This window comes from Novosphingobium sp. Sphag1I (assembly GCF_056279125.1).
Map to the genome: position 1 here is coordinate 1 of NZ_JBWBQS010000018.1, position 91,598 is coordinate 91,598.

Sequence of the window (91,598 nt, forward strand, 5' to 3'; positions counted from 1 at the left end):
GCTTAAAATCTTCACTATGCTTCATCATCTCGTCGGTCTCCTGTTGCGAGCATAAAACGCTCAGGTGACCGGCACAAATCCGTTACAAGTCCATTACTCAGAACAGTAAGGCCGGGGTAGGCCCCCTGTCGGCTGGCCTAACTGCTAAAACTTTTAGCGGTCCCATTAAGCCCCTGATGGGCCGCCCTAGTCATCTGCGAAAACCATTCCGCTGTAGCTCCACAACCGACCTAGCCGAAGTGCGGGGGATATGGCATCAAAACACAATGTCCACCCAAACCATTAGCGCGAACGCTTGCTTCAAGATCGTGGAAGCAGCCACTCAATCTTGTCAGGCCCCTGTTGTGCCCCAAGCGGCTCCTACCAATCCAAACTGGGATGCCATTGCCGTCTCCCTTACATCGCAGTCGAACGCGATTGCGTTTGGCGCTGTAGTTCTAACGGTGATTTTTGCCATTGCGGGTATCGCTTGGGGAAGGATCATCACTCAAAACGCTGAGCAGGAAGCGCGCAAGGAAGCCAAGGAGGAGGCTAGGAAAACCGCAGAGTTAGAGGTTAAAAAGTGGATTACCGAAGAGGGCATTCCATTCCTTCGGCGCGAGGTGGAAGAATGGAGGAAGACTTTTCCACAGGAACCCACTATATCGGAAGACCTGATAGGAGACATGGTCGCTGCTGCTGGCCGTGAAGCTGACAACGGAAAGGAGGGTGAAGATGGAGAAGAGTGAAATGAACATTGTAGCCCGCTATCTGAAGAAGGCTCCTGTTGACCTCAAAGCCATTTTTGCTGAGTTGGGCGTAGAATACAAAACTGATTGGATGGATGACGGCGCGTCAGGGTCAATCACCCGTAACGGTGACCAATTCATTGTGACCATAAACGCACTTGAATCGGACAACCGGCAACGATTTACGGCAGCCCATGAGCTTGCACACTATCTTTTGCACCGCGATCTGATGGGTGACGGAAAGCGAATGCATAGGCACGTTGATAACCTTTATGGTGGTGAGCGTCCTCACGATCTGGTGTTCAAGCGGGCGCATGAAATCGAAGCGAACCGTATCGCCGCTCAGATTGTGATGCCTAAGAAGTTGGTCGAGCATGAGTTCCAAACCGAAAAGGACTCGGCTGCGCTGGCAAAGAAGTTTGGCGTATCGAAAGCAGCCATGGACATACGGCTCAAGACGCTAAATCTGGTGAAGTAACCTCCATTGGTCGGCAAGTGGTCAGCCATGGGCCGCCCTGCGGCTGGCCAGTGAGGCGGTGGCGGTGTCCCGCTCCTGATCTGACCTCCTCCCTGTAACCCCGCCCTGACGCCCCCTCAGGGTGGCGCGGTCTGTGCTGTCGATGGAAGGTCAGGGGCGGGCGCTTGGTGGCCCCGATGGTTTCAGGGGTCGCTTACCCGAAGCCCAATATATACGCGGCGCTCTGACCTCTTACCCCCATGGCCCACCCTCGGCCTGATCGGGAATGAGCCTCCCCCGAATCCCTGCAAGAATGCAGGTTTTTTAGGGCTTTACAGCGATTCGCTGTTGTGATTCATCCCCGGCCAGCGGCAACCCCGCCGCATGGAAGGAGGAAGCATTGACCACCACGAACACCACCACCGCCAGCCGCGCTCCCGCCCGCAAGAAGGCTGTGCGCTATCACTGGGCCGTCTATCTGGGGACCGAGGGGGCCGACCATGAGGTGCGCCCACGGGGCTTCTTTGACGCCTTCCGCCACAACTACCACGGCTGGGCCGTGTGGGTGGGGCCGCTGGGCCTTGCCTGCTTTCGGTCTGAGCGGTGGGTCTATCCAAGCGACGCTGAGGCGGCCCATGGGGCAGCGTATGACACTGAGGCGCTGCTGTCGTGGATGGATCGCCGCAAGGCTGGGCTGACCTCGGAAGCCTGACACCGCCCTACGGCTGGCCCAGTGTCTCCCCTGTGGTGGCGCTGGGCTGGCCTGCGTATCAAACCTCGTAATGGTCGATAGGTGATTTGATATGACCGCCAAGTTCATTGCTTACCTGCGCGTCTCCACCGCTGAGCAAGGGGCCTCAGGGCTGGGGCTGGACGCTCAGGGTGCGGCCATCGCGGCCCATGTGTCCGGCTGCGGGGGAGACTTGCTGGCCTCCTATGTCGAGATCGAAAGCGGCAAGCGCAATGATCGGCCCAAGCTGCGGGAGGCGCTGGACCATTGCAAGCTGACCGGGGCGCGGCTGGTGGTCGCCAAGCTGGACCGGCTGGGGCGTAAGCTGCGCCTGCTGGCTGACCTGATGGAAGGCGAGGTGGGCCTTGTGGTCTGTGACCAGCCGGGGGCATCGTCCCTGCTACTGCACATTCTGGGGGCCATCGCTGAGGAGGAGGCCCGCACCATCTCCCTGCGCACCAAGGCCGCGCTGGGGTCGATCAAGGCCAAGCTGGACAAGGGCGAGGCTCACACCTCCCGCCGCTCAGGCCGACAGGTGGCGCGGCTGGGTAACCCTAGGGGCCTGTCGGTCTCCCGTCCTGACCTTGGGGCCGCTGCGGTGGTCGCCAAGGCAGACGCCCACGCCGCCAAGGTGGGGCCGATGGTGCAGACCTTGCGCGCCTCTGGGCTGTCCTATGCGGCCATTGCTGATCGCCTGACCGCTGACCGCGTGGAGACACCGAGGGGTGGCGCATGGACGCCCATGGGGGTTAAGCGGGTGATAGAGCGGGCGTTTAACGCGACAGGAAGCGAGGATGCGCAGGGACCGAGGCGCTTGCGAGATAAGCCGCAACCTCACCCTGCAACTGCTCCGCTGTCTCTGGGCGGGGCTTGCATTTAACAGCCCAAGCGCGCCCCGGATGAACCACATCCCAGCGGGTGACCATCCCTTCATATCGGCCCTTGCCCGGATCATGGTTGCCGAACCCATCAAGCAGGCGGTTCCAAACGGGGGCGAACTTAGTGATGAGTAGCGATTCCCCAAGAGGAATCCATATGTCCTTTACAACCAGAGCGCGGCAATAAAAGTCGTCGATGTTGAGGTTGCTGGCCAATCGGATGCTCTCCGCGTGTTCGCTCAGGCGGTCATGCAGCTTGGGGCCGACCTTCGCGCTAGGATCGAACAGACCCTTCCGAGCGCCAGCCGATACGGCTTTGCCAACGTAAATCGGCCACTCAAAGCGGTTGTCGCGGTTCCGTTCTGCCATCGCGTGGTAGGAGGGAAACGCTCCGCAATAATATAGGGCGTAGATGCCCGCGCCATTGAATTTGGATAGACCGCCCAAGGCAACGGGGTCTCGCTCTAGCAAAGCCTCGGCAACACTCGCCCCAAGGTTTCGTTCGTCGAGCGGGTTGTAAGGCTCATAATCCATCAAGCGTTCCCTTGGGGTGATTCCAACAGGGACGCCTTTAAGGCCCTGAAATCAGCCTGCAACAACTGTTCGGCAACACTTGCCGCGACAAGGTGGCCTAGGCTAACCGGCACCGCATTGCCGAGTTGGCGCATAGTCTCCGACCATGCACCATGGAAGGCGAAGGTATCAGGGAAGGTTTGCAGTCGGGCGCTTTCTCTAACCGTGAAGTAGCGAACGCTTCCGTCATCCCTCACCATCATATTCTCGCCACCTGGCACACCATGGTCACCAGCTTTCAGGGTCTTTGCAGGCAAGTCCAACGGGCTACCTGTGTGGCCCAGATAAGCCCGTGCCCCCGGTTGCAGGCGGTGATTAAGCCATTCGCGGCTGTCTTCCATCCTTGGCTGTGGAATGCCCAGCAAGGCATCCCGCACCGTCATCCATGGCTTTGACGCAGCCAAGACTTCATTAGAGCGGCGCAGGCGCTCGATGCGTTTGGCTAGGCTTGGCCCCATGGCAGCAAGGCCAGCCGCTGGCGCTTTGCGCTTATGCCTGTCCCAGTATTCCCCAGAGACCCACTGGCTGGCTAATAGGGCATCGAGAGAATGGGTGGAATCGGGGAAGCTCCATTCAATCCCAAGATCGCGCCGGAACCCCACGATAAAGACGCGCTCACGCTTTTGCGGCACCCCATAATCTGCTGCGTTCACCAGCGTTCGCACTAGGTTATAGGACAGTCCCCTTGGGCCTGCCGTATGTTCACGTTGCAGGCGGGCAAAGTGATCCTGCCAAGCCTCATCACTGCGTCGCTGAATCTCCGGCAATTCAAGCTGCAACTCGATGTATTGCAGGTAGTTTGCGAAGGCAGCCCGCGTTAGTCCTTTGACATTTTCCACGATGAATGCCCTAGGACGAAGCCGCCTGATAACATCCACGGTAGCCGGAAACATATCCCGATGGTCATCATAGGCCCGATGCTTGCCCCCCATAGAGAACGGCTGGCACGGCGGGCCGCCGCTGACCAAATCGACTTGCCCCTGAATGGCGCTGTAATCGAAAGAGCGCACATCTCCGCAATGGATGGGCCAATCCGTGAGTAACGGAAAGCCACGGTCCTTGTTCTGCTGCAATGTGTCGCAAGCCCAACGATCCCATTCCAGAACCGCCAAAGGTTTGAAGCCCGCAAGGCTCACGCCCATGGCCAAACCACCAGCACCGGCAAACAACTCAACTGCATTCAACATTGGTCGATCCAAACCCCGCCCACAGCTCTCGCGTTCTCGTGATGTCGCACAACCGGAACAGAAAAGGAATCCCTTGAAGCACAGAAGGCTGTGCATGATATGACCAAGGGCTTTCAGGCAGTGGTGTCCGTTGAGGATGCCGTGCCAAAATATCAATCTGAGTGCAGAGAAGGGGGGCTATGGTGCTAGAGTCGATCCATGATCTTCGAAGGAAGTCGCCATGGCACCACCTTGCCCGTGCCGAAAATGCGCGCTTCTCTGCATATTCCCTCTGGATGGCACGCGCTGCGGAATGCGCAGATTTGGCCTCGTCTATTAGGTATCATGGCACCCCGGCTATCGCTTTGTCGGAGGCTTTCAAACGTGAAGCTGCGCTGTCAATCGAACTCATCCTCAAGGCGGCGGTCGCTCGTCGGATTGAGGTTGGTGCGACTGGTGTGGGAGGACAGGAGGTGCCTTCAACCCATGATGTGGTTCGGCTTTGGGGGATGACTGGACTAGTTCCGTTCAGCCGCTTGCAGGACCGTATCAAAAAGACCTTGCTGGAGGCTCACCTCATTTTGACTGGCGCGGGGCGTTACGCAGCGCCCAACAAAGGCAAGGAGGACTACGAAAGTGAGATTCTCAATCGGATAAATGCTGTGACCCCTGTGGTGAGAAAGCTAGGTGACTTTGAGATTAGGCAAGCAAGCTGGTTCGGTTGGGACGACATTGACGCGGTGTATCAGATGGTCGCCGGACATATCGAAGAGATGCGTGATTAATTGACCGCTTCCTCTCTGCCCTGTTTTTTCATCTTGGCCAGCCGCGCCCCAGCGGCTATCCATAAGGCAGTCCTGAGGTCCAACTCTCAGGTCCAAATGGTCTCCCATCGGCGGTCCTGAAAGCCGCAGAAATCAGCCATTACGGGGTTGCTCAGGGCGTTTCTAGCCCTGTCCACCACCGTTGCTTTACCCCGCAAAATCGGTGCGCTCATTTCCGTAATGGGCTGTTGCACAAAGCATGTTTGACCTGTGGCCGCGCCGCGTCGACACAGACGCCATTGGGGTTTGCAACAGGGGCGAATATGGATCGGCGTGGTTTTGCAACGGGTATGGTTTGTGCAGCGGCCATGATGGGCCGGGCGGGCGCGGTGGCGCCGATCAAGGACCCGTCCATCGCCAAATTCATCGCCGGCATGCCCAAGGCCGAATATCACGTCCATCTGGAGGGCACGCTGGAGGCGGAGATGAAATTCGCTCTGGCGCGGCGCAACGGGTTGCAATTGCCCTTTGCCGATGTGGCGGCGATGAAGGCCAGCTATCGCTATCACGATCTGCCCAGCTTTCTGGCCATCTATTATGACGGGATGAAGGTGCTGCTCAAAGAGCAGGACTTTTACGACCTTGCCTATGCCTATCTGAGCAAGGCGGCGGCGCAGAATGTAATCTACACCGAAATGTTCTTTGACCCGCAGGAGCATATGAAGCGCGGCGTGCCGATGGGCGTGGTGATCAGCGGCATCACGCGGGCGCGGCGCGACGCGATGGCCAAACTGGGCATTCGTTCCCAACTGATCCTGTGCTTCGTGCGCGACCTGTCGGCGCAAAGCGCGATGGAGGCTCTGGATGCCGGATTGGCGTTCAAGAGCGACCTGATCGGCGTCGGGCTGGATTCGGACGAGGCGGGCAATCCGCCGGAAAAATTCCGCGAACATTTCGCCAAGGCGCGGTCCAATGGTTTGCATGTCACCGCCCATTGCGACATCGATCAGGAAGATACGCTGGGCCATATACGCACCGCGCTGCTGGACCTGAAGGTGGACCGGATCGACCATGGTGGCAATATCGTGCAATCGCCCGAACTGGTGACCATCGCGCGGCAGAAGGGGATTTCCTTTACCGTATGCCCGACCTTTTCCGGCACGTTGCGCAAGGGGATGGAAACGCCCGTCGATGTCGTGCGCAAGATGATGGATGCCGGGTTGAAAGTGACGATCTCGTCCGACGACCCAGCCTATATGGGCAGCGAGTATATCAACGATGTGTTGATCCGCGCAGCCGATCGCAGCGGTTTAAGCAAGAGCGAGTTGATCACCATCGCCCGCAATGGTTTCGAGGCGGCTTGGCTGCCACAGGCGGACAAGGATGCGATGCTGGGCAAACTGGCGGCCTATGTGAAGGCCGCCAGCTAAGGCTTTATTGCTGGGGCGGCGTGGTCGGCGCGGCGGGCGCTTCTGCGGCGGCGGCGCGGGCCTTGCGGATGGCGTCGATTTCGGCGGCGGTCTTGTAGTCAATCAACTCGACCTGAAACACCAGATCGGAATTGGCCGGGATGGGGCCTGCTTCCTGTGAACCATAGCCCATGGCTGCCGGGATGCAGAAGCGGGCGATGCCATTCTTACCCACCATCTGAAGCCCCTTGGAAAAGCCGGGGATCACGCCGCTGACCGGAAAGGTTGCCTTGGTGTTCTGATCGAACACGGCGCCGGTTGCCGCCAGATAGCCGATGTAATTGACCAGCACGTAATCCTCTGCCGCAGGCTTGGCGCCGGGGGCGTCGCGCAGGATCGTATAGCCAAGGCCATCGGCGGTCTTGGCGCTGCACAAACGCTGGCCAGCGGGCAGGATCGGGTTGAGCGGCAAGGGGATGATGTCATTGGTGGCCTTGACCACCGATGTTGCGGGTTTGGCCGCTGCCTTGGCGACGGGCTTGCGCGCCGGTGCGGCCTGAAGAGAGAGCGGGACCAGCAGCATGGGCAGGACCACAAGCGGGGCGAGGGGCGACAAAGCGCGGAACGAAAGCTTCATGGCCAAATCTATAGGCAGGATGCCCGCCCGCAATCAAGGCGGCGGCGCATAATCCTATGGGCGAAGGATTGGTTCGCTCCATCGTCGTTGATGATGAAATTCATGGTTAAATTTCGGAAAATCCACCCGTCCTTTGGGGCAATGGTCGTGACGGCATAATGGGTCAGCACCGCACGATCAGCATAAGGAACAATCATGTCGCAAGAATTGCTGGTCCAGATTTCGGATACTTTGATGAGCGCGCAAACCGTTGAAGAACTTACGCGTCCTTTGTTGGCTATGCTGGAATTGGTAACGGGTCTGGAAAGCACCTATTTAACCCGCGTTGACGAGGACGCCGGGGTGCAGACGGTCATCTATGCGCGCAACACCCGGCAAATGCAGATACCCGAAGGTATCATAGTGCCCTGGGATGACACTTTGTGCAAACGCGCGCTGGATGAAGGGCGGCCCTTCACCGAGGATGTTTCGGCCTGTTGGGGCGATTCCGAAGCGGCGCAGGCACTGGGCATATGCACCTATCTGTCAACGCCCCTGCGTCTGGAAGACGGCAGCCTGTTCGGAACATTATGCGCCGCCAGTGCCGAGCGCCGCCCCATCTCGTCCGAAAGCCAACAGATCCTTGCCCTGTTCGGCCAGTTGATCCAGCAGCACATACAGCGCGAACATATGATGGAGCGGCTCAAACAAGCCAATCGCCAGCTTGAAAGCTTTTGCTTTACCGACACGTTGACCGGCCTTCCCAATCGCCGCTTTATCTTTCAGGAGTTGTCACGCCTGTTCGGTCTGGCCCAGCGGGAAGGGCGCAAGGTGCTATTGGCCTTTATCGATCTTGATGGGTTCAAACAGATCAATGACACCTATGGCCACGAAACCGGCGACGCTTTCCTGATCGAGGTGGGCAAGCGCCTTTCCTCAGGTATGCGCAGCAGCGATCTGTTTGGGCGTCTGGGCGGGGATGAATTCGTGCTGGCCGGACTGGCCCCGGCACTGGACGCTGATGATGGCGCCCCTGTCGCCGGTATGCGTAAACGGATCTCCGCCCTGATCGAGGGGGATTATGATTTACCCGCCTGCCGCTTTTACTATCCGGGCGCCAGCCTTGGCATCATCAGCGCCGATCCGCAGCATTTGACCACGGATCAGGCCCTGCAAAAGGCCGATGCCGCCATGTATCTGGAAAAGCGTGAGCGAAAGGAGAAGCGGGAACCGGCGCTCATACCCTGATACGGGGCTGGAGCGGTCATTACGACTATGGTATATTCCGGATGTTTCCTGCTGCGAAATAAACAAATCGCGGCCATTCGTCGGAACCAATTTCGCCTTTGCGGAATTGATATGCGACGGGATGAAAGGACGAAACATGTGGTTGCTTGATCGCTTCCTTCGTCGTTCCATCCGCACCGGGCCATTACAGATTACCGATGCGGACGGACGGGTCTATCATTACGGCACCGGCGCGGGTGCTCCATTGCATCTTCGCTTTACCGACAAACGAACGGCGGCCCATATCGCGCGCCATCCATCACTTGGCGCGGGTGAAGCCTATATGCGCGGGTGGCTGGTGGTGGAACCGCCCCATGACATCCGCGATCTGATCCTGATGATCGGCGCAGAGGTCAAGGCCGCCAAGGGCCATATGGAGGCGCCGGGCCGGATGCGGCAATGGATTGACCGCGTGGCATGGCGTCTGGACCAATTCAATGACCGCCATCGTTCCAGCAAGAACGTTCGCCATCACTATGACCTGACCCGACAATTCTACGAAATGTTCCTGGACGAGGATCGCCAATATACGATGGCCTATTTCGCCCAGCCGCAGGTCGGGCTGGAACAGGCGCAATTGGAGAAAAAGGCGCTGATCGCGGCCAAGCTCGCTCTGCAGACCGATGCGCGCGGGATGCGGGTGCTGGACATTGGTTGCGGGTGGGGCGGATTGGCGCTCTATCTCAACCGCAATTACGGTTGCGAAGTTCTGGGCATTTCGCTGGCCCCCGATCAGGTGAAATTCGCACAGGAACGGGCGCAGGCCGCAGGTGTTGCTGACAAAGTGCAATTCCGGCTGGTGGATTATCGCGATCTGACGGACAAATTTGATCGGATTACCAGTGTCGGGATGATCGAACACGTCGGCGCGCGTCATTTTGATGAATATTTCGGCCATACGTTTGATCGACTGGCCGATGACGGCATCATGTTGACCCATACGATTGGGCGCACCGGACGGCCCGGTTATACCGACGCATGGACGCGCAAGTATATCTTTCCGGGCGGCTATATCCCGGCGATGAGCGAATTGGTCGGCGCGATTGAACGCACCGGCTGGCAATTGGGCGATGTTGAAATCCTGCGCTATCACTATGCCCATACGCTGGCCGAATGGTATCGGCGCACCACGCTGCATGCGGACAAGATTACCGCCATGTATGACGAGCCGATGCTGCGTATGTGGCAATTCTATCTGGCCGGGGCCGAACAGGCGTTCCGACAGGGCAGCATGGTCAATTTCCACATTCAGAGCGTCAAGCGTCAGGATGTTCTGCCCATGACGCGGGACTATATCGCGGACGAAATGCGCCGCCTTCTGGCCAAAGAGGCGCCGCCGGTGTGGCACCTTGCGCCAAAGGTCGCGTAAAAGAGGCATAGTAAAGGTTCGGTTTTGCTGGACAAGCATGCCGGGGGCATCAAAATGGGCCTCGACAGATACGATAGAGAGGCCTTGCCGTGTCCCCGACATTCTCCCCCTTTGACGCAGCGGCGGTATTGATCGTGGCGGCGGCGGTGTTGGGTTACGCCAACCACCGCTGGCTGCGTTTGCCCGCTTCGGTCGGGTTGACGGTGATGGGGGCGATTGCCTCTCTGCTGGTGCTGGTGGTTGACCGGTTGATGCCGTCCAGCCAGCTTGCGCCTCAATTCAACGCTTTTCTGGGACAACTCGATTTCCATCGCACCCTGATGGAGGGGATGTTGTCCTTCCTGCTGTTCGCCGGGGCGTTGCATGTCGATTGGTCGCACATGCGCAAAGGGCGCTGGCCCATCATCATTTTCAGCACAATTGGCGTGTTGATCTCGACCGTGGTGGTGGGTTTTGCCTTTTGGCTGGCGGCCGGCTGGCTGGGGGTCATGGTGCCGCTTGGCTGGGCGCTGGTCTTTGGCGCCTTGATCAGCCCGACCGACCCGGTTGCCGTCATGGCCGTGATGAAGCGCGCTGCCATGCCCCCGACGCTTCAGGCGACGGTGGCGGGGGAAAGCCTGTTCAATGACGGTGTGGGCGTGGTGGTTTTCACCATCCTTCTGGCCATCGCGACGGGCGGCGAGGAGTTCCACCTGTCCCACGCGGCGATGGATTTCCTTCAGGAAGCGGGCGGCGGGGCCTTGCTCGGCCTTGTGATCGGCTGGATCGCCTTTCGCGCCATGCGCAGCATCGATGAATATAATATCGAGGTAATGATTTCTCTGGCCGTGGTGATGGGCGGATACAGCCTTGGCATGGCGCTGCATATCAGCGGGCCGGTAGCGATGGCGGTTGCAGGCCTTGTGATCGGCAATGCGGGTGTCGCCCATGCGATGAGCGATGTGACGCAGGACTATCTGCTCAAATTCTGGGCCTTGATTGACGAGATCCTCAATGCCGTGTTGTTCCTGCTGATCGGGCTGGAAGTGATCGCGATTGCGCCACATCTGTCTTTGCTGGCGCTGGGGGTGATTTCGATCGTTCTGGTCATGGTCGCGCGCGTCATTTCGGTGGGCGTGCCCTTGGTAGCGATGCGGCGCATGATCGATATGGGGCCGCTGGCCTTGCCGACATTGGTCTGGGGCGGGCTGCGCGGGGGGATTTCGGTGGCTTTGGCCCTGTCCTTGCCCGACAGCCCGATCCGCAGCGCCATTCTGGCGGCGACCTATCTCGTCGTCCTGTTTGCCGTTATCGTACAGGGCGGAAGCATCGGCGCGTTGATCGAACGGATCAAACAGCGTCATGGCGTAACAGGGGAAACGGTGCATTGAGAAACTGGCACCAACGGCTGCGCTATTGGCGGGTGAAACTGGCCCATCTCGTGCTCTTGCCGGACATGAGCGACGAGGAAGCCGGCACAATCCGCCAGCAGGTTGAGGATGACGGGCGACTGTCGCGCGGCTTTGCGCTGATGTGCGGCTTGGCGGCGGGCATTGCCATGCTGGGCCTGTTGCAATCCTCGACGGCGGTGGTGATCGGGGCGATGCTTGTTTCGCCGTTGATGGGACCGATTGCGGCGCTGGGTTTTGGGTTTGCCGCGCTCGACGGCCATCGCATTCGTGACGCGGCCAAGGTGGTCGCGGTTGGCGCAGCCATCGGTATTCTGACCGGCATTCTCATCACCTGGCTCAGCCCGATACGGAATGCCACGCCGGAAATCATCGCGCGGACCCAGCCGACCTTGCTCGATCTGGTGGTGGCTTTGCTCTCCGGGCTGGCCGGGGGCTATGCCTCGGTGATGAAAAAGGGTGGGACAGCGATTGGCGTTTCCATCGCAACGGCGCTTATGCCGCCTTTGGCAACCGTGGGCTATGGCCTTGCCGTGTGGCAGCCCGCCTTTGCCATCGGCGCCTTGTTACTTTTTCTTACCAACCTTTCGGCCATCGCTTTTGCCTTTGCGTTGGTGGCCCGGCTCAGCGGCGCGGCCTTGCCCGACCGTGATGTGGACTGGTCGCCGCGCTATGTTTTGGCCGGGCTTGGCGCTTTTGCGGTACTGGCCGTTCCGCTGGGCCTGACGCTGTCGCAGGTCAGCCGCGAGGCCGGTCTGCGCAAGACCGCAAGGGCCGCCATTGCCAAGGCCACCGATGGCGCCAACAGCCGCATTGCCCAATTAGACGTGACATGGCCGCTGCTGGGTGATCCAGAGGTGAGCGCGCTGGTGGTGACGCCGCGTTATTCCCGCGATGCCGATGATGTGTTGCGCAAGGCGTTGATTGCCGATGGGGCGGAAAAAGTAACGGTCAAGCTGCAACAGGTGCTGGCCGCGGACTTGCCCGCCCAGACGCAGGCAATGGTTGATGCCGCGATGGAGCGTACTGCGGCGGGGATCGCCGCCGATGTTCCGCCCTATGCACGTATTCGCGCCGCAATTGGTTTGCCCACCTCATCGCTATGGGTGAACCGAACGGAACGCACGGTCTTTGTCGCACCTGTCGCCGCGCCGGGGTGGCGGCTGGAGGATTATCGCCGGGTGGAAGTTATGGCCCAACAGGTGGCCGAAGGATGGCATGTCGCCATTGTCCCGCCCGCCAGCGCGAATCTCAACGTCGCTTTGGAGGGGCAACAGGATGAAACGGATGCGGTCACGCCGGATCTGGCGGTCTGGGCGGTGACGCGTTGGGGGGTGAACCGCGTTGTGCTTTTGGGCGCGGAGGAAGAAAGCGCCGCCTTTGTTCAGCAATTGCAGAGGGCCGGGATTGCCGTGACGGTGGCGGCGCCATCGAAGACAATCAAGGTTGCGCAAGCGCAATTGCAATTTGCGCCGCCTCCACCCGCCAACGCCCCATAGACGGCGGGGCATTTGCGGCCTAAGGGCTAAGCCTTCCAAGCTTGGCTGAACATGAGGCCGCTGTGTCGATCTATCGGCAAGCCATCGCATGGTTTGCAAAATTGCGCCGTACCGGGAATTTGAAATCAAGGGTGGCCGCCATCATTGGCGCCATGCTGCTGGCGCTGGTCGCCATCATCTTCGCGCAATGTGGTGAATGGGCGCAGCATCTGTTTATTGCGATGTACCGCCGCGCGTTCTGGTCACCGTTGATCGTGACGCCCGCCCTGTTCATGGCGGTGGTGTGGTGCACGCGGCGCTATTGGCCTCTGGCCCGTGCCTCCGGCATTCCGCAGGTGATGGCAGCCTGTCACAAGCCAGATGGGCCAAAGGCCAAGGCCTTGTTGTCACCCTCGACTGCACTTGCCAAATTCTTCGGTACGATCCTGATCCTTCTGGCCGGTGGTTCGGCGGGGCGCGAAGGACCGACGGTACAGATCAGCGCCGCCATCATGGTGGCGGTCAACCGCGTCCTTCGCATTCCCGTGACCAGCGGCGTGGTGATTGCAGGGGGCGCGGCAGGTGTGGCGGCGGCGTTCAACACGCCTTTGGCCGGGGTCGCCTTTGCGATTGAGGAACTGGCCTCGGCCTTTGAGCAAAAGGTTGCGGTACAGGTGATGGCCGCCGTGATGATCGCCGGTCTGGTCAGTCTGGGCCTGTCGGGTGACTACGTCTATTTCGGAGCGATGAGCACCCGGCTGGACCTTCATGCCATGGTGCTGGTCGTGCCTCTGGCCGGGGTGATCGGGGGCGTGCTGGGCGGATTGTTTTCGCGTGTGATGGTGGCGATGGCTTGGTCCGGGGCGCCTTGGCTGGTGCGGATCAAGGCGCGTCCGCTGCTTCTGGCCGGGGGTTGCGGTTTGATCGTCGCCTTGACCGGAATTGCCAGTGGCGGCCTGTCATGGGGCACGGGGTATGAAACCACGCGCGCCTTGCTCGAAGGGCATCAGGCATCGCTGTTGTTCGGTCCGGCCAAGCTGATTTCGACGATGGCCACGGCCATCAGCGGGGCGCCGGGGGGCATTTTCGCGCCCACCCTGTCGGTTGGCGCCGGTTTGGGGCAGGCCTTGTCGATGGCTTTTCCCGAACATTCTAGCGGGGCCATCGTGGTGCTGGGCATTGTGGGCTATTTTGCCGGGGTGGTGCGGGCGCCCCTGACGGCGATCATCATCGTGATGGAAATGACTGCCGACCGGGGGATGATCCTGCCTCTGTTCGGCACGGCGTTGATCGCGGATTGGGTCAGCTCTTTGGTGTGCCGCCCCAAACTCTATCACGCGCTCTCGCTCAGTTTTCGCTGAAAGCCATCCGGCCAGCACCATCGGGGTGTAGTGTTGCTATGCCCAAAATGTCGCAGTCGATCATCGTTGTTGCATGGCATGCGCAACAGGACTTCCCACAAGCGCAAAGAGCCCCTAGAGGCACCGCATCCCCGGGGGGCCGCTGTTGCGCGGCTGAGAGGTGGTCAGCAGACCACGACCCGCTGAACCTGATCCGGTTGACACCGGCGTAGGGAGGGTTGGCGGCCAGTCCGTTGTCTCTCCCGTTGGAGTGCGAGAGACGTGGAAAAGATGATGGCTGCCGATTTGATCCGTTTGCGTTTGCTGGGGGGCTGCGGGCGCGCGCTGGCGCTTTCGATGGCGGTTTCCATGGCCGGCTTTGCGACGCAGGTCCATGCGGCAGAAGCCGATGATCCGGCCGTCATCCGCGTGACCGGTCATCCCGATCCCGAAGGTCTCTTGCCCGACCAGACCGCGCCCAAGGCGATCAGCGCGATTTCGTCCGATTTCATCATCAAGCAGGCCCCGACGCTCAACGCGTTCCAATTGGTCAGCCTGCTGCCCGGCGCGAATGTGTCGTCCACCGATCCCTACGGCCTTTCGGCAACCTCCAGCCTGACCCTGCGCGGGATGGGCCAGGATCAGATCGGCGTGTTGATGGAAGGCGCGCCGCAGAATGACATCGGCTATTATTATGCCTATCCATCGCAATTTGCGGACGCGGAAAACATCCGTCAGGTCGCCCTGACGCAAGGCGCGGTGGATATGGATTCGCCGACATTGGGCGCGACGGGCGGGCTGTTGTCGCTGACGCTGGATGATCCGGCCAAGAAGCGGGGGGCTTTGGTCAATTTCTCGCTGGGTTCGTATAATGAACGGCGCGGCTTTGTCCGTTTCGACACCGGCACGATCGGCAACAGCGGCTTGCGCGCCTTTGTGTCCTATTCGAACAATCGCGCCGACAATTGGCGCGGGGCGGGCTATGATCTGCGCAACCATATTGACGGCAAATTGCTGAAGGAATGGGGGCAGGGCAATCGCGCCAGTCTGGCCGTCTCGTTCAACGAGGCCAAGACTTCGACCTATCCCAGCCCCTCTCTGGCCAATTGGAAAACCTATGGGCGCGGATATAATTTCGAGAAGAATTATACGGTTGGTGATACAAGTTACTGGCGTTTCTATCGTGCGCCGTTCCGCAATATCTATCTGTCGGCCCCGGTGCATATTCAGATCAACGACCGTTTGACGTTGGACACCACGACCTATCTGCAATGGGGTTACGGCAATTCGCCCTATGGGATGCAATTGACCACAACGGGCAATTATCTGGGCACCGAGGAATTGACCCAGCCGATCAATCTGCCCGGCGCGGATGCTTCGGGTCTGGCCACGGTTCTGGGCAATTGGACCGGCAATCAGTTTCGCGCCGGCAATGTGACGAAATTGACGTTGCAGGCGGGCGCGCATCGTCTGACGGGCGGGATCTGGTTCGATTACGGCAATGACCGTGTGCAACAGACCTACACCCCGGTGGGCAGCGATGGGCAGCCGGCCGACGAATGGGGCTATCCCGCCAATGCGATCCGCACCGCCGATGGCCGCCTTCTGGCCTATGAGAATATACGGACGGTGACAGTGTCCAAGGCGTTCTTTGTGGCCGACAGCATCACGATCAGCGACCGTTTGACCGCCGACATTGGTTTCAAGGGCGTCGATGCCTTGCGCAGCGGGCGCAATTTCCTGCCCGGTCCGCAATCGGGGGTGCGGTTTGAAAAGTTCGCCGCCTTGCCGCGTGCCGCGCTGCATTACCGGATCGATGACCGCCAGCAGGTCTTTGCCAATATCACCACCAATTTCCGCGCGCCCAATGAGTTCACGCTCTACAACACCTATGATTATGGCGCGGTGAGCACGCGGGGGACGACTGACCTCAAAAACGAATATTCGGTGTCTCAGGAGCTGGGCTATCGTTATATCGGACCTAACCTTTCGTTCTCAATGACTGGATTTCATTACCATTTCCGCAACCGACAGGTCGCAACCGTCGTGAACAGCGGCGGCGCTCTGGTCAATTCGACGATCAATGGCGGCAGCCAGACTTCCTATGGTCTGGATGGCGAAATCGATTGGCGACCGGCCAAGGGCGTCAGCCTTTATGTTTCGGGCGAATATCTGCACACGCGGATCGACAGCGATTTGTCGGTCAATGGCGATTGGCTGCCCACCAAGGGCAAGCGCGCCGTTGCCGCGCCCGCCTATCAGTTTGGCGTAGGCAGCACCTATGACGATGGCCTGTTGTTTGGCAGCACGGCGCTGAAATATGTCGCGCGCCAATATTCGACCTTTATGAATGACGAGAGCATTCCCGGCTATGCCACGCTTGATCTGTCATTGGGCGTCCATCTGGCCAAGCTGGTCGATGGTAAGCGCACCGATTTGCGCGTCAACGCCATCAACATCACCAATCCGCGCGTCCTGTCGGGTGTGCAGAGCTTTGGCATGAATGCGCAGGACACCGTTGGGCGCAATGGCTCGGTCATTTCCGGCTATGCTCCGACCTATTATATCGGCGGCGGGCGCGCCTTTGTGGCGACCATCTCGCGCGCGTTCTGATGACCGCCAACGCGCCTGCATCGGATCATTTGGTCCACGGCATGGGTAAAGTGCTTGAACCCCCCGCCTGGCCAGCGATCAACGCTGGTGAGGCGGAGGCCGTTCTCGCCCATTTCCCGCAGGCGGGGCGCGTGATTGCGCTGCCATGGCATTCGCCGCGTCCGTTTTCGGCGGCGGCAAGGGTTGAGGCCGAGGGTGGCACTTTCATCCTGAAGCGGCACCATCAGACCCTGCGTTCCGTTGATGGCTTGACGCAGGAACACCGCTTTATGGCGCATTTGCGCAAGGGCGGGGTGAGCGTGCCGGAGGTCATGGCGCAGGCGGCGGGCGATGTGGGGGCCTTGGGGCTGGGGGAGTGGACCTATGAACTCCATCGCGCATCGCCCGGCGCGGATCTCTATCGCGACAGGCATTCATGGACGGGTTTTCTGTCCCTGGATCATGCCCGCGCTGCCGGTCATGCTTTGGCGCGGCTTCATCTGGCGGCGCGCGATTATGATGCGCCGCCGCGTGGAGCGGACCCGTTGATCGCCAGTTTTACCATCGTGCCCGCCGCCGATTGGCGCGGCGCGGCGCAGGCCTATTTCGCGGCGCGGCCCGCCTTGGAGCGTTATCTGCGGGCGCGCGACTGGCAGGGGGAACTGGCTGGGATCTTTGCACAGTTTGGCCATGGGCTTTGCGATAGGCTGGCGGGCCAAGCTGCGCTGTGGACACATAATGACTGGCATCCCTCCAACCTGCTCTGGTCTGCGCAGGGAGAGGTTGCGACGGTCTTTGACTTTGGCCTTGCGACGCAAACCTGCGCTTTGCACGATCTGGCCACGGCGATTGAGCGTTGCGCTATTCCATGGCTTGACTTGGGCAATGATGCGCCAATGGAGGGGGATGTCGCGACGGCGCTTGTCTTGGTTCAAGCCTATTGTGAGATAGCGCCGTTAAGTACTTCTAATTTAGTAACCTTGCTTAATCTCTTGCCTTTGGTCCACATCGAATTTGCGATGTCCGAGGTCGACTATTTCGCGGGCATTCTCAAGGATGAGGCGCAGGCGTCGATGGCGTGGGATGACTATCTGATCGGCCATGCGCGGTGGTTCGGGTCGGACAATGGCCAATCCTTTCTGCGGCAATTGCGCGAAGGGATGGGGCTATAATGTCCGTTCTGGAAATCATCGGGGTCGTGGTCAGTTTTCTGGGCATATGGCTGACCGCGCGACGGGTGATGGTGTGCTGGCCGGTCAACCTGATGGCCTGCGCGCTTTATTTCAAACTGTTCCTCGATGAACGGCTCTATGCCGACATGGCGCTTCAGGCGGTCTTTGGCGTGGCGATTGTCTATGGCTGGATCGCCTGGCTGAAAGGGCGGGGCGGGGATGGGCAGGTGATCGTGCAGCCGTTGAGCAACCATTCCGCGCTGGGTGGATTGGCTTTGGGGGCGATTGGCGCCGTCTCGATCGGTTGGTTCACCAGCCATTATACGGACGCCGCCATCCCGTGGATGGATGCCGGGCTCAGCAGCTTCAGCCTTGTTGCCCAATATTGGACGGCGCGACGTCATGCGGCAAGTTGGCTGCTGTGGATCGTGGTTGATGTGCTTTATGTTGGGATGTTTATATTCAAAGGTCTGTATCTGACGTCGGGCCTTTATGCGGCTATGGTGGTCTTGGCCATCATCGGGTATAGGCGTTGGAAATCATCGGTTTGAATTCGGTTCTTCATTAAACAATGAAGATGTGGCGTCGGGAATGATCGCTCCCGACGCCTGCAATCCATCACGCCGAAGGCTTGGCCTGCTTGGCCGCCGCATCCAGCTCCGCTGCGGTGAGCGAAATGAAAAGGCCCTGAGCACCAAGCCCAAAGGCTTTTTTGGTCAGCGAGACCGGTCCGGCGGCGCGGTCAATGACGATCAGGTCTGGTTTCACTTCCTTGATCGTGCCAACCGGCGTGCCCGCCTTGCCCTTTACTTCGGCGCCGACGACCATGGCGGCCTCAAGCGCGGCGGCCGACTTTTGCGCCGATACGGCGACCTGCTCGTCGATCTGGGCCTTGGTCATTGTCACCATCGGGCCCTTGGCATTGGTGCCAAAGGCGCTCTTGGGCAATGCCGCCTTGCTGGCGCCAGTGTTGATGACGATGGCATCATTGGAAATGCTCTCGATCTTGCCGACTTCGCCGCCTTGCGGGTCATAGGTCATGGCGCCAACGACCAGCGCCGAGGATGCCGCCGCCTGTGGGGCCTGAGCAAACGCCGTGGCGGGCGCAATCAGCCCAACAGAGGCCACCAGAGCGAAATAGGGAACCTTCACGTGTCATCTCCTGTTCCATTGAGAGGGTTGGCTGCTGCCTTGTTCATGGACAGGCCACAGGATGCAGTTCAGTTTCCGATAGGTCCAATTGAAAGGTTGTGGACGAATTGATTGATATTATCTATCAACGATGAATGTTGTCCTTCCGCCAATTGCAATATCTGGTCGCCGTCGCTGATCATCAAAGCTTTCGCCGGGCCGCGATCTATCTCCATGTTTCCCAACCGACGTTAAGCCTTCAGTTGCAGAAGATGGAGGAAAGCCTTGGCGTCCGTCTGATTGATCGCGCCATGACGCCGGTGCGGCCAACGCCGGTTGGCAAGGAAATCGTTGGACGCGCGCGTAAACTCTTGCTCGACCTCAACGACCTTGAGGAAACGGCAAGGCGCAGCGTGGGGGAACTGGTCGGAACGATCAGCCTTGGCGTTTCACCGACGCTTGGCCCTTATCTGTTGCCGGGGATTGTCGGCATACTGAAACAGGAAATGCCCGACCTTCGCCTGCATATTCGCGAGGGGATCCCCAATGACCAGATGTTTGAGCTGCGCAGCGGGGCGCTCGACATGGTTCTGACGCCTCTGGCGCTGGGCGGGGCGGATCTGCACGTTGAGCCCTTGTTCGATGAAAAGCTCTATCTGGTCGCGCCGCCTGACCATGCTCTTGCGGCCCGGTCGCATTTGAAACGCGCCGATCTGGTCGGCATTCAGGCGCTGAGCATCGATCCGCGTTATCCGTTTCATCAGCAAACGCGTGAGATTTGCGATGAGTTGGGGCTGGAACTGCTCGATGATTATGAAGGGACCAGCCTCGACAGTCTGTGCCAGATGTGCGCGTCGGGATTGGGTCTGGCGATCCTGCCCGAACTTTATCTGCGTTCAGAGATTGGCGGAAAAAACATCATCACGCCATTGATAATCGAGGATTGGTCTTATGCGCGCTCCGTCGCGGCCATTTGGCGCCATGACTCGGTCTATAGCGAAAACTATGCCGAGGTGGCGCAGATCATCAAACGCGAGGCCGGGCATTTGCTGAGCGGGAATATGATGGCGTGACGAACAGGCCCGGATGGCATGTATGCGCCAACCGGGCCAAACATCAGGCAGCGGTGCTTACATCTCCGGGGCCGTTGGAGGGCGGCTCCGCCAGAATGATAGGGATATATTGAGCGGTGGTTTGAGGATATCCGAAAAGGAACCCCTGCACCTCGTCACAACCTTCGCGTTTTAGGACGCCCAACTGGCTTGCCGTCTCAATCCCTTCGGCCAGAACAGGGATGGCCAGACTTTTGCCCAGCGCCAGTACCGCGCGGACAATGGCGACGGCTTGCGGGCTGTTTTCCAGTTCAGAAACGAACAGGCGGTCAAGCTTGATCTTGTCAAAAGGAAAGGCGCGCAGGGTTTCCAGACTGGAATAGCCGGTTCCGAAATCGTCGAGGGCAACGCCCACGCCCATCGCCTTGATCTGACGCAGGACGTGCAGCGCGCGGTCGCGGTCGGCCATGATGGCGGATTCGGTCAATTCGATTTCCAGACGGCGCGGCGGCAGGCCGGTGTCCATCAGAATCTGGTGAAACAGCCGTGGCAGGTCGGCATGCGACAATTGCATGGGCGATACGTTGACCGCCACGCGGGCGCCATGGTCCCATTTTACCGCATCGCTGCACGCCCGGCGCATCACCCATTCGCCCAGTTGCAGGATCAGGCCGTTTTCCTCGGCAATCGGAATGAACACCGCCGGAGGGATCGCGCCGCGTTCCGGATGGGTCCAGCGCAGCAGGGCCTCGTAACCCGTGACGTCCGACGTCACGAGCGAGGTCTGGACCTGATAATGCAGCTCCAACTGGTTCAAGCCGATAGCCTGACGCAGGTCATTGGCCAGATCACGGCGTTCACGGATCGCATCGTCCAAAACCGCATCGTAATAGCATGGTTCAGGCGCTCGGCGGCTCTTGGCGCGATACATGGCCATGTCGGCATTGTTGGTCAACGTGTCGGCCGCATCGGCATCATCGGGATAGATGGCAACGCCAATGCTGGCCCCGACGCATGTATCGAATGTGCTGATTTCCAGCGGCTTTTCCAGCGCCTGTTTGATCCGTCCCGTAAAATTGGCCAGTGCGGGGCGGTTGTCAAAACGGATCAGTCCGACAAATTCATCGCCGCCCAATCGGGCAATCATCTGATTGCGCCCCAATTCGGCGGTCATGCGCCGCGCCAGTGTAATCAGTACATCGTCACCGGCCTTGTGGCCGTGAATATCGTTGATTTCCTTGAAACGGTTAAGGTCAATGGCCACCACGCCCAGCTTTGTCCCGGTAACCCGCGCCACTTCGATCTGGCGTTTAAGCTCATCCTGAAAGCTGATGCGATTGGGCAGGCCCGTCAGTGCATCATTCATCGCCATATGGTGCAGGCGGCTCATCGCGTCGGAACGCGTCCAACGGTCGATCAACGCGGCAAAGACACCGACCGCAATCACCAGCAGACCGACAATTGCCGTGGCCAGAGCCAGCGCTTCCATCTGCTGCGGTTCCATCGGCGCGGCGCTGATGCGCAGCGGGGTGATGTGCAGCGCGGTCATGGCGGTAAAATGCAAAGTCGCAATCGCCAAGACCAACAGCGCCGTGGACAGGGGCGCTCGATAGGTCGCAAGGCGGCTTTGATGGGTTGCGATCATCGCGGCGGCGGAAAACAGGACCGAACCAAGCACGGCCGCGATCACATATTCCTTGCGCCACGCGACGATCCCATCGACCCGATAGGCCATCATCCCGCAGAAATGCATGACCGCAATGGCCAGTCCTATCAGCACGCCCCCCGCTCCGGCATAGGCTGCGGACTTCTTCCACGTGGCAATGGCAAAGCCCGCACCCGTGCCCATCGTGGCGGCAATCAACGAAACGATGGTCAAAACCGGGTCCAAATGAACCGGCACGCCGGCGCGATAGGCCAACATCGCAACAAAATGGGTGCACCAAATGGTTGCACCTGCGCCCACCGATGTCAGAAAGAGCCATGCGATACGCTGGCCTCCCGATGTGGCCTGGGCGCGGGTAAACATCTGAATGACGGCAAAGGCGCCAACACAGCATACAAATACAGCCAATGCGACCAACCAAGGGTCGTGTTCGGTTGCAATGCACAAGGCAACGTTGATCATGAGAGGGGAGATCCAGCAAGCTTAGGGGGGACGATCGCTGATCGCATGTACCCACGCTGGTTAGGTGTGCGGCGTTAAAATTGGGTGAAACGCTGGTTCGCACGAACAATGTTTAGGTGATTATCCTAATGTTACGTTTCAATAAATCACGGTTGATCCATATTGGTTCCGTGGCGTTGGGCGGTTTGGGCAAATTTGACCCGTGAATTGGCCGCTGACGAAATAGGGAGAGTTGGGTGTAGCAATGGCCGCATAGGCCCAAGTGCAATCAATCCATTTCCTCAATGTTTCGTTTTATTGCGGGGTATTCCTGAACTTGAAGGGTAAGGAATAGCCGCTATTTAGCTGCTGCAACTGCGAAAAGGATGGGGCATGGCCAAACAGAATGTGGGAATGCGGCAGGTGGCCCGGTGGATCGGGCTGATATTGGGGCCGGATGGGCCATATTTGCGTATGGCGTTAATGTATGGCGCCGCCATTTCACTGCTCTCTCTGGCCACGCCGATCTCGGTTCAATTGCTGATCAACGCCGTTGCCAATATCGCGCTGCCCGCACCGCTCTTCACACTTTCTGCCATCCTGTTTGGCCTGCTCCTGCTGGCCGGCCTGCTCAGCGCGTTGCGCGTGCATGTGATGGCCTTGTTCGAGCGGCGCTTTTTCGCGCGGATGATGGCGGAAATTACGCTGCGTGCGGTTCATGCCCGCAACCCTTTCTTTCACGATGCACGACGCGGCGATCTGTTTAACCGGTTTTTCGACATGGCCACCGTGCAAAAGGCTTTGACCAGCCTGTTGGTGGGCGGTTTTGCGATTGTTTTGCAGGGCGCTGTCGGCCTTGTCGTGACCAGTTTCTATCACCCCTTCTTTTTGGCCTTCAACGTTCTGTTGGTCACGATCATTGCGTTGATCCTGATGCTGTGGGCGCGCGGCGCCTTTACCACCGCCATCGCCGTCAGCCATTCCAAACATGCCGCCGCGCATTGGCTGGATGGGGTTGGCGGATCCAATGGCTTTTACAAATCCAGCCGCCACATGCATTTCGCCATCGACCAATCCGAAGCGCTGACCGCAGATTATGTGGCCAAGCATCGTGCCCATTTCCGCTATACCTTTTCGCAAACCATCTGCCTCTTGCTGCTTTACGCCTGTGCCAGCGCCGGTCTGTTGACCATGGGCGGCATGTTGATCATCGCGGGCGAACTTTCGATTGGTCAATTGGTGGCGGCCGAACTGATCCTGTCCGGGGTATTTTACGGCATTGCGCAGTTGGGCAATTATCTGGAAATTTTCTACGATCTGGTGGGCGGGCTCGAAGAACTGTCGCTTTTTTGGGATCTGCCACAGGAAAGCACGCCAAAAGCGGATGCGCCCGCATTGCCCAATGGCGCGATTGCCTTTCGCGACGTGGAATTGGGCGACTATCACCTGAATTTTTCGGTCAGCAGCGGCGAACAACTGGCCATTCTAGCCGCGCCGGGGGTGGACCGGGCGGTATCGGTTTTGCTCAAGCGGTTGGACACGCCCGCGCGCGGCCTGATCACGGTGGGCGGCGCGGATATCGGCACCTATGACATGCTGCGCCTGCGTTCGGATGTGGTGGTGCTGGACCGGCCGACGATCGTTGACCTGTCCTTGCGCGATTATCTTTCATTGGCCAGCGGCGATCGCCACGACGAGATGATCGCAGCGCTGGATATGGTTGGTCTGGCTGATCGTGTGGGACAATTGCCGCAAGGGATGGACACGATGCTCTCTCCGCTGGGCTGGCCGCTGGCTGTGGGGGAAACGATGGCGCTCAAACTGGCTGGCGCATTGCTGGCCCGGCCAAAGGTGCTGGTGCTCTCGCCGCTCTATGACCTTCTGCCGCCCGCACGATTGGACAAGGTTTTGCAAGACCTGCGTCAGACAGGCACCAGCGTTCTGCAATTCACCGGTCGGCCCGAAGGGTTGGAGCGTGACGGCTGGCTCTGGCTGGGCAATCGTCAACAAATCCGTGGGGGACAATTGGACGACATACGCCTTGCGGCCGGAATGGACGGCAAACTGGTTGGGGGGGCGCAGGCATGAGCCGGTTTGACCGTTTCGCTACGTTAAGCGCCATGAAACCCCCGCGCGTGATGCGGGTGGTGGCATGGATGATCGCGCTGTCCATTCCCGCCATCGTCGCATTTCTGTTTCTGGTGCCATGGGTGCAAACCGCGCCGGGCAGGGGCAGCGTGACCGCGCTCGATCCACATGACCGGGTGCAACAGATCACGGCTCTGGTGCCGGGCCGGGTGGAAAAATGGTATGTGAACGATGGCCAAGAGGTCAAAGCGGGCGACCCAATCGCCCAGATCGTTGACAATGATCCCGATGTTTTGACCCGCATGGCCGCGGAACGCGCGCAGGTTCTGGCCCAGATCGATTCGGTGGCGCAGGCGATGGCGGTGGCCCGATTGGATGTCGAGCGCACGCGTTCGCTTTATGCCGACGGGTTGGCCGCGCGGCGCGATTACGAAAATACGCAGATCAAGGTTGCCGAACATGCCGCCAAATTGGCCGAGGCCAAGGCTAAGTTGAGCCGGGTGGACATTGCGCTGAACCGCCAATCCGCACAGGTTGTACGTGCGCCGCGCGACGGGCGTATTCAGGCCATCAACACCAACGTCGGTGCATCGCTGGTCAGCGCGGGCGACTGGTTGGCAACGCTTGCCCCCGAACATTCCGAACGCGTGGTCGAGTTGCAGATCGACGGGCGCGACGTTGCCATGGTGCGGCGCGGGCAAAGGGTAAGGCTGAATTTCGAAGGCTGGCCCGCCATTCAGTTCAGCGGATGGCCGTCGGTGGCGCAGGGCATGTTTGATGGACGCGTGCGCTCGATTGACCCGTCGGCGTTGAACAATGGCCTCTTTCGTGTGCTGATCGAACCGATGCCGGGCTTGCGGCCATGGCCGGATAATAATTTCGTTCGGTTGGGTTCAAAGGTGCGCGGGTGGATTCAGATGGAAACCGTAAGCGTGGGCTATGAATTGTGGCGCCAGCTTAATGACTTCCCGCTGGAGATGACGCCGCCGGAAAATCCGGGGCCGCGCAAGGGGCTGGGCAAGGCATTGTCCGACAAGGGTGACAAGGCGAAAGCCAAGTCCAAGGACTCCTATGAGGAGGAGGGTAAGTGATCCGTGCTCTGATTGGCGCGGCGCTGGCGCTCTCCGCTTCGGCGGCGGGCGCGGCCGAACTGACACTGAAACAGGTGTTGCAATCATCGGCCGCCCATGCGCCGCAAATCCTCGAAGCCGTGGCGCGCCAGAAACAGGCCGATGCACGTATGCTTTCGACACAGGGCCTTTATGACCTGGTGTTTGACGGCGACGTGCAATGGCGGGCGCTGGGCTATTATGACAATGCCACCGCCGAGGCCAAGGCAACCCGACCCATGACCGGCAATGGCGGCAATTATTACGCGGGCTATCGCCTCTCTATGGGGCCGTTTCCCGGCTATGACGGCAAATCGGTCACCAATTCTCTGGGTGAGGTCAAGGTCGGGGCGGTCTTTTCGCTGCTGCGTGACAGGTTGATTGATGATCGGCGTGGCCGGATGCAGATTGCCGGGTTGGACACCGATCTGGCCGAACTTGAACGCGAGATGGTGGCGGTAGGCGTCCAGCGCCGCGCGATTGAGGCCTATCAGCAATGGGCGGCGGCCGGGCAACGCCTGCGTATCTATCGTGATTTGCTGGAACTGGCATCCGCGCGACAAGCCTCGATTGAAAAGCAGGTGGCCGCCGGGGCGAGGCAGGCGATGCTGGTGGTGGAAAATCAGCAGAACATCGTGCGCCGTCAGGCCCTGTTGGTGCGGGCGGAACAGGATCTGGCGATCCAGGCCAATGCGCTTTCGCTGTTTTGGCGCGACGAAGAAGGGCGGCCCGTTGTCCCCAAGGCCGAGGAATTGCCCTGTGCCTTGCCGCGCCTTGCCCCGCCGCTGGGTATGAATGAGGATGAGGCCATCAAAGCGCGGCCCGATATGCAAATGCTGATGACGCGGCTGGCACAGGCGTCCGCGCGCAGCGCCATGGCGCAAAACGAGATGCGCCCCCGGCTCGACCTGCGCGTGGAGGGATCGAAAGACATCGGCGATGGCGGCCCCATGGGCTATGTCCGCCGTCCTGCCGAAGCCATCGTGGGGCTGCGCTTTACCATGCCGTTGGAGCAGCGTCAGGCGCGCGGAAAAATGGCCGAGGCCGCAGCCGAAACCGATGCGTTGGTGCAACGTCGCCGTTTGCTGGAACAGCAATTGTCGGTCGAAATCGCCAATCTGAAAACGCAGGTGACAGGCTCGGACAAGCTGGCCCATCTGGCCCATGACGAGGCCGGGCTGGCCGCGCGCATGGCCGAGGCGGAACGGCGGCGCTTCAGCCTTGGCGCCAGCGACTTTCTGTTGGTCAACCTGCGCGAAGAAGCCGCCGCAGACGCCCGTTTGCGGCAAGTGGATGCCGAATACCGGGTATCGGCTTCGCGCGCCGAACTGGTCGCCTCACTGGTGGATCGCGGGCAATTGGGGTTGGAATAGGCCATGATGGGGAGGGGTGAAGCCAAAGCCCCTCAGCCATAAGGTTCGAAGCGCCCAGACCCACCTTTACGCATTCTTCACGCAAGAGCCCGCAGCTTCATCTGGAAGCTTAATGCGGTCCCAAGGCATCAGCGTCCCTGCCCATCCGGCAGGAGCCTCAAGCGTGTCACAGCTTTTCACCCGAACCATTCCGCTTCGCCTGCGGCCCGGCCCTCGCACGGATATTCTGTTGCGCGCGGTTGGTCTGATCGGCCTGCTGCCGGTCGGGGCGCTGGTGCGCGTACTTTATGGCTGGCGTCATGCGGGGGCAAAGCCTGCGCAAAGCCCGATGGAATTCGTGGTCGCTTTGGTGGCGGTCATGATCCTGTGGGGCGCACTGACCCTTCTTCTTGCCGGCGACAATCTGGTCCGCGCGATGCCGCGACCACCTCGGCCTTTGCAATAATGCCCGCATCCTCATCCGACGGAGATGTCACATGAATGACCTCGTCTGGCTGGCCGTTCTGGCCGGCCTTGTGCTGCTTACCTTCGCCTTCCTGCGGCTTGCAACCAAAGCCTGAACCGGAGAGCCACCATGCCCATTCCGCTTGCTCTGGCCGCGTTCACCGCGCTGGGCCTTCTAGCCTATCTGGTGGTCGCGCTGATGCGGCCCGAAAAATTCTAGAGAGGAATTGCCCATGACCCTTTCCGGCTGGGGCCTGATCCTCACCTTCACTGCGCTGGTGGCCCTGATGGCTAAACCCGTCGGGGCGTGGCTCTTTGCCCTGTATGAAGGACGCGCAACGCCGATGCATCGCGTTCTGGGGCCGATCGAGCGGGGCCTTTATCGCGCATCGGGCATCGATCCCACGCGCGAACAGACATGGCTTGCCTATGCGCTGCATATGCTGGCCTTTCAGGTGGCGCTCACCGTCTTTACCTATGCGATCCTGCGGCTTCAGGCTGTTTTGCCGTTGAACCCGCGCGCGCTGGCCGGGATCGGCGCCGATGGGGCGATGAACACATCCATCGCCTTTGTCACCAACACCAACTGGCAATGGTATGGCGGCGAAAGCGTGCTTTCCAATTTCAGCCAGATGGTCGGGCTGACCATTCACAACTTTCTGTCGGCGGCCACCGGCATTGCCATCGCTTTTGCCCTGTTTCGCGGCTTTGCCCGCCACGAGGCGGCGACAGTAGGCAATTTCTGGGCCGATTGCACGCGGGTCACGCTTTACCTCCTGCTGCCGATCAGCGTGATCTATGCCTTGTTTCTGGTGGCCAGCGGCGTGCCCCAGACCTTCGCCTCGCTGATGGATGCCCACACGTTGGAAGGCGCGAAACAAAGCATCGTGCTGGGGCCTGTCGCCAGCCAGGAAGCCATCAAGATGTTGGGCACCAATGGTGGGGGTTTTTACAACGCCAATTCGGCCCATCCTTTTGAAAATCCCACGGCGCTCACCAATTTCGTTCAGATGCTGTCGATCTTTGCCATCGGGTCGGGTTTGACATGGTGCTTTGGCCGCGCGGTGGGCAATACGCGTCAGGGTTGGGCCATTCTGGCGGCCATGCTCATCCTGTTTCTGGCCGGCGCGGGCATCACCTACTGGCAGGAAGCGCAAGGTTTCAGCGCGCTGACCCATGCGGGCCTTTCCGGCGGCAATATGGAAGGCAAGGAATTACGCTTTGGCATCGCCGCCAGCGCCCTGTTTGCCACCGTCACCACCGCGGCCAGTTGCGGGGCCGTCAACGCCATGCATGACAGCTTTACCGCCATTGGCGGCATGATTCCGCTGTTCAACATGCAATTGGGCGAAATCGTGATCGGCGGGGTGGGTGCTGGCATCTACGGCTTACTGCTCTTTGCCATTCTTGCAGTCTTTGTCGCCGGGCTGATGGTCGGGCGCACCCCGGAATATGTCGGCAAGAAGATCGAGGCGCGCGAGGTGAAGCTGGCCGTGCTGGCGATTGCCGTGCTGCCGCTTTCGATCCTTGGCTTTACCGCGTTGGCGGCTGTGCTGCCCGAAGGGCTGGTGGGGCCGTTGAATAAAGGGCCGCATGGTTTCAGCGAGATCCTTTATGCCTTTTCTTCGGCCACGGCCAACAATGGTTCGGCCTTTGCGGGGCTGAGCGCGGGAACGCCTTTTTACAATGGCCTGCTTGGTACGGCCATGTGGGTGGGACGCTTCTTCGTCATCGTGCCGGTTCTGGCCATCGCGGGCTCTCTGGCGGCCAAGAAGCATACGCCCGAAACCGCCGGGTCCTTTCCTACCACCGGCACCTTGTGGGTCGGCCTGCTGGTGGGCGTGATCCTGATCCTTGGCGGCCTGACCTTTTTGCCCAGCCTCGCCCTTGGCCCCATCGCCGATCAGGTGACGGCGATTGTCGGCAAGAGTTTTTGAGAGGAACATCGATGTCCACGCCCCAATCCATGTTTGCGGCCGAACTGGTCCTTCCGGCTGCGCGCGATGCGGTGCTTAAACTGGCCCCGCGTGAATTGATCAAAAATCCGGTTCTTTTCACCACCGCCATTGTCGCGCTTTTGCTGTGCGTTCTGATGGTGGTCGGGGGGAGCGGCCTGTCATTCAGCTTTCAACTGCAACTGATCGTCTGGCTCTGGCTGACGGTGTTGTTCGGCACCTTTGCCGAGGCGCTGGCCGAAGGGCGCGGGCGGGCACAGGCGGCCAGTTTGCGCGCGACCAAATCCGACCTTGTGGCCCGATTGCCCGATGGGCGCACCATTCCTGCCAGCCAGCTTTCGCGCGGCGATGTGGTGGTGGTCACCACCGGCGACCTGATCCCCGCCGATGGCGAGGTGATCGAAGGCGTGGCCTCGGTCAATGAAGCGGCCATCACCGGCGAGAGCGCCCCCGTCATCCGCGAGGCAGGCGGCGACCGCAGCGCCGTAACCGCCGGCACCCGTGTCATTTCCGACCAGATCACCGTGCGCGTGACACAGGAACCGGGGCAGGGCTTCCTTGACCGTATGATTGCCTTGGTCGAAGGGGCCGAAAGGAAAAAGACGCCCAATGAAATCGCTTTGACCATTCTGCTGGTGGGTTTGACCATCATCTTCCTGATCGCGGTTTCAACGATCCCGGCCTTTGCCCATTATGCGGGGGGAAGCGTCCCGGTGGCGGTGCTGGCCGCTTTGCTTATCACCCTTATCCCCACCACCATTGCCGCGCTGCTTTCGGCCATTGGCATTGCGGGCATGGATCGCCTCGTGCGCTTCAATGTGCTGGCCAAATCCGGGCGCGCTGTCGAGGCCGCGGGTGATATTGATGTCCTGCTGCTGGACAAAACCGGCACGATCACCGTGGGCGACCGCGCGGCATCGGAATTTCGTCCGCTGCTGGGCACGCCCATCAACCGTCTGGCCGAAGCGGCTCTTTTGGCCAGTCTTGCCGACGAAACGCCCGAAGGCCGTTCCATCGTCGTTTTGGCGCGTGAGGGCTATCACGCGCAGGCCAGCCTGCCCACCGGGGCCGAGGTCATTCCCTTTACCGCCCAGACCCGCTTGTCGGGCATTCGGATAGAGGAACGGATCGTGCAGAAGGGCGCTGTGGATTCGCTGCTGCGCGCCTATCCCGACACCGCCAACACGCCCGCCGCCACAGAGATGCGCCGGATCGCGGACGAAATTGCCCGCGCCGGACAGACCCCTTTGGGCGTCGCCGAAAATGGCCGGCTGCTGGGCGTAATCGCGCTGAAAGACGTCATCAAGGCGGGCATCCGCGAACGCTTCACCCAATTGCGGGCCATGGGCATCCGCACGGTGATGATCACCGGCGACAATCCCCTGACCGCCGCCGCCATTGCCGCCGAGGCTGGCGTGGACGACTTCCTTGCCGAGGCCACGCCCGAAGACAAGCTGGCGCTGATCCGGCGTGAACAGCAAGGTGGGCGTCTGGTGGCGATGTGCGGCGATGGCACCAATGACGCCCCGGCTCTGGCGCAGGCCGATGTGGGCGTAGCGATGAACACCGGCACACAGGCCGCGCGCGAGGCGGGCAATATGGTCGATCTGGACAGCGATCCGACCAAGCTGATCGAGATTGTGGGCCTGGGCAAGCAATTGCTGATGACGCGCGGCGCGCTGACGACGTTCAGTGTGGCCAATGATGTGGCCAAATATTTCGCGATCATTCCGGCGATGTTTGTCGTTCTTTATCCGGGCCTTGGCGCGCTTAACGTGATGGGTCTGGCCAGCCCGCAAAGCGCGATCCTGTCCGCGATCATCTTTAATGCGCTGATCATTCCGGCCTTGGTTCCGCTGGCGCTCAAAGGTGTGACCTATCGCCCGATGGCGGCTGGCGCGCTGTTGTCGCGCAATCTGGCGATCTATGGGCTGGGCGGTCTGGTTGCCCCGTTTGTCGGGATCAAGCTGATCGACCTTGGCGTGGCCGCGCTCAATCTGGCCTGAGGGAGAAGATCCATGCTTTCCACTTTTACCGCTGCCCTGCGCCCCGCCTGCGTGATGACGATCGGCTTTGCGCTGCTGCTGGGCGGGGCCTATCCCACGCTGATCACAATGACCGGACAGGCGCTGTTCCCCCATCAAGCCAATGGCAGCCTGATCACCCGGAATGGTCAGGTCATTGGTTCGCAATTGCTGGCACAGGGATTTTCCTCGCCCGCCTATTTCCACCCGCGCCCCTCGGCGGCTGGCGCCAATGGTTATGATGCCAGCGCGTCGGCCGGGTCCAATCTTGGCGCAGCCTCCGCGGTTCTGGCCGAACGCATTGCCAAGGACCATGCAGCGCTGCGCGCCCAAAGCCATCAAGACGTCCCGCCTGAAATGGTGACAACCTCTGCCTCGGGGCTTGACCCTCATATCAGCCCCGAGGCGGCTTTTTGGCAGGTGCCCCGTGTGGCCGCGGCGCGTCATATGCGCCCGGCACAGGTGGAGGCTTTGGTAAAATCCTCCATCGAAACGCCTTTGGCCGGTGTGTTGGGCGCGGCGCGGGTCAATGTGCTGCGTCTCAATCTGGCGCTGGACGAGGCATCCCCCAAGGGAGCATGAAGATACAGTGAGCGACGCAAGTCCTGATCCCGATGCCCTGCTGCGCAGTCTGGCACAGAATAGTTCGCCAGAGCGCGAGCAGGACGGGCCGCGCAAGGGCCGCCTCAAGGTTTTCCTTGGGGCGGCGCCGGGCGTAGGCAAAACCTGCGAGATGTTGAGCGAGGCCGCCCAGCGCCGCGATATGGGCGAGGATGTGGTCATTGGCGTCATCGAAACCCATGGCCGCGCGGAAACCGAGGCGCGCATGGCCGGTTTCGAGATCATCCCCCGTCGACAGATCCCGTATCGCGGCCAAATGCTGAGCGAGATGGATCTTGACGGCATCATCGCCCGCCGCCCATCGCTGGTTCTTATCGACGAACTTGCCCATACCAACGCCCCGGATTGCCGCCATGACAAACGCTGGCAGGATGTCGAGGAAGTGCTGGATGCGGGTATCGACGTCTTTTCCACGCTCAATGTCCAGCATCTGGAGAGCCTCAACGATCTGGTCGCCTCATTCACCAATATCCGGGTGCGCGAAACCCTGCCCGACCGGGTGCTGGACAGCGCCCAGATCGAGGTCGTGGACATTCCGCCCGATGAACTGATCGAGCGGCTCAAAGCGGGCAAAGTCTATGTTCCGCAAGAGGCAAGCCGCGCGCTCAGCCATTTTTTCTCCAAATCAAACCTGACCGCGCTGCGTGAACTGGCCCTGCGCCGCGCGGCACAGGCGGTCGATGCGCAAATGCTGGACTATTTGCGCGCCCATGCGGTGCGCGGCACCTATGGCGTTGGCGACAGGGTTCTGGTCGCGGTGGGCGACAATGATACCGGGGCCGAGGTGGTTCGGGCTGGCAAACGGCTGGCGGACTCGCTTTGCGCGCCATGGACCGCCGTTCATATCGAAACCCCCCACAGAATGGCCCAGAGCCAGACGCTGGAGGCTTGCCTGCATCTGGCGACCCAGCTTGGCGCGCAAGTGATCACCCTGTCGGCCGGCGATGTGGTTGACGGGCTGTTGCAAATTGCGGGCGAATTGCGGGCGACCGTTCTTGTGCTGGGCGCAACCGGCAAACAGAACCTGTGGAACCGGCTTTGGCGATCACAGGCGCTTCATCGCCGCCTGCTGGCATCGGACGTGCACATGGCGTTGCATGTCATCGCCACGCGGCCATCCCGTCCTGCCCGGAGCTTTGGCGAACAGGGCCGATCCGGCGTCTGGCCGACACCGGCCGGTCTGGCGGTTTCCAGCCTGCTCATCGCCATTGTGACATTGCTTGGCACGCTGATTGCGGGGTTGGGCAATATCACCAATATTGCGCTGCTCTATCTCCTGCCGGTGATGCTGGCGGCGGCGCGCTTTGGGCTGTGGACCGGCATTGCGTCGGGGCTGATATCGTCGCTGGCGTATAATTTCTTCTTTATCCCGCCGCTCTACACATTCACGATCGAAGACCCGCAGAACATCATCACCGTGGTCGTGTTGCTGGCCGTGGCGATTGGGGCCAGCCATATGGCGGGACGTTTGCGCGACACAGCCCTGTTTTCGCGGGCCAGCGCGGCCAGAAGCCATACGCTTGCCGGATTTGCGCGCCGGTTGACGGGGCTTGGCGACATTGGCGCCATTGCCAAAGTGCTGTGCGACGAAAGCGCGGGGCTTCTCGAAGCCTATACCGTTCTGCTCATGCCGGGTGAGGGTGGGTTTCAAGTCGTAGCGGCCTCGGCCCCGGACGTTGCGTTGCAACCTTTTGATCTGGTGGTGGCGCAATGGGCCTTTGATAACCTTCGCCCCGCAGGACGCGGCTCGGATACGCTCAGCGCCGCCGAATGGCGCTTTTTGCCCGTTGAGGCAGGGGGCAGGGCCTTGGCCGTGTTTGGCGTGGCCCATGCGAATATGGAACAGGCGGTGCGTGCCGATATGCTGCCGCTGATCTCCAGCTTTCTCGATCAGGCCGGGCTGGCGCTGGACCGCGCCCGGTTGGAAGTCGAGCGCGGGCAGTTGCAGCGGTTGGAAGAGCGTGACGCCTTGCGGGCTGCTCTGTTGTCCTCGGTCAGCCACGATTTGCGCACGCCGTTGACCGCCGTCATCGGGCTTCTTGATGATCTTTCGCCCGGTTCGGTGGAACAGGCCGAGGTGTTGGCGCTGGCCCGCACCGAAGCCGGACGGTTGCAGCGCTTTGTCGCCAATTTGCTGGATATGGTGCGGATTGAGACGGGCGCGGTGAAATTGCACCTCGAACCTGTCGATCTGGCCGAGGCGGTCAGCAGCGCGGTGCATGACCTGCGCCGTATGTTGGGCGCGCGCGAAGTGCAGATGCAGATTGCGCCCGACCTGCCTTTGGTGCGGTTGGATGCGCAATTGTTGCATCATTGCCTAATCAACCTGATCCAGAACGCGGTTCAATACAGTCCCGCGCCAAGCCCGATTACCGTCATGGCCGAAAGGGTGGCCGGCGGGATCAACCTTTGCGTCATGGACGAAGGCGAAGGATTGCCTCCCGGCAGTGAGGAACTGGTCTTTGAAACCTTTACCCGCGTGGCAGGGTCCGATCGGAACGGCGGAACGGGCCTTGGTTTGGCCATCGTCAAGGGATTTGCCCAAGCCATGGGGGTGCGAGCCGCCGCCGCCAACCGCCATGACAGGAAAGGCGCCCGCTTTACCCTGCATATGGATGAGGCATTATTGTGGAAGGACAGCGTGTGAACGCACCGAAAATTCTGGTGGTGGACGACGAAATGTCTATCCGGCGGTTGCTGAGGGCAAGCCTTGCACGCGCCGATTTTCGGATGATTGAGGCCGCCAATGCGCGAGAGGCGCTCGCGGCCCTGCCCATTGACAAGCCGGAACTTGTTTTGCTCGATCTTGGCCTGCCTGACCGAGACGGGCTGGAGCTTATCACCGCGATCAAGGCGGCGAAGGCTGCGCTGCTGATCATTTCGGCGCGCGATGCAACGGCGGAAAAAGTGGCGGCTCTCGATCTTGGCGCAGACGACTATATTACCAAGCCATTCGACACCGAGGAAATTCTGGCCCGCATTCGTGTGGCTTTACGCAACCGCCTGTACACCCAGACGGCGGAACCGGTGCTGCGTCTGGGCGACTTGGTGATCGATCTGTCCGCCCGCATGGTGCATCGAGACGGTGTTGAGGTGCATCTCAGCCCCAAGGAATACGGCTTTTTGGCCATTTTGGCCCGCCATCCCGGGCGGGGCATCTCGCACGCGAACATTTTGCGGGACGTATGGGGCGCCGGACAGGAACAATCGGTCGAGTACCTTCGCGTCGCCGCAAGAGGTTTGCGTCGCAAGCTGGAAGACGTACCCGTTGAACAGAGCATTATCCGAAACGAGCCGGGAATTGGTTATCGCCTGATCGTTCAAAATCCGGGGTGAGGGGTCCATTCTTTGCCGATTTCCATGAATGCCCCCCGGCGGCTGGCGGTTATCCTTTGGGCGTTACCCAGACTTCCACCGGCGTGATGAATTTGCCCGGTGCGGGTTTGCCGACATGGACACGGTCGGCCGTAACCTGTTCACCTGTTTCAAGATGAAGCGTCACCCAAGGCTTGGGCATACGCTCAAACTTCATTTTCTGTATGGCCAATCCGGTCGACGAATTCATGATGGTTGCAATGATGCTCATGGTTTGGGCCGCTACCTTGATAGGCGCTCCACGGTCTAGACCCTCGCCGGAATTAGCCCCAACTTTTCCAAATGATGGGGCGCAGGCAAGTCGGATCAGGTCGCCGGACATCCCCCCGGAACGCGGAATTAAGCCTCCACCATCCTGCGGGCAAAACTGCCCGGTGGAGAGCCGAGGCGTTTGCGAAAGGCGGTGCTGAAAGCGCTGGCTGATTCATAACCGATATCATCGGCGATCCGGTCCAGCGATTTGCCGCCACGGGCAAGCGCAGCCTTGGCCACCGCCATGCGCCAACCGGTGAGATATTCCATGGGCGCGTGGCCAACGACTGAGCCAAACCGCGCCGAAAAGGCCGACCGTGACATGCCCGCGATCCTTGCCAACTCCGCAACAGTCCAATGGGCGCGGATATCGGCATGCATCGCGTGCAGCGCCCGGCCCAATGCCGGATCGCGCAGGCCGGCCAGCAGTCCGGCAGAGGCCGCGTCTTGCCCCAAACCCCGCCAACGCAAGGCTTCGACCAGCAACACTTCGAGCATACGCTGAATAATCAGATCCTTGCCCGGATGGCTGGATGTGCATTCTTCGGCCAGCAGGCAGATGGTCCGGCCCATGCGGTCGGCCATGCCCTGCGGGGCGGGAATATAGATCAGGCCGGGCAGCAATCCGAGCAGGAGAGGGGCATTGACCCGATCAAAGGAAAAGCTGCCGCCCAAAGCGACAAAATCGGGCTCACCGTCCTGCTCGCCATGCCTGACCGGCTCGGTGCTAGGCTCCTGCAAAGGACCATCTTGCCCCGGCTCGTTGCCCAGAGAAAAGGCCGGTGTCGTGGGCATCAGCAGGAAATCGCCCTGTGCAAGCCGCAGCGGAGCCGATCGGTCGAACGTCACCCAGGCCTGTCCGGCAAGGATGAGTGTAAAGCCCGGCGCATCATGCGCCTGATAGCGCACAGCCCATCGCCCCCGCGCCGTGATGGGTTTCGACAGGGCCGCATGGGGGCGCAACAGGGTGATGATTTCGCTGAGGGGATCCATGATTGGACGATCCATAATCAAATTTGGATTTATGATTATATACTGTCCTGATGGCTGCGTCTATCCCTCCTGTATCGACACCAAGGAGACAGACCATGACCAAGACAATCCTCATCACCGGCACATCCTCCGGCTATGGGCTGGCAACAGCGGAACACTTCCTTGCTCAGGGCTGGAATGTGGTGGCGACCATGCGCCGCCCTGACAAAACGGTTTTTGCCGGCGCATCCGACCGGCTGCGTATCCTGCCCCTTGATGTCACTTTGCAAGACAGTATCGCCGCGCTGGTCGAAGCCGCCGGACCGATCGACGTGCTGGTCAACAACGCCGGTGTGGGCGGCGTGGGCGCTTTTGAAGCGATGCCGATGAGCCTGATCCGGCAATTGATCGAGACGAACACCATTGGCGTGATGGCCATGTGCCAGGCCTTTATCCCCCAGATGCGCGAACGCCGCGCAGGCCGCATCGTCAATGTCACCTCCAGCGTCACGCTGGGCGCCTTTCCTCTGGCTGCTGCCTATACTGCCAGCAAACAGGCCGTCGAGGGTTTCACCGGCTCATTGGCGCATGAACTGGGCCATTTCGGCATTGCGGTAAAGCTGGTCGAGCCGGGCTATGCGCCGACCACGCGGTTCGGGGCCAATGCCATCGTGCCGGTGAGCGATCTGCTGCCCGGTGAGTACGCCGATTTTGCCCGGCCTATACTCGAGGCCTTTGCCGCGCCCACACTGACCACGCGTGAGAGCGATGTTGCCCAGGCGGTGTGGGATGCGGTGCACGATCGCACAGACCGGCTTCATTTTCCGGCCGGAGCCGATGCTCAGGCGCTGGCCGGGGCGGATTATAGGATGTGATGGCATGCCTATTCCGCCAAGCAGGGCCAGCGCCATGAAAGCCGTTGGGGGCAAAACCGCCCCCAACCCTTGTCTTCAGGCAAGGCTCACTCTGCGCGGGCCAACCACCTGAAGCGCCAGAGCCAGACCGCCCAGTATAACGCCCAGCAGCCCCACGCCGTGCCAACCTGCCATCTGCCAGACCGCCATCGCCAGAGCGGAACCGGCCGCTCCGCCCAGAAACATGCCGCTCATGAACAGCGTGTTGAGCCGGGCGCGCGCATCCGGACGCAGAGCATAGACGATATGCTGGTGCGAGATCAGCGCGCCTTGCACCGCCAGATCGAGCAGGATGCAGCCCAGCGCCAGCCCGATCATGCCATGCGCAAGGCCCGAGATTGCCCAGCCCGCCATGGTCAGCAAGGTGCCCGCGGCAATCGCCGCGCGCGGGCCGCGCCGGTCGGCAAGATGCCCGGCCAAGGGAGCCGCAAAAATCCCTGCGGCTCCCACCACGCCGAACAGACCGGCCACTTGTGGACCTTGCCCCAACTGTTGCAAATACAGGGCAAGGATACTCCAAAAGGCGCTGAATGCGGCAAAGAGGAGGCCTTGCGTGAAGGTGGCCCGGCGCAAGACCGGCAAATCACGCCAAAGGTCCCACAATGAACCGAGCAGGGCGGGATAGGACGGCCCCTTGTCGGGCTGCGGCACCGGCAGCACCGCCCGCATCAGCACGCCTGCCGCCACGGCCAGCGGCACACCCAGCCAATACATGCTGCGCCACCCCGCCTGCTGCGCCACTGTGCCGGCCAAAGTGCGGCTGAGCAGGATGCCGCCCAGCAAACCGGCCATCACTTTCCCGATGACCGCGCCCCGTTTGGCGTCCGGCGCCATATGCGCGGCCAGCGGCACGATCTGCTGGGCAACGGTGGCCAGCGCTCCGACCAGCAGGGAGGCGAGCACCAACACTGCCCCGCTTGGCGCGACGGCGGCGGCGATCAACACGATCGCCAGCCCCAGAAATTGCACCAGAATCAGACTCCTTCGTTCCACAAGATCACCCAGCGGGACCAGCAGGAACAGGCCCAGTGCATAGCCTAATTGTGTCACCGTCGGCACAAATGCAGTCAGCCCGCCGGGCAAATCGCGTTGAATCAGGCCCAGCATGGGTTGGTTATAATAGATGTTGGCAACGGCAAGGCCGGTGGCCACCGCCATGGCATAGACCATGGCGGTGGAAATCTGCTTGGTGGGCGCGCTCATGATAGTGCCTCTGATGTGGCCAGTGCGGGATAGTCAGTGTAGCCACGTGCATCGCCGCCATAGAAGGTCGCGGGGTCAGGCGTGTTGAGCGGTGCATCAATGCGCAACCGCGCGGGCAGATCAGGGTTGGCGATAAAGGGGCGGCCAAAGGCGATGGCATCCCCGCGACCATTGGCCAAAGCCGCTTGCGCACTCTGGCGCGTATAGCCACCGGCCAGAAGGATCGGCCCGGTGAAGGTCCGGCGAATGGCGCCCATCAACGCATCCGCGCGCGGATCGATGGCCGTAATTTCGCGGCCCACCACACTGGGTTCCACCAAATGGAGATAAGCCAGGTTCCGCTTGGCCAATTCGTCGATCAGATAGGCGAACAGCGCCTCCGGCTCGGCTTCATTCATGCCAAAAGCCCTGCCCATCGGGGCCAGACGCAGGCCGACCCGCGAAGAACCGACCGCGGCGCAAACCGCATCCACAACCTCCAGCATCAGACGCGCCCGATTTTCTGGCGATCCGCCATAACGGTCGGTCCGCCAGTTGCTGGCGCTGTTGAGGAATTGATCAAGCAAATAGCCATTGGCGCCGTGAATCTCCACGCCGTCCAGCCCGGCGGCAATGGCATTGCGGGCGGCCTGTGCATAATCGGCAATGATCAGTTGAATCCCCGCGATGGTCAACGCCTGTGGTTCGGGCACATCGGTAAAGGCACCGCGACCATCCTCACCGGGAATGAAGGCTTTGGCCGGCACGGGCATAGTAGTCGGGGCTACGGGCCGCGCTCCGCCGGGTTGGAACACGGGGTGCGACACGCGGCCCACGTGCCACAATTGCATCACGATACGCCCGCCTTCGTGATGCACAGCCTGCGCAACCCTGGCCCAGCCTTCCATCTGCGCCTGTGTGTGAATGCCGGGGGTCCAGGCATAGCCTTGACCCTGGGCTGAGATTTGGGTGCCTTCGGTGATGATCAGCCCGGCCGAGGCGCGCTGGCGGTAATATTCAATCGCCAAATCGGACGGCACATTGCCAGCAGCCGCGCGCGAGCGCGTAAGAGGCGCCATCACGATCCGATTGGGCAGATCGAGCGCGCCAAGGCGGATAGGCGTAAACAAAAGATCAGTCATGGCAGACTACTCCGCTGAAAAGGGTTGATCCCTGCGGTTTGCCCCCATTCGTCGTGCTTGATAATCCATCGAATATCGCGATCATCTTTGCAATTTTTGCAAAGATTAAAGAGCGCGATCCCAATAGGGCGGACTGCCAAATCTCTGGCTCAGGAAATTGACGAAAGCGCCAACTTTGGGCGACCCGCGCCGATCGGGCAGGTACAGGGCGTGAATGCCGCTTTCCCCCGAAGGGGGCGCACCCAGACGCCCAATATCGGCATGCCATTGCGGCAATATGGGTCGCAGACTGCCCTGCGCGATGTCTTCGCCCACCAGCCATGTCGGCAACATCACCACGCCAAAGCCCGCCAATGCGGCTTCCTTGAGCGCCTCGGCCTGATTGGCGCGCAACGGGCCTTTGACACGGATCTGCTCTATGCGTTCGCCCATTGTAAAGCGCCAGCGCCGTTCGCCATCGGCAAAGGCGAAGGTAAGGCAGGCGTGATCGGCCAGTTCCCCCGGCGTGCCCGGTGTGCCCCGCTGTTCCAGATAGGCCGGGCTGGCACAGACGATCCGCCGATGCGGCGCCAATTTGCGCGCAATCAGGCTGGAGGATTCAAGTGCGCCCAAACGCACCGCCACATCCACCCGCCGCTCGACCAGATTGACCACCTCGTCGCTGATCAGCAAATCCAGTTCAACGCCGGGGAATTCGGCCATAAAGCGTGGCAGGAATGGTGAAACATGCATTCGGGCAAAAGAGGTCGGCAAGCTGACCCGCAACAATCCGCGCGGCGGGCCGTCGCGTTCGCGCAGGCTGCGATTGGCTTCCTCCAGCCCGGCCAGAATGGCCACCGCCTGGGCGTAATAGACTTCGCCGGCGGTGGTGAGCGAGACGCGACGGGTTGACCGATTGAGCAGGCTTGCACCAAGTTCGGCCTCCAGCGCATCGACATGGCGTGTGAAGGAAGAGGCCGCCTGACCAAGGCGACGGGCCGCCGGGGCAAACCCGCCTTCGTCAACCACAGCCACAAAAGCTTTTATTGCCGCGAACATGTCCATGCGCCTTTGTAGCGGCACAGCACGCGAAGAGCCAATCAGTTTGCGCCCGATCCCACCACCACATCGGCATAGTCCGGGTGGCGCGCAAACCATGCCGTCATGTAAGGGCAAATCAACACCAGCCGCAAACCTTGGGCGCGGGCCATCGCGAACAATCCCTTGGCCAGCGTGGCCGCCAGCCCCCGCCCGGCATAGGCTTCGGGCACATCGGTATGCAGCAGGACATAGCGCCCCGCTTCATCGCGGCGATAGACACAGACCGCGAGGGCATCGCCCTCAATCGGCAGTTCGAAGCGGTTTTGTGCGGGATTGTTGCGCACCATATCGGGATCAGCGGGCATCGGTGTTGCTCCTTATCAATGGTTGTGAACTTGCGCGGCGGCGGGATGGGTGACACAGGCCGCCGTGCCCAGCATCACCAACCCGGCCGCCAGCGCCAATGGCAGGGCAAGGCCCCAATGCGTGACCATGAAGGCGCCCAGCGCGGCCCCGGCAAAGATGCTGGCCACGGCGGCAAGGCGGCGCGAAAGGTTCGGCCCCGTCCCGCCCGCCAGCGGCGAATCGGCTGCTATGCCCGTCAAGGTCAGCGTCAGAACCGTGGTGGTCAGATCGGGCACTTTGAGCATGCGGATCGTGGCATTGCGAAACCCCATGGCCAGCGCTGTCAGCGCGATGATCGCATCGACCCACGGAGCCATCGGCAGAGCGCAAAGCGCGGCGGCGGCCAGCAAGGTGCCTTCAACCCCGGCGGCGACCAGCAACCAGTGCCGCAACGGCTTTTGCCCCAGACGCAGCCCAACCCGCCCCGCCACCAGCGCCCCCACCAGAAACGCCAGCAGGGCGACCAGATAGGGTTTGACGGCAAAACCGGGCGTACCCGCCGCCGCAAAGCCAAGGAAAACGACATTGCCGGTCATATTGGCGGTGAACACCTTGCCCAACCCCAACACCGATACGGCATCGACAAGACCCGTTGTGGCCGAGAGCAAGAGGAGCAGGCCGGGAAGCGGTGAGGATTTCGTCATGGTCGAAGCTCCTTAAAAGCGGAAATTGGCCTCAAGGCCCAGCATGGTGAAGGTGTGGGTTGATCCCGTTTCGCGCAGGAACGCCCCCGGCACAAATGCGGAAAGCGATGTGGACAGGGCCAGTTCGGGGGTTGCCTGCCACGATACCGCCGCTTCGGCCCCGCCGCCGATAAAGCGTGATCGGCCCGCGCCCGCATCGCGGATCAGATTGCCCGGAATGTCATAGACGCCATCGGCCCGCGAGTAGCGCCAGAACGCCATGGCGGCCACACTGGCCGAAACCTTGGGGGTGATCTGCGCGCTGAAACGGGGGGTAAGGTTGATAATGTTGGCTGGGCCGACAGGCGAGAGTTCGCCGAAATATTTGCCCTTGGGAAACAGCGCGTTGAACGTGCCCAGATGGGCGTCGCCCGCCTTGCCGTCGCCGCTGATGATGTTGACGCGCATGGTGGCATCCATCGCATGGGGCAGGGTCAGGCCGACCTCGGTGCCCAGCGTCCATGCACCGATGGATTGGGCGTCGAAATGGCCGAATTGCGCCACACCCTCGACATTCCAGTGGAACCGGCCCCGCACGCCATGGCTGCGCAGCCCGATGGAGTGGCGCAATTCGCGGCCCGTCACGCCTCCAAACCGGGCGTTGCGGTTGCGATAGGCCAGATAATAGACGTCCCAGCCCGGCAGCACCGCATAGGCGCCCCACAAGCCCCGCGCGGGCGAAGTATGGTCATCAAAATCGCGCGCGCCGGGTTGAACCGGGTTCAGCGCCAGAAAATTCACCGAGGCCGCTCCCGCCCGCACCACCGCCCGCGCCCCGTCAAAGGCCAGCGGCGTGTTGGGGCCATAGCGCGTACCAACCAGCCGTTCCGTGCCCAGCGAGACCATCTGCCGCCCGGCGCGCAGAGTGACGGGGCCAAGGTCGGCCTCGGCAAAGACCTGAAGCAGGTCGAGGCGGCTTTGATCGATGGCGCCGGCGGCCGGTTCAACCCCGGTGGCAAAACTGGCCATGGGTTGCACAAAGGCGCGCACCCGGCCGATATGTAAATCGGCATAGGGCAGGGCGCGCGCCCAAAGATAGGTTTGGTCGGGCCAACCCTTGGCCGCGGGGCCGCCCCATTGATTGCCGTTCAGGCTTTCGCTGCGCAGGCGAAATTCGGTGCCGGTGGACAGCCAGACATCATCGGTGATCGGGATATATTTGAACGGGCCGGTCCAATGATGGGCGCGCTTTTCCGCATCGGCCAGATCGGACCAGTCCTCGTCAATGCGGGTGATGGAAAGGGTGGGGGCCTGCCATGCCTCCCGCGCCTGTTCGGCCGCCGCGGGGCAGGCGCCCCACAAGGCACCCGACAGGGCGAGGAGGGCGAGTTTACGCATGGCCTGATCCGTCTGGGCGCGCTCGGTCACGGCGTTGCGCCCGTTCCGAAACCAGCGCGACCAGCACAAAGCCGCCGATCAGGCCGATATGTTCGAAAAAGGCGTTGGTGGCCATAAAGCGGTCCTGTCCGGCGGGCATCGCCCAAAAGGCATTGGCCACGCAGGCCGCCAGCAGGGTGAACACCCCCAGCATGCCTGCCCCCAGCCAGACCAGACGGCCCGACAGCACCAGCAAAGGCCCGATCAGTTCGACCGCAATCGTGAGCGTGGCCCATACCATCGGCGGGTTCAGCCCGAAATGGGCCTGTTCGGCGGCGGCGGCGGAAAGGTCGGTCAATTTGACCACCCCGCCCAGCAGATAAGGCCCCACCAGCGCAAGGCGGGCGATGGTCCATGTGCCGGGCCATTCCAGAATGGCGTCGATCATGGCCGGGTCGCGGTGGGTAAAGTCGTGGCGCGTGTCCATGGCTCAGGCGCCCTGATGCACTTCGGCGATATAGCCGCCGGGGAAGCGGACAATCGCGGTTTGCCGGGCGCCGACCGAATAGGGCGCGACCAGAACCTCGGTCCCATTGGCCTTGGCCTTGTCCAGCGTGGCGGCCAGATCCGGCACCTGATAGCCTGTCATGTCGCGGCCATAGGGCCAGGGCAATTGGCCATCAGAGACAAACACCACCATCTTGCCGTAATTGCTGGTCAGCGCAATGCGGCGGATGGTCTTGCCGCTCTGGCCCACCTCGGCGCCGGAGGCTTTGCGGTTGTCGGCGGTGATTTTGGCATGGGCATAGCCGCCCCAGCTTTTGAGGAATGCATCAGCAGCGTCAGCCGTCAGATAGATGCGGTTTTCCGGCACCGTGGCCAGCGGCGCGTAATGCGGCGTGGCGGTGTGCCAGTAAAGCTGCATGTTGACCCCGCCCGGCCATTGAATGACCACATCGCGGCCAATGGGATCGGGAAAATCATTCAGGCGGCGGATCGCGCCATGTTTGCGCGCGGCCACCACGGCCTTGTCCATATCCGTCACCAGATAGCCGGTGCGTTCAGCACCAAAGGGATAGGGGATGGGCGTCTTGAAACCGAACACCGAGACCGTGCCCGCAGGGGTCAGCACCAGCTGCGATTTGGTGAGCGACGGCGTGGGGGTCACCTGAAACGTGCCCTGCTTGCTGGTGGTGCCGCCAAAAGTCGCGGAAAAGCTGGCGACGAAGCGGTCGAAATCGCCTTCGGGCACATAGACATGGGTGGTGTCATATTGCGGGGCGACGCCCACATCGGGGGTGGCGACAGGCTTGGCGGCGACAGGCGCGGCCAAAACGAGAGCGATGGTAAAAGCGAGAGATTTCATGGCGGGGGGACTCCAGTGAAAAAGGGGATCAGACGGCCCAGCAGCCGCAGCCCAGCGCGCCCCAGAAGCTTTGGGGATCACCGGCCGGAACGCTGGCACCAAGGGCGGCGGCATGGTCATGGCCATGGACCGCGCACGAGGAATGGCAGGCGCAGGCCGAGGCCAGTTTCGCGCGGGCCTCGCGGGTCTTGTGGTATCCGCCAAAGGTGGCGACCGGCGACCAGTCGGGCATCGGGCGGGGCAGGGCCGGGGCCAGCGGTTCGTACTTGCCCTCGCCATGCACCACCTTGCCGCCCAGCAAGGTCAGGACAGAGCGGATATGGACGATTTCATGTTCGGGCACGGTGAAATAATCGTCGGACAGGATGGCAAGATCGGCCAATTGGCCCGCCTTGATCTGGCCCTTCTTGCCCACTTCATTGGAAAACCATGTGTTTTCATGCGTCCACATGGCCAGCGCCTTTTCGCGAGTGACCCGGTTGGCCGAAGGATAGAGCCGCATGCCGCCCAAAGTGCGCCCCGTCACCAGCCATGACAGCGAGACCCAGGGGTTATAGCTGGCCACGCGTGTCGCGTCGGTGCCCGCGCCCACCGGGATGCCGGCGGCGATCATCTTGTTGATGGGCGGCGTGCGCTCGGCGGTCTTGGCGCCATAGCGTTCGACGAAATATTCGCCCTGAAACGCCATGCGATGCTGGACCGCAATGCCGCCACCCAGCGCCGCGATGCGGTCGATGTTGCGGTCGCTGATGGTTTCGGCATGGTCGAAAAACCAGTTGATGCCCGTGAGGGGAATGTCGCGGTTCACCTTTTCATAAACGTCCAGCGCGCGGCTGATCGTCTGGTCATAGGTGGCATGCAGGCGCCAGGGCCAGCGGTGTTCGGCCAAGAGGCGGATGACGGGTTCAAGGTCGCCTTCCATGCTGGGGGGCATGTCGGGGCGGGGGGCGCGGAAATCCTCGAAATCGGCGGCGGAATAGACCAGCATCTCGCCCGCGCCATTGTGGCGATAGGTGTCATCGCCTTGTCCGGGCGTCACTTGCTTCACCCAGCCGGAAAAGTCGGCCAGTTCCTCTTTCGGCTTTTGGGTAAAGAGGTTGTAGCTGATGCGCACGGTGAGCTGATCGTCCTGATGCAGCTTTTCGATGATCTCGTAATCGTCGGGATAGTTTTGCGCGCCGCCACCGGCATCGATCACGCCCGTCACGCCCAAGGCATTGACATCGCGCATGAAATGGCGGGTCGAATTAAGCTGATACTCCTGCGGCAGCTTTGGTCCCTTAGCCAGCGTGGAATAGAGGATCGTCGCATTGGGCTGGGCCAGCAGCAAGCCGGTGGGGTTGCCCATGGAATCGCGGACAATCTCGCCGCCCGGAGGGTTGGGCGTGTCCTTGGTATAGCCCACCACCCGCAGCGCGGCGGCATTGAGCAGCGCGCGGTCATACAGGTGCAGGATGAAGACCGGCGTATCGGGCGCCACGGCGTTGAGTTCGGCCAGCGTGGGCAGGCGCTTTTCGGCAAACTGATGCTCGGTAAAGCCGCCCACCACGCGCACCCATTGCGGGGCGGGGGTGCGGTCAACCTGCGCTTTCAGCATCGCCATCGCTTCCGAAAGCGAGGGCACGCCGTCCCAGCGCAACTCCATGTTGAAATTCAGTCCGCCCCGGATGATGTGCATATGGCTGTCGATCAGGCCGGGGATCACCCGGCGGCGGCTTGCGTCGATGACATCGGCTTCGGGCAGGGCGGCGGCGCGCACCTCCTTTTCGCTGCCCACGGCCAGGAATTTGCCGTCGCGGATGGCGATGGCTTCGGCCTCGGGGTTTTCGCGGTCAAGGGTGGAAACCTTGGCATTGGTGATGATCAGGTCGGCCATGGGGGGAAGGCTCCGGTTTGGGGAAGGGATCAGTTCTTGTCAGGGCTTCCGGGCAATTGGCCCAGAACATGATCGGCGCAATTGCCGCGGATATAACAGGCGATATCCTGTCCCTGAATGGCGCGGCGGGCAATCGGAACGATCTGTTCACCGGCCAGAATGCCCAGCAGGCCGATCAGCGCGATGATCGGCGGCGCGGGCGAACGCACGCCCAGCAGGCTGTAGATCACACCGACCAGCAATCCGGCGCCGAGTGAGAGGAAATAGAGTTTCATCGCGTGTCTCCCTTGATACGGGGGATTGGGGGAGGGGGCCGGTTTGCGGGGGGACAAACCGGCCCAGGGGCAATGGTCAGGGACGGGCGATCAATGGCCGCCTTCCGAACCGCCGAACATGGTCTTGGCATAGGTGATGCCCAGGCCATAAGCGCCGCCCCACTGGCGAGCGATGCCGGTGGTGCTGTCATAGGTTTCGGCCCGCGCCCAGTCGCGCTGAAGCTCAAGCATGTATTGCAGCGAGGTCATCGGCTTGGCGCCCAGCTGGATCATGCGCTGGACGGCGCGTTCGTGGGCCTCGGCCGAAATGTCGCCGCAAGCGTCGGCGATGAAGTAAACGTCAAAGCCCTGATCAATGGCCGAGGCCACCGGGCCGACGATGCAGACGCTGGTCCACAGGCCGGCAAAGATGATGCGCTCCTTGCCGATGCGGTTCACTTCGGCGATCACGGCTTCGTCTTCCCATGTGTTCATGCTGGTCCGGTCGAGCAGGGGCTGGCCCGGAAAAGCGTCGGTGATTTCGGTGAACATCGGGCCGGAGAAGCTCTTTTCAGCCACCGTGGTCAGGATGGTGGAGACGCCAAACGAAGCGGCGGCATTGGCGACCAGCGCGGCATTGCTGCGCAGCACTTCGGTGGCGATCGACTTGGTGGCAAAGGCCATTTGTGATTGGAAATCGATCAGGACCAGCGTGTGATCCTTGGGCGAAATCAGGCTCTTACCGGGGGTGGCGGTGGCGGTGATGGTCATCGGGGGGGTCCTTTTGTTGGGCCAGCATCGTTGCTGTGAGGGCAGACTATGTCGGAAAGGAACTTCGGGTAAGTGAGATAAGATAGGATGGTTTGTTCGATATTTTTGAATAGAGGCCCCACCCCGAATCACGCCCCCGGATGGCCTCAGATGTCGGGCATCATCTCGTCGCCGGGCTGTGCGTGCATATGGGCGGTGGCCACGAATTGTTCGATCAACCAAGCCGCCGCCGGGCCGGGGGGGGTGTCGCGCCGCCATATCCCGGCAAAGCGATAGGTGCCGCCCACGTGGTCGGGCATCATCAACCGGGCCAGCGTGCCCGTGGTCAGATCATCGGCAATCATCGGCAATGGCATGTTGCCCCACCCGATCCCCTCGCGCAGCAGGGCATGTTTGGCGCCAAGGTCGGCAAGACGCCATGTGCTGGGTGAGAGCACCGAATAATCCTGCCCTTCGGTAAAGCGCGAACGGTCGGTCAGCACGAGCTGGATATATTGCCGCCCCGCGCCGGGGGGAATCGGGTCCATTTGCGCCAGCGGATGATCGGGCGCGGCCACCGGCACCATCTGCACCGATCCGGCATCGACGCTTTCCAGCCCCTCCACCCCGGCGAACAGTGGGCCGGACAGGCCGATCACCGCCTTGCCGTCCAGCACCATGGCCGTGATCGCGCCCAGTGCCTCGACATGCAGGCGCAATTGCACGGTGGGGAACTCAGCGCGAAAGGCGCGCAGGATCCGCCCCAGCCGCGCGGTGGGCAGCATCACATCCACCGCCACATCGACCTCGGCCTCCAACCCGTCGAGCAGGCCCTTGACCTTGGCGCGCAGCGCGTCGATCCCCTGTGCAACACCCCGCGCCTCGGACAACAGCGCGCGGCCCGCCACGGTCAGCGTGGGTTTGCGCGTGCCCTCGCGGTCAAACAGGGTCAGGCCAAGCTGCGCCTCCAGATTGGCGATGCCATAGGATATGACCGAGACGGCACGGTTCAGCTTGCGCGCCGCGCCCGCAAAGCTGCCGGTGTCGACAATGGTCAAAAAGATACGGAGCTGATCAAAGGTGGGGGTGCCGGGATTGCTCACTGCGAAACCTTCTTTTCAAGAATATCGAACGTTATGGTTCATTTTATCCATCTGAACGGAATGATCTGCAAGGGCTAAAACGATCTCATCAAGGGGCGGCCAACCCATGCCGCCCAACAGGAGATTGAACCATGATCGAACATCGCCCCTTTGAAACGCTTGGCGCGGCCAACCATGGCTGGCTGGATGCGCATCACCACTTTTCCTTTGCCGAATATCACGATCCGGCCCGCGTGCATTGGGGCAACCTGCGCGTGTGGAACGATGACACGATCGCGCCGGGCACCGGTTTTCCCCCGCACCCCCACCGCGACATGGAAATCATCACCTATGTCCGCGAAGGCGCGATCACCCATCAGGACAATCTGGGCAACAAGGGCCGCACCGAGGCCGGCGACGTCCAGGTGATGAGCGCAGGCACCGGCATCCGCCATTCGGAATATAATCTGGAAGATATCACGACCAAGATCTTTCAGATCTGGATCATCCCCACCCATCAGGGCGACGCGCCGCAATGGGGCGCCAAGCCTTTCCCCAAGGATGATCGTTCGGGCCATTTCGTGACACTGGCGAGCGGTTATGCCGAGGATACCGACGCGCTGCCCATCCGCACCAATGCCCGCGTTGTGGGCGCAACGCTGAAGGCCGGTGAAACCGCCGAATATCCGCTGGGCGCGGACCGCAAGGCCTATCTGGTGCCTGCCATCGGGGCCGTGCGGATCGATGACCTGACCGTCAAGACCCGCGACGGTGTGGCGATCAGCGATGTTGAAGTGCTGCGCGTCACCGCCATCGAGGACAGCGAGATTGTGCTGGTGGATGCCGCATAATACTCTTCCGGGCGCCTCCCGCTCCCCTCGTTTTTAAGGGAAGCGCCCGGACATTCCTTGCCGAATACCCCCTTCCTCTTTCCAATCCCCCCACTTTCCCCCGAGGTGTATCATGACCAATTCTGTTCAGGATTTTTCGCGTCGCCATCTTTTGACCACCGCAGGCGCCGTGGCGGGCGCGGCAACGCTGGCCGGCGGCGCTGAACTGGCGGCGGCTCCGGCTTCTGCTGCCGCTCCGGCCAAGGCTGTCCAATCCGCCCCGGTGGGCGACGGCTATGTCACCACGCCCGATGGAGCGCGGCTCTATTACAAGGATTGGGGCAGCGGACAGCCCATCGTGTTCCACCATGGTTGGCCGCTGACGGCCGATGATTGGGATGCGCAGATGATGTTTTTCCTGTCGCAGGGTTTCCGCGTCATTGCCTTTGACCGGCGTGGTCATGGCCGTTCGACCCAGACGATGAACGGCAATGACATGGACACCTATGCCCGCGATACGGCGGTGCTGGCGCGGCATCTGGATCTGCATAATGCCATCCATATCGGCCATTCCACCGGCGGCGGCGTGGTGGCCCGCTATGTGGCGCGCTATGCCGAAGGGCGCGTGGCCAAGGCGGTGCTGGTGGGCGCGGTGCCCCCGATCATGCTGAAAACCGAGGCCTATCCGGGCGGATTGCCGATGTCGGTGTTTGACGGTTTCCGCAAAGCGTTGGTCGAAAACCGGGCGGATTTCTTCTGGAATGTGCCGGTGCCCTTTTACGGTTTCAACCGTCCGGGCCAGAGCGTGAACGAAGCGATCCGCCAGAACTGGTGGCGTCAGGGCATGATGGGCAGCATCAAGGCCCAGTATGACAGCATCAAGGCCTTTTCCGAAACCGACCAGACCGAAGACCTGAAAGCGATCAAGGTGCCCGTGTTGATCCAGCATGGCGACGACGATCAGATTGTGCCGGTGGACGCCTCGGCCCGGTTGCAGGCCAAGCTGATCCCCAACAACACGTTGCGGATCTATCCCGGTTATCCCCACGGTATGTTGACCACCCATGCCGATGTGCTGAACAAGGATATTCTGGCCTTCATCAAGGGCTGATGAATTAAAACCCGATACAAACTGTAACCCGGTACAGGGCGCGGTGACATGGTGATGTTGCCGCGCCTTGGTTCGTGGCCTTGCCCCATCGAAACGCCATATTGAAACCGAAGCGCTTGGATTGGCGATGGCGGGGGGATTGGAGATAGGCTCGATCGGGCCGATATCATTGCCTAAATACGTCATTTGAACGAAACGCCGAACTGATTGGTTTCTAAAATTTACCGCCAACAGCTGCATCAAGGCAAAGCGATGCTGGCGGGACGGCACGCCCCGAATTGATGCAAGGTAATTTGCAATTGGTGCTATAGGCAGAGCTATCGCGAGACTTTGTTTCCGAGCCACTCGCGGCTGAGGGATGCCAAGCGCCCCCGCTTGATACAAGAGGACACGCCATGTGCCTCAATCAGATCTTCAAAGACGAACAGCTTGCCATCATGCGCTATACTTTGGCCCCGAATGGGCCTGATGTAGGGGCAAGTTTGCGGGCCTTGTGTCGATTGCGGCTGGATTTTCAGCCTTTCCCTTATCCCCACCGCCCCTATGTCCCCAATCGGACGCCTGTGCCGGTGATGGACAAAAAATGACACTCCCTCTCTCATAAAGGCAGCAACTGACATGGCCAAATCACAAAAGCGCAGCAATCGCGAAATCCGCAAACCCAAGACCGCCAAAAACAAGTCCGTCACGGCGCTGGTGCCGTTGGAAATTTCGCCGGTATTGGCCGCAACGCGCAAGCCGAAAGGCAAGCTCTGAGACGATTCTCAGACACGACCGTTAAAGATTGCCTTTATCGGCAATGCGCTGCCGCGTCGTTGCGGCATTGCGACCTTTACCACCGACCTTGAACTGGCCCTGCGGCATCTTGATGATGTGGCGCAAACCGCCATCGTCGCCATGTGCGATCCGGGCGGACAATATGCTTTTCCGCCCCACGTTCGCTGGTCCATCGCACAGGATGATTTTGGCGGTTATCTGGCCGCGGCGGATTTCATCCATGAGCAGGGCTTTGATGTCGTTTCGCTCCAACATGAATTCGGGATCTATGGGGGCGAAGCGGGGGACTATATCCTTGGCCTGATTGCCGCCTTGCGTATCCCGCTGGTCACCACGCTGCATACCGTACTGGACCGGCCCAGCGATGCCCAGCGCAAGGTCACCATGGCCATACTGGCCGCATCAGCGCGGGTGGTGGTGATGGCGCAAAAAGGGCGTTCAATCCTGATCGACCTCTATGACGCCGATCCGGGCAAAATCATTGTCATCCCCCACGGCATTCCCGACATGCCGTTGATCATCCCGCAACAGGCCAAGGAAAAGCTTGGCTTTGCGGGTCACCGCATCATCCTGACCTTTGGCCTGATCAGTCCGAACAAGGGCATAGAAACGATGATCAAGGCCATGCCGGTGGTTCTGGCCGCGGCGCCCGATGCGGTCTATGTGGTGATGGGCGCGACCCATCCCACGCTCCTGCGCGAAGCGGGAGAGGCCTATCGCGAAAACCTGATCGCGCTGGTCCATGATCTGCGTCTTGACGGGCATGTGGTCTTCCTCAACCGCTTTGTCGACCGGCCCGAATTGTTGCAACACATTGCGATGTGCGACGTCTATGTTACGCCCTATCTGGTTGAAACCCAGATGACGTCGGGCACTTTGGCCTATTCGCATGGATTGGGGCGGCCGGTGGTCTCAACGCCTTATTGGCATGCGCTTGAATTGCTGACCGATGGGTCGGGGGCGCTGGTGCCCTTTGGCGATACGGCGGGGCTTGGCACGGTGGTGGCCGATCTTCTGACCGATGAAGGATCACGCCTTGCCATGGGCCGCCGCGCCTATGTGGCCAGTCGGGCGATGACATGGCGCAACACTGCGCTGCACTATCGCGAAGCCTTTCGCGCGGCTTGTCGAAAGCCGGTTCCAGCATTGCCCGCGATGCCGCTCGATCATTTTGCCGCGATGTGTGACGACACGGGCCTGTTTCAACATGCGGTTTTCGGCATTCCCGACCGAAGCCACGGCTATTGCATCGATGACAATGCCCGCGCCATGCTGCTGTGCTGCGCCATGGGTGGGCATGGCGACGCCCATCGCCACGCCGATTTCATCAAGACCATGCAGCCACGCTTTGCAGCCTTCATCCAGCACGGATGGAACCCGGACAAGGGCCGTTTCCGCAACTTCATGGGTTATGACCGCCAATGGCTGGAGGACGCCGGATCCGAGGACAGCCATGGCCGGACACTCTGGGCGCTGGGCGCCTGCATGGCCAAGGGGCAGGATACTCCGCTGGCGCAATGGGCCTGCGGCCTGTTTGAACAGGCCCTTGCCCCGGTGCAGGCTTTCACATCGCCGCGGGCATGGGCATTTGCGCTGCTGGGTCTGTCCTATTATTGCGCCGCAAGACCCAAGGACCGCGAGGCGCACCGGATCCAGCTTGCTCTTGGCGGCCGACTCCACGCGCTTTTGCTCGCCTGCGAGAGCAAGGATTGGGTATGGTTCGAGGATCGGCTGACCTATGACAACGCGCGCCTGTGCGAAGCGCTGATCGTGACCGGCAAGGCATGCGGTTCGCGCGATCTGGTTGACGCCGGTTTGCGCAGCCTGCGTTGGTTATTGGCGCGTCAGACCGCGCCGGAAGGTCATTTCCGCCCGGTCGGGTCGCAAGGCTTTTTGCTGATTTCGCGCGAAACCCCGCTTTGTTTTGATCAACAACCCGTCGAAGCCTGCGCCACGATTGCGGCCTGTCTGGCGGCCTCTCTGATCGACCCCACGCCATCATGGCATGTCGAGGCACACAAGGCCTTTGCATGGTTTACCGGCGCCAATGATCTGCATTTGCCTTTGGTTGATATCGCCAGCGGCAGTTGCCGCGATGGATTGCACGTGGATCGTACCAATGAAAACAGGGGGGCTGAGTCCTTGCTCGCCTATCTGCTGTCACTGTCCGACATGTGGCAATTTGAACGGGATCTGCCTTGGCCGGCGGCCATTCGCCTGCCGGACGCTTCGCTGCCCACCCTCCATCACGCCGGATAGCACACTATGCAAAATGCCCCGTTTTTCAACCGCCATGCCCTGCATTTGCGGCCCGATCCCTCACGCGTGGTGGTGCGCCCATTCCGCCTTGCCAGCGAGCCGCGCGAGTTTAACCCCACCGATAAAGCGCGAGTCAACCATGCCGTCGAAAGGGTGCTTTCCCTGACCGCCGAGGAGGCCGAAGCCGTTCTGGTGGCGGCCCTTGCCAATTTCGACGACCACGCCTTCATGCTGCGCCTGTTCGAACGACGCGCCGAAGATATGGAGCATGTCTTTGCCGCCCACGCCTCTTTTTCGTTGGTCCAGCGCCAGCTGATCGGGGCATATTTCCTGCATGAATACAGTTTCGAGGCCGCCGCGCTCTTTAACCCCAGCATTGTGCCTCATCCCGACCAAAGCGGCGTGCAAAGCGGAGCCATGCGCTTTATCCTCTCGCTGCGGGCGGTGGGCGAGGGGCATGTCTCGTCATTGACCTTCCGATGCGGTACGATCAACGCCGATGGGATGCTGGCCATCGAACCGCCTCTGCGCTTTGCCAGCCTGCCCAAAGTGACGGCGCGTGTGGGCGACCGGATCGAACTGAGCTTTGCCCCGGACAGCGACTTGACCGAAAGGGTGATCTTTCCCATCACCGAGGCACAAATCCATGGCATCGAGGACGCCCGCTTTGTTGCCTTTGAGGAAGACGGGGCCACAACCTATTACGCCACCTACACCGCCTATAGCGGGCGCGAGATTCGATCAGAACTGCTCGAAACCCGCGATTTTCTCTCCTTCCGGCTTGTCGCGCTGCGCGGCCCTGCGGCCAACAACAAGGGTATGGCGCTGTTCCCGCGCAAGATCGGCGGGCGTTACGCGATGATCGCGCGCCATGACAATGAAAGCCTGCATCTGATCTATTCCGACAATTTGCTGGAATGGGAATTGGGTACGCCGATCATGCGCCCTCAATTCCCGTGGGAATTCATTCAGATCGGCAATTGCGGTTCCCCCATCGAACTGGATGAGGGCTGGTTGCTTTTCACTCATGGTGTCGGGCCGGTGCGCCATTACTCGATCGGCGCGGTGCTGCTGGACAAGGATGACCCCAGCCGCGTGATAGGTCGCTCTCGCGTCCCGCTGGTGCAACCTGAAAGGTCCGCTCGCGAAGGCTATGTGCCGAATGTTGTCTATTCCTGCGGTGCGATGAAGTTCGGTGACCGGATCGTGTTGCCCTATGCGGTTTCCGACACGTTCTCCACCGTGGCGACGGTGGAGATAGCCGCCCTGGTCGAACTGTTGAGGCAAGGCGTAATGCCGATGGCAAAGAAAACCGGGTGAACCGGACACACATCAAGGACTGGGAACGGCACGTCGTTGCTTTACCCCGCGGTTGGCGGGGCGCCGTGAAAAAGTCTCAAGCCGCCCTTGCCAGTCGACGCAGCGTTTGTGGTGGCTGACCATATTGGCGCATAAAAGCCTCGCGCATACGGCGCAGGTCGATAAAGCCGGCCTCGCGCGCGATCTGATCCATCGGGTGGCGGGTTTCCTCAATCATCAATCTGGCCGCCTCAAGCCGCATTTGCTCCACCGCTTTTGCCGGGGTCTGGCCGGTTTCCGCGCGAAAGGCGCGGGCGAACTGGCGCGGCGAGAGCGCCGCCACTTCGGCCAGTTCCTCCACGGTCAGCGGATTGGCAAGATGAGCCTTGGCAAAGATCAGCACTTTTTGAATGCGGTCACTGCTGGGCGCCAGTTCGAGTAGTTCGGAATGCTGCGATTGCCCACCGGCCCGCCGATGATGCATGACCAGACGGCGGGCGACGGCGCTGGCCAGATCGCGTCCCAGGTCCTTCTCGATCAGCGCCACGGCCAGATCCAGCCCAGCCGTCAGCCCCGCCGAGGTCCAGACAGGCCCCTCGTTGATGAAGATGCGATCATCCTCCACTTTCACATCGGGAAAGCGCTCGCGCATCTTCCGCGCATAGGACCAATGCGTCGTGGCGCGCCGCCCGTCGAGCAAGCCCATCTGTCCCAGCAGAAAGGCGCCGGTGCAAAGGCCCGCTACCCGCCGCGATTGCTTTGCCATGGCGCGCAGCCGTTCCAGCACTTCATCTTCTTGTTGTGGCGGCGGAACAAGGCCTGCCAGCAACAACAATGTGTCGATCTGCCCGACCTCGGCCAGCGGCGTGGTTGGCACGGCAAAGCCGCTGGACGAGGTGACCGGCCCTCCTTCTACCGACGCAATCGAGAGTGTGTAATAGTCTTCGTCTTTCAAGACATTGGCAAGTTCGAATGCCGCCTGCACCCCCAACGCGAGGAACTGGAACCCGGGGGTCAATACCATGGAAATATGGGGCATAGGGTCTTTCCAAGAGGAATGTCTGAAAAACGTAATTTCTACGTCATATCAGACAAGCGCGATCACGTCCATAAGGGCTGTGTCGAGAGCGAAGGCGCTCTTACCAAACCGAAGGATCTGACCCATGACCACCACATCCGCTCACAAGGGCACCGCCCTCATCACCGGCGCCTCCACCGGCATTGGCGCCATCTACGCCGACCGCCTTGCCGCCCGTGGCTACAATCTCATCCTCGTCGCCCGCAACAAGGACAAGCTGCAAACGCTGGCCGCACAGATTTCAGACAAGACCGGCCGCGCGGTCGAGGTGCTCGCCGCCGATCTGGGCGACAAGGCCGATCTGGCCCGCGTGGAAAAAGTTCTGCGCGAGGATGCCAGCATCACCGCGCTGGTCAACAACGCCGGCATCGGCACGCACAGCCCGTTGCTGGAAAGCGACGTCGAGAAGATGGACGCCATGGTCCAGCTCAATGTGACGGCGCTGATGCGCCTGACCTATGCCGCCGTGCCGGGCCTGGTGGCGCGCGGTGGTGGCACTGTGATCAATATTGCCTCCATCGTGGCGGTGGCGCCAGAACTGCTCAACGGCGTCTATGGCGGCACCAAGGCTTTTGTTCAGGCTTTCACCACCTCGCTGAACCACGAACTGGCCGAAAAGGGTATCCGTGCTCAGGCTGTGCTGCCCGGCGCCACCCGCACCGATTTCTGGGCGCTGGGCGGGTTGCCGGTCGAGCATCTGCCTGCCGAGATCGTGATGGATGCGGCCGATATGGTCGATGCCGCTCTGGCCGGTTTGGATCAGGGCGAGATCAGCACCATCCCGGCACTGCGCGACGCCGAACTCTGGCACGCTTTTGAAGCGGCCCGCCACGCGCTCGGCCCTCAGCTTTCCGCCACGACCGCTGCACCACGCTTTCACGTGGCGGCCTGATCTTTCCTTCCAAAGAACAAAGGACAAATCCCGTGAAACTCACCGGCAACACCATCTTCATCACTGGCGGGACCAGCGGCATCGGTCGGGGCCTTTGGGATGAAGTGACCGCCGCCAATCCGGGCATGGAGGCGGTCCCGCCCGACGTCACCAGCCTTGCAAGCCCCACCGGCGCCTGAACGCGCTGCGCAAACCGCACACCATTTGAAAGGAACATTCCATGCCCCGCATCCTCACCCCTGACCCCGATGCCGCCCCCGAAGGATCGCAAACCGTCTTGCAGGCGATAACGGCCAAGCTTGGTCAAGTGCCCAACTTCTTCCGGGTCTTGTCAAACAGCCCCGCGGTACTGGGCGCCCATGCTGCGCTCAGCCAGCATCTGGGTAAGTCGCTTGACCTCAAAACCCGCGAGCGGATCGCGTTGGCCGTGGCGGCGGTCAACGGCTGCGAATATTGCAACGCCGCGCACAGCTTCACCGGCCACACCTTTGCCAAGCTGAACCATGAAGAGATCGCTTTGGCCCGTCAGGGCAAGGCGACAGAGGCCAAGGATGCCGCCGCTGTCGGCTTTGCCCGCCGTGTGGCCGAGGCGCGGGGCAAAGTGTCACAAGAAGATCTGGACGCGGTGCGCACCGCTGGCTTTACCGATGCGCAGATCGTGGAAATTGTGGCCACGGTGGCGGAAAACTTCTTCACCAACCTGATCAACAATGTGGCCGGGACGGAGGTTGACTTCCCGGCGATCTGACAGAATTGCAATGATTGCCTCAGATGATCAGGGCACTGGGCCGATAAAGTCGAGTGCCCTGCGACGGTTTGAACGCAGCAGCGTTGATGTATAAACGACATTTCCAAGGGCGCGACAATCACGCCTGCATTGTCCAAGATGGCAATGGCGGCAATGCAATTAAGGTGTGCCGCCATTGCCGACCATGACTATTGAACTTCGGTCACAAATGCGTCGCGATCGCGGCGCACCTTCTTGAGGTTGACCAGCCAGTCGCCTTCAGCCTGACGATAGCCCAGCGGAAGCAGGATCACGCTGCGCAGATGGCGCGCTTTGAGGCCAAGGATCTCGTCGACCGCCTCTGGGTCAAAACCTTCCATCGGTGTGGCGTCAACTTCCTCGAAAGCGGCCGCCACCAGCGCGGACCCCAGGCCGATATAGGCCTGGCGTGCGGCTGCCTGATAATTGGCCTCGGTGCCCCTTGCGCCGACGATGCCCAACAGTTGCTGCCGGTAATTTTCCCAGCCTTCGTTGACAAAGCCGCGCACTTCATTGGTCAGATCGAACATCATGTTGACCCGCTCGGGCGTGATGTCGTCCCACGCGGCAAATACCAGCAGATGTGAACAATCGGTAATCTGCGCCTGGTTCCACGACACGGCGCGGATCTTTTCGCGAATCTCCGGGTTCGTCACCAGCAGCAGTTCAAAAGGCTGGAGGCCGCTGGACGTAGCGGTCAGACGAACGGCCTCGATGATCCGCTCAATGCTGTCGGTCGGGACGGTTTTGGTGGGGTCGTATTTTTTGGTAGCGTAGCGCCAGGACAGCTTCTCGATCAGGGTACTCATGTCAAATTCCTTGGGGGCTGTTCGGATCGCGCAAAATATGCGCGGTTCCGCAACGTATTTACGGCAGGTTCCGCAAACAAGGCTTGAAGGAAAAAATCGGCAAAGCTTGTGCCGAAGCGATTTTGCCGGAAGGCACAATCCTGGGGTTTGGGATGAACGCAGGCGGCAGTTGATCGACCCTATAGCTTGCTAACGCTAAGGTTCAATCTGCCATCCCTTCAAACGAAGAAGGCCACCGTCATGGTGGCCCACTTGGACGGTTGGCGGAAGAGGTGGGATTCGAACCCACGGATAGGTTTCCCCATCGCTGGTTTTCAAGACCAGTTCCTTAAACCACTCGGACACTCTTCCATACCGATTCAGAGGTTTGCCGCTTACGACTGGCTTGCAGGCCATGTTATCGCCTAAGCCGACCTATCGCTAACCCTCTGTAACCATTCTCCATTCATTCAACCGTTGTGACAGGCTCTGACAGCCTTCAAAGGCCGCTGCCTCAAACCACTTGGCCGCCCGTCCTTGTTTGCGGCGCATAGCCATGTTTGTGGGCCAAACGCAAGGGGCGGCGGGTTTTTTTGCGCGGCGCGCTGTGCCATACAGCGGGAATGACGATCCGCCTGAACCGCCACCGGTGCATGACCGCCCTGTTTTCTCTCGCTTTGGGGCTGAGCGCTGCGGTTTTGCCCATTTCCCGGCTGGAGGCGCAACAAGAGGCTGATTCGGCAGGGTTCGATGCCTATCTGCAACTGCTGGCCGCCCGCGCACGGGGGGAAGGGGTCAGCGAAGCCACGATCCAGAGCATGACTACGGGGCTGACCTATAACCCCCGCGTTATCCAGCTTGACCGCAGCCAACCCGGCGCCAGCACGACCACGACGCCGCCCGCATTCACCCCCTATCGCATCAAACATGTCGACGCCTCTCGCATCGCGCGGGGGCGGTCGGTCTATGCCAGCGTTGCTGGCGATGCAGGGCGGATTGAGGCGCGCTATGGTGTGCCGTTGCCGGTATTGCTGGCCATTTGGGGGGCGGAAACGGATTATGGCGCGGCCAAGGGCGGGTTTGATCTGGCCGGTTCTTTGGCGACCTTGGCCTATGAAGGGCGTAGGCGGGAATTGTTTGCCGCCGAATTCATCGCCTTGCTCAAAATGGTGGATCGCGGCGTCCCGCGTGAGAAATTGAAAGGCAGTTGGGCAGGGGCCTTCGGCAACCCGCAATTCCTGCCCTCGGTCTATCTGCGCATGGCACAGGACGGTGACGGCGATGGCTTTGCCGATATCTGGTCCAGCCGGGTTGATACGCTATCTTCCATCGGCGCCTATTTCCGTGACGCGGGTTGGAAGCCGGGCGTACCGTGGGGCGTGGCCGCCACGGTGGCGGACGGATTTAACCGCGACGGTGTGACCTCACGACTCGATTCGCCAGTTTGTCCACGCGTTCACGCCCGGATGAGCCAATGGAAAACCGTGGCCGAATGGCGCGCATTAGGGGTTAATGCGCAGGAGAATATCAGGGATTCTGAGCTTACTACGCTGTTTGAGCCCGATGGACCCGGAAAATCGGCATTTCTCTTAACCGGTAATTATCGGGTTATCCTCGATTATAACTGCTCGAACTATTATGCGTTGAGTGTGGGATTGCTGGCCAATGAGATTGCCCGTTGAACGTCGTGTAGCGCAGCTCTGTCTGGCGCTGGCTGTATCCGGAGCCGCATTAGGGGCTGGATCGCCCGCGATGGCTGGTTTGAAAATTCCATTTATATCCGGTGGCGGAAAATTGCCTCCGGCGCCTGCGGTGCCTGATATGCCGCGCGCAACCACGGGGCCGGCGGCCGATTATCCGGTGGTACTGGGCGAACCCTATAAGGTTGGCGACACGGTCTTCAGCCCGGCGAATGCCATGAATTACGATGCGGTGGGTTATGCCTCGGTTGGTGGGCCTACGGTGGGCGTTTCGGCCGCGCATCACACTTTGCCGATGCCGTCTTATGTCGAGGTGACTTCGCTGACCTCCGGGCGCACCATTTTGGTCCGGGTGGAGCGGCGCGGTCCGATGGACAGCACCCATGCCATTGAACTTTCCCCCGCCGCCATTGCCCAATTGGGTTTGAGCAGCGATGGGCGTGCGCCGGTCCGCGTGCGCCGGGTCAACCCGCTGGAAACCGAGCGCGCCCTGTTGCGATCGGGCATGAATGCGCCCGAACGGATGGTAACGCCCAAACCCTTGCTGGCTGTGCTTCAGCGTCGTTTGGCAACCGACCCCAATGCCAATCATGCTGGCGCCTCTTTGGCCAGCAGCGTTTTGGTCGGTGCGGCGCGCGACGATGATGATGACGCGCCGGTGGCGGCAAAGCCGGTGCCCAAGGTCGCCGTCGCCCCTGTCGCCAAACCTGCACCAAAGGTCGCCGCGATTGCGCCCATGCCGGTTGCGCCAACCGCGCGCCCGGTGGGCATGCCCCCGGTCAGCGGGGCCAGCTATGCCGCGCCCTATGCGCCTCCTCGCTTTACGGCGGTGGCCCCGGTTCGCACGCCAACCGAATTGGCCATGGCGGCTCCGGCTCCGGCTCCCAAACCTGTGGCTAAAATTGCTGTGGCAAAACCTTTGCCCATGACGAAACCCAAACCCGCCCCCATCGCTCTGGAAGCCCGCGTCAGCGCGCCAGCGGCGGCAATTTCGGGCGGATTTGTCGTGCAATATGGCGCCTTTGCCGAAAAGGCTCGCGCACAAACTCTGGCCCATGCCGCAGGGGCGCAAGTGGTGGGCGGAGGCGCTCTCTGGCGCGTACGCTCAACCGCTTATGCATCGCGCCCGGCCGCCGAAGCCGCTCTGGCTAAAGCCAAGGCGGCTGGTTATACCCAAGCGCGAATCCAGCGCGGGGATTAAGGTCGTTTCCCGCGTTTGGTGGCCCGGATCGTAAAAGCATACGGGCCAGACAAATTGCGGGAATGAGTTTGAAAATTTCGCCAATGAAGAAGCTGCTGTTTGCTGGCGCCACGGTATCGGTCGCAGGTCTGGTGGCGCTGGCCGCACATGGAGGGGTGAATTCGGGTCAGGTGGTGGTTCCGCTGGCCCCGCCTCTGCCTGCTCCGACGTCCAGCACGGCCAATGTGGCGTTGCCCGTGCGCGCCGATGATCCGTTGCCCCCGGCCGAGGTAGGCGTTGCGCCGGTTGCGTTGCTCTATGATTTGGGGTCGGGGCGCACGCTTTATTCGCGCAATGCCGATACGCCGTTCCTGCCCGCGTCGGTCACGAAAACGATGACTGCCTATGTCGCCTTTGAGATGTTGGCCAAGGGCGAATTGCGCGAAGATCAGACCATGACCGTCAGCCGCGAGGCATGGAAGGAATGGCACTCCAAAGGCAGCCGGATGTTCCTGTCCGAGGGCAGCAAGCCCACCGTGCGCGATCTGTTGATGGGCATAATGAATGTGTCGGCCAATGATGGCGCGATCGTTCTGGCCGAAGGCGCGGCGGGCAGCGTCGCCGGTTGGGTCGAGAAAATGAACGCCACCGCCCGCCAGCTTGGCATGACGCACAGCCATTTCGGCACGCCCAACGGCTGGATGGACAATGGCAACACCTATGTTTCGGCCAATGATCTGGTGAAACTGGCCAGTGCGATGCTGACCCGGCATCCCGATTTTTACCATCGATACGTTGGTCAACCGGGCATGACGTGGAATGGCATCGCCCAGCCCAACCATGACCCGACGCTGGGCGTGGTGCCGGGGGCCGATGGGATCAAGACCGGTTATACCGGCGAAGCGCATTACAACTTTCTGGGCTCGGCCCAGCGCAATGGGCGCCGCTTGCTGATGGTTCTGGCCGGGGTGCCGACGCCCAAGGAACGGACCAGCGCGGCCAGAGCCTTGCTTGAATGGGGCTTTGCCGCGTGGGAGGATAAGCCTTTGGTGAATGCCGGAACCACTTTGGCGCAGGCGCGGGTTCAGGGCGGGAAAGTGGGCGAGGTCGATCTGGTCGCGCCGCGCGACTTTTTCGCCACGATGCCGACTGGGGCCAGCGCGCCCGCCAATTTACGCGTTGTCTATAACGGCCCCTTGGTCGCCCCGATTGAAAAGGGTACGCCTGTGGCCGAACTCGAAGTAAGGCTGGGCGGGGCGGCGCCGGTGCGTTTGCCATTGACGGCGGGACATTCGGTCGAAAAAGGCGGGGTCATGGATCGGGTGAAATTAGGGCTGTCGAGGTTGATTTCCTGATGGGGCAACAGATTGGGACCGGACGCTTTATCGCGTTCGAGGGGGGCGAAGGGGTTGGCAAGTCAACCCAGAGCAAGATGTTGGCCGAAGCCTTGCGCGGGGCCGGGCATGAGGTTGTTCTGACACGCGAACCGGGGGGCACGGTGGGGGCCGAAGCGATCCGTTCGTTACTGTTGGGCACCGATGGCGAAGGTTGGGGCGCGCGGGCGGAGGCTTTGCTCTTTGCCGCGGCGCGGGCCGATCATGTCGAACGTCTGATCCGTCCGGCCTTGTCGCGCGGGGCGTGGGTTATCTGTGACCGCTTTATCGATTCCAGCCGCGCCTATCAGGGTGGCGGCAGCGGATTGTCGGACGAGGACGTTCTGACCCTGCACCGGATCGGCAGCGAAGGGCTTTTGCCCGATGTTACATTCCTGTTCGAAGTGCCGGTCGAGGTTTCGGCCAAGCGACTGGCGCGCCGCGACGTGGATGGATCCGACCGGATCGGCGGGCGCGAAGCGGAATATCATGCTCGTGTCAGTGAAGCCTTTGAACGTTTCGCCGAAGCCGAGCCGGAAAGATTTGTTCATATTGATGGCGCACAGGACGTTTATGTGGTGCATGATGCCGTGATGTCGGCACTCTCTCCGCTTCTATGACGCAATTGCTGGGCCATGAGGCGCCGTGGCGAGAATGGCATGCCGCGCTGGGCAGTGCGCGTATGCACCATGCGTGGATATTGGCCGGGCCGCAGGGTGTGGGCAAGGGGAGCTTTGCCCGGATCGCGGCGGCGGAACTGGTGGCCGAACCCGGCGTGGCCCAGCCTCCGGTCGAAGCGCATCCTGACATCCTGATCCCGGATTATCCCCCGGCGACCAAGGAGGATGAAAAGAAACGCGATGCGGGCGAACCGTATAATCGCAAGCGGTCCATCCCGATCGACGAAATACGCCGGATGCAACATCGGTTGACGACGCGCCCCACGTTGGGAAACCGCCGCGTGGTTATTCTGGATACGGCGGACGATCTGGAAAAGAACGCGGTCAATGCGCTGTTGAAATCGCTGGAGGAGCCGCCGGCGGGGACCTATTTCCTGCTGGTCGCGCATCGCATCGGTCGGCTTTTGCCCACCATCCGTTCGCGGTGCCGGATCTTGCGCTTTGCTCCATTGGCGGCGGGACAGGTCGATCTGGTTTTAAGCCGCGCCGCCCCGCACACCGATCCGGCCACGCGCGCGGCCGCCATTGCAGCGGCGCAAGGGTCCCCCGGTGTGGCGCTGGAATTTGTCGAAGAAGATTTGGCGCCCGTTCACGCGCTGATGCAAAGGTTGGCGCGGGAAGGGGACCCCGACATGGCGCTGCGCGGCGCGCTGGCGACAGTGATGGGCGCGCGGCCCAGCAAGGCGCGGGTTCAGGCGGCGTTTGAATTGGCGCGGGCGGTGTTGGCCGACGGGTTGCGTCATGCCAATCCGGCACAGCAATCACGCATGATCGAGGCCCACGCCGCCTTGGTTCGATTGGGGGCCGAAGCGCCGATCTTCAACTATGAACCGCCCATGCTGGCGATGGAGATGGGGGCCTTGCTGGCATCGGCATCAGGCCGATAATCGGCCACGGGCAAAAAAGCGGTTTGCACCGGGCCATAGCTTGCCTAGAGAGACGGCAATTGTCTTCTTTTGCAGGTATCAAAGGCTCATGGCCGACCCATTCTATATCACCACCGCGATCGCCTATCCCAATGGCAAACCGCATATCGGCCATGCCTATGAGGCGATTGCCGCCGACGTCATCGCCCGTTTTCAGCGCGCATCGGGCCGGGATGTCCGGTTCCAGACCGGCACGGACGAACACGGTTTGAAGATGGCGCAAAAGGCGCGTGAGCTGGGGACGACGCCGCGCGAATTGTGCGATGAAATGAGTGCGCATTTCAAGGCGATGTGCGACACTCTTAACATCAGCTATGACAAGTTTCAGCGCACCACCGATGAAGCGCATTACCGCGCCAGTCAGGCCATCTGGCAAGCGATGGCCGATAAGGGCGATCTCTATCTGGATCGCTATGAAGGCTGGTATTCGGTTCGCGACGAAGCGTTCTATGACGAAAGCGAGTTGGTGGCCGGGGACGATGGCGCCAAGCTTTCGCCGCAGGGAACGCCGGTGGAATGGACAGTAGAGGAAAGCTGGTTCTTCCGCCTGTCGGCCTATGGTGACAAGCTTTTGGCGCTCTATCGCGACAACCCTGAATTTATTCAGCCCGAAAGCCGCCGCAACGAAGTGATCCGCTTTGTCGAAGGCGGCCTGCGCGATCTTTCGATCAGCCGTACATCGTTTGACTGGGGCGTGCCGGTGCCGGGTTCGCCGGGGCATGTGATGTATGTGTGGGTCGATGCGTTGACCAACTATATCACAGGCCTGGGCTATCCGGACAAAACGCCGGAGATGGAAAAGTGGTGGCCTGCTGATATTCACTTGATCGGCAAGGATATTGTGCGTTTCCACACGGTCTATTGGCCCGCGTTTTTGATGAGCGCGGATCTGGCCCTGCCGCGTCAGGTGTTTGGGCATGGATTCCTGCTGCACCGTGGCGAGAAGATGTCCAAGTCGCTGGGCAATGTGGTCGATCCGATCGAACTGGCGGAACGTTTCGGCGTGGACTCGCTGCGTTATTTCCTGTTGCGCGAAGTCAGCTTTGGCAATGACGGGTCGTATAGTGCCGAAGCAATTGTGACGCGGTGCAACGCGGAATTGGCCAACAGTTTCGGCAATCTGGCCCAACGTACTTTGTCCATGATCTTCAAGAATATGGGCGGTGTATTGAAGGTTGATTGCGCGGTTTCTGAAGCCGATGAAGCGCTGACCTCTGCGGTCGCCGCAGGCATCGATGAAATGCGCAAAGCCTTTGCCGAATATGATTTCAGCGCCGGTCTTGATGGCTGGATGCGCGCGGTTTTCGCATGCAACGCCTATGTTGATGATCAGGCCCCATGGACCTTGCGCAAGACCGATCCGGCGCGGATGGAGGCGGTATTGATGACGCTGCTTCGCTGTGTTCGTGATTTGGCTTTGGCCGTGCGTCCGGTGGTGCCCAGTGCTATCGACAAATTGCTCGATCAGATGGGTGTCGCCGCCGATGCGCGCGATTACGCGGCGCTCGCCAATCGCGAATGGCTTGCCGCTCTGGCCGGGGATTTCACCCTGTCGCAGCCGGTTGGCGTGTTCCCTCGTCTCGAACTGCCTGCGGACGAATGATGCTCATCGATTCTCATTGTCACCTTAATTACAAGGGTTTGGTTGAGGAACAGGAAGCTGTTCTTGAACGTGCCCGCGCGGCCGGGATCGGGGGCTTCCTCAATATCTCGACCCGGCAGAGCGAGTGGGAGGCGGTGATCGCCACGGCGCAGCGCCATGCCGATGTCTGGGCGACGGTGGGAATCCATCCGCATGAGGCCGACGAACATGCCGATCTGGGCGAGGGGGCGTTGTTGGAAGCGACGCGTCATCCCAAGGTGATTGGCATTGGGGAAACCGGGCTCGATTATTACTACGATCATTCGGATCGTGAGGTGCAGCAGGCCTTGTTCCGCACCCATATTCGTGTGTCGCGTGAGACGGGCCTGCCTTTGGTCATTCATACCCGCGATGCCGAGAATGATACGACGCGGATTATCGAGGAAGAGATGGGAGAGGGGGCCTTTCCGGCGCTGATCCATTGCTTCACCGCATCGGCCGGTTTTGGGGCGCGGATGGTGGAATTGGGTCTGACGATTTCGTTGTCGGGCATCGTCACGTTCAAAAGCGCGCGTGATTTGCAGGGCTTTGCATCAGAAATTCCGGCAGACCGTCTGTTGGTCGAAACGGATTCACCGTTCCTTGCGCCGGTTCCTCATCGAGGCAAGACTTGTGAGCCGGCCTATACCGCCGATACCGCCAAATTCGTCGCCAATCTGCGCGGGGTCAGTGTCGAAGAACTGGCCGAGCAGACTTCGGCGAATTTCCGCAAGCTGTTCGGGAAAGCGGCATGAAGGCGATCATCCTGGGCAGCGGAACCTCGACCGGTGTTCCGCGCATCGGCGGTGAATTTGGTCTGGACTGGGGCGATTGTGATCCGGAAGAACCGCGCAATCGACGTACGCGGGCCTCGATCATTATTGAAAATGATGCTGGAACGCGGCTGTTGGTCGATACGTCCACCGATTTGCGACAACAGTTTATTTCGAATAATATCCATAAGATAGACGCGGTATTTTGGACGCATGATCATGCCGATCATGCCCATGGTATCGATGATTTGCGCCCTTTGCGCTATGGCCGCAGCGGGCCGATCCCCGGCTATGGCGTGGATGAAACGGTGCGCCGTTTGCGTCAGCGGTTCGGCTATGTGTTCGCCGGCCAGTTTGGCTATCATACAATCGTGCAACTTGAGACACTTTCTCAACTTCGCATGTGTGCCGGTATTGGTATCGGTTGGACGGTCATGCCGCACGGTCCAGCAAAGAGCACCGGCTTTCGTTTTGATTGTGATGGTCAGACAATTAGTTACGCCACAGACTTCAGCGAGATTACCGATGAGATGGTTTCGCTGTTCTATGGCTCAGATGTTTTGATCACCGATTGTTTGCGCCGAGAAGCGCATCCAACGCATGCCAATCTGGCCATGTCAATAGAATTGGCTGCAAGGACCAAGGCAAAGAAGGTCGTCTTGATCCATCTCGACAAAAGTATGGATTACGCGACGTTAAGTCGGGAAATTCCGTCGAATGTTGACGTTGGCTTTGACGGAATGGTGATTTCAGCATGAGCGGCACCGCGATCAGCATGGACCAGATTGTCGCGCTGATCGCGGTGGCTTTGATGTTGCTGTTGGCGTGGCGCAATATTTCCAGTTTTCAATTGGGTGCGGGACGCAAGCTGGGCATGGCGATGATTTGGATCGCTGTCTTTGGACTTCTGGCTGTTATCGCTGGTCAATTTGGCATGTGAGAAATCACATGAGGTTGCTATCTCGTTTTACATAATCGAGATTATCCGCTAAACTTTGAACGCCGTTTCTCGACAATATTTGCCTCACCAACCCAACGGCACTAGCCCCCGTTTCTCAGACGGATTATGGCGCCCGCATGTCCATAAACCAAGATATCCTGCAGTTGAGCAAGCGCATCGCCGTCAGTCATGACTGGGCGGCGGCCAAGGCGTTCAAAGCCTATGTCATGCATGGTGATGAGCGCGCCATCATTTCGCGCGCAGCGGTTGAGATCCTCGCCCTGCTACCTTCTTCGAGTGGCATCGGGAGTGCGTTGTTGAGCGCATCTTTGGCGGTCAGCCTTGGACGCAAGATGTCGGCGCCGATCCATGTGGTTACAGGCTCGCTGAACATCGAAAATCAGCCCGTGTTGAACAACCACTCATGGTTGATGGTTGGCCCATATATCGTTGATATCGGCCTGTTCCGTTTGGCCTATTCCTCAAACGCGCCCGCAGCGCTGGTCAAACATATTGATCTGGTGTTCGGTCCGAACAAGGCGCTCTATGCCGATCACATGTCGATGAGCAAGCGCGTAGGCCTTCGTTACCGGGCCGAAACCGTGTTGAACGAAGATGAGATCAACGCACTGATGGGCGAAGCCTTCCGTCTCATTAAAGCGGCCAGAGCGGCTTCGGATAAGCCTTCAGCCGATTGATAATTGGGTTTTGACAGGCGGAAACAATGAGCAGCAATAAATTGATTAAAATAGATAATGCGGCATTGTCACGCGATGATGTCTCTGCGCTTGCCCGCGGCAATCCCGATGGTGTCCACCTGATCGAATGTGATTTGGATGAAGCCGAACTGGCCGATCTCGATCTGGCCGGTTGGCGGTTTGAACGTTGCACCATGCGCCGGGTTGACCTGACCAAGGCGCGGTTGGAGCGCAGCCACTGGCAATCCTGCCGCGCGCCTTTCGCCAGCCTCTTTTCCGCCGACCTCACGGATACGGTGTTTCAATCGTGCGATCTTAACAATGCCAATCTTCGCCATGCCGCCATGACCGGTATGCGCTTTGTCGGCGGCAAACTGATGGGCGCGGATCTGGGCGACGCGCGCATCATGGACACGCATTTTGAGGAAAGCCTGCTTGCCGGCGCCAAACTATCCGGCCTTAGCTTTCGAAAGCAACATCTTCGCCGTGTTGACTTTTCTCAGGCCGACTTACGCAAGGCAGATTTCCGCGAAGTGAATTTTGAGGAATGCAGCCTGCGCGATGCGAACCTAGGTGGCGCTCGTTTTGACAAGGCGGATTTGCGCGGGGCGGATCTGGGCGGTTTGCGGCTGGACGATGCCTCGCTTTATCGCGGAGCGACCATTTCCCGTGCCCAGGCCGCCCAACTTCTGGCCGAACTGGGTCTCAAGCTAGGCTAACTCCTTGCCATCGGCTTATCGCCTTGACGCGCATGCGGCGCAAATTGGGCATGCGCTGCGGGCCGATCCTGCCGGAGACGTCTGGGCGGGCGGTCTCGTTTCGCCGGGCGGCTATGCGCCCGTTGTCATCCGCGACAAAGAGCGAGGGCGGATCATCATCCCTCGGCTCTGGGGCGTCCCCCCTCCTCCGCGCGGCGAACATATTGTCACCCACGTCCGCAATCTGGACAGCCCGTTCTGGATCGGCACCCTTCGCCACACGCAATTCCGCTGCCTTGTCCCAATGACCTCCTTTCATGCCAAGGGCGGCTGGATGGAGGATCGCACCCGCCCCGTCCTTGCCGCGGCCGGGATATGGCGCGACAGCGAAATCCCCAGCTTTGCCATCATGACCCGCGACGCGATGCCTGTGATATTGCGGCCCGATGATTTTGGAACATGGCTTCATGCGGACATAAAAATGGCGCGCCGTCTGATCGAAGGGGCGCCATAATCCGGACCAGTAAAGTCAGATGCGAACGCCGCTGATCGCCGCGCCCCAAGTCGTGCGCCAGCGCTTCTTGACGCCGGTCAGACCCGCCAGAGCCACAACGGCCAGTGCCGCAAAGATCAGGAAGCCTGCGCTCATCGAACCGGTCCACTGCTTGGCAAGGCCGAGCGAGGAAGCGAGATAGAAGCCGCCCACCCCGCCGCCAAAGCCGACAAGGCCGGTCATCACGCCGATTTCATGACGAAAACGCTGCGGAACCAGCTGGAACACTGCGCCATTGCCGACGCCCAGCGTCGCCATGGTCAGGAAGAACAGCGGGAACATGACCGCAAAGCTGATCGGAGCCTGCGATATGACCACCAGCAGAACGGCGGCCAGAGCATAGACCCCAGAGAGCGTCTTGATACCGCCGATACGGTCCGCCAACGCGCCGCCCAAGGGTCGGACCAGCGAACCGGCAAACACGCAAGCCGCCGTGGCATAACCCGCCTGAACCGGGGTAAAGGCCAGTTCGGCAGTGTACCAGCTGGGCAGCGAGCCCGACAGGCCGACAAACCCGCCAAAGGTCACGCCATAGAACAGGATAAACCACCAGGCGTCACCATCGCCCAGCATCTTGAAATAGCCCTTTACATACTCGCCGGTGGACTTGGCGGGGGGCTGATGCGGGCTGTCCTTGACCAACGCGAGATAGGCCACAAACACAACCGCGACCGGAATTACAGCCAGACCAAGGACGTTTTCCCAACCATAAACCTTGGCCAGCAGCGGGGCGAAGATCGCGGCCAGAACGGTGCCCGAATTGCCCATACCGGCAATGCCCATCGCCTTGCCCTGATGCTGGGGCGGATACCAGCGGCTTGCCAGCGGCAAGGCCACCGCAAAACTGGCCCCGGCAAAGCCAAGGATGATACCAACCGCAATCAGGCCGTTCATCGAGTTGACGCCAAAATACCAGGCGCCGAGAAGACCGGCGATCACGATAATCTGGCCGATGGTGCCGGTCACCTTTTGACCGATGCGATCCACCAGAAAGCCGTTGACCAGACGCAGAACCGCCCCCGCCAGTGTGGGAACCGCCACCACAAAACCTTTTTGCGCAGGCGTTAGGGCCAAGGCCTTGGAAAAGATCGGCGCCAACGGGCCGAGCAGGTTCCAGACCATAAAGGCGATGTCGAAATACAAAAAGGCCATAATCAGCGTAGGCCGATGGCCGGATTGCCAGAAGGTTTTATCAGTCATCGGAAAGTCTCCGCTGCGAATTGGTTTAAAGGCTTGACGTGCGCCGCTTCCGGCCTGCCAATCGCGTGTGTACGTGAGAGGGACGGCCGAATATGCGCGATGAAGGCAGGTTGTGGGTAAGCGCGGGCGTGGTTAGCGAACGCGGGCCGCGCACCGAAAATCAGGATTTTGCCGGTGTTTACCTTGGCACGGAAATTGAACGTGCCGGGCGCGGCATGGTTGCTGCGTTGGCCGATGGGGTCAGCGGCGGCAAGGGTGGACGCATTGCCGCCGAACTGGCGGTGGCCAGTCTGCTGGACGGCTATTTCGCGCAAAGCGACACGATTGGCGTCGCGGCCGCGGTGAACCGGGTGATGGCGCCCTACAACCGCTGGCTGTCGGCCATGGGGCGCAGCGAAACCATGGCGCATTGTGCGACAACGTTCACCACTTTGGTTCTTCGTGGACGACGCGCCCATGTTTGCCATGTTGGCGACAGTCGCGCGTGGTTGTTGCGCGACGGACATCTCAGCCAAATCACCAAGGACCACACGCACAGCCATCCTGACCGGCGCCATATCCTGCTGCGCGCACTGGGTCTGGAGGAGGACTTGCGGCTTGACCATCACGAGATCCCGCTGGCCGAACATGACCGTCTTCTGCTGACCAGTGATGGTGTTCATGGCGTTCTTTCGAACCGAAAAATCGAGAAAATTCTGAGCCAAAGGCAATCCGCGGAAGCTGATGCACAGGCCTTGGTCGCCGCCGCGCTGGATGCGGGTGGACAGGACAATGCCACCGCGCTGGTGCTGGATGTGGTCAGCCTGCCCGCGGTCGGCCATGATGCCATTGCCGGTGATCTGGCGCGTCTTGCGATCCTTCCCCCGCCCGAAGTGGGAGAAAGCATCGACGGATTCCGCCTTGAAGATTTGCTGTCCGATGGGCGATATACCCGTTTGTTTCGCGCCGTTGACACGACCGACAGTGCCGATGTGGTTGTCAAATTCCCCAAACCCACCTTGCTGTCCGAAAGTGGTGCGCGTTCCGCCTTTACCCGCGAATTGCTGATCGGCAGCCGTGTGAACAGCCCCTTTGTCGGCGGTTCCATTCCCATCGCGCTGGAACGCCAGACGCGGCTCTATGGTGTGCAACCGTTCTACGACGGGCAAACGTTGGAACAGCGGATGAAGTCGCCCATTGCTTTGGCCGAGGCCTTGAACATCGCAGTGAACCTGACGCGCGCAGTGGCGGCCCTGCACCGTCAGGGCATTATTCATCGCGATATCAAACCGGAGAACGTCATCCTGCCCCGTGATGGCGGATTGAAGCTGGTCGATCTGGGCGTCGCGCGCCTGCCCCGCATCGAGGATTTTACCGGAGACGAAATTCCCGGCACACCCTCTTATCTGGCCCCGGAAATGTTTACTGGTGAAGCCGGTAGCGAGCAGAGCGATCAATTCGCGTTGGGCATTACACTGTGGCGCCTGTTCGCCCGCATCTGGCCCTATGGTGAGGCCGAAGCCTTCAGCCGCCCGCGTTTTCGTGAGGCCGCTGCGCCCAGTCGCACGCGGCCCGAATTGCCCGGTTGGCTCGACGCCGTTCTGCTGCGCGCCGTTGCCATTCAGCCGCAGGACCGGTTCGGTGACGTGGTCGAATTGCTGCGCGCGCTGGAAGGCGGGGCGGCGGTTGAACGCACGCCGCTGCGCGCACCGGCCCTGATCGAGCGGCACCCGATTGCCTTTTGGAAAGGCGTCAGCGCGATTTTGTTCATCGCTCTGATTGCAACATTGATCTGGAAATAGGGCACGATTCGACATGAGGCGGCACCTTGCTGAAAAGGAGCGGCACCTTTGCCGGCTATGTTTGCTAAAAATGGGTTTTTGCAAATGCTGACCGCGCCCTTGCGGCAGCTGCGAAATAAAAATGCCGGATTCGCCCCGCTGATGCAAGAGCAAATTGGAATTCACGTAATCCCCCTTGCCTTGCGTCCCATCCATCGCCATCGAGAATGTCATGCGAATAGCCATCATCGATGAAAGCGCCGTCCGGGCCAGCGTCATGCAGGAAGGCCTGACGCAATTGGGCGAATGCGAGATCTTCGTGATCACCGAGCGGCACGGGTTGATGCGCCGCGTGTCCGAGATTGATCCTGATATCGTCCTGATGGATTTGGGAAATCCCAGCCGCGACGTGCTGGAGGAATATTTCGCCGTCAGCCGCGCTCTGGCCCGTCCGATCGCGATGTTTGTCGATGATTCCGACGAAGAGTCCATCGGCGCCAGCATCGATGCCGGGGTGTCGGCCTATGTCGTGGACGGCTTTGCGCCGCACCGTATTCGCTCCATCCTCGACCTTGCCATTCGGCGCTTCCACGCCTTCTCGCGCCTGCAAACAGAGTTGAGCGCGGCGCAAAGCAAGCTGGCCGAACGCGAATCCGTCGATAAGGCCAAGCGCATCCTGATGCAGACAAGGCGATTGAGCGAGCCGGACGCCTATGCCGAATTGCGCAAGACCGCGATGAACCAGGGCAAGCGTATCGCCGAAATCGCAGACGCGGTCGTAACCGCGCATAAGTTGATGGGAGGGGCAGCATGACAACCAAATTCTCGATCGGTTTCCTGCCGTTGGTTGATGCTGCTTTGCCCATTCTGGCGCATGTCCATGGGTTTGCGGCCGATGAAGGGCTCGAACTTGAACTGGTCAAGGATGTCAGCTGGGCCACGGTTCTGGACCGCCTGCTCTATGGTCATACCGATGCGGCGCATATGGTGGCGCCTTTGGCCATTGCCACGACATTGGGGCGCGGGCGCCCTGCCCAGCCTTTGGCTGCGCCATTCGTGCTGGGGCTGAATGGCAACGCCATCACACTCAAATCCGATCTGGCCGAAAGGGTCGCGCCGCACGGCGCATTGGGCGATCCGGCCGAAGTTGGCGCGGCGCTGCGCAAGATTGCGTTGGAGCGCAAGGCGGCAGGCGATCCGCTGTGTTTTGGCGTCGTGCATCGTTATTCCAGCCACAATTACATGCTTCGTTACTGGCTGGCCGGATGCGGCATTCAACCGGACGAGGATGTCACGATCACCACCGTCCCTCCGCCATTTTGCGCCGATGCGCTGGAGGCGGGCGAGGTTGACGGCATTTGCGTGGGTGAACCGTGGAACAGCGTGGCGGTCGAACGCGGCGCGGGGACCATCGTTCTGGCCACGGCGCAAGTGTGGCGTCGCGGGGTGGAAAAGGTCCTGGCCATGCGCGAGTCGGTGGCCGATTCGCGCCGGGATGAGGTCGAGGCGTTGATTCGCGCCCTTCATCGTGCGGCGCGGCAATTTGTTGATCCCGAAGCGCTTTTAACCAATGCGGCCATTTTGGCCCGGCCGGAATATCTCGATTCCGATATCAGCCTGATCCAGCGCGCGCTGGGCGATCGGTTGCTGCTGCACAAGGGCGGATCACTGATCCACTATCCCGATTTCATGTTCCAATACCGAGAGGCGGCGAATTTTCCGTGGGTTAGCCAGGCCCAATGGCTGTATTCGCAAATGTTGCGGTGGGATCACGCGCCTTATAGCGCCGAAGATGAAGCCAAAGTTCAGCGCGTTTTTCGTCCGGATATTTACAGAAGTGCTTTAACCGGAACGGATGCCCCCCTTCCCGGCGCTTCGTCGAAAGTAGAAGGAAGTTTGCACAAACCCATGGTGGTCGGCACACAGCAAGGCCTTATTACATTGGAAAAGAATGCCTTTTTCGACGGTCGGATATTCGATCCTGCCGATCTGGAAGCCTATTTGGCGCAGGATTTGTACGCCAAATAGCGTAAGCAATGGATTGCTCCGGAATAACGGCTTGCTGAATTTTTAAATCTCACGGACAAGTTGGGAGCGTTTCGAGAGGCTGGTTCCAAGGACGGGGTCAGTTGTTGAGGCGAAACGCCAGCAAAGTTTAGTGGCAACGGTGCCGCCCGATCTGTTTCCAGTGTGGAGATGGATCGTGGCGGCTTTTTGCGTTTTGGCCTGAATACTACGCGAAAGACGCAATAAGCCGCGTTTTTCGTGACGGAAAACTGCGTCCAATCGCCCTTCTCCACCGATACTTGGCTGGCACTCGGTAATTCATGTTCCAACATAGAGGGGTTTTGGGGCAATGGCTAACACGGATGATCGCACCAATCTGAGCCGCCGCCGCCTGTTGAAGTCAGGTGCCGGCCTTGCCGCCGCTGCTGCTGGCGAAACACTTTTCTCGGCCAAGGCTTTGGCCGCCGGCGGACCACCCGAAGTCAAGGGCGCCAAGCTGGGCTTTATCGCTCTGACCGACGCCGCGCCGCTGATCGTGGCCAAGGAACTGGGTCTGTTTGCTAAATATGGCATGCCCGACGTGACGCTGGCCAAGCAGGCAAGCTGGGGCGCGACGCGTGACAATCTGGTGCTGGGCGGCGGGGGCGGCGGCATTGATGGCGCCCATTTGCTGACGCCCATGGCCTATTTCCTGACGCTGGGGGTTCAGGCAAAGGCGACGCCGATCAGCATTCTGGCCCGCCTCAACGTCAATGGTCAGGGTATTAGCGTCGACAAGGCCTATATGGCCGCCAAGGCTGACATCAACGCCGCCAAGATGAAGGGCGTCATCGCCCAGAAAAAGGCCAGCGGCAAGAAGATCACCATGGCCATGACCTTTCCCGGCGGCACCCACGATCTGTGGATCCGCTATTGGCTGGCTGCCGGCGGCATCGATCCGGACAAGGATATCGACCTGATCACCGTTCCGCCGCCGCAGATGGTGGCCAACATGAAGGCCGACACAATGGACGCCTTCTGTGTGGGCGAACCGTGGAATGCACAGCTCGTTGATCAGAAGCTGGGCTATACCGCCGTTTCGACCGGCCAGATGTGGATGAACCACCCGGAAAAGAGCTTCTCGATGCGTTCGGATTGGGTTGCGGCGCATCCCAACGCCGCCATCGCCATCACCGCCGCCATCATCGAGGCGCAGAAGTGGGCCGACAATCCCGCCAACATCAGCCGCCTGGCCATGATGATCTCGGGCCGCGACTATCTGAAGGTTCCCGTCGGCGATATCGCCAGCCGCCTTCAGGGCAATTTCGATTTCGGCGACGGTCGTCAGCAGGGCAACGCGCCCTACAAGATGAAGTTCTTTGCCGGTCACGCCTCCTTCCCCTTCAAGAGCCACGACATGTGGTTCCTGACCGAGGAACAGCGCTGGGGCAAGCTGCCGATGAACCTGAACAAGGGCGCCGCCATTGCCAAGGTCAACCGCGCCGACATCTGGCGCGCGGCCGCCGCCAAGGTGGGCGGGGTTCCGGTTCCGCCTTCTGACAGCCGCGGCGTTGAAAAGTTCTTCGACGGCAAAACCTTCGACCCCGGTCATCCCGAGGCTTATCTCAAGAGCCTCGCCATCAAGCGCGTGTAAGGGAGAATATCCATGGCCAGCAAAGCAGAAACCGCCGCCATGGATGCCCCCTCGCCTGTCAAGTCGACGGGCGAGGCGGTCATCCTGACCTATCCCAAAACCGCTATTGCCCGCAGGTTCTTTCCGCCCATGTCAAAGCCCACGAACCCGGTTCTGGTAAAACTCCAGAAATTCGTTTCGGCGGTGCTGCCGACGGCCTTCATGCTCGCTTTCCTGCTGGGCTTTTGGTCGCTGGCCTGTGGTCCGGAATCGGCCCTGCCCAGCCCGTCAAAAGTTTGGGAAGAATCGCATGAAGTCATCATGCATCCGTTCAAGGGCGTCGAATTCAACGGCATCATCCCCGACATTCAGGATGGCGGCGATGTCGGTATTGGCGCGCATATCATGAAGTCGCTGGCCCGCGTGCTGAAAGGCTATACGCTGGCTGCGGTTGTGGGCATTGCTTTGGGCATGTTGGTGGGCACCAACAAATATGCCTTCCGCGCTCTGGACCCGCTGTTTCAGGTGCTGCGTACGGTGCCGCCTCTGGCATGGCTGCCAATCAGCCTTGCGATTTTCCAGCAGGCACAGCCCAGCGCGATCTTCCTGATCTTCATCACCGCCATCTGGCCGATCATTATGAACACGGCCGTTGGCGTCCAGAATATTCCCCAGCAGTATCGCAACGTGGCCAAGGTTCTGGCGCTCAACCCGATGGAATATTTCGTTCGCATCGTGTTGCCCGCCTGTGTGCCGCACATGTTCACGGGTCTTCGCATCGGCGTCGGCATGAGCTGGCTGGCCATCGTAGCCGCCGAAATGGTTCAGGGCGGCACCGGCATCGGCTTCTTCATCTGGGACAGCTACAATTCCTCGCTCCTGTCGGACACGATTGTTGCTCTGGTCTGGATCGGCATGGTTGGCTTTGCGCTTGACCGTATCGTTGGTGGCATCGGCCGCCTGATCGCCCGCAACGGATAAGGATCAATTCGATGAAACAACGTTCCTATCTCGCGCTTGAAGGCGTGACTGTCGAATTCCCCACCAAGAATGGTCTCTTTTGCGCTCTCGACCGCATCGACCTGAACATTGAAAAGGGTCAGTTTGTTGCCCTGATCGGCCATTCGGGTTGCGGCAAATCCACTTTGCTCAATGCCGTTGCGGGCCTCAACAAACCCACTCGCGGTGTGATCTTCCTTGATGGCGATGTCATCGATCGCCCCGGCCCGGATCGCGCCGTGGTGTTTCAGGACCACTCGCTGCTGCCCTGGCTGACGGTTGAGGAAAACGTGGCTCTGGCCGTGTCCAAAACCGCCAATGGCAAGACCAAAGCCGAGCAGAAGGATTGGGTCCTGCACAACCTCGATCTGGTCCAGATGGGTCATGCGGCCAAAAAGCGCCCCAGCGAAATCAGCGGCGGCATGAAGCAGCGCGTCGGCATTGCCCGCGCCATCGCCATGCAGCCCCGCGTTCTGTTGATGGACGAACCATTTGGCGCTCTGGATGCCCTTACTCGCGCCGCTTTGCAGGATGTGGTGATGGAGCTTCAGGCCCGGCTGAACAACACGGTTCTGATGATCACGCATGATGTGGACGAGGCCGTGCTGCTGTCCGACCGCGTGGTGATGATGACCAATGGTCCGGCGGCCCGCATCGGTCAGGATCTCTCGGTTGACCTGCCCCGCCCGCGCGACCGCCTGTCGGTCATCGACCTGCCCAATTACGCCCACGCCCGCAGCGAAATCATCCACTTCCTGCACGAGCGTTACCGCAACCCTGCGCAAGCCGCCTGATACAACAACAGCAAGAAGAATGATAACCCGCCAAGGCGGGATCGGGAGAGGATTGCCTGTTTAAAGGCAGCTTTTCATTGAGGGGACGAGCCATGATCCGTTATTTGCTGACCGCTGCACCGGTCGCGTTGATTGCCACCCATGCCTATGCCGCCGCGCCCGCGCCGAAATTTGGCGATCCGGTTCCGTTTGCCGAAGGCATGACGTTTGATCCGATCGTTGACGCGCGCCTACGCTGGGAAGACGTGGACGCCACCTCCAAGAAGGCCGATGCCGTAACGCTGCGTGTTCGCGGTGGCGCCGAAATCAAGCACAAGGCGTCTGGCCTGTCGGTTCTGGTCGAAGGCACCGGTACGGTTGCTCTGGACAATGACTTTAACGCCTTTCCTTTCGCCAACCCGGCCAGCAATCAGTATCGCACCGCCTATGCCGTGATCCCGGATGGTCAGAATGCCGCGTTCAACCGCGTCCAGATCGCGTATCAGAACAAGGTGTTCGGCCTGACCATCGGTCGTCAACGGATCAATCTGGACGATCAGCGTTTCATTGGCTCGGTCGCATGGCGCCAGAATGAGCAGACCTTTGACGCCATTCGCGCCACGATCAATTCCGGCCCGATCTCGCTGGACGGTACCTATGCCAAAAGCCAACGGACCATCTTTGGCAATGATGCCGGTGTGCGTCACGCCTATGACGGCAAGTTTGTGTTTTTGAACGGCGGGCTCAAGAACAAATATGGCTCGATCAAGGGCTTTGCCTATATTCTGGACTATGACAAAACGGCCTTCTCGAACGCTGTTGCGCGCAGCACGCTGGACAGTTCGGAAACCTATGGCGTTCGTGCCAGCACCGCGCCGGTCAAGCTGGACAAGAAGATCAACTTTGTCCTGACCGCCAGCTATGCCAACCAGCAGAATTACGGCAACAACGCCAAGCGCTATAATACCGACTATTACTTTGCCGAAGGTGCGCTCAACGTGATGAACACCACCTTCACTGGTGGTTATGAAGAACTGGGCGCGGATCGCGGTGCAACGGGCGGCACATGGTCGTTCCAGACCCCGATGGCTACGCTGCACAAGTTCAACGGCACGGCGGATCTTTTCCTGACCACGCCTGCCAATGGTCTGTCGGACCTTTATGTCGGCGTTGGCGGCAAGTTCCCCAAGGTCAAGGCCCTGCCCGGTCTGAACTATGGCGTCACCTATCATTGGTTCAACAGCGCGGTGAACAACATGAAGTATGGCAATGAGTTCGACGCTCAAGTCGGCTTCAAGATCCGCAAGGTGACCTGGCTGGTCAAATATGCCGATTACAACGCCCGCGGCTTTGGTCTGGATACCAAGAAGTTCTGGCTTCAGGCCGAATATTCGTTCTAAATCATAAATTTGCACTATATCGCTTCGCGGGCGCACAAAATCTCTTGCAGATGCGCAGCGAAGCGATATGATCGGTGTGTAAATGCATTAGATTCTTTGCCCAGCGTCGGGCAAAATTTTCAGAATCCACCGCATATCATCCAAACAATCGTGGCAACGAAGCCGCTTCGAAAAGGTCAAACTGACCTGTTTCGTTGCGGCTTTTTTTCGTTTGCCTCGTCGATATCAGGAGTAGCCCGAGGTGAATGCCCCCAACCCTGTGAAAGCCCCGCAAGGCGCGGGCGACATGCGCGAAAGGCTCGTGGTGGTCGGCAACGGCATGGCCGGTTGCCGCGCGGTAGAAGAAATCCTTGCCCGCGACGCCAACCGCTTTGCCATAACCATTTTCGGTGCAGAGCCGCGGGTGAACTATAACCGCATCATGCTCTCGCCGGTTCTGGCCGGTGAAAAGGAATTTGATGACATCGTCATCAACACCGCTGAATGGTATGAAGAAAATGGTATCACGCTGGTGTCTGGCGACCCTGTCGTTGCGATCGACCGCAAAGCCAAGACCGTCACCAGCAAGTCGGGCCGCGTTGAGGCTTATGACCGCCTGCTGATCGCGACGGGTTCGGAACCTTTCATCATCCCCGTTCCGGGTAAGGATCTGTCCGGCGTCGTCTCGTTCCGGGATCTGGACGACGTGGACAAAATGTTGGCCGCCGCCTCGCTGGGGGGCAATGCGGTGGTCATCGGTGGCGGCCTGCTGGGGCTGGAGGCGGCTCATGGGTTGTCTCTGCGCGGTATGGCCGTCACCGTCCTCCACCTGATGCCCACCTTGATGGAGCGCCAACTCGACGAAGCGGCCGGTTGGCTGCTCAAGACCGAGTTGGAGCGCCGTGGTCAGGTCATCTTGACCGGCGCGGACACCGCCGAGATTCTGGGCAAGGATGGTAAGGTTACCGGCGTCAAGCTGAAGGATGGCCGCGAGATCCCCTGCTCCATCGTTGTGATGGCCGTTGGTATCCGTCCCTCGACCGCGCTGGCCAAATCGGCCGGTCTTGAAGTCGAACGCGGGATCATGGTCGACGACCACATGGTCACCAGCGATCCGGCCATCATGTCGGTAGGCGAATGCGTCCAGCATCGCGGCATCTGCTATGGTCTGGTGGCTCCCTTGTGGGAAATGTGCCGTTCGCTGGCCGATGCGGCAGTGGCGACGCCTAATGGTTACACGGGGTCGGTCACCTCGACCAAGCTGAAGGTGTCGGGCATTGACCTGTTCTCTGCCGGTGATTTTTCGGGCGGCGAAGGTTGCGAAGACATCGTCATGCGCGACGCGGCCCGCGGCGTGTACAAGCGCGTTATCGTCAAGGACAACAAGCTGGTCGGCGCCGTCCTCTATGGCGACACCGCCGATGGCAGCTGGTATTTCGACCTCTTGAAGCGTGAGGAAGACGTTTCCGATATCCGCGAAGCGCTGATCTTCGGTCAGGCCTTTGCTCAGGGTGGAGGCGCCCTCGCGGACCCTAATGCGGCCGTTGCTGCCCTTTCGGATGATGCCGAAATCTGCGGTTGCAACGGCGTTACAAAAGGCAAGGTGGTTGACACCATCAATGGCGGGGCCTGCTCGCTCGACGCGGTGCGCAGCCAGTGCAAGGCTTCGGCTTCCTGCGGTTCGTGCACCGGTCTGGTGGAAAGCCTGCTTAAGCTGACGCTGGGCGACGATGTTGCATCTGGCCCCAAAACGCTGTGCAAGTGCACCACGTTCAGCCATGATGACGTGCGCCGCCTGATCGTTGAAAAGAGCCTCAAGGCCATTCCGCAGGTGATGCAGGAATTGACCTGGAAAACGCCGGATGGCTGCGCATCGTGCCGCCCTGCCCTCAACTACTACCTGCTCTGCGCCTGGCCGGGCGAGTATGTCGACGATCAGAAGAGCCGTTTCGTCAACGAACGCATGCATGCCAACATCCAGAAGGACGGCACCTACTCGGTGGTCCCGCGTATGTGGGGCGGGGTTACGACGCCCGACGAACTGCGCGCCATTGCCGACGCCGCCGACAAGTATCAGGCCCGTCTGGTCAAGGTGACGGGCGGCCAGCGTATCGACCTGTTCGGCATCAAGAAGGAAGACCTGCCCGCGATTTGGGCCGATCTGAATTCCGCCGGGATGGTGTCGGGCCATGCCTATGGCAAGTCGCTGCGCACGGTCAAAACCTGCGTTGGTTCGGAATGGTGCCGCTTTGGCACGCAGGATTCGACCGGCCTTGGCATCAAGACCGAGCAGATGACCTGGGGCAGCTGGATGCCGCACAAGTTCAAGATCGCCGTATCGGGTTGCCCGCGCAATTGTGCCGAAGCGACGATCAAGGACTTTGGCGTGATCTGCGTGGACTCAGGCTATGAACTGCATGTCGGCGGCAATGGCGGCATTCACCTGCGCGGCACCGATCTGCTGTCCAAGGTGACGACCGAGCAGGAAGCGCTCGATGTCTGCGCTGCCTTCATCCAGCTTTACCGCGAACAGGCATGGTATCTGGAACGCACTGCGCCGTGGATCGAACGCGTCGGCCTCGATTACGTCAAGGCGCAATTGTTCGACGATCCCGAAGCGGTGGCCCAACTGGCCAAGCGTTTTCACTACTCGCAGCAGTTCATGCAGGACGACCCATGGGCCCGCCGCGCCGCCGGTGAAGACAGCGAACTCCATCAACATCTGGCCGAGTTTCGCCCCTTCCCCACCATGCAAATCAAGGAGGCCGCAGAATGATTGGCGCCAAAGTAACTGGTGACTGGATCGACATCGGGCCGACGACCCAGATCAGCCCCGGCAATGCACGCACTTTGCCGGTGCAGGGTGGCGAGGAAATCGCCATCTTTCACACCCTCGACAACCAGTTCTATGCATTGGTCAATAAATGTCCGCACAAGCACGGCCCGCTCTCACAGGGGATCGTGCATGGAACGGTGGTCACCTGCCCGCTGCACAGCTGGAACATCAGCCTGAAAACGGGCGAGGCACAGGGTGATGACAAGGGCTGTGTGCCCACTATCCCGCTCAAAATCGATGCAGGCCGCATCTATCTGAAGCGTGATGCCATTGTGAATGCGAAGGCACCGGAGGCAGCGCAATGAAACAGGCAGCGATCCAGACAACTTGCGCTTATTGCGGCGTGGGATGTGGGATCGCGGCCACGGTGCCCGCCGTCGATCCGACGGCAAGGATGGTGACCGCCGCGCCCCTGCAAGCAGGAGTGTCGGGGGAGCGCGCCGTCACCATCCGGGGCGACGGCCAGCACCCGGCCAACCATGGCCGCCTTTGTTCAAAGGGCACCCATCTGGGTGAAACGGTCAGCCTCGACGGGCGCCTCCTGTCGCCGATGATCGGCCAGAACGCGGTCGATTGGGGCGTGGCGCTGGACGAAGTGGCCGACCGGATGCGCGAGACCATCGAGGCCCATGGCCCCGACGCTGTCGCCTTTTATGTCTCGGGCCAATTGCTGACCGAAGATTACTACGTGGCGAATAAGCTGATGAAGGGCTTTATCGGCAGCGCCAACATCGACACCAATTCGCGCCTCTGCATGGCCAGCGCCGTTGCCGCCCACAATCGCGCCTTTGGCGAAGACATCGTGCCCGGCAGCTATAGCGACCTTGAACAAGCCGACCTCATCCTGCTGGTAGGCAGCAACACTGCATGGTGCCACCCGGTCATCTGGCAAAGGATGGAAGCCGCCCGCGCCGAACGCGGCACCAAGATCGTCGTGATCGACCCGCGCCGCACCGAAACCGCAGAACAAGCTGATCTGCATGTCGCCGTGGCGCCCGATGGCGATGTGGCCTTGTTCAACGCCCTGCTGGCCGCGATGCATTCGCGTGGTTTGACCGACGATGGCGCGCTTGAAGTGCCCGCCGGTTTCTGGCGCGACCTGCCCTGTGATCCGGGCGTTCCGGCCGATCAGTTTGCCAAACTGGTCGATCTGGTCGCGGCGCATCCTCGGATGGTGACGCTTTTCTCGATGGGCGCGAACCAATCGGCCAGCGGCACCGACAAGGGCAATGCGATCACCAACCTGCATCTGGCCATGGGCCGGATCAATACGCCCGGCGCCGCACCTTTCAGCATGACCGGCCAGCCCAATGCCATGGGCGGGCGCGAGGTTGGCGGTTTGGCCAACATGCTGGCCTGTCATTTGGGCTTTTCGGATGCTGAATTGCGCGATGTGGCGGGTTTCTGGAACACGGCGAATATCTGTGCGGGGCCGGGCAAAAAGGCCGTCGATATGTTCCGCGACATTCACGATGGCAAGATCAAGTTCCTTTGGGTCATGGCCACCAATCCTGCGGTTTCGATGCCCGACGCTGGTTTCGTCCGCGAGGCTCTGGCACGTTGCCCCACCGTGGTCGTCTCCGAGGCGATTGCCGACACCGACACCACGCGCTTTGCCCGTATCCGCCTGCCCGCCCATGCATGGGGTGAAAAGGACGGCACGGTCACCAATTCGGAACGCTGCATCAGCCGCCAGCGGACGCTTTTCCCTGCCCCCGGCGATGCGCGTGCCGATTGGTGGATCATGGGGCAAGTGGCCGAGCGCATGGGTTGGGGCGATGCCTTTACCTATGACCGCCCGGCCCAGATCTGGCGCGAATATGCCGCGATGACGACGCTGGCTGTTCGTTATGGGCGCAAGCTCGACCTGACCGCATGGGCCGAGATTTCGGACGCGCAATATGATGCGATGCAGCCGTTTCAATGGGGCGGGGACTATCCGCTGGCCGATGGTTACAGCACGCCCAATGGTCGCGCGCGTCTGATTTCGGTCCGCCCCGCCGCGTCGGCTAAACTCGATCCGGCAAGGCCGCTGCGTCTCAACACCGGGCGTTATCGCGACCAATGGCACACGATGACCCGCACCGGATATGCCGCCACACTGGCCCAGCATCGGCGCGAGGCTTTGCTGGAAATCCACCCGGATGATGCGGCGCGGTACGGCTTGGTCGATGGCGGTCTGGCGCGGGTTGAAACGGCCAATGGGGCATCGGTTTTCCGCGTAGGCGTTTCCGATGGCCAACGCCGCGGCGACATCTTTGTGCCGATGCACTGGACCGATGTCATGTCGGGCGGCGCGCGCGCCAATCTCCTGCCCGCGCAGATCACCGACCCCGTTTCGGGCCAGCCTGCGTTCAAGAACACCCCCGCGCGCGTCGAACCCGTCACGCCAGAATGGCGCGGTTTCCTGCTGCTGACCGAACCGGCCGCCCCGCAAGACCTGCTGTTCTGGAGCCGGTCACGGGTCAAGGGTGGCTGGCTCTACGAGCTGGCCGGGATGGGCGCGGTGGAGGTCGATGGCCTTCTGCCCACCGGGCAGCGGCTGGAAGTGGCCGACCATGTTCGCGGAATGCGCCGCATTGCGGTGCGCGGCAAGGATGGCGGTTTGGCCGGGGCCTTGTTCGTTACACGCAATGGCACCCTGCCCCCACGCGGCTGGATTGCCGAACAATTGGGCGTTGATGGCGCGGCCACCGAATGGCTGGCCGGGCGGCCCAGCACCCCCGCCCCGGATCGCGGCGCGATTGTTTGCGTCTGCCACGGTGTGGGCGAAAAGGATATTGAGGAAGCCATCTGTGCCAAGGCGTGCAGCGTGGCGGCCATCGGTGAAGCAACGCGAGCAGGAACGAATTGCGGCTCTTGCCGTCCCTCGCTCGCACGAATGTTGGCAAAGATGATGGAGGCGGCGGAATGAGTGACGATTTTCCCGCAGGTATGGTCTGGCTGGTTGGCGCCGGTCCCGGCGATCCGGAATTGCTGACGCGAAAGGCTGAACGGCTGATCCGCAGCGCCGATGTTGTGTTCTATGACGCCTTGGTGGGCGAAGGCGTGCTGGCATTGGCCAGCCCCCAAGCGCGCATGGTCAGCGTGGGCAAACGTTCAGGCCGTCACAGCAAGGCGCAGGGCGACATCAACGAATTGCTGTTGATCGCGGCCAAGGCGGGCCAGCGCGTCGTGCGCCTGAAAGGGGGTGACCCGTCCGTCTTTGGCCGCAGCGCCGAGGAAATGGAGCATCTGGCCAAGGGCGGCGTGGTTTCCAAAGTTTGCCCCGGCATTACCACCGCCAGCGCGGCAGCCGCCAGTGCGGGGGCATCGCTGACCCTGCGCGGTTCGGCGCGCGGGATCACCTATGTCACGGCCCATCTGCGTGCGGGCGAACCGCTCAAGCTGGATTGGGATAATCTGGCCAGCGATAACCAGACGCTTGGCGTTTATATGGGCCGCGCGGCGGCGGGCGAAATAGCACGCGGGTTGATGGCGGCGGGGCGCGATCCGGAAACGCCCGTCATGGTGGCGGTCAATGTGTCGCGCCCGGATGAACGTCTGATCCGAGGCAAGCTGTGGTCTCTGGCCTTTCTGGTCGCGGCGATCAGCGATGATGACCCAACGCTGTTCCTGATCGGGGAGGCCGTCCGCGCGCCGGATTTCGTGCCCACGGCTTTGGAACAATTTGCCGCCATCAAGGGCTAAAGCGGAAGGCGTAACTGGGCGATGAATTGTGGCCCATCGCGCATGAAATGCAAGGAACCATGATGCGCGGCCATGATGCGCGATACGATGGCAAGACCAAGCCCGGCATGATCACCGCCACGCGCCAGATCGCCGCGGGCAAAGGGGCGGCTTAATTCCTGTGCGCGGGCAGGGTCAAAGCCCGGGCCAGTGTCGCCAATCGAAATGACCAGATCCCCCCCATCGCGTTTGGCGCTGATGGTATAGGGCGGAGCCCCATGCCGCCTTGCGTTGGACAAAAGATTGGTGATGGCGCGCGACATAGCGATGGGGCGCAATGGGGCCACATCAACGGCAATATCCATCGTCACTTCGTCATGGGCCGGATCAAAACCGGCATCCATCGCGGCCCCGACCAAGAGCGCGGCCAAATCAACCTGTTCCAACGCTTCCTTCTCAAACCCTCTGGCAAGATCGAGGAATTGGGCCAGCATGGCTTCTATCCGATCCACCTGTTGCGCGGCGCGTGTCATCAGGTCGGAATCGGCGCCGCGCATCATATCTAGCAACAGGCGAAGGCGGGTCAAAGGTGTGCGCAAATCGTGGCTGACCGCGCCCAGCATCAAGGCGCGTTCCGCCTCATGCCCGGCGATCCTCTCGGTCAGGCGATTAAAGGCACGGGCGACGGCGGCGATTTCCTCCGGGCCATTTTCCGACATCGGGGCATGGGATAGGCGATCCGGGTCATAGGCGTCCACCGATGAAACCAGATTGCGCAAAGGCCGATCCACATGGCGTTGCAACGCAATCCCGCCCGCAATCGCGGCGATCAGCGCACTCCCCATCGCGATCAGCACGCTCATCAATGGCGCACGCAGTCGGCGCGGGGTCAGGCTGACCCACCAATCCTCTCCGCCCAGCCAGAGGCGGACCCATAGCCGGTCATCCGTGTCGGCGCGAAATTCGACGGGCTGATCATGGTTCAACCGATGAGCGATGGCGCGCAAAAAATCGCGCTCGATCAAAGTCGGGCGGCGGTGACCCTTTTTCGGCGGCGCGTTGCCGGGCAGGATGACCACCGCATCATCCTGGTTGAAATGGGCGACCAGTTGATGCCGCTCCTCCATCGTCATGCGGACCATAAATCGGCCGATGGTTTCGGTCATTTCGGCCGTCACATCGGCAATCCGTTCGGATTGCGGGCGCAGGACCAGCACCTGCAACATAACCCCGGCCATCACCTGACCCAGCAGGACGACAGCCACCATTGTGGCAATATTGCGATCCAGCAGGCGGCGCATCATGCCGACGCCTCGCCCGCGACCAGAACATAGCCGACGCCCCAAACCGTGCGGATATAGCGCGGGGCGGCCCCATCATCGCCAATGGCCCGGCGCAGGCGGCCCACCTGAACATCAATGGCGCGATCGGTCACTTCTGCGTCGCGGCCGATCGCGCGGTCGATCAATTGCGCACGGCTGAGCGGTCGTCCCGCCGAACGTGCCAGAGCAGCCAGCAGAGCGAATTCGCGACTGGAAAGCTCGATTGGCGTGCCGTCCCGTTCCACCGTCATGGCGGAAAAATTGATGGTGAATGGCCCAACCCGCGCCACATCATCGCGCAAAATCCCTCGTTCCGGGCCTACGCGCCGCAGGATCGCGGCCAATCGCGCCACCAGTTCGCGCGGCAGGAAGGGTTTGCCCAAATAGTCATCGGCCCCCATTTCCAGCCCCAGAACCCGGTCCACCGGATCGCCCCGCGCGGTCAACATGATGATGGGCGTCGGGTCTCCATCCGCGCGCAGGCGGCGGCAAATCGCCAGGCCATCCTCGCCCGGCAGCATCAGGTCCAGCACAATGACATCGGCCGGATCGCGCATCAGCGCCGCGTCCAGCGCCTTGCCGCTGTCAACCGCGCGGACGTGGAACCCATGCTCGCCCAGAAAACGCAGGAGCAATCCGCGCAATTCGGCATCATCATCAACGATGACAATGCGGGCGGATCTTTCGGTCATGTTCGGCCTTTCTGACTTTCTGGCCCTAGCTATCAGCGCCGCTATGCCGCGGCCAGAGGCAGGGGTGTGACAAAGCGTGACATTCGCGCCGCCCCGTCATGGTTTGCGACACAGCCACTCTGGCGCGACACAGGTTTGATGCAGGAGTTTGGCATTGCTCGTTTCAGGCCAACGCGGTCTTTGAATTGAGGAGCAAGGCGATGAAGAAGATCACGACCATTCTGATGCTGGGTATTACCGGATTGACGTTGGGACATCAGGCCGAAGCGCGCGGCTTTGCCCATTTTCGCCAAGGCGGGCGCGGGGGCACCGTCGCCGCCGGCCCGCGTGGTATCGCGGCCAGAGGCCATTCGACCACCATCAATGCCGATGGCTCCACCACACTAAACCGTGCAGGCGGCTTTGCAAGCGTCAACGGCGCACGCGGGGCAAGGCAGAGCAGCACGACAGTGGGTGCCGACGGTTCCTTCGCCCGTTCGGGCAGCGCGGCGGCAACCGGGGCGAACGGGTCCGTGCAATCCCAAGGCGGCTTTGCCCGCGGCGCCGACGGCACTTGGTCGGGCAGCCGCACGACCAGCGCGACCAATGCCAACACCGGCAATTCATACAATGGCAGCACCTCCATCGATCCCAATACCGGTAAGCCGGTGCATTCGGGAACCTGCACCAATGCCGCTGGACAGAGCATGTCCTGTCGTTGACCCTTTGCGGCCGGGGCGAATCCGCGTTCCGGCCCCTCGTTTTCGATGGAGTTGATAGAATGAAGGCAATTTATCCATGGCTGGCGCTTGGGATGGGCGCATTGGCCGTTCCGGCGATGGCGCAACAAGGCATGGACCGCGCCGATATGGCCCAGCGCCTGTTACAGGCCGATGCCGATGGCAACGGACAAGTGACGCGGGCGGAATTTCTCGCCCATCGCGGACAGCAATTTGCGCGATTTGACCGAAATGGCGACGGGTACATCTCGATGGATGACGTGCCGCGCCTGCTTTCCAGCCGGTTTGAGCCGCGCATGAAGGCCATGCAGCAGCAGTTTGACGCCAACAAAGATGGCAAGATCAGCCGTGATGAATTCATCAACGGCCCGACGATGGGTTTTGATATGGCCGACGGCAATCACGACAATATCGTCACCCGCGCCGAGGCTCAGGCGTTGAGCGAAAAGGCAAAGGCCGCGAGGGGTGGATAACGGGTATTTTGCGCCAAAAAGCGTATGCGTTTTCAACAAGCCCCGGATGATCGTTCAAGTCAAAGCTGAAGCGTGATGTTACCTTGCCCCTGTGCGGAAACGGGGGAGTGATGCGTGACCCAGAGCCATGGCAAGGTGACTTTGCAAAAACGATTGGGCGCGTTTCAACTATGGGGCATTGCGGTCGGGCTGGTCATTTCTGGCGAATATTTCGGCTGGAGCTATGGCTGGGCGCAGGCCGGGACGCTGGGATTTTTGGTCACGACGGTGGCGGTGGCGGCGATGTATATTGCCTTCATCTTCAGCTTTACCGAATTGACCACGGCGATCCCCCACGCGGGCGGGCCATTTGCCTATAGCCGCCGGGCATTTGGCCCGACTTTGGGCGCGGCGGCGGGCATGGCAACGTTGATTGAGTTCATTTTTGCCCCGCCTGCCATTGCTCTGGCCATCGGCGCCTATCTCAACGTGCAATTCCCCGCCCTGTCACCAAAGTTCGCCGCAACAGCAGCTTACGTTCTGTTCATGGCACTCAACATTATCGGCGTACACATTGCCGCGATGTTTGAATTGGTGATCACTTTGCTGGCGGTGGCGGAATTGCTCGTGTTCATGGGCGTGGTCGCGCCCGCCTTTGACTGGGGCCATTTTGCCGCGATGGGCTGGGCCGGACAAAGCCATTTTCACACCGGCGCCTTGACGGGCATTGTTGCCGCGACGCCCTTTGCCATCTGGTTTTTTCTGGCCATCGAAGGCGTCGCCATGGCGGCCGAGGAAGCGCGTGATCCCCATCGCGCCATCCCTATCGCCTATCTGACTGGGGTGGTCACACTGACCTTGCTGGCCTTTGGCGTGATGGTCTTTGCCGGTGGATCGGGGGATTGGACAAAACTGGCCAATCTCAACGATCCATTGCCGCAAGCGATGATCCGCGTGGTGGGAACATCGAGCGGTTGGCTGCATATGCTGGTGTGGCTTGGCTTGTTCGGGCTTATCGCCTCATTTCATGGCATTATCATGGGTTATTCACGTCAGATCTTTGCTCTGGCGCGTGAAGGTTATTTGCCCGCCGTGCTCGCCCGCCTTCACCCTCGATTTGCCACACCCCATTGGGCCATTCTGGCGGGCGGCGTCATCGGCATTGCCGCGATTTACAGCGACAACCTGATTTCCATAGCGGGTCAATCCTTGACGGCCAGTATCGTGATTATGGCCGCATTTGGCGCCTTGACCATGTATGTGTTGAGCATGGCGGCCCTGTTCCGCTTACGCAAAGAGGCGCCTGAAATGCCACGCCCTTTTCGTGCGCCGCTCTATCCATTCCTGCCTGCTTTCGCCTTGATCGCCGCCGCCTTCGCATTGGTGGCGCTGGTCTGGTTCAACCCGCAGATTTTTGGATTGTTCCTTGGCATCACAGTGGTGGCAATTGCTGGCTCGGCATGGTTGCGGCGCGGCAAGGATATGCGCTACCAAGCGAGGAAATAGAGCTTCTTTCAGACCGGACCATCATGACACGTTCCCGCAGCCAGCGTAATGTACCCACCATCGCCGATGTGGCCCGACACGCTGGCGTTTCGCCCATGACGGTTTCCCGCGTCATCAATGGCGAAGCCTCGGTTCGTGACCAGACACGTGATAGGGTCAACGCCTCGATTGCCGCGCTCAATTACGCACCTTCGCCCGCCGCGCGGCAATTGGCCGGGGGTGAAGATACGAAAATTGCCCTCGTATATTCAAACCCTTCCTCGGCATATCTCTCTGAATTTCTGATGGGCAGCCTTGACCGTGCCAGCAGCCTCAACGTCCAATTGATGGTTGAAAAATTTGGTGAGGTTATCAGCGTCCCAGACATGATTTCCCATTTACGGCGAGGACGGATCAGCGGGATCATCCTGCCTCCCCCTCTTTGCGAATTTGAAGCGATGCTTGCCGCCCTGGCCGACGAAGGCATTCCCGTTGTAGCCGTTGCTCCGGGCATGCCCAAGGATGGTGTCGCATCGGTTTGCATCGACGATTTCGCCGCCGCACGGGCCATGACGCAACATTTGATCGCCCTTGGTCACAAACGGATAGGCTTTATCAAAGGCAACCCGGATCAAAGCGCAAGCGAGCGCCGCTATCTGGGCTATCTCTCGGCATTGGAAGAAGCCGGATTACTGGCCGATCCCGCGCTGATTGCCCAAGGCCTCTTTACCTATCGTTCGGGTCTGGAGGCAGCCGAGAAAATCCTGTCGGCTTCTCCTCCGCCCAGCGCCCTTTTCGCCAGCAATGACGATATGGCCGCCGCCGCCGTGGCAATCGCCCATGCACGCCGGTTGGACGTGCCGGGCGATCTGTCGATCTGCGGTTTCGACGATACACCTTTGGCAACAACCATTTGGCCTGAATTGACCACCATCCACCAACCAATCAGCGATATGGCGCGATCGGCAGTGGATATGCTGGTCCGCATGGTCCGAAGCAAGGTGGCCCCGGCCCATGAATGGCAGGATTTCAAATTGATCCAGCGCCAATCGGATGGTGCGACATAATCCTGTTCTGATCTTCAACAGAGGGCGCCCAATCGCTGGAGATCAAACCACGAGGGCCGAATAGTTTATCCACCACTCCCTCACCCTGCACCGCCTCAGCCAGTTCCCCTGCCCTTGGGTCATCGACGGGTCCGTTATGGCCGCGCAAGTGTTTGATCCAGGCGGCGATGGCCGAGAGGATGGCGGGGCATGAACGCCCCTCTGCCTGATTGGCGGCAAGGGTGGCGAGCCAGCGCTGGGGGA

Annotated in this window: 85 protein-coding genes, 1 tRNA gene, 1 pseudogene and 1 riboswitch; of the genes and pseudogenes, 61 read left to right on the forward strand and 26 right to left on the reverse strand. The window is 60.7% G+C overall.

Features of this window, described 5'->3' with window-relative positions; genetic code table 11:
* The first annotated feature begins 266 nt into the window (after positions 1–266).
* The 4 genes from ACZ9HU_RS18125 to ACZ9HU_RS18140 all read left to right on the forward strand — a co-directional run bounded on the left by ACZ9HU_RS18125 (position 267) and on the right by ACZ9HU_RS18140 (position 2,795).
* On the forward strand, positions 267–728 hold the full coding sequence (locus ACZ9HU_RS18125) for a hypothetical protein (protein WP_476107020.1): 462 nt from the start codon (positions 267–269) through the stop codon (positions 726–728).
* Positions 715–1,206 (forward strand): ImmA/IrrE family metallo-endopeptidase, encoded by a 492-nt coding sequence (locus tag ACZ9HU_RS18130; protein WP_476107021.1) that lies wholly within the window; start codon positions 715–717, stop codon positions 1,204–1,206. Before ACZ9HU_RS18125 ends, ACZ9HU_RS18130 begins: the two co-directional genes overlap by 14 nt.
* Positions 1,207–1,585: 379 nt before the next feature.
* The gene (locus tag ACZ9HU_RS18135; RefSeq protein WP_476107022.1) at positions 1,586–1,897 is read left to right on the forward strand and encodes a hypothetical protein; all 312 of its coding nucleotides are present in this window, start codon (positions 1,586–1,588) and stop codon (positions 1,895–1,897) included.
* Between the two features lie 91 nt (positions 1,898–1,988).
* Positions 1,989–2,795 carry a recombinase family protein gene (locus ACZ9HU_RS18140; protein WP_476107024.1) on the forward strand — a complete coding sequence of 269 codons (807 nt, stop codon included), beginning with the start codon at positions 1,989–1,991 and terminating at the stop codon, positions 2,793–2,795.
* Here the strand turns inward: ACZ9HU_RS18140 and ACZ9HU_RS18145 are convergent.
* On the reverse strand, positions 2,689–3,327 hold the full coding sequence (locus tag ACZ9HU_RS18145) for an Eco29kI family restriction endonuclease (protein WP_476107025.1): 639 nt from the start codon (positions 3,325–3,327) through the stop codon (positions 2,689–2,691). The genes ACZ9HU_RS18140 and ACZ9HU_RS18145 overlap by 107 nt on opposite strands.
* Positions 3,327–4,553 carry a DNA cytosine methyltransferase gene (locus ACZ9HU_RS18150; RefSeq protein ID WP_476107026.1) on the reverse strand — a complete coding sequence of 409 codons (1,227 nt, stop codon included), beginning with the start codon at positions 4,551–4,553 and terminating at the stop codon, positions 3,327–3,329. Before ACZ9HU_RS18150 ends, ACZ9HU_RS18145 begins: the two co-directional genes overlap by 1 nt.
* Before the next feature lie 275 nt (positions 4,554–4,828).
* Between ACZ9HU_RS18150 and ACZ9HU_RS18155 the strand changes: the two genes are divergently transcribed.
* Together ACZ9HU_RS18155 and add are read left to right on the forward strand one after the other, a co-directional pair.
* Entirely contained in the window at positions 4,829–5,317 is a 489-nt protein-coding gene (locus ACZ9HU_RS18155) for a hypothetical protein (protein ID WP_476107027.1), read from the forward strand.
* Positions 5,318–5,619: 302 nt separating this feature from the next.
* On the forward strand, positions 5,620–6,726 hold the full coding sequence (gene add, locus ACZ9HU_RS18160; RefSeq protein WP_476107028.1) for an adenosine deaminase: 1,107 nt from the start codon (positions 5,620–5,622) through the stop codon (positions 6,724–6,726).
* Between the two features lie 4 nt (positions 6,727–6,730).
* Here add and ACZ9HU_RS18165 read toward each other — a convergent pair whose 3' ends face one another.
* A complete protein-coding gene (locus tag ACZ9HU_RS18165; protein ID WP_476107030.1) occupies positions 6,731–7,342 on the reverse strand; it encodes an FKBP-type peptidyl-prolyl cis-trans isomerase in 612 nt (203 codons plus the stop codon).
* A gap of 195 nt (positions 7,343–7,537) precedes the next feature.
* On the opposite strand from ACZ9HU_RS18165, the gene ACZ9HU_RS18170 reads away from it, so the two are divergent.
* From ACZ9HU_RS18170 to pnuC, 8 genes are all read left to right on the forward strand, one after another.
* Positions 7,538–8,569: a sensor domain-containing diguanylate cyclase gene (locus ACZ9HU_RS18170; protein WP_476107031.1), complete on the forward strand. Its 1,032-nt coding sequence runs from the start codon at positions 7,538–7,540 to the stop codon at positions 8,567–8,569.
* 136 nt (positions 8,570–8,705) lie between these two features.
* Positions 8,706–9,977, forward strand: a complete 1,272-nt coding sequence (locus ACZ9HU_RS18175) for a class I SAM-dependent methyltransferase (protein ID WP_476107032.1) — start codon at positions 8,706–8,708, stop codon at positions 9,975–9,977.
* Between the two features lie 89 nt (positions 9,978–10,066).
* Positions 10,067–11,347, forward strand: a complete 1,281-nt coding sequence (locus ACZ9HU_RS18180) for a cation:proton antiporter (RefSeq protein ID WP_476107033.1) — start codon at positions 10,067–10,069, stop codon at positions 11,345–11,347.
* Positions 11,348–11,379: 32 nt separating this feature from the next.
* Positions 11,380–12,864: a DUF389 domain-containing protein gene (locus ACZ9HU_RS18185; protein WP_476107035.1), complete on the forward strand. Its 1,485-nt coding sequence runs from the start codon at positions 11,380–11,382 to the stop codon at positions 12,862–12,864.
* Positions 12,865–12,995: 131 nt separating this feature from the next.
* Positions 12,996–14,204: a chloride channel protein gene (locus tag ACZ9HU_RS18190; RefSeq protein WP_476107036.1), complete on the forward strand. Its 1,209-nt coding sequence runs from the start codon at positions 12,996–12,998 to the stop codon at positions 14,202–14,204.
* Positions 14,205–14,326: 122 nt separating this feature from the next.
* A riboswitch (TPP riboswitch) is annotated at positions 14,327–14,436 on the forward strand.
* 116 nt (positions 14,437–14,552) lie between these two features.
* On the forward strand, positions 14,553–16,796 hold the full coding sequence (locus tag ACZ9HU_RS18195) for a TonB-dependent receptor (RefSeq protein WP_476107161.1): 2,244 nt from the start codon (positions 14,553–14,555) through the stop codon (positions 16,794–16,796).
* Positions 16,796–17,947: a phosphotransferase enzyme family protein gene (locus tag ACZ9HU_RS18200; protein ID WP_476107038.1), complete on the forward strand. Its 1,152-nt coding sequence runs from the start codon at positions 16,796–16,798 to the stop codon at positions 17,945–17,947. Before ACZ9HU_RS18195 ends, ACZ9HU_RS18200 begins: the two co-directional genes overlap by 1 nt.
* Positions 17,947–18,498 (forward strand): nicotinamide riboside transporter PnuC, encoded by a 552-nt coding sequence (gene pnuC, locus ACZ9HU_RS18205; RefSeq protein WP_476107040.1) that lies wholly within the window; start codon positions 17,947–17,949, stop codon positions 18,496–18,498. The genes ACZ9HU_RS18200 and pnuC overlap by 1 nt, the downstream gene beginning before the upstream one ends.
* A 67-nt stretch (positions 18,499–18,565) precedes the next feature.
* Here pnuC and ACZ9HU_RS18210 read toward each other — a convergent pair whose 3' ends face one another.
* A complete protein-coding gene (locus ACZ9HU_RS18210) occupies positions 18,566–19,099 on the reverse strand; it encodes a hypothetical protein (protein ID WP_476107041.1) in 534 nt (177 codons plus the stop codon).
* A 134-nt stretch (positions 19,100–19,233) separates the two neighbouring features.
* On the opposite strand from ACZ9HU_RS18210, the gene ACZ9HU_RS18215 reads away from it, so the two are divergent.
* The gene (locus tag ACZ9HU_RS18215) at positions 19,234–20,151 is read left to right on the forward strand and encodes a hydrogen peroxide-inducible genes activator (protein WP_476107042.1); all 918 of its coding nucleotides are present in this window, start codon (positions 19,234–19,236) and stop codon (positions 20,149–20,151) included.
* Between the two features lie 43 nt (positions 20,152–20,194).
* On the opposite strand, the gene ACZ9HU_RS18220 is transcribed toward ACZ9HU_RS18215, so the two are convergent.
* Positions 20,195–22,159 (reverse strand): putative bifunctional diguanylate cyclase/phosphodiesterase, encoded by a 1,965-nt coding sequence (locus tag ACZ9HU_RS18220; protein WP_476107045.1) that lies wholly within the window; start codon positions 22,157–22,159, stop codon positions 20,195–20,197.
* Between the two features lie 471 nt (positions 22,160–22,630).
* Between ACZ9HU_RS18220 and ACZ9HU_RS18225 the strand changes: the two genes are divergently transcribed.
* The 10 genes from ACZ9HU_RS18225 to ACZ9HU_RS18270 all read left to right on the forward strand — a co-directional run bounded on the left by ACZ9HU_RS18225 (position 22,631) and on the right by ACZ9HU_RS18270 (position 35,187).
* Entirely contained in the window at positions 22,631–24,325 is a 1,695-nt protein-coding gene (locus tag ACZ9HU_RS18225) for an ABC transporter transmembrane domain-containing protein (protein WP_476107047.1), read from the forward strand.
* Complete coding sequence (locus ACZ9HU_RS18230; RefSeq protein ID WP_476107049.1) at positions 24,322–25,416, forward strand: HlyD family secretion protein; 1,095 nt, start codon at positions 24,322–24,324, stop codon at positions 25,414–25,416. Before ACZ9HU_RS18225 ends, ACZ9HU_RS18230 begins: the two co-directional genes overlap by 4 nt.
* Positions 25,413–26,807, forward strand: a complete 1,395-nt coding sequence (locus ACZ9HU_RS18235; protein WP_476107051.1) for a TolC family protein — start codon at positions 25,413–25,415, stop codon at positions 26,805–26,807. Before ACZ9HU_RS18230 ends, ACZ9HU_RS18235 begins: the two co-directional genes overlap by 4 nt.
* Positions 26,808–26,970: 163 nt before the next feature.
* A complete protein-coding gene (locus ACZ9HU_RS18240; protein ID WP_476107052.1) occupies positions 26,971–27,252 on the forward strand; it encodes a hypothetical protein in 282 nt (93 codons plus the stop codon).
* Positions 27,253–27,381: 129 nt separating this feature from the next.
* Positions 27,382–27,471 (forward strand): K(+)-transporting ATPase subunit F, encoded by a 90-nt coding sequence (gene kdpF / locus ACZ9HU_RS18245; RefSeq protein WP_476107055.1) that lies wholly within the window; start codon positions 27,382–27,384, stop codon positions 27,469–27,471.
* A gap of 13 nt (positions 27,472–27,484) precedes the next feature.
* Positions 27,485–29,188, forward strand: coding sequence for a potassium-transporting ATPase subunit KdpA (kdpA, locus tag ACZ9HU_RS18250; protein ID WP_476107057.1), 1,704 nt, complete (start codon positions 27,485–27,487; stop codon positions 29,186–29,188).
* Positions 29,189–29,199: 11 nt separating this feature from the next.
* Positions 29,200–31,212 (forward strand): potassium-transporting ATPase subunit KdpB, encoded by a 2,013-nt coding sequence (kdpB, locus tag ACZ9HU_RS18255; protein WP_476107060.1) that lies wholly within the window; start codon positions 29,200–29,202, stop codon positions 31,210–31,212.
* 12 nt (positions 31,213–31,224) lie between these two features.
* Entirely contained in the window at positions 31,225–31,812 is a 588-nt protein-coding gene (kdpC, locus tag ACZ9HU_RS18260) for a potassium-transporting ATPase subunit KdpC (RefSeq protein WP_476107062.1), read from the forward strand.
* 7 nt (positions 31,813–31,819) lie between these two features.
* Positions 31,820–34,498 (forward strand): DUF4118 domain-containing protein, encoded by a 2,679-nt coding sequence (locus ACZ9HU_RS18265; protein WP_476107065.1) that lies wholly within the window; start codon positions 31,820–31,822, stop codon positions 34,496–34,498.
* Entirely contained in the window at positions 34,495–35,187 is a 693-nt protein-coding gene (locus tag ACZ9HU_RS18270; protein WP_476107067.1) for a response regulator, read from the forward strand. Before ACZ9HU_RS18265 ends, ACZ9HU_RS18270 begins: the two co-directional genes overlap by 4 nt.
* 49 nt (positions 35,188–35,236) lie before the next feature.
* Here ACZ9HU_RS18270 and ACZ9HU_RS18275 read toward each other — a convergent pair whose 3' ends face one another.
* Together ACZ9HU_RS18275 and ACZ9HU_RS18280 are read right to left on the reverse strand one after the other, a co-directional pair.
* Complete coding sequence (locus tag ACZ9HU_RS18275) at positions 35,237–35,437, reverse strand: hypothetical protein (RefSeq protein ID WP_172343157.1); 201 nt, start codon at positions 35,435–35,437, stop codon at positions 35,237–35,239.
* A 128-nt stretch (positions 35,438–35,565) separates the two neighbouring features.
* A complete protein-coding gene (locus tag ACZ9HU_RS18280; RefSeq protein WP_476107071.1) occupies positions 35,566–36,471 on the reverse strand; it encodes an AraC family transcriptional regulator in 906 nt (301 codons plus the stop codon).
* Between the two features lie 95 nt (positions 36,472–36,566).
* On the opposite strand from ACZ9HU_RS18280, the gene ACZ9HU_RS18285 reads away from it, so the two are divergent.
* Positions 36,567–37,325, forward strand: a complete 759-nt coding sequence (locus ACZ9HU_RS18285) for an SDR family oxidoreductase (protein WP_476107074.1) — start codon at positions 36,567–36,569, stop codon at positions 37,323–37,325.
* Between the two features lie 75 nt (positions 37,326–37,400).
* On the opposite strand, the gene ACZ9HU_RS18290 is transcribed toward ACZ9HU_RS18285, so the two are convergent.
* The 12 genes from ACZ9HU_RS18290 to ACZ9HU_RS18345 all read right to left on the reverse strand — a co-directional run bounded on the left by ACZ9HU_RS18290 (position 37,401) and on the right by ACZ9HU_RS18345 (position 48,462).
* Complete coding sequence (locus ACZ9HU_RS18290) at positions 37,401–38,567, reverse strand: MFS transporter (RefSeq protein WP_476107076.1); 1,167 nt, start codon at positions 38,565–38,567, stop codon at positions 37,401–37,403.
* On the reverse strand, positions 38,564–39,688 hold the full coding sequence (locus ACZ9HU_RS18295) for an alkene reductase (protein WP_476107077.1): 1,125 nt from the start codon (positions 39,686–39,688) through the stop codon (positions 38,564–38,566). Before ACZ9HU_RS18295 ends, ACZ9HU_RS18290 begins: the two co-directional genes overlap by 4 nt.
* A gap of 105 nt (positions 39,689–39,793) precedes the next feature.
* Positions 39,794–40,726 carry a LysR family transcriptional regulator gene (locus tag ACZ9HU_RS18300; protein WP_476107079.1) on the reverse strand — a complete coding sequence of 311 codons (933 nt, stop codon included), beginning with the start codon at positions 40,724–40,726 and terminating at the stop codon, positions 39,794–39,796.
* A gap of 41 nt (positions 40,727–40,767) precedes the next feature.
* Positions 40,768–41,073, reverse strand: a complete 306-nt coding sequence (locus ACZ9HU_RS18305; RefSeq protein WP_476107082.1) for a GNAT family N-acetyltransferase — start codon at positions 41,071–41,073, stop codon at positions 40,768–40,770.
* 15 nt (positions 41,074–41,088) lie between these two features.
* A complete protein-coding gene (locus tag ACZ9HU_RS18310) occupies positions 41,089–41,757 on the reverse strand; it encodes a YoaK family protein (RefSeq protein ID WP_476107085.1) in 669 nt (222 codons plus the stop codon).
* Between the two features lie 12 nt (positions 41,758–41,769).
* Positions 41,770–43,134, reverse strand: a complete 1,365-nt coding sequence (locus ACZ9HU_RS18315; RefSeq protein ID WP_476107087.1) for an alginate export family protein — start codon at positions 43,132–43,134, stop codon at positions 41,770–41,772.
* Positions 43,127–43,600: a DoxX family protein gene (locus ACZ9HU_RS18320; protein WP_476107088.1), complete on the reverse strand. Its 474-nt coding sequence runs from the start codon at positions 43,598–43,600 to the stop codon at positions 43,127–43,129. Before ACZ9HU_RS18320 ends, ACZ9HU_RS18315 begins: the two co-directional genes overlap by 8 nt.
* 3 nt (positions 43,601–43,603) lie before the next feature.
* A complete protein-coding gene (locus tag ACZ9HU_RS18325; protein ID WP_476107090.1) occupies positions 43,604–44,479 on the reverse strand; it encodes a glyoxalase in 876 nt (291 codons plus the stop codon).
* Between the two features lie 28 nt (positions 44,480–44,507).
* Positions 44,508–46,355, reverse strand: coding sequence for an amidohydrolase (locus ACZ9HU_RS18330; RefSeq protein ID WP_476107091.1), 1,848 nt, complete (start codon positions 46,353–46,355; stop codon positions 44,508–44,510).
* Between the two features lie 29 nt (positions 46,356–46,384).
* Complete coding sequence (locus tag ACZ9HU_RS18335; RefSeq protein WP_476107092.1) at positions 46,385–46,630, reverse strand: XapX domain-containing protein; 246 nt, start codon at positions 46,628–46,630, stop codon at positions 46,385–46,387.
* Positions 46,631–46,720: 90 nt separating this feature from the next.
* Complete coding sequence (locus ACZ9HU_RS18340) at positions 46,721–47,380, reverse strand: hydrolase (protein WP_476107094.1); 660 nt, start codon at positions 47,378–47,380, stop codon at positions 46,721–46,723.
* A gap of 146 nt (positions 47,381–47,526) precedes the next feature.
* Positions 47,527–48,462, reverse strand: coding sequence for a LysR family transcriptional regulator (locus ACZ9HU_RS18345; protein ID WP_476107096.1), 936 nt, complete (start codon positions 48,460–48,462; stop codon positions 47,527–47,529).
* A gap of 131 nt (positions 48,463–48,593) precedes the next feature.
* Here ACZ9HU_RS18345 and ACZ9HU_RS18350 point away from each other — a divergent pair, with 131 nt between their 5' ends.
* The 5 genes from ACZ9HU_RS18350 (at position 48,594) to ACZ9HU_RS18370 (ending at position 54,738) form a co-directional block, all read left to right on the forward strand.
* Complete coding sequence (locus ACZ9HU_RS18350; RefSeq protein WP_476107099.1) at positions 48,594–49,292, forward strand: pirin family protein; 699 nt, start codon at positions 48,594–48,596, stop codon at positions 49,290–49,292.
* Between the two features lie 112 nt (positions 49,293–49,404).
* Positions 49,405–50,382 (forward strand): alpha/beta fold hydrolase, encoded by a 978-nt coding sequence (locus ACZ9HU_RS18355; RefSeq protein WP_476107101.1) that lies wholly within the window; start codon positions 49,405–49,407, stop codon positions 50,380–50,382.
* A 618-nt stretch (positions 50,383–51,000) separates the two neighbouring features.
* The gene (locus ACZ9HU_RS18360; protein WP_476107103.1) at positions 51,001–51,138 is read left to right on the forward strand and encodes a hypothetical protein; all 138 of its coding nucleotides are present in this window, start codon (positions 51,001–51,003) and stop codon (positions 51,136–51,138) included.
* Positions 51,139–51,255: 117 nt separating this feature from the next.
* Positions 51,256–53,418 (forward strand): glycosyltransferase family 4 protein, encoded by a 2,163-nt coding sequence (locus ACZ9HU_RS18365; protein ID WP_476107105.1) that lies wholly within the window; start codon positions 51,256–51,258, stop codon positions 53,416–53,418.
* A 6-nt stretch (positions 53,419–53,424) separates the two neighbouring features.
* On the forward strand, positions 53,425–54,738 hold the full coding sequence (locus tag ACZ9HU_RS18370; protein WP_476107106.1) for a glycoside hydrolase family 130 protein: 1,314 nt from the start codon (positions 53,425–53,427) through the stop codon (positions 54,736–54,738).
* A 76-nt stretch (positions 54,739–54,814) separates the two neighbouring features.
* Here ACZ9HU_RS18370 and ACZ9HU_RS18375 read toward each other — a convergent pair whose 3' ends face one another.
* Positions 54,815–55,741, reverse strand: coding sequence for a GlxA family transcriptional regulator (locus tag ACZ9HU_RS18375; protein WP_476107108.1), 927 nt, complete (start codon positions 55,739–55,741; stop codon positions 54,815–54,817).
* A 139-nt stretch (positions 55,742–55,880) separates the two neighbouring features.
* Here ACZ9HU_RS18375 and ACZ9HU_RS18380 point away from each other — a divergent pair, with 139 nt between their 5' ends.
* The 3 genes from ACZ9HU_RS18380 to ACZ9HU_RS18390 are packed head-to-tail and all read left to right on the forward strand — an operon-like array spanning position 55,881 to position 57,435.
* Positions 55,881–56,687, forward strand: a complete 807-nt coding sequence (locus ACZ9HU_RS18380; RefSeq protein ID WP_476107109.1) for an SDR family NAD(P)-dependent oxidoreductase — start codon at positions 55,881–55,883, stop codon at positions 56,685–56,687.
* A 32-nt stretch (positions 56,688–56,719) separates the two neighbouring features.
* Positions 56,720–56,866 carry a hypothetical protein gene (locus ACZ9HU_RS18385; protein ID WP_476107111.1) on the forward strand — a complete coding sequence of 49 codons (147 nt, stop codon included), beginning with the start codon at positions 56,720–56,722 and terminating at the stop codon, positions 56,864–56,866.
* 41 nt (positions 56,867–56,907) lie between these two features.
* Positions 56,908–57,435, forward strand: coding sequence for a carboxymuconolactone decarboxylase family protein (locus tag ACZ9HU_RS18390; protein ID WP_476107114.1), 528 nt, complete (start codon positions 56,908–56,910; stop codon positions 57,433–57,435).
* A 188-nt stretch (positions 57,436–57,623) separates the two neighbouring features.
* Here ACZ9HU_RS18390 and ACZ9HU_RS18395 read toward each other — a convergent pair whose 3' ends face one another.
* Both ACZ9HU_RS18395 and ACZ9HU_RS18400 read right to left on the reverse strand, forming a co-directional pair.
* On the reverse strand, positions 57,624–58,262 hold the full coding sequence (locus ACZ9HU_RS18395; RefSeq protein WP_476107115.1) for an NAD(P)H-dependent oxidoreductase: 639 nt from the start codon (positions 58,260–58,262) through the stop codon (positions 57,624–57,626).
* 261 nt (positions 58,263–58,523) lie between these two features.
* Positions 58,524–58,613: transfer RNA gene (locus tag ACZ9HU_RS18400), tRNA-Ser, on the reverse strand.
* A 251-nt stretch (positions 58,614–58,864) separates the two neighbouring features.
* Here ACZ9HU_RS18400 and ACZ9HU_RS18405 point away from each other — a divergent pair.
* The 12 genes from ACZ9HU_RS18405 to ACZ9HU_RS18460 all read left to right on the forward strand — a co-directional run bounded on the left by ACZ9HU_RS18405 (position 58,865) and on the right by ACZ9HU_RS18460 (position 69,344).
* Positions 58,865–59,923: a lytic murein transglycosylase gene (locus tag ACZ9HU_RS18405; protein WP_476107116.1), complete on the forward strand. Its 1,059-nt coding sequence runs from the start codon at positions 58,865–58,867 to the stop codon at positions 59,921–59,923.
* A 139-nt stretch (positions 59,924–60,062) separates the two neighbouring features.
* Positions 60,063–61,142, forward strand: a complete 1,080-nt coding sequence (locus tag ACZ9HU_RS18410; protein ID WP_476107117.1) for a septal ring lytic transglycosylase RlpA family protein — start codon at positions 60,063–60,065, stop codon at positions 61,140–61,142.
* A gap of 83 nt (positions 61,143–61,225) precedes the next feature.
* Positions 61,226–62,476, forward strand: a complete 1,251-nt coding sequence (locus tag ACZ9HU_RS18415; RefSeq protein WP_476107118.1) for a D-alanyl-D-alanine carboxypeptidase family protein — start codon at positions 61,226–61,228, stop codon at positions 62,474–62,476.
* A gap of 11 nt (positions 62,477–62,487) precedes the next feature.
* Positions 62,488–63,114, forward strand: a complete 627-nt coding sequence (gene tmk, locus ACZ9HU_RS18420; protein WP_476107162.1) for a dTMP kinase — start codon at positions 62,488–62,490, stop codon at positions 63,112–63,114.
* Positions 63,111–64,061, forward strand: a complete 951-nt coding sequence (locus ACZ9HU_RS18425; RefSeq protein ID WP_476107120.1) for an AAA family ATPase — start codon at positions 63,111–63,113, stop codon at positions 64,059–64,061. Before tmk ends, ACZ9HU_RS18425 begins: the two co-directional genes overlap by 4 nt.
* Before the next feature lie 88 nt (positions 64,062–64,149).
* The gene (gene metG, locus ACZ9HU_RS18430; protein ID WP_476107122.1) at positions 64,150–65,703 is read left to right on the forward strand and encodes a methionine--tRNA ligase; all 1,554 of its coding nucleotides are present in this window, start codon (positions 64,150–64,152) and stop codon (positions 65,701–65,703) included.
* Positions 65,703–66,476 (forward strand): TatD family hydrolase, encoded by a 774-nt coding sequence (locus ACZ9HU_RS18435; RefSeq protein WP_476107164.1) that lies wholly within the window; start codon positions 65,703–65,705, stop codon positions 66,474–66,476. The genes metG and ACZ9HU_RS18435 overlap by 1 nt, the downstream gene beginning before the upstream one ends.
* Positions 66,473–67,252 carry an MBL fold metallo-hydrolase gene (locus tag ACZ9HU_RS18440; protein WP_476107124.1) on the forward strand — a complete coding sequence of 260 codons (780 nt, stop codon included), beginning with the start codon at positions 66,473–66,475 and terminating at the stop codon, positions 67,250–67,252. Before ACZ9HU_RS18435 ends, ACZ9HU_RS18440 begins: the two co-directional genes overlap by 4 nt.
* Positions 67,249–67,434, forward strand: a complete 186-nt coding sequence (locus tag ACZ9HU_RS18445; RefSeq protein ID WP_476107125.1) for a hypothetical protein — start codon at positions 67,249–67,251, stop codon at positions 67,432–67,434. The genes ACZ9HU_RS18440 and ACZ9HU_RS18445 overlap by 4 nt, the downstream gene beginning before the upstream one ends.
* A gap of 137 nt (positions 67,435–67,571) precedes the next feature.
* Positions 67,572–68,132, forward strand: a complete 561-nt coding sequence (locus tag ACZ9HU_RS18450) for a hypothetical protein (protein WP_476107126.1) — start codon at positions 67,572–67,574, stop codon at positions 68,130–68,132.
* 26 nt (positions 68,133–68,158) lie between these two features.
* Positions 68,159–68,851: a pentapeptide repeat-containing protein gene (locus tag ACZ9HU_RS18455; protein ID WP_476107128.1), complete on the forward strand. Its 693-nt coding sequence runs from the start codon at positions 68,159–68,161 to the stop codon at positions 68,849–68,851.
* A gap of 4 nt (positions 68,852–68,855) precedes the next feature.
* Positions 68,856–69,344: an SOS response-associated peptidase family protein gene (locus ACZ9HU_RS18460; protein WP_476107130.1), complete on the forward strand. Its 489-nt coding sequence runs from the start codon at positions 68,856–68,858 to the stop codon at positions 69,342–69,344.
* 15 nt (positions 69,345–69,359) lie between these two features.
* Here ACZ9HU_RS18460 and ACZ9HU_RS18465 read toward each other — a convergent pair whose 3' ends face one another.
* Positions 69,360–70,583, reverse strand: a complete 1,224-nt coding sequence (locus ACZ9HU_RS18465) for a nitrate/nitrite transporter (RefSeq protein ID WP_476107131.1) — start codon at positions 70,581–70,583, stop codon at positions 69,360–69,362.
* Positions 70,584–70,675: 92 nt separating this feature from the next.
* Here ACZ9HU_RS18465 and ACZ9HU_RS18470 point away from each other — a divergent pair, with 92 nt between their 5' ends.
* From ACZ9HU_RS18470 to cobA, 11 genes are all read left to right on the forward strand, one after another.
* Positions 70,676–72,364, forward strand: coding sequence for a bifunctional protein-serine/threonine kinase/phosphatase (locus ACZ9HU_RS18470; RefSeq protein ID WP_476107133.1), 1,689 nt, complete (start codon positions 70,676–70,678; stop codon positions 72,362–72,364).
* A 211-nt stretch (positions 72,365–72,575) separates the two neighbouring features.
* Positions 72,576–73,157, forward strand: a complete 582-nt coding sequence (locus tag ACZ9HU_RS18475) for an ANTAR domain-containing response regulator (RefSeq protein WP_476107135.1) — start codon at positions 72,576–72,578, stop codon at positions 73,155–73,157.
* Positions 73,154–74,371, forward strand: a complete 1,218-nt coding sequence (locus ACZ9HU_RS18480; protein WP_476107137.1) for a CmpA/NrtA family ABC transporter substrate-binding protein — start codon at positions 73,154–73,156, stop codon at positions 74,369–74,371. Before ACZ9HU_RS18475 ends, ACZ9HU_RS18480 begins: the two co-directional genes overlap by 4 nt.
* Positions 74,372–74,699: 328 nt before the next feature.
* A complete protein-coding gene (locus ACZ9HU_RS18485; RefSeq protein ID WP_476107139.1) occupies positions 74,700–75,983 on the forward strand; it encodes a CmpA/NrtA family ABC transporter substrate-binding protein in 1,284 nt (427 codons plus the stop codon).
* Between the two features lie 12 nt (positions 75,984–75,995).
* Positions 75,996–76,943 (forward strand): nitrate ABC transporter permease, encoded by a 948-nt coding sequence (gene ntrB / locus ACZ9HU_RS18490; RefSeq protein ID WP_476107141.1) that lies wholly within the window; start codon positions 75,996–75,998, stop codon positions 76,941–76,943.
* A gap of 11 nt (positions 76,944–76,954) precedes the next feature.
* A complete protein-coding gene (locus ACZ9HU_RS18495; protein WP_476107143.1) occupies positions 76,955–77,755 on the forward strand; it encodes an ABC transporter ATP-binding protein in 801 nt (266 codons plus the stop codon).
* Positions 77,756–77,847: 92 nt separating this feature from the next.
* On the forward strand, positions 77,848–79,134 hold the full coding sequence (locus tag ACZ9HU_RS18500) for an alginate export family protein (RefSeq protein ID WP_476107145.1): 1,287 nt from the start codon (positions 77,848–77,850) through the stop codon (positions 79,132–79,134).
* A 286-nt stretch (positions 79,135–79,420) separates the two neighbouring features.
* On the forward strand, positions 79,421–81,889 hold the full coding sequence (gene nirB, locus ACZ9HU_RS18505) for a nitrite reductase large subunit NirB (protein ID WP_476107166.1): 2,469 nt from the start codon (positions 79,421–79,423) through the stop codon (positions 81,887–81,889).
* Complete coding sequence (gene nirD / locus ACZ9HU_RS18510) at positions 81,886–82,254, forward strand: nitrite reductase small subunit NirD (RefSeq protein WP_476107146.1); 369 nt, start codon at positions 81,886–81,888, stop codon at positions 82,252–82,254. Before nirB ends, nirD begins: the two co-directional genes overlap by 4 nt.
* Complete coding sequence (locus tag ACZ9HU_RS18515; RefSeq protein ID WP_476107147.1) at positions 82,251–84,863, forward strand: nitrate reductase; 2,613 nt, start codon at positions 82,251–82,253, stop codon at positions 84,861–84,863. Before nirD ends, ACZ9HU_RS18515 begins: the two co-directional genes overlap by 4 nt.
* A complete protein-coding gene (gene cobA, locus ACZ9HU_RS18520) occupies positions 84,860–85,639 on the forward strand; it encodes a uroporphyrinogen-III C-methyltransferase (protein WP_476107148.1) in 780 nt (259 codons plus the stop codon). The genes ACZ9HU_RS18515 and cobA overlap by 4 nt, the downstream gene beginning before the upstream one ends.
* Here cobA and ACZ9HU_RS18525 read toward each other — a convergent pair.
* Positions 85,636–86,922 carry an ATP-binding protein gene (locus tag ACZ9HU_RS18525; protein WP_476107150.1) on the reverse strand — a complete coding sequence of 429 codons (1,287 nt, stop codon included), beginning with the start codon at positions 86,920–86,922 and terminating at the stop codon, positions 85,636–85,638. The genes cobA and ACZ9HU_RS18525 overlap by 4 nt on opposite strands.
* A complete protein-coding gene (locus ACZ9HU_RS18530; protein ID WP_476107152.1) occupies positions 86,919–87,632 on the reverse strand; it encodes a response regulator in 714 nt (237 codons plus the stop codon). The genes ACZ9HU_RS18525 and ACZ9HU_RS18530 overlap by 4 nt, the downstream gene beginning before the upstream one ends.
* 200 nt (positions 87,633–87,832) lie before the next feature.
* On the opposite strand from ACZ9HU_RS18530, the gene ACZ9HU_RS18535 reads away from it, so the two are divergent.
* The 4 genes from ACZ9HU_RS18535 (at position 87,833) to ACZ9HU_RS18550 (ending at position 91,355) form a co-directional block, all read left to right on the forward strand.
* Positions 87,833–88,333, forward strand: coding sequence for a hypothetical protein (locus ACZ9HU_RS18535; protein ID WP_476107153.1), 501 nt, complete (start codon positions 87,833–87,835; stop codon positions 88,331–88,333).
* Positions 88,334–88,392: 59 nt separating this feature from the next.
* Positions 88,393–88,824, forward strand: a complete 432-nt coding sequence (locus ACZ9HU_RS18540; RefSeq protein ID WP_476107155.1) for an EF-hand domain-containing protein — start codon at positions 88,393–88,395, stop codon at positions 88,822–88,824.
* Positions 88,825–88,938: 114 nt separating this feature from the next.
* Positions 88,939–90,309 (forward strand): ethanolamine permease, encoded by a 1,371-nt coding sequence (eat, locus tag ACZ9HU_RS18545; RefSeq protein ID WP_476107157.1) that lies wholly within the window; start codon positions 88,939–88,941, stop codon positions 90,307–90,309.
* 23 nt (positions 90,310–90,332) lie between these two features.
* A complete protein-coding gene (locus ACZ9HU_RS18550; protein ID WP_476107159.1) occupies positions 90,333–91,355 on the forward strand; it encodes a LacI family DNA-binding transcriptional regulator in 1,023 nt (340 codons plus the stop codon).
* On the opposite strand, the pseudogene ACZ9HU_RS18555 reads toward ACZ9HU_RS18550, so the two are convergent.
* Positions 91,318–91,598: pseudogene (locus tag ACZ9HU_RS18555) on the reverse strand (mannitol dehydrogenase family protein); the annotation flags it as partial. The gene ACZ9HU_RS18550 and the pseudogene ACZ9HU_RS18555 sit on opposite strands and share 38 nt — an antisense overlap.

Coding starts and splice junctions, on each gene's coding strand:
- ACZ9HU_RS18125 (WP_476107020.1), top strand. CDS start 267: ATGTCCACCCAAACCATTAGCGCGAACGCTTGCTTCAAGATCGTGGAA.
- ACZ9HU_RS18130 (WP_476107021.1), top strand. CDS start 715: ATGGAGAAGAGTGAAATGAACATTGTAGCCCGCTATCTGAAGAAGGCT.
- ACZ9HU_RS18140 (WP_476107024.1), top strand. CDS start 1,989: ATGACCGCCAAGTTCATTGCTTACCTGCGCGTCTCCACCGCTGAGCAA.
- ACZ9HU_RS18145 (WP_476107025.1), bottom strand. CDS start 3,327: ATGGATTATGAGCCTTACAACCCGCTCGACGAACGAAACCTTGGGGCG.
- ACZ9HU_RS18150 (WP_476107026.1), bottom strand. CDS start 4,553: ATGTTGAATGCAGTTGAGTTGTTTGCCGGTGCTGGTGGTTTGGCCATG.
- ACZ9HU_RS18155 (WP_476107027.1), top strand. CDS start 4,829: ATGGCACGCGCTGCGGAATGCGCAGATTTGGCCTCGTCTATTAGGTAT.
- add (WP_476107028.1), top strand. CDS start 5,620: ATGGATCGGCGTGGTTTTGCAACGGGTATGGTTTGTGCAGCGGCCATG.
- ACZ9HU_RS18165 (WP_476107030.1), bottom strand. CDS start 7,342: ATGAAGCTTTCGTTCCGCGCTTTGTCGCCCCTCGCCCCGCTTGTGGTC.
- ACZ9HU_RS18170 (WP_476107031.1), top strand. CDS start 7,538: ATGTCGCAAGAATTGCTGGTCCAGATTTCGGATACTTTGATGAGCGCG.
- ACZ9HU_RS18175 (WP_476107032.1), top strand. CDS start 8,706: ATGTGGTTGCTTGATCGCTTCCTTCGTCGTTCCATCCGCACCGGGCCA.
- ACZ9HU_RS18195 (WP_476107161.1), top strand. CDS start 14,553: ATGGCCGGCTTTGCGACGCAGGTCCATGCGGCAGAAGCCGATGATCCG.
- ACZ9HU_RS18200 (WP_476107038.1), top strand. CDS start 16,796: ATGACCGCCAACGCGCCTGCATCGGATCATTTGGTCCACGGCATGGGT.
- pnuC (WP_476107040.1), top strand. CDS start 17,947: ATGTCCGTTCTGGAAATCATCGGGGTCGTGGTCAGTTTTCTGGGCATA.
- ACZ9HU_RS18215 (WP_476107042.1), top strand. CDS start 19,234: ATGTTGTCCTTCCGCCAATTGCAATATCTGGTCGCCGTCGCTGATCAT.
- ACZ9HU_RS18220 (WP_476107045.1), bottom strand. CDS start 22,159: ATGTTTACCCGCGCCCAGGCCACATCGGGAGGCCAGCGTATCGCATGG.
- ACZ9HU_RS18225 (WP_476107047.1), top strand. CDS start 22,631: ATGGCCAAACAGAATGTGGGAATGCGGCAGGTGGCCCGGTGGATCGGG.
- ACZ9HU_RS18230 (WP_476107049.1), top strand. CDS start 24,322: ATGAGCCGGTTTGACCGTTTCGCTACGTTAAGCGCCATGAAACCCCCG.
- kdpF (WP_476107055.1), top strand. CDS start 27,382: ATGCCCATTCCGCTTGCTCTGGCCGCGTTCACCGCGCTGGGCCTTCTA.
- kdpA (WP_476107057.1), top strand. CDS start 27,485: ATGACCCTTTCCGGCTGGGGCCTGATCCTCACCTTCACTGCGCTGGTG.
- kdpB (WP_476107060.1), top strand. CDS start 29,200: ATGTCCACGCCCCAATCCATGTTTGCGGCCGAACTGGTCCTTCCGGCT.
- kdpC (WP_476107062.1), top strand. CDS start 31,225: ATGCTTTCCACTTTTACCGCTGCCCTGCGCCCCGCCTGCGTGATGACG.
- ACZ9HU_RS18275 (WP_172343157.1), bottom strand. CDS start 35,437: ATGAGCATCATTGCAACCATCATGAATTCGTCGACCGGATTGGCCATA.
- ACZ9HU_RS18280 (WP_476107071.1), bottom strand. CDS start 36,471: ATGGATCCCCTCAGCGAAATCATCACCCTGTTGCGCCCCCATGCGGCC.
- ACZ9HU_RS18285 (WP_476107074.1), top strand. CDS start 36,567: ATGACCAAGACAATCCTCATCACCGGCACATCCTCCGGCTATGGGCTG.
- ACZ9HU_RS18290 (WP_476107076.1), bottom strand. CDS start 38,567: ATGAGCGCGCCCACCAAGCAGATTTCCACCGCCATGGTCTATGCCATG.
- ACZ9HU_RS18295 (WP_476107077.1), bottom strand. CDS start 39,688: ATGACTGATCTTTTGTTTACGCCTATCCGCCTTGGCGCGCTCGATCTG.
- ACZ9HU_RS18300 (WP_476107079.1), bottom strand. CDS start 40,726: ATGTTCGCGGCAATAAAAGCTTTTGTGGCTGTGGTTGACGAAGGCGGG.
- ACZ9HU_RS18305 (WP_476107082.1), bottom strand. CDS start 41,073: ATGCCCGCTGATCCCGATATGGTGCGCAACAATCCCGCACAAAACCGC.
- ACZ9HU_RS18310 (WP_476107085.1), bottom strand. CDS start 41,757: ATGACGAAATCCTCACCGCTTCCCGGCCTGCTCCTCTTGCTCTCGGCC.
- ACZ9HU_RS18315 (WP_476107087.1), bottom strand. CDS start 43,134: ATGCGTAAACTCGCCCTCCTCGCCCTGTCGGGTGCCTTGTGGGGCGCC.
- ACZ9HU_RS18320 (WP_476107088.1), bottom strand. CDS start 43,600: ATGGACACGCGCCACGACTTTACCCACCGCGACCCGGCCATGATCGAC.
- ACZ9HU_RS18325 (WP_476107090.1), bottom strand. CDS start 44,479: ATGAAATCTCTCGCTTTTACCATCGCTCTCGTTTTGGCCGCGCCTGTC.
- ACZ9HU_RS18330 (WP_476107091.1), bottom strand. CDS start 46,355: ATGGCCGACCTGATCATCACCAATGCCAAGGTTTCCACCCTTGACCGC.
- ACZ9HU_RS18335 (WP_476107092.1), bottom strand. CDS start 46,630: ATGAAACTCTATTTCCTCTCACTCGGCGCCGGATTGCTGGTCGGTGTG.
- ACZ9HU_RS18340 (WP_476107094.1), bottom strand. CDS start 47,380: ATGACCATCACCGCCACCGCCACCCCCGGTAAGAGCCTGATTTCGCCC.
- ACZ9HU_RS18350 (WP_476107099.1), top strand. CDS start 48,594: ATGATCGAACATCGCCCCTTTGAAACGCTTGGCGCGGCCAACCATGGC.
- ACZ9HU_RS18355 (WP_476107101.1), top strand. CDS start 49,405: ATGACCAATTCTGTTCAGGATTTTTCGCGTCGCCATCTTTTGACCACC.
- ACZ9HU_RS18360 (WP_476107103.1), top strand. CDS start 51,001: ATGGCCAAATCACAAAAGCGCAGCAATCGCGAAATCCGCAAACCCAAG.
- ACZ9HU_RS18370 (WP_476107106.1), top strand. CDS start 53,425: ATGCAAAATGCCCCGTTTTTCAACCGCCATGCCCTGCATTTGCGGCCC.
- ACZ9HU_RS18375 (WP_476107108.1), bottom strand. CDS start 55,741: ATGGTATTGACCCCCGGGTTCCAGTTCCTCGCGTTGGGGGTGCAGGCG.
- ACZ9HU_RS18380 (WP_476107109.1), top strand. CDS start 55,881: ATGACCACCACATCCGCTCACAAGGGCACCGCCCTCATCACCGGCGCC.
- ACZ9HU_RS18390 (WP_476107114.1), top strand. CDS start 56,908: ATGCCCCGCATCCTCACCCCTGACCCCGATGCCGCCCCCGAAGGATCG.
- ACZ9HU_RS18395 (WP_476107115.1), bottom strand. CDS start 58,262: ATGAGTACCCTGATCGAGAAGCTGTCCTGGCGCTACGCTACCAAAAAA.
- ACZ9HU_RS18405 (WP_476107116.1), top strand. CDS start 58,865: ATGACGATCCGCCTGAACCGCCACCGGTGCATGACCGCCCTGTTTTCT.
- ACZ9HU_RS18410 (WP_476107117.1), top strand. CDS start 60,063: ATGCCGCGCGCAACCACGGGGCCGGCGGCCGATTATCCGGTGGTACTG.
- ACZ9HU_RS18415 (WP_476107118.1), top strand. CDS start 61,226: ATGAAGAAGCTGCTGTTTGCTGGCGCCACGGTATCGGTCGCAGGTCTG.
- ACZ9HU_RS18425 (WP_476107120.1), top strand. CDS start 63,111: ATGACGCAATTGCTGGGCCATGAGGCGCCGTGGCGAGAATGGCATGCC.
- metG (WP_476107122.1), top strand. CDS start 64,150: ATGGCCGACCCATTCTATATCACCACCGCGATCGCCTATCCCAATGGC.
- ACZ9HU_RS18435 (WP_476107164.1), top strand. CDS start 65,703: ATGCTCATCGATTCTCATTGTCACCTTAATTACAAGGGTTTGGTTGAG.
- ACZ9HU_RS18440 (WP_476107124.1), top strand. CDS start 66,473: ATGAAGGCGATCATCCTGGGCAGCGGAACCTCGACCGGTGTTCCGCGC.
- ACZ9HU_RS18445 (WP_476107125.1), top strand. CDS start 67,249: ATGAGCGGCACCGCGATCAGCATGGACCAGATTGTCGCGCTGATCGCG.
- ACZ9HU_RS18450 (WP_476107126.1), top strand. CDS start 67,572: ATGTCCATAAACCAAGATATCCTGCAGTTGAGCAAGCGCATCGCCGTC.
- ACZ9HU_RS18455 (WP_476107128.1), top strand. CDS start 68,159: ATGAGCAGCAATAAATTGATTAAAATAGATAATGCGGCATTGTCACGC.
- ACZ9HU_RS18465 (WP_476107131.1), bottom strand. CDS start 70,583: ATGACTGATAAAACCTTCTGGCAATCCGGCCATCGGCCTACGCTGATT.
- ACZ9HU_RS18470 (WP_476107133.1), top strand. CDS start 70,676: ATGCGCGATGAAGGCAGGTTGTGGGTAAGCGCGGGCGTGGTTAGCGAA.
- ACZ9HU_RS18475 (WP_476107135.1), top strand. CDS start 72,576: ATGCGAATAGCCATCATCGATGAAAGCGCCGTCCGGGCCAGCGTCATG.
- ACZ9HU_RS18480 (WP_476107137.1), top strand. CDS start 73,154: ATGACAACCAAATTCTCGATCGGTTTCCTGCCGTTGGTTGATGCTGCT.
- ACZ9HU_RS18485 (WP_476107139.1), top strand. CDS start 74,700: ATGGCTAACACGGATGATCGCACCAATCTGAGCCGCCGCCGCCTGTTG.
- ntrB (WP_476107141.1), top strand. CDS start 75,996: ATGGCCAGCAAAGCAGAAACCGCCGCCATGGATGCCCCCTCGCCTGTC.
- ACZ9HU_RS18495 (WP_476107143.1), top strand. CDS start 76,955: ATGAAACAACGTTCCTATCTCGCGCTTGAAGGCGTGACTGTCGAATTC.
- ACZ9HU_RS18500 (WP_476107145.1), top strand. CDS start 77,848: ATGATCCGTTATTTGCTGACCGCTGCACCGGTCGCGTTGATTGCCACC.
- nirB (WP_476107166.1), top strand. CDS start 79,421: ATGCGCGAAAGGCTCGTGGTGGTCGGCAACGGCATGGCCGGTTGCCGC.
- nirD (WP_476107146.1), top strand. CDS start 81,886: ATGATTGGCGCCAAAGTAACTGGTGACTGGATCGACATCGGGCCGACG.
- ACZ9HU_RS18515 (WP_476107147.1), top strand. CDS start 82,251: ATGAAACAGGCAGCGATCCAGACAACTTGCGCTTATTGCGGCGTGGGA.
- cobA (WP_476107148.1), top strand. CDS start 84,860: ATGAGTGACGATTTTCCCGCAGGTATGGTCTGGCTGGTTGGCGCCGGT.
- ACZ9HU_RS18525 (WP_476107150.1), bottom strand. CDS start 86,922: ATGATGCGCCGCCTGCTGGATCGCAATATTGCCACAATGGTGGCTGTC.
- ACZ9HU_RS18530 (WP_476107152.1), bottom strand. CDS start 87,632: ATGACCGAAAGATCCGCCCGCATTGTCATCGTTGATGATGATGCCGAA.
- ACZ9HU_RS18535 (WP_476107153.1), top strand. CDS start 87,833: ATGAAGAAGATCACGACCATTCTGATGCTGGGTATTACCGGATTGACG.
- ACZ9HU_RS18540 (WP_476107155.1), top strand. CDS start 88,393: ATGAAGGCAATTTATCCATGGCTGGCGCTTGGGATGGGCGCATTGGCC.
- ACZ9HU_RS18550 (WP_476107159.1), top strand. CDS start 90,333: ATGACACGTTCCCGCAGCCAGCGTAATGTACCCACCATCGCCGATGTG.